The sequence below is a fragment of the Robertmurraya sp. FSL R5-0851 genome (assembly GCF_038002965.1).
GTDB lineage: Bacteria > Bacillota > Bacilli > Bacillales > Cytobacillaceae > Robertmurraya_A > Robertmurraya_A beringensis.
This window is the reverse complement of record NZ_JBBOOE010000001.1, coordinates 1,956,773-2,072,115: the sequence shown is the minus strand read 5'-3', so window position 1 is coordinate 2,072,115 and position 115,343 is coordinate 1,956,773. Positions and strand designations below refer to the sequence as shown.

Genomic DNA, 115,343 nt, shown 5'->3' with positions numbered 1-115,343 from the left:
ATATTTTCGAGCCTTGTCGCTTTCTGCAACTTGGGGAATTGCCACAGCTATTCTTTTATCCTTTTTGACTATCCTGTTTGGAGACTTTATCGTGTCATTATTCACGACTATTCATGAGGTAAGAGAAACCACTCATGTATTCTTATTTTGGATGTTATTATTTCCCCTTGTCGGATTTTGGGGATTACAACTAGAAGGTATTTTTTCCGGTGCAACGGACGCGAAATCAGTAAGAAATTCTATTTTTATTGCATTACTTGTATTTTTAGCAGCCATTATAGGTCTTGTACCTGTTTTTGGGAACCACGGAGTATGGATGGCGTTTATCTTATTTAGTCTATCTCGAAGCGTCTTTTTATCACTATATCTCAAAAAACTAACTAATCGATTAGTCGGATAAGGAAATTTGCAGAGAAATGTCATAACCTGCGCTTCCCTAGGAAATACCATGATTTCCTAGGTTTTTTATTCCGAGAATAGTTCTTAAGAATTAGGTATTTAGTTTTATTTTTATACAATACTTACACTTCCTTTACAATTGCTTAATATTCCTTTGCCATAATGAAGTGGACAAACGGGTGAAGGATGTGTAGGGATTGAAGTCTATTGATAAATGGGTTAATAAAATTAAGAATACAAAATGGCGGTTACCAATCATAAGAATACCATTTCAATCACAAAGTATTCGAAAAAAAATCATGCTTAGCTTCGGGCTCGTGTTACTAGTTTCTAGTGGACTAGCTATTTACTCCATGATCAATACCCAAAAGGCAAATGAATTAGCAAAATCACTTATTCTAAAAGAATCACAGCAATTAAACGCCTTACAAGATTTACGATTTTTCATGGCTGAGCGATTAAGACTCGTAAATGAGTACATGCTTGAAGGTTCTCCTCAGGCTAAGGAAAGCTTTGAAAACAATGTACACCTAAGTACCCAATTAGAAGATAGGTTATTGACTAACGTAGCTGGGAACAAAGATGAAGCTGCTGTAAAAAAGGTCATTTCCGACGGTTCCAAATGGAATGAGATGATGATGAAGGAAGCTTTCGACGTGTTTGATAACGGAGAGAAACGCCAAGCCTTACTCAATGTTGGATCTGAAAAGTTTAAAGCCGAACAAACGATGGCAAAATTAAAGGCTTTAGCAGATGAAAAAAATAAAAGTGTAGAACAGCTGGGAGAAGAAATCATTTCAAATGGAAATCAAGTTCAACTTTGGACAATGATCTTTACATTCATCGTTATTTGTATTTCCGTAATAGTTGCCATCGTATTGATGAATTCTATTCATGGCCCGATCCGTCGTTTATCAGAGAGAATTCAAGTAGTTGCAGAAGGTGATTTTAGTCACGCAGATATGAAGGTTACATCAAATGATGAAATTGGTGAGCTAACTACTACTTTCAACCGGATGGTAAAAGAACTGCGAGCCTTAATTTCCCAAGCATATGAGACAACCACCCAGGTTTCTGCCTCTGCGGAGGATTTAACAGCAAGCTCGGAGGAAACCGCACAAGGTTCAGAAAGTATTACTTTTTCCATTCAAGAGGTTGCTGCTGCCTCTCAAAAACAACTAGATAGTGTAAATGAAACCATACATACAATGAACACATTGGCTTCGATTCAAGAAACTCTCACTTTTTCATCAGAAAAACTGGAAGCTTCAGCTAATATGGTCGATGGAGTGTCTAAAAACGGAAACAAGGTCGTAGAGAATGCAATAAAGCAAATGTCACATATACATGACTCTGTAATCGAAGTGGCAGGAGTGATTGGTAACCTTGGAAGACAATCAAAGGAAATCAGTCAAATAACCAAAGTGATCACTGGTATTGCAGATCAAACGAACTTACTCGCTTTAAATGCTGCGATTGAAGCAGCACGAGCCGGGGAGCATGGGAAAGGTTTTTCTGTGGTTGCTGATGAGGTCCGGAAACTTGCCGTACAGTCAAAGAGCTCTTCTAACGAAATTATAGATCTTATTTTGAAAATCCAAACCGGTACAAATCAAGCCGTAAAAGCAATGGAAAAAAATACGCTTGAAGTAGAAAATGGGTCAATCGCTGTAAATGAAGCGGGAAGATCTTTTATACAAATCACTGACTCTATCACAGACATTCGTAAAACGATTCAGTCTATTCATCAATATGTCCAAAAAATGACGGAAAGTTCCAAATGTGTAACTGCCAATATCGAAGTGCTAACAGAAATTGCAAAGGTAAATTCGAACTCCTCTTATGCGGTTGCTGCATCTGCTGAGGCACAGTTGGCAACGATGGAGGAAATCGCTTCTTCTGTTCAGACAGTTAATGAAATGGCGATTAACTTAAAAGAAGTTTTAAGGAAATTTACGATTTAATCGGCTTCCTCCTGTTGGTACAGGGGGAACTTTTTTTACTTTTTAAATAATTTATAGTTGCGTTATGAAAAACCTTCCACTATGATGTAAATATAGTTTCATAGGAAATCTACTAGGGGGGCCCGTATGTTCGGGCTGAGAGAAAACAATTCAGTTTTCGACTCTTGGAACCTGATCTGGCTCATACCAGCGGAGGGAAGTAGTTACTGCGAAGATAAATGTTTATTGTTTCGTAACTATGCCAGGTTCTATAAGAATCTGGCTTTTTTTGTCTTGAAATCGTTTTGCTAATATGAAAGGAGCAGGGAAAAATGAGTCATGAATTTTTAACATTAATTGATAGAGTAAGAGAGCAATCACCGTTAGTTCATAATATGACGAATGTAGTAGTAACTAATTTTGTTGCTAATGGATTGTTAGCTCTTGGCGCTTCACCAGTGATGGCCTATGCCAAAGAAGAAGTAGCTGACATGGTAAGCATCGCGAATTCCCTTGTGCTCAATATCGGCACATTAAGGGAACCTGAAGTAGAAGCGATGATCATTGCTGGTCAAGCAGCGAATGAAAAAGGCGTTCCAGTCGTCCTTGACCCGGTTGGAGCTGGTGCAACACCATACCGCACAAATACTGTAAAACGACTTCTATCTGAAGTGAACATTAGCCTATTACGCGGAAATGCTGCAGAGGTAGCCAACGTAATAGGAGAAGAATGGCAAACACGCGGTGTGGATTCTGGTACAGGTGAAGGGAATATCACAGACCTTGCTCGAATGGCAGCTCAAAAATTACATATGACCGTTGTGGTTACCGGAAAAGACGATGTTGTTTCTAATGGTGAAGAATCGATTATTATTTCAAACGGGCATCCACTTCTAACAAAAGTAACTGGAACTGGTTGCTTATTTTCATCTGTCGTAGGAGCGTTTGCAAGTGTAGAAACCAATTATTTACTCGCAGCGGCAGGAGCATCAGCCTTTTATGGTGCAGTTGCTGAGCGTGCGATTTTAGCGACAGGTGACCAACATGTTGGCACTTTTCAGATGGAATTTCTTAATCAACTCATGCTCACTTCATCCTCTGATGTGGTAGACCTCGCCAAAGTCAGCATTGCAGAAGTAACATCCATATGAGGGAGCAAAAGGAAATGGATTTTCTAAAACTGTATTTTATTATGGGCAGTCAAGACTGCTTGAATCGAACACCTGAAGAGACGTTAGCTCTAGCCATTGAAGGTGGAATTACTTGTTATCAATATCGAGAAAAAGGGATCAGCACTCTCGGAGAAATTGAGAAGTACGAACTTGGAAAAAAACTGCGAGAACTCTGCGGGACACATAAGATCCCATTTATCGTCAATGATGATCTACCACTGGCTATCGCTCTTGATGCTGATGGAGTACATGTTGGCCAGGATGATGAAAATGCAAAATATGTGAGGGAGACAATAGGTCCTAAGAAAATTCTTGGTGTATCCACACACACGGTTGAAGAGGGACTTCAGGCCGTTCTAAACGGAGCTGATTACTTAGGAATTGGGCCGATGTATCCTACCATTTCAAAAGCGGATACCGAAAAGCAACAAAGCTTAGATATCTTCACTGAATTTCGTCATGCAGGAATTTCTTTGCCTCTTGTTGCGATTGGTGGAATGAATTCTACCAACGGAGAAACCGTTATGAAATCAGGAGCTAATGGCCTCGCAATCATTTCCGATATTTGTCGAGCCAGTCATATCCAAGAGCATACCAAGCTTTTACGTAGATTAGTTGATGAATTTTAGGCAAGGAGAGGTTATTCGTTATGGTAAAAAAGGCATTAACCATCGCAGGGTCAGATAGTGGTGGAGGGGCTGGTATACAGGCTGATTTGAAGACATTTCAAGAACTTGATGTATACGGAATGTCTGTGATAACAGCCGTAACTGCACAAAACACAACAGGCGTACAAGGTGTCTATAAGGTTCCTTTGGAAGGGATTCAAGAACAACTTCAATCGATTGCTGAAGATTTGCGTCCAGATGCGATCAAAACCGGAATGTTATTTAACAGTGATACCATTGATGCGGTTTCGAGATTTATAGAATTTTATGAAATGAAACATGTCGTCGTAGATCCCGTAATGATTGCAAAAGGGGGAGCATCACTTTTACAAAACGAAGCGGTTAAAGCTTTAAAAGAAAAATTACTTCCACTTGCGACCATCGTGACACCAAATATTCCAGAAGCAGAGGTGCTTACAGGAATAAAAATTGTGACAATGGATGACCGAAAACAAGTTGCTAAATTGCTCCATATCATGGGTGCAAAAACTGTCATGATCAAAGGCGGACATGATCAGGGTAGGGAAGAAATGATTGATCTTTTATATGACGGTCAACAATTTCACACCTTTAGTTCGAATCGGATTCCCACAAAAAATACTCATGGCACAGGCTGTACCTTTTCCGCTGCCATAACCGCACAACTCGCAAAAGGGAGCTCCGTTGTTCAAGCGGTGAAAGTGGCAAAAGACTTTATTCAGGCAGCCATCGAAGAAGATTTACACATCGGATCCGGCCACGGCCCAACCAATCATTGGGCATACAAACGAAACAAAGTTAAAATCGCAATCAAATAAAATAAAAAATTAGCTAGGGGTGCCTAAAAGCTGAGAGGAATCTTTCCAACCCTTGAACCTGATTTGGTTAGAACCAACGTAGGGAAGCAATCATTTTACATGAGCTCTATTATGAGGAAAAGCTTTATGTAAGAATGTGAAGGCTTGCCAAAATTGGTAAGTCTTTTTTATATTTCCAAAATGAACCAATAGGAGGAACCACAATGACCGACTTATTAACGATTGGGAACACGCAGCTACATAACCGACTACTAACAGGAACTGGAAAATTTTATAATCACAAGCTAATGAAAGAAGCACTAACCCAATCCGGTTCACAAGTCGTCACAGTCGCTTTAAGACGAGTAGACCTGAATGCTACTGGAGAAGAAAACATCTTAGAATACATTCCTAAAGACATGATTCTACTTCCGAATACGTCGGGAGCAAGAACGGCGGACGAAGCGGTTCGAATTGCCCGACTTGCAAGAGCAGCCGGCATGGGGAACTGGATTAAAATTGAGGTCATTTCCGACCAAAAGTACTTGCTTCCTGACAATTACGAAACAGCTAAGGCAACTGATATCTTAGCGAATGAAGGGTTTATCGTTCTACCTTATATGAGCCCAGACTTAATGGCAGCAAAAGCGATGCAAAATGCTGGAGCAGCAGCAATTATGCCACTTGGTTCTCCTATCGGTTCAAATCGAGGTATTCGCACGAAGGAATTGATCCAAATTTTGATAGAAGAGATGGAGCTTCCAATCATTGTTGATGCAGGAATCGGAAAGCCATCTGAAGCAGCGGAAGCGATGGAAATGGGAGCAGCCGCTGTACTGGTAAACACAGCCATTGCTACAGCTAAGGATCCCGTTGAAATGGCCATTGCATTCGACTTAGCAGTCAAGGCTGGAAGGAAAGCTTACTCGAGTGGAGTAGGACAGACAACAACGACAGCACAAGCGTCATCTCCATTAACAGGATTTTTAGGGTAGGTGAGTGGAATGTCATTTTATGATGAGTATGTAAAAGTAAAATATTATCCATTTGACGACTTTTTTTCTACCATCACTACTCAAGACGTAAGAAGGGTTTTGCAAAAAGAGAGACTTCATACAGAAGATTTCTTGATTCTTTTATCTCCAGCTGCTGAAAATTGTCTAGAAGAAATGGCACAAAAGGCACATCAACGTACCGTACAGCATTTTGGCCGTACGATTCAATTATACGCACCACTGTATTTAACCGATTATTGTGTGAACAAATGTACGTACTGCAGCTTTAGTATTGATAATGATTTTCCACGTAGAAAATTGACCCTGGCTGAAATTGAAGAAGAATCAAAGGCACTTGTCAAAATGGGATTACGACATATTATCTTGCTAACGGGAGAATCTCGCCTCCATTCCTCGGTAGATTATTTGTGTGAAACGATTGATGTGATGAAAAAGTATTTTTCTTCTTTATCCATTGAGATACAGCCATTAGATACGGAAGAGTACCAAACGCTCGTTGCCCGTGGAATTGATGGATTAACGGTGTACCAAGAAGTGTACAACGAAGAAATCTATAAAAAGCATCACTTAAAGGGACCGAAACGCAATTATCGCTATCGACTAGATGCACCTGAAAGAGGTGCCAAAGCTGGCATGAGATCCGTCAATATCGGAGCACTACTAGGAATGGATGAGTGGCGTAAGGAGGTCTTTTTCACAGGACTTCATGCTCATTACTTACAAAGAAATTATCTCGAAACGGATATTGCTCTATCCTTTCCTCGAATACGCCCAAACCTTGGTGGTTTCCAACCAAAGGTCGATGTATCTGATAAAAATTTAGTTCAAGCAATGCTGGCATCTCGTTTATTTTTACCACGTGCAGGTATGACTCTATCAACACGAGAAAGCGCGGAACTAAGACGTCATTTACTTCCGTTAGGAGTGACCAAAATGTCTGCTGCCTCATCTACCGTTGTCGGGGGATATGCCAATAAAGAACATACTCATAGTCAATTCGAAATTTCGGACAAAAGAAGTGTGGCAGAGGTAAAGGAATCACTGAGAGAACTTGGATATCAACCTGTCGTAAAAGATTGGGAAATACTAACACATTCATCTTAAGGAGAGTACAACATGCACTACGAAGATATCAAGCAAAGGATACTCACTTTTATTGAAAATGAAGAAAGAGATTCATTTGATTCATTAGCCTTACAGGTCTTCGCCTACCAATACGAAAATAATCGTATTTACCGGAAGTTTTGTCGATCAAGAAAGGTTCACCCATCAATGGTGCAATCCTATCAGCAAATTCCTCCTGTACCTGTTGGTGCTTTTAAGGAGGCGGTCATCGCTTGTACACCGATTGAAGAAGCGGAGACGTATTTTCAAACAAGCGGAACGACCAGTGGAAAGCAAGGGAGAAATTATCACCATGACTTAGAGGTGTGGACTGCTTCGATGAAGTCACATTTTGAAGAAAATATCATGAAAGAGAAATGCCGTGTGAAAATGGCCATTCTATTTCCACATCCAAAGGAAATGCCCAATTCCTCTCTGTCACAGTATTTGTATACAGCCATTCGCGACTACGGCACGGAGGAGAGTGTTTATATCGCCAGTAACGGGACCTATGATTTCGAAAAGCTCGTCTCATTCCTTGTAGAATCTGAACGCACCAACACCCCTGTATATTTGTTAGGGGCTACGTTTTCCTTTATCCATTTTGTTGAGTACATGGAAGGCAAAAACCTTCAATTTCAACTACCAAAAGGAAGCCGGTTAATGGATACAGGAGGGTCTAAGGGTCGAGCCATAGAAATGAGTTCAGATCAATTTAAACAAATGGTAGCAGAAGCGTTTAACTTACCCGTTGAAGATTGTGTGAATATGTATGGAATGACCGAGCTAAGCTCCCAGTTTTACGATCAAAGCGGAAGCGGGCAACAAAAAGCTCCTCATTGGGTAAGAACAGTAGTCATCAATCCTGAAAACGGTTTGTGTGTACAAGACGGTGAGCGGGGAATACTCGTTCATTATGATCTAGCCAACTTCCATTCGGTCCTTGGGGTTATGACGGAGGACTTAGGGATTTCGAAAAAAGGTGAATTTTACTTGTTAGGAAGAAGCGAAGGGGCAGAAGCAAAGGGCTGTTCCCTCGCCGTAGAGCAGTTTCGTAATGGAGTAAGCAAATGGAACTAAAAATTGGATTTGTCCCAAGCATGATCTCCCCATCTTATGAAGAACGAACGTTTGATTCTCTTACTCTTCTTGTACCAAAACTTACGAGTGAGGAACTGAAACAAGTTGTTTTACATCTAAAACAGCAACAAAGAAAACTGCAAGCTCGGAAAACGAATGACATTATTGACTCCCTTGACCAAGCCATTCAACTCTGGCTTGACCCGAACTACCACAATCGAAAACTAGCGGAAGAGCTTCTTCCCATTATAACTGGGTATGACTCGGAAATGATACGCGTGTTTTTACATTCGTATTTACGTTCCTTTCGTAAAGAAAAGCTGCAAAGAATGGTCGAGGTGGATTTCCCTAATCCTTTTGTACTTGACGAGTTTCGTCCACGTTCATCAGGTGGCTTAACAAGAGCCTATGGACCCAAGCTCATTACGAATGTGTTTTCCGGAAATGTTCCTGCCTTGCCGTTATGGAGTTTAGTAAGCGGCCTTTTAGTTAAGTCTAGTACACTTGGGAAGCTCTCTTCCTCCGAGCCTTTGTTTCCCTGTCTGTTTGTTGAAACATTGAGAGAGATTGACAAGGACTTAGCGGAATCCATCAGCATCATTTGGTGGAAAGGTGGAGAAGAAGAATTAGAGCGTATAGCATTCTCTTCATCAGAGGCAGTGATTGCATATGGAAGCGAGAACTCCATTGATTCGATTAGAAAAAAAGTTCCATCTCACGTCAACCTACATGCACATGGACATAAATTGAGTGCTGGATTTATTGCAAAAGACTGTTTACAGCGCGTTCTCGTAACCGAAACTGCTAGGAGGGCTGCAAAGGATGCTTCTCAATTTGATCAACAAGCCTGCCTTTCTCCTCATGTCTTTTTTGTAGAGGAAAAGGGGAATGTATCGGTACGGGAATTTGCTAGTTTGCTAGCGCAGGAAATGAATAATTACGAGGTGAAAATGCCAAGGGCTAGATTAAGTGAACAGGAAAATCAAGCGATCATTCAGGCCCGTTCATCCTTTCAATTTCAAGCTTTTCAAACGAATGATATAACACTTTTCGAAAGCGAAGAAAGTACTTCTTGGACCGTTGTTTACGATAAGAAAACGACTTTGTTTCCCATCTCACCATTAAACCGCTTTGTGTATGTGATTCCCGTTCAGTCCATTGAAGATGTTCCTTGCTATCTACATGAAGTTCGAGGATTATTACAGACCTTTGGGGTCGCCTGCACGCCAAACCATTTTCGTTCCATCATAGAAGTGCTTGGCCAATGTGGAGTCAATCGAGTTACCTTTTTAGGCCGTATGGGAGAACCGGAACCTGGTTGGCATCATGATGGCAGACCTCATTTAGCCGATTTGGTTCGCTGGGTCGACGTGGAGGCTAGCGTAGAAATTGAAATGGATGCGTATGATCCGAATCGAATTTAAGGAGAGAAGGGACATGCAGGCACCATATATACAATTAAAAGAGATTAGGCTTACTTTTGATAAAGATCAAAAGGATACAATCCGTCGATTTTCCCTCAATATTAAGGAAGGCGAATTTATCAGCATCGTTGGAAAAAGTGGCTGCGGAAAAACGAGTCTTTTACAAATGGTTGCAGGAATGAAAAAGCCTACCTCTGGATTGATTACAATAGGTGGACATGAGGTGAAAGAACCGGTTGATGAGCTTTCATACGTGTTTCAAAAACCTATTTTACTAGAATGGAAAACGATCTTGGAGAATGTCTTACTTCCATTACAGTTAAAGCGAAAATTGACTGAAAGAGATACGAATAAGGCAAAGGAAATGCTAGATCGTGTTGGACTAACCGATGCGATTCATAAATTTCCATATGAGTGCTCGGGTGGGATGCAATCAAGAGTGGCAATCGTACGTGCCTTACTTGATAAGCCACAAATCCTTTTGATGGACGAACCATTTTCTGCACTAGATTCTTTTACAAGAGATCAATTGCATGTTCAACTTAATGAATTAATCGATACGTACAAACCAACCGTATTATTTGTCACTCATGATTTGCAAGAAGCATTTTTCCTGTCTGACCGAATTATTCTTCTAGGTGGGGAACCGGGACGAATTCTTCAAGAATACCAAGTACCGTTTACTCGACCACGACAGAAGTCTATTTTATTCGATCAGTCATTTTACAACTTTCAGCAAGATATGAATGAGAGGCTTCAATCATGAAGAAAATCTATCTATATTCGACTCTACTATTTATTTTCCTGCTTATTATGTGGGAGATGATTGTTAAGGTGAAGAAAATATCACCGTTAATTTTACCTAAACCAACAACCATTGCAGAAAATCTTTTCACCCTGTTACAGAGTGGGTATTTTACACCACATATTTTCACAACCCTAGTTGAAATTATTAGTGGATTTTTTGTGGGTGGTCTTATTGGAATCGGACTGGGCCTTTTGGTTTCACAGTCGAACACCCTTCGACTTGTCTTGAAGCCCTATATTATCGCAACACAAGCCATGCCAAAGGTCGCTTTAGCTCCGCTTCTCATTCTATGGTTTGGGTACGGATACACGCCAAAGATTTTGATTGTGGCATTAATTAGCTTCTTTCCTTTGTTCGAGAGTACGATTACAGGCTTGTTAGTAGTCGACAAGGACCGTTTAGCCCTTTTTCAGCTATTAAAAGCTAGCAAATGGCAAACTTTGTGGAGACTGCAATTGCCGACCTCCATCCCTTACTTGCTTTCGGGTATGAGGGTGGCGGTTGTCCTTAGTGTGGTTGGAGCCGTTGTTAGTGAGTTTATTGGTGCGAATAAGGGATTGGGAGCGTTAATTATCGTGGCACAAGGAATGATGGATACGCCATTATTATTTTCAGCCTTTATCCTTTTAACAGCTATTGGCATCCTTTTGTACGCTTCGATATATGCCATCGAACATCTATTTTTAAGAAAATATACAACTTATCGGAGGAAAATTTCGTGAAATTCATTAAAGTAGTTCTACCAATTTTACTAGTTTTAACAGTCATCATAGCAGGCTGTTCAAAGGAAAGTAGTCAAGCAACGGAATCAGAAAATCAAAGGGAAACGATTCGAATGGCCTCATGGAGTAAACCAATTGTTGAACAAAGCAACTTATATGTGGCTGAGGATAAAGGTTTTTTTGAAAAAGAAAACCTTACATTTGAGTACATACCTGGTGCTGGTGGAGGAGATGCAGTTAAGAACATCCTGGCTGGAAATGCTGATATTGCTTTCGCAAACCTAGAGGCCGTATTGTTAGCTGTCGAAAAAGGTGAAAAATTGAAGATCATTTATAATATTTATCCTGAAAACGTATTTAACTTAGTTTCCTTAAAGGAAAGTAATATTCAATCCATAGAGGATTTAAAAGGAAAAAATGTCGGAGTATATAGCTTGGCTAGTGGGACCTATCAAAATTTACAAGTGCTTTTGCATGACGCAGGAGTGAAGGAAGAGGAAATGACGATAACGGCAACCGGCGTTCTTAATTTCGCCCCTTTGATGGAAGGGCAAGTAGCTGCTACCGCTGCTACAGATACCGGTTTGTATGATGCAAAGCAAAAGGGCTTAGGCGAAGTAAATATCATTGAAGTAAAAGATGTGCTAAATACTCCATCTGATGTGTTTGTTGTGACAGAAAAGGTATTTAACGAAAAGAAAGATCTTCTTATCCGCTTTCTTCAGGTCTATAAAGATAGCATAGAGTATACGATGGAGAACCCAGATGAGGCAGCTGATATAGCAACGAAGCATGCAGTGGACGGAACCAATATCACACGAAACAAAGAGATTATTGCGATTAGAAACCAAACTAGTGAGAACAACAACGGTCTGGGTATGTTCGACTTTACCGTTTTAAAAGAGGTTGAAGCGTCTTACGTAGAAATGGGATTACTACAAAAAGCGGTTAATATAGAAGACCTTACCACAAATGAACTTGTTGAACAGCTGAAGTAAGGGGTGTTAATGTGAATCTCTCATTAGCAGGAAGGGTATGCATGATCACGGGTTCAAGCCGAGGCATTGGAGCTGCATTTGCTGAAAGCTTCGCCTCCGAAGGGTGTCATATCGTTATAAATTATTTAAAAAATGCAGAAAAGGCAGAAATACTCGCGGACAAATTACAAAAAGAATACGGAGTGGACTGTCTACCCATTCAAGCGGATGTGACGAATGAAAACGATGTAAAAAGATTGATAAGCATGGTAATTGAAGAGTTTGATCGGATCGATATTGTGGTTAATAATGCCCTCCATAGCTACCTTTTTGATCCTACAGAGAGAAAATGGGCATGGGAAGTAGAGTGGGAAGACTATCAAAAACAAATCGATGGTTCCTTAAAGGGGACCTATCTCCTGAATAAATACGCAATACCGCATATGAAAGATATGAACTTCGGTCGAATCATAAATATGACAACCAATTTATTGTATCGCCCGATTGTACCTTACCATGACTACAACACAGCCAAGGGAGCGGTCATGACCTATTCTCAAAACCTAGCCGCTGACCTAGGAAGATTCGGTATTACCGTTAACTGTATTGCTCCAGGGCTTGTGTATCCGACAGAAGCAAGTAAACGAACAAAAGAGGAAGTGAAATCAGTCATTGTTGCTGAAACACCACTTGGGAGAATTGCCCGACCTGAAGATGTTACAGGAACAGCCCTATATTTAGCTAGTAATTGGGCTCGATTTGTAACAGGTCAAACCATTATCGTTGATGGTGGATATACGATGAAATAAGGAGGGTATGATGAAAAAAGAATTGCATGTCATTTCAACAGGACAGCAAGAAAAAGCAGATGTGATTAAAATTGCCAGAAGCATTCACACATATGTGGATTATATTCATTTACGGGAGAATCATCGGTCACCAGAAGAAATTCTTCACTTCATTCAAGGCATGAAAGAAGCGGATATTCCCCTTTCAAAGGTAATACTAAATGGACCGTCAAGTGTGGCGTTAGCTGGAGGGGTAGCTGGAGTTCAACTTTCCCATAGAGGCGAAGATGTACTCAAAGTAAAAAAGAATTATCCAATGTTACGTGTGGGATGCTCGGTACATTCGCTTAGTGAAGCATTGGAAAAAGAAAAAAAAGGTGCCGACTTCTTATTATTCGGACATGTGTTCGAAAGTAATTCTAAGCCTGGACTCCGTCCTCGTGGTCTGCATGCATTACAGGAAATCACTGCTTACGTATCAATTCCTGTCATTGCTATTGGCGGAATGATTCCTTCGAATGTACAGGAGGTTCTTACGGCAGGTGCTAGTGGAGTGGCTGTCTTATCGGGTATTTTTGGAGCGAATGATCCCGAAAGAGCTGCCTTCAATTATCATAAGGAACTTGAGGTGAAGCAAAATGACCATTTACGTTAACGGTAAAGAAACATTGTTAGGAACAGGAACCAATACGATTATGACACTCATTGAATATTTCGAACTAAATCCAAAGGTTGTTATTGTTGAACGCAATAAAGATATCGTTGCGAAAGAAAATTATGAGTCTACGATCCTTGAAAAAGGTGATCATATTGAACTCGTACATTTTGTTGGGGGAGGTTGATGATTTGAGCGACCGATACTCGAGACAGGAACTTTTTTCACCAATTGGGAAAGAAGGTCAAAAGCAAATACAGCAATCACATGTATTAATTATTGGAGCAGGCGCACTAGGAACAGCACTTGCTGAATCTCTCACACGAGCAGGAATAGGGAAACTGACCATCGTTGATCGTGATTACGTCGAATGGAGCAATCTTCAACGCCAACAGTTATATAGTGAATCTGACGCTCGTGATCGGATCCCGAAGGCTGCAGCAGCAAAAAAACGGCTTCAAGACATCAACTCTGACGTGGAAGTGGTATCACATGTGATGGATGTAAGCATCGAGGAGATGGAGCAGTTAATGGTAGGGGTTGATCTTATTTTAGATGCAACCGATAATTTTGACACGCGACTACTTATCAATGATATGTCACAAAAAGCGAACATTCCATGGATTTATGGAGCATGCGTGGGGAGTTACGGGTTGTCTTTTACCATCATTCCAGGAAAAACTCCGTGTTTGCAGTGTTTATTAGATCATATTCCTCTAGGTGGAATGACCTGTGACACAGCCGGTATCATTTCACCCGCAGTTCATACCGTTGTTGCTCACCAAGTAACAGAAGCACTTAAGCTTCTTACTAGAAATCTAACAGCACTTAGAGGCTCTCTTTATTCGTTTGATCTGTGGCTTAATTCATCGTCATCGATTTCAGTAGATAAAATGAAAAAAGATGATTGTCCGTCTTGTGGAAATACTCCACATTATCCGTATTTAGATAAAACCAACTCAACAAAAACAGCGGTGCTCTGTGGAAGAAATACCGTACAAATTCGACCAGCAACCAACACAAACTTAAATCTTGAAGCACTAGCTGATCGACTGAAACCCTACGGACAAGTGAGTAAAAACCATTATTTACTATCACTGACGAAGGGAGAACACAGACTCGTATTTTTTACAGATGGACGTGTACTTATTCATGGAACAAAGGATATTGCAGAAGCAAAAAAATTGTACTATCAGTTTGTAGGATAAAAGGAGGGTCCTCGTTTTTAGAACAGGACCCCTTTAGCTATTCTTGTCCGGTCACAGTCACATTTCTAACCGAAAATTCCGTTTTCTTCTTCTCTTTTGTTAATACAAATACATCTATTTGTGAGGAGTCACTCTCAAGTATAAAGTCTAGTTGTTTTAGGCTCCAGTTGCTTGTTAATGGGACTTCCAGTTCTTTTTCTTTTAAAAATTTGCCCCTAGCATCTGTTTCTTCAATTTTTAAAATGACCACATCTGACCCTTTGGCTTCCATTTGAAACAAGATGTTTTTGGTTTCAAGATCTTTAGGTGTTGAAACAAAACCTTCTCCGGCCTTCAATCCTTCTGTTTTAATGAGAAATTCACCTTTTTGCGCCTCTTGAACAGTAGCACCTACACCAAGTAACGGAAGGCTTGTCATTTCTTTCGCGGAAATACTTTGACTTTTTACCACAAAAGCCAGCAAGATTACCAAAAACACATGCATCGTTTTTTTCATCGTTTTTCCTCCTATTTGGTTACCATATCTAATTTACTGAGAGTTGCTGGACCTGCAATACCATCAGCTTTTAATTTATATTTCTTTTGAAACGCAATAACGGCATTTCTTGTTGCTGCATCATACACACCAAGTGAATTCCCTCTGTATACGCCATTTTTCTTTAACTTGTTTTGCATATCCACTACAGCCGCACCTTTTGAACCAGAACGTAAGGTAGGGTACTTTTTAACAGAGGTTGTTGCTGGTTTTGATACGGTAGCCACTTTGGTTGGGGCGATTACCGCATCAAGCTTGGATAAAGTTGCAGGTCCTGCGACACCGTCCGCTTTTAGCTTGTATTTTTTCTGAAAGGCAATGACCGCATTACGCGTACTTGTATCGTATTTACCATGCACACTTCCTTTATAAATTCCCGCTTTCTTTAGTTTATTTTGCATATCTGTAACCGCTGAGCCACTCGATCCCACTCGAAGAGTTGGATATTTCTTTGCTGGTGCTGCTACGATAGGAGCCGGTGCTCTTGGTGGAGCTACGGCTGGTTTTGGTGCAGGAGCAGGTGGAGGTACCGGTGTAGTTGGAACAGGAGCAGAGACAGCACCTGGTGTATTAGCAGCTGGTTGACTTGTTATTGGTTGCTGATTAGTAGGTTCGGTTTGCAAAACTTTTACTTTCAAAGCTTGTCCAATAAAGATGGAATCTGTTGTTAATTGGTTCCATGCTTTCAATTCATCAACGGTCATTTTATAAGTGGTCGCAACTTTCCAAAGTGTGTCGCCAGATTGAACGATATGTGTAACAGCAGAAGAAGGAGCCGTGCTTCCTGTTTGCTCCTTTGGCTGAGTTTCATTAACGGTAGAAACTTCTACTTGTCCATCATGTGCTAACCATGTACGATACGATTGCCAAATGGATGAGCTTTCTTGCCCTAAACTCCAACTTCCAGAGCCTTTTAAATTATATTTATGAATTAACTGTAACTTCGCTTTAATTGACTCATGATTTTCATACCAAATATGATATGTACCAGCAGTAAGAGTGTTGCCAGCAATGGTCATAGTTGGGTCTCCTGGTTTAATCGTAATGGTTGCTTTAGGGGATTGTGTCTTCTCATCGTAGGTCACCGTACCGCCGTATTTGGCGAGCATTTCATCAACGCGGTTGTTGGAAATCCCCGCTCCGCCTGTTGCTTCACCTTCTTTCCAGTATCGTCCGTAAAAGGGAACTCCTAGAACAATTTTGTCAGCAGCAACTCCTTGATTCAAAGAGTATTGAATGGAGCGTTCCACCCAGCCATAACTTGCGACAGGGCCTTGAGGTCCTCCGGTATAGCTTTCATCATAAGCCATAATCATTAAATAACTGGCATATTTCGCAAGCTCTTTGTAGTCATAAGACCCATGCCAGCCTTTGTTCCATCCGTTTGGGTTAGCAGCAATAGCTACTGAAATCTCCTTGTTTGCAGGAAGTTTTTCGCGCAACAAGCGAACCAAATCTGTGTAGGCTTCACGGTCGATATCTGTCACATTTTCAATATCCACCTGAACACCATCAAGATTATTTTTTACGATAAAGTCGGCAATTTGAGAAGATAATTTTTCACGGTTGCTAAGCTCCTGGCGTCCGAGCGTTCGGTCCCAATGATTACTTAAAAAGGGTACGACTTTAATTCCACGGGCATGCATTTGAGTAACAAAAGCTGGATCAAATTGAGAACTAATTTTGAGCGATCCATCGGCATTCAAATCAAAATAGCTTGGGGACACTTGATTTAAGTTTCCTTGTGTCTTATCCACTTGAGAAATATAAGAGTTTGTATTTCCAAAATATAAATAACTCATGTTAAAAGTCACTTCGTGAGCGGAAGCTCTTAATGAAGGGAAGTTAGCAAGAATCATGGCACCAGAAACAACAAGAACCCTTGCAATCTTTAAACCAGGGAATTGCTTTTTAACAAAACCTTTTGCTGAGTGCTGGAGAGTATCGTTTCCCTGCCAAATTCCGTACTAAACTCAGTAATTAAACTCATTTTATCTATGTCCATATGTACAATAGCTATAAGCTGCCCGTCTTGTTCTTTTAGTTCAATTTGAGAAAATTCATACATTTTGTTGTTCACTCCCTAGTGTTAGTATGTTCTATCTGTCTGGTCATCATGAAAATTACATAACAGATAAAGGAAGGTTTCTTGGTATAATGAAGCCATAAAGAAATTTATAAAGGGAGAGGAAAGGAATGTTCATTCGTAAAGCCATACCTGCGGATGCAAAGGGCATCGCAAAAGTTCATGTTGATAGCTGGCGAACCACTTATAAGCATATTTTTCCAGATGATTACCTACAATCATTAACGTATGAAAGCCGAGAAGAATTATGGAATGGGGTCATCCCTAACGGACATGTATATGTCGCTGAAAATCATCAAGGGGAGATTGTTGGTTTTTCTTCAGGTGGAAAAGAAAGAACAGGAGACTACCCCGGGTATGAGGGAGAATTATATGCCATATACATTCTGCAGGAATACCAAGGGAAAGGGATTGGGCGCCAACTCGTGAAGCCGTTAATTGAACAGTTCAAAAATGAGGGAATGAATTCAATGACGGTGTTTGTCTTGGAAGAGAATCCTTCAAAGCATTTTTATCAATCACTTGGAGCAACAGAAATCGACCGGCTAAAAGATACCATAGCCGGAAAAGAAGTAATTGAACTGGTATACGGTTGGAAAGACTTTTCAATAATCACATAAAATACACCCATATCTATTACATCCGACTCATTAATTTCATTTATTTCGCCAACAATAAGAAATAAAGTTATAAATGAGAGGACGATAATAGTTGAAAATGCAAATGGATTTAACCGCCAGTGAACAAGGCTATCTCTGGTCGATGTACCAGTCACTTTCCATGAATATGTGTATATTAAAGTATTTTGACCAAATTGCAGAAGATGAAGAGGTTAGGGAGTTAAACAAGGAAATTTTAGCTTGTTGTCTGAACACACAACTTGAAATTACAACAATTATGAATAATGAAGAATTTCCCATTCCTGTTGCCTTTACAGATCAAGATGTGAACTTACAAGCAGGCAAACTATTTACAGAACCACTTATTCTTTATTATCATTGGTTTGTTTCAAAAGGAAACTTAAATTATTCATCCATAGCCTTGAATACGATTGCACGGGAAGATGTATTTGCTTTATTTAAGAGATTTAATACCGAATCATTAGAATTATTGGATAGGGCAAGAATTCTTCTACTCGAAAAAGGATTATGGATTCGATCACCATATATCCCGATACCAAGTGAGGTTCAATTTGTTCAAAAACAAAGCTACTTAACGAAGTGGCTTGGTGAGCATCGTCCATTGACAGGTCAGGAAATTTCAATGATATTTTATAATGTTTTAACGAATGAATTAGGACTCACGGTGATGAAAGGATTTATTCAGGTCACTGATGATGAGCCCTTCAAATCGTATATGATCAAAGGGAAAGAAATAGCTACAAAGCATATGAACACATTAAGTGAGATATTTCAAAAGGAGGAAATCTCGACTCCTGGAGCATGGAGCGTGAGTACGACTTCTTCTAAAACGGCTCCTTTTTCAACAAAACTAATGATTTCGCTTATCAATTTCTTAAACACTCAAGGAATCGCCAACTATGGTGTGGCACTAACAAGTTCAATGAGAAGCGATATTTTCAGAACCTTTACTAGCCTGATGGCTGATGTTGCACGGTATACGGAAGATGGGGCGAATATTATGATTGAACATGGCTGGTTTGAATCTCCACCACAAGCACCAAAATTAACGTAAATTAGAAACGACCACCTATATAAGGATGGTCGTTTCATTAATTAAGAGATAATATGTGTTAGATTATTTGATTCAATAAGTTGTTTCTCTACCCAATTTCGTAATAGCATCTCTAATTCTGGATGAAGGGGAAGGGAAGACTCCGTAATTAAATCTTTCTTAACTGTTAGCATATGAGAGGTCTGAGCTTGAAATTTTAATGAATGACCCATATTCTCCACGATGTGATATTCAGAATCACCTTTAACAAAGCTAGCCAAATTCTCTAAAACCGCAGGGTTTGCTTGCACGTCTCTAGCGCCAGTAATCGCAAGAACGGGACAAGTAACCTTAGCTAAATCCTCCCGTACGTTATAGGCAAAATGTTCACGCATCCATTTTGCATTAATCGTCTGAAATTGAACCTTCATCGTGTCATTTTTAGATTCCATCACTTTTTGCATAAAGGCCTGGGCCTGAGGTTCAATTTTTTTATCAGCTTTAAACAAGCGCAATAGGAACCCAATAAACCCTTTGGCACTCCTCATATCAACAGCTGCTATCTCTCGTTGCCTTTTTAAGGCTTCTTCTAAACGTTCCACGGCACCCGCAAGTAAAATCAATCCAGACATTGGTTCTCTGGCTGCAAGAGCTGTTCCAATCATACAACCTTCACTATGACCAAGGACAATCACTTGATCTGCATCTACAGCAGCATGCATTTTTAAAAACTGGACAGCTGCTTGCGAATCGTCCACGAGATCCCAAAAACCTGTTCGGTTATAATCACCTTCGCTTTTACCAACTCCACGCTTATCATAACGTAAAGTAATAAATCCAAGCTCTGTAAAAAACTGTGCCAACTGTTTGTATAAATTAAGATCTAGCTTTTTATTTACTTTCCCATCACGATTCAGCTTTCCAGTTCCAGGAATAATTAATATGGCTGGAGATTTCTCCTTATCAGAATCAGGCAGACTAAGGCTTCCACTTAATTTAACTTTGCTTTGAATAACAACCTCTGTTTCTCTCATACACATCTCTCCCTACTCATTTGGTTCTGGTATGATGATATTAGCAAATGTTCGTTTCCTTCTATTTGATGCTTGCTTATTCGTTAGAACTTTAGAATACACTTGACCGAGCTCTTGAAGGAGGGAAGTGAACTCTTCGTCAGATAAATAAAGGGAAGCTTGGCGTAATGAAACTCCATCCTTTACAAAGTCTACCTTTTCCTGTGAAACATACCGTTCATATTCAGCCATGATATTAGCGATATACTTCATGAAAAGGGCCATGTATTGTTCTTTACTATAGTTGGCTAAATCGTCAGTCCCTAAGTTCGCTTCTTTAGGTTGAAGGGCATACCATTTTTCTACCGTTCCCCGAATTTGTTGCTCATCTACTACAAAAACAATTTTGGATTCAAATAGTTTTTTTAAATGACGATAAAGGGTCGCTTGAGGAATGTCTGGCATACGTTCCTTCATTTGTTGAACAGTTAAGGGCTCGCTAACAAGCGACTGGATGATTCTCATGCGAACAGGGTGTAAGATGACATCTGCTTTTGATTCACTCATATAAGCTGGCTCCTTTTTTTATATATTATCACTATTGATAATGATAATATAACCGTTTTATTGCCAAAAGTAAAGAGCAATCCAAATATAGAAAGGTGCTACGCCATGCTATCAGAAAGATATCACGCTTCTACATAAGTGCTTCACTAGACAATACTGTATAAGTAGGCTAAGGATGTCCATACTAATATCAGTTTCTAATGAGGAGGAATATTGTGTGAAGCACGATCATGACCATGGAGAAGATTCAATGAATCGAAAAACTCTAAAACAAACTTTAGAAGAAACTCTTGAACTTGAAAATCAGCTTTTACGCACATACGCTATTACCGCAGAAGCGGTCCATGAAGACCATGAACTTAAAATAAGATTACATAATATGGCTGAAGGAAATGCAAAAAGAGTCAATCAAATTGAGTATGAGCTTGATAAGTTATAAAATGGAAAAAGGGTGCAAGATTCGTTGCACCCTTTAACTTCGACTTAGAGGAGAGATGAAGATGAGTGCTTCCTGGTTATTTGTTCTTGCATCCGCAATAGCTGTAGTGGGTATTTCTTTTGCCTTTAACAAAATGATGCAACAGGTCCAAGACAAAGTAGAAAAAGGAGAACACCTAGACCTGAATACGATGCAAGCAGTGCAAACAAAGTTTTTTATTCAAGTGGCAATAGCTGAAGCAATCCCTATTTTGATCATCGTTTATGCATTTACTTTAATTGGTCAGGTAGTTGAGAAAAATATTATCGTTCCACTCGTAGTTATTATTGGAATATTGGTCGTTGCAATGGTTTCTCTTCTTCGTATCAGAAGGGATATAATGGGATCTCCAAGGATGAATCAACAAGCAGTAGGAATGATAAATACATTATTTTTTATCGGTGCAGCGCTGCTTTCTGCCATCCCCATCATTTCAATTGTTGGGATCATGACTGCAAGCTCGTAAAAAAGGACGGATTCATTTTATGCGTAAAACAAATATCGTACCATGGTCGGAAGAATGGGCTAGCGAATTTGAAAAAGAGGCGGGACTTCTCAAACAAATCTTTCAAGATAACGTGATTGACATTCACCACATAGGAAGCACCTCCATTAAAACAATTGGTTACGCTAAACCTATCATCGACATATTGATAGCCGTTCATGACATATCCAGAGTTGACCGTTTAAACACATCCATGCTTGAACTCGGATACGAAGCAAAAGGAGAAAACGGGATACCTGGGAGACGTTTCTTTCAAAAGGGTGGAGACCATCGTACTCATCATGTCCATGTTTTTCAAGAAGGAGATAACCAGATTAATTTCCACCTAGACTTTAAAAGGTATTTACTACAACACCCGAAACAAGCTGCCAGATACAAACAAAAAAAGCTGGAACTAGCTAACCAATATCCCGATGCACATCATCGATACCAAGAAGGAAAACAAGAACTTGTTTCTGAGTTGGCACAACTTGCCACACAATGGGCAGAAGAAATTCGAACATTGCGAGACCAATAGTATTTCAAATATCTCCTATTAATTAATTCAATGAAAAACCCCCACATTTCACAAGTGGGGGTTTACTAATTTCATGACTAATTGTTGTGATTTTAACGCTTCTTCACCATCGACTGAAGGCGTTATATCATGGTCAACACAATGAATAAAATGATGAATAGCATCTTCAAATCCGCGTTGTTTCAAAGTAGAATCCCAAGAGCCTGGGTAAGAAGTAGAGATGGTATCACTAGCTTCCTTCTCAGTCACATTCATATTCTTTACACGTATAATGGCCCCGTTCGTTACAAGCTCCAGTTGCTCCAATCCCGAACCAGCATTTCGATGCATGGCCGTCGTCAATTGAATACCGTCTTTTCTGGAGAACGTATGCTGTCCAAAAACCATCTCGTTTTTTTCATTTTTATGTAAGGCTCCATGCTGAAGAGTAAGATCACCATCAGCCAACCAACGGACTGTATCCACAAGATGCAAGTAATCATCTAACATTGTAAATTCTACATCATGTGGCCCAACACTATTCGCACGATGCTTCTCAAATCTCGCCCATGCAAATTCTTTCGATTGTTCCTTCGCTTTCACATACATAGGTGCAAAACGACGATTAAACCCTACCATTAATTTACAGCCTGTAGTCTGTTGCAACTCCACCAATTTTTCTGCTTGATCAAGAGTAGCCGCTAATGGCTTATCCACGTATACATGCTTGCCTTTTAAAAGTAAAGTAGAGATGATGTCAAAGTGTGTAGCCGTGGAACTATGAACAAACACTGCGTCGCACGCATCAGCCACTGAATGAACACTTGAAAAATCCTCAATTCGATATTGCTTACAAATTAAACCTCTCTTTTCCTTATTCGGGGTGAAAGCACCAACAAACTCCCAATCTGTCTCTCTAGTTAGAATAGGCAAATATGCCTTTTGTGCTATATTTCCAAGCCCAACCATTCCAATTTTTAATTTCAACTTATACCACCCCTTACCATTTATGTACATCTTTCATCATATAGAGGGAAGGGAACATCCGTCAACAAGGATATGATTAACTATTTTATCTAAGAAACAAAAATTTACATGCTATATTTAAAAAAGTGAAACCGATTCGTTAGCTTCTTCGTCTAACGCATGGAAATCAAATAAGTTAGTAGTTTATAAAAAAGGAGGGGCTTATATTTTGAGTTTAGAGAAAGAAATAGAACAAGCCCTTGTAGGAATATATGAACGAGAAAAAATCATTGAAATGGTGATGGATGAATATGGAACCAAGTTAAAACGAATGATCTACTCCTATGTAAAGGACTGGGAGGTTGCCAGTGATCTCACTCAAGAAGTATTTATCACCGTTTTTGAAAAACTATTATCGTTCAAACATCGCTCATCTTTTAAAACATGGATTTACACCATAGCCATCAATAAAAGCAAAGACTACCTAAAAAGCTGGCATTATCGAAATCTTGTAATCAATGAAAAGTTATTCTTTTTTAAACAGAGTGGGGAGAAATCACCCGAGGACCTCCTTTTGCAAAAAGATGTGCGGTCAGAGCTCACAAAAGCCATTATGGCCATGCCTGTGAAATACAGAGAAGTTTTTTTGCTCCACTATTATCAAGATTTTACTTACAGTGAGATTAGTGAAGCACTCGGCCTTCCTTTAGCAACGGTAAAAACAAGACTATTTCGAGGAAAAGAAAGATGTAAACGCTTCTTAACCAATGAAAGGGGAGAACAACATGGCTGATATTCATACACAGGTGAAAGACGCCGTTCATACAACAGCTTCTGAAAAATCCATTTTCACAGAATTAGAAAAACAACGAGTTCTGCGAAAAATACGATCTGGAGATATACAAAGCACAAAAAAGTCTAATCAATTTGTTCCAAAGTTAGTCACTTCTATTGCTGTTGCGGGATTTTTATTATTTATCGGTGGAATCATTGGATCAAATATGGAAAACAACAATAAAACATCACAAAGTAACACTGTTGCAGATGCAGAAAAGTTTTACCCAAACCTCCAAGATGGTGAGGTGTTAAATGGCTGGCGTCTCCTTACTAAAGGACCTTCTGACGGGGCAAAAAGGGAGCAAAACGGATTATTGCATGCTGTTTTTCAAGGCGAAGCCCAAATTACTGGCACTTTAAAATATTATGATAAAGATGATTCAGAACGCCCGGATCAAATTTTGTTTACCCCGGATAAGCTTTCCTTACAATCATTGCCTGTAGAAACGGGGAGACATCCAGACCTTACTTTCGAATCAAATGAGCAACGAAAACTAAAAGCCGTGTTCGGACTTGGTACCAATCGCATGGATATAGGGGAAGTCACACTCGTAGTTGACAACTACACGGCTAGGTATTTAAAAGGAAAAACGCTACCAGATACAGTAGGTATAAAGGAAATTGTCTTGCCGGAAGAACCGGAAGTTCAATCGACACCGTTTCATATTCAAATAAATCAAAGTCAGAAACTGGAACTTCCAACCGTTCTTCTTGATCGCTATGCACAATTCAAAGACACCAAAGATAAACAAATTTTAAATGGATTGTCCCCATCAGAAGTTTTCCAGCTCTTTTTCTATGCGGAGGAACTGAAGGATTACGAAACGCAATATTCGCTTTTTATTGACGATGAAGAATATTTAAGAGTGTTCGAAACGTATGAGGATTATCTAATTGCCAAACAGCAAAACCCTAGCACAAGCTTATTAGAACAAGTAAAAGCAGGAACCTTGTTTGAGCATATTATTGATAAAACTTCTGCAACCGTTAGTATAGAAGCAGAAACCACTGGCTTATCGTTCGGATTATCTAAAAATAAACATGGAATATGGTGCGTAAACTGGCTTCCTATCCAATAATTAAAAAAATGCCACCTATACGAATTGATAGGTGGTCGTTTTTATGTAAAAATAAGATATGTTAAAAAATATTACAAAAATTCAATTTTAGTTAGGTGTGAATGTGTGTGAAATGTGTTGCTCTTGATTTAGATGGTACTTTGCTCAATTCAGAGCATGAGGTATCTGCTGAAAACGAAAAGACGATCCGAAAGCTCCAAGAACAAGGGGTAGAGGTGATCTTGAATACAGGACGAGCTTATGCTGATGTTGTGAAAGTAAATGCGATTCGTGAGCTAAACTGTCCGATCCTAACGTTAAATGGTTCTGCGCTTTATGGGAAGGACGGTACCTTATTATACGAAACAACGATACCTGTTCCTGTCTATAAGGAAATGCTGACTGAATTAAGAAAGCTATCTGTTGGGATATTGGTATATACAAATCACGGAGGATTTCCTTGTACACTTCCTGGGTTAAGAGGTAAAAGTGACGAGGAACTTAAAGAGCTTTTCCTTACATACGATTATGACCATATTTTACAAATCGAGGATTTGAAGATTTTCAAATGTATTGCGGTAGTTTCTTATGAAGAGCTTGAGAGAATTCAAACCGTTAAGGAGCAATTATCCGGTTTTGAAGAATTAACTTTGGCTTCTTCCTTCCCCAATAACGTTGAAATCATGTCAAAAGAAGCTCATAAAGGGAAAGCAATTCAGCGCTATGCTTTGATGCATAATCATGTGTTTACTGAGATTTACGCATTTGGTGATGGAGGTAACGATTTACCGATGTTCGAAATCGCTACTGCATCCATCGCCATGGAGAACGCACCGGATGAAGTAAAGGAAAAAGCTACGTATGTAACTAAATCAAATGATGAGGATGGAGTTTCTCACGCCGTTTATCATATTTTAAAGCTTTTATAAGCAGTTTTTGATCGTTTTCCTCTTGTTCTTGAGCAGGAGGGGACGATTTTTTAAAAATCCTTAAAAATCTTCTTGTTGTTTTCTAATATTTTTGCGATAATCAGAACTTATTTGCGATTATCGGGAAATACTTGCGTTTCAAACAATTTATTTGCGATTAAAAATTTTTATTTGCTATTTTCAGAATTTACTTGCGATTATTAAAATTTATCTGCGATCCACCATTCAATCACAACAAAAAAACAAAGGAGGAGCTTATGCCAATCGTTTCCGAGGAGTACAAAGAGGAGAAAAAAGAACAAATTTTAGACAGTGCGTTTGAGTGCTTTGCGAAAAAAGGCTTTCAAACGGCGACAATGGATGATATTGTGGCCCATTGTGGTATGAGCAAAGGAGCTATCTACAATTACTTTTCAAGTAAGGAGGAAATCTATTTAGACCTCCTAACACGTGCAACAGATAAAAACTTTGCTCAATACCATAAACACTTTGCCAAACATCGAACAGCAAGCAGTAAAATGGATTATCTATTTAACGCTTATTTGTCGGCAAACCCCATTGATCGCAATCGGTTAGAATATATTGTTGTTTTCTACGAATTTAATCTTCACAGTACAAGGGATCCTGATCTTCTTCAACAGTTACATGAAAGAAAAAGAAAATTAGTTACCTTAGTAAATGACATCATTCAAGAAGGACAACAGCTGGGTGAATTCAAATCAAATATTCCATCCCAACTTTATGCTGAAAGATTTTGGACGATCATCGATGGAGTCAATCTTCATGCGGTATATGATGATTTTCCTTATTATGATGTGTTAAGAGAATTAAAAGAGATGTATTTAGATGAATTAAAGTCGGAATAAGGGAGGGTACTATGCCAATCGTATCTGAAGAACATAAGAGACAAAGAAGAAATCATATTTTATTGAGTGCACAGCATTGTTTTGCGAAAAAGGGCTATCATATCACGTCAATGGATCAGCTTGTTCAACACTCAGGCCTTTCAAGAGGAGCGATTTACAACTATTTTAAAAGCAAAGAAGAAATATACCTAGAGCTTATGAAGGGGATTGTCACTCGAGAAATTGATCCGATCGAATCACATATTAAGACCCTTCCTTCAAATCTTGAAAAAATAGCCTATTTGTTTGATCATTATTATCAGCTAGAGCCTATGTGTGAAGAGCAAAAGGAAGCATTTTTTGTACAGCTTGATTTTCAATTGTCCGCTTCTAGAAATCCTGACATGATGACCACCTTAGATGAATTACATAAAAATATGAAATTCGAATTAGTGAAAAGAATTTTACAAGAAGGGAAAGAGTCGGGAGAGCTAAAGTTAAATATCCATGTTGATATATATACACATATGTTTTGGTCATTTATTGATGCGGCAAATATGCAACGAATTCTATTTCCTGAGCTTCCATACCAATCAATCTTAATGGACCAGAAGCAGTCTTTCCTAAAAAAGATCACTAAATAGACTTGTTGGTATCTTAAATAACCACTCTATAAGATTGCGCGTTTTTTCTCGAAAATTGACCGTTTAATTACACTTGATAATATTCAGAATGTTCCATATAATGAAAATAAACCGATTAGTCGGTTAAAAATCATTAAAGGGGTGTTCGGCTATGACTCAATCGGTTCTTCATACGGCTCTTGAAAGATTCCAAGCATTGGACGAAAAAATTTCACACTTAGAAAGTATCTCTGGTCTCCTTTCATGGGATCAAAAAGTGATCGCACCTAAAAAGGGCAGAGCCCAGTTCTCAAAAGCATACGGGTCACTGCAAACGGAAATATTCGATCTTATGATCTCACAGGAAATGGGAGAGCTTTTAGATCAGTTGTCAGAAAGCAATGAGAATTTTGATACCATAACGAAAGCAAAAATCCGTTTGCGAAAACACTTTTACAACCGTTCTAAGAGTATTCCTTCTGATCTATATAAGGAATATTCCGTCTTGTGCAGCGATGCTAATGATGCATGGGAAGAGGCACGAGAAAAAAATAACTACAGACTGTTTCTCCCTTATTTAGAAAAAATCGTTGAAATTAAGAAGAAATTCGTTGAATATTACGGGTACGAGAAGCATCCGTATGACGCATTACTTGACGAATTTGAGCCGGGCTTAACGGTAGAAGCACTTGATCCACTATTTGCTAGCTTAAGAGAAAAGAGCATAGCACTGTTAAATAAAATTAAAGCTGCCTCACATAAGACACCTGTTGAAATCGTGAAACAGCCATTTGCCATAGAGAAGCAAAAAGAGTTTAACCGTTACATGCTTCCACAACTAGGCTTTGATCTAGACGCTGGAAGACTCGATGAAACGGTGCATCCATTCGCCCAAACAGTAAACACTGGAGATGTTCGAATTACGACTCGCTATCTAGAAGACAATGTACTCTCTGCCTTGTTCGGTACGATCCACGAGGCGGGTCATGGGATTTACGAGCAACAAATTAGCTCTAGCTTTGAGGGAACGGTCTTATGCTCGGGTACTTCATTTGGGATTCATGAATCACAATCTCGCTTTTTAGAAAATATGGTGGGACGAAGCGAAGCCTTTTGGCAGTACTTTTTGCCAAAGCTAAAGGAATTTTTCCCTACTCAGCTTCATAACGTTGAATTACAAGAATTTTACGAGGCAATCAATACCGTTCATCCTTCATTTATTCGTGTGGAAGCAGATGAACTTACGTATAATCTTCACATTATGCTTCGGTATGAAATTGAGAAGGAATTATTTGAAGGAAAACTAGAGGTAAGTGAACTCCCAACTGTTTGGAATAAGAAAATGGAAGAGTTTCTAGGAATTGTCCCTCCAACAGATACGCTAGGTGTTCTTCAGGATGTTCACTGGTCATTCGGTGGATTCGGTTACTTCCCGTCGTATTCGTTAGGAAATCTGTATGCCGCACAGCTTTTAAAAACGATGAAAAAAGAACTTCCGGAATTTGACCAATACTTAGAAAATGGTCATTTACAGCCAATCATGAGTTGGTTAAAGGAAAAGATTCATCAACACGGAAGCTTGTATACTCCAAATGAGTTGATTGTTTCTGTGACAGGCGAGCAACTAAATGCCGCTTATTTAGTCGAATATCTTGAAGAAAAATATAGTGGAGTGTATCAGCTGTAAATAATAGAAGGGTGTGCCAAAGTGTTTACAACTTTCTGGCATACCCTCTTTTAAGGAGAGATACCAATGCTTAAAATCAAAAGATTAAAAGATTGTGCGATATCAGAAGCAGTAGAGGCATGGAATATTGGCTTTAAGGGATATTTCTTTGATATGACGATGACCACCGAAAAGTTTATGGCTAGAATGGCTTCCGAGGGACTATCTGATGAAATATCCGTTGTTGCCTACTGGAATGATAAACCAGTCGGATTAATTGTAAATGGAATCCGCGAGTTTCAAGGGGAATTAATCGGCTGGAATGGAGGAACAGCAGTCGACAAGGATTATCGAGGCAAAGGCATCGGTAGAAGAATGCTAGAAGCCACATTAGATATTCTTGAAGAAAAAAACGTGAAAGTGTCGACGCTAGAGGCTATTAGCGATAATAAGGGAGCCATAGCTCTCTATCAATCTCTTGGGTACGACATTATTGACCACCTCGAATGCTTAGAAAAAAAAGAAGGTCAAATTCCAGTCGTCTCATCAAACATTTTTCTAATGAAGAGAGTTTCACTTGAAGAAGTCAGCAATCTATCGTTCTATCAAGGAAAAAACCCTTGGCAAACTCACTGGCAAAGCGTCATGGATGGGGAAGCATTGATTGCTGAAGATGCCTTTGGAAATGCCATTGGTTATGCCTACTTCCGTAAGATTTTATCAGAGGAAGGAATGCATACCAGTACCACCTTGTATCAATGTGAAGCAGATCGAAGTAGAAACGATCAAAAAGAAATCATTCAGGCTCTGTTAGCAGAAGCTTTACATACTACCAGTGACCAGATTCGTCATTATGTACCTAACCTACCGAAATTAAGCAGTTCCACTACTCATGGAGTATTACAAGAGATGGGATTTGAACCCATTGTTCATCTTGTTTATATGAAACAAATCTTAATCTAACTATCCGCGACCTTACTCTGCGAAATGAGTAAGGTTTTTTTATGATCATTAATGAATTGTTCCTCCCTTTTCCTACATTTCGTAAAGGATCGTTAATAGTTTTGACATATCTCCTCGATATGATATTAACAAGCCCAGGATATAGCAGCCTCAGCCAGAAGAGAACCCTTGGAATTCCCCCTCCAATGAATAACTCATAAAAAGAGGCTGCGAATCCGGTTAATAGGGAGAGGAGGTGTAGTTGATTGAAAAAGTTAAAGTGGCTGCTTTTCTTCCTTTTACTTGCAGTTGCTTTTAGTTTAGGAGTCTATGCAGCTCCCTATCTAAACGGAACAACACAATGGGTACAATCTTTGCCAGATGTAAGTAACTGGAATGTAAATTATAATCCACTACCGTTTTTAATGGCACTTAGTATGTCAACGATACTTACAATCATTAAAATGGTTACTGCGTTCATCGGTTGGCTCCTTTGGAGTAAAACGAAAAAACTGAATTTAGTAAAGCTATCAGGTTTACTATTGTTCGCTTTTTCCATCATTTCCTTATTACCCATGTTATTTGCAGTGGCGATTATTGGATTAGCTTTAATTTTAGTAACAAAAAGTAGAAAAAGAACCATAATGGAATGAATCTGAGGAGGAACGATCAAATGGGATTATTTAAACGTTTAAAAACAATTGCAACAGCAGACTTACATGATGTACTCGATAGAATGGAAGATCCAATTGTGATGCTTAAGCAGCATCTACGTGAAATGGAACAGGATATTGATAAAGGGGAACAAGCTTTAGCCAAACAAGTATTTTTCGAGAAGAAACAGGAAGCTCAATTAAATGAAACAAGAGCATTAATTGAAAAAAGAGTGGGACAAGCAGAAATAGCTGTTAAAAAGGGTGACGAAGAAACAGCGAAACAATTAATCTTAGATAAAATTGAACTTGAAAAGAAGCAACAAGTATATGCTTCACAGCTTGAGGCTCTTTCGCAACAAACGAAGAAACTGTTTCACCAAATGGAAGATTATAAGAATAAATATAAGGAATTAAAAAATAAGCAACAGCTTCTAATTTCAAGAGCTCATGTGGCAAAAGTGACTGAATCTATTGAACAATCATTTGCGACTTTTACTCCTGGCAGTGCCGTGAAGGGATTTGAACGTGCTGAGGAGAAAATCCTTGCTCTTGAAGCAAAATCAAAGGCTAGAGAACTGTTTCAACCGTCCGTTGACTTAAATAAAGTATATGATTATGAGCTTGAAGAACAGGTCCAAAAAGAATTAGAGAAGATTAAGAACAACTAATACGAACACTTTGATCACTCCTTAACAAAAAGTATTCCAAAAAAATAAATTATTTAATTATTGAATTTTCAGAAAACAAATGTTATTATAGAAAAAAGGTTAAGGAGTGATTTCCAATGGAAAAGTATTTGCTAAATTCACCACAACAACCAACTGAAGAACAATTGTCGTCAGCCGCAGATATGGTCATCCGTCAAGCACTACTTGATTATCGAAAAGATAAGTTAAGACAGGAAATTGATGATTCCTTAGCCACGAGAAATAAAGATGAGTTTTTCCGACTAACAGACGAATTAAAAAATTTAATGTAAGCAAAAATTAATCGACGACCACACAATTGTGTGGTTTTTGTTTTTTATAGGCTCTTTTCTAAAACATTAGAAAAGAGCTACTCTCCAAATAGACCAATATACCCAGCGTTATTCGGGGAAAAATCAGGCATTTGGGATTTTTCCTGAACAACGATCTTTACGAGAACAGCCTTTTTATACGATTTTCGATTTGTATTGGCGTATAATGGATATAAATAGAAAATATTACATACTTAAGGAGTTGTCTTCGCCTATGACTACCTATACGTCTCGAGAGCAAGTACCAACTCAAGAAAAATGGAATTTAGATGATATTTATTCCGATTTAGCATTATGGGAGAACGATTATAAGCAAGTCGAAGAAATGACGAGTGATTTAAAAGCTTTTGATGGCAAGATCCAAGATGGAGCCAGCCTTTTTCAATTTTTAAAGAAAAAGGAAGAGCTCTCCTACAAATTCAATCATTTATACGCATACAGTATGCTGAAGGTGGATGAGGACACGCGTGTCACTGAGTCTCAAAGCTATCTTGAACGAATGAAGAGCTTAGGTATTAAAGTAAGTTCCTCTACGTCATTTTTTATGCCATATCTATTGAGTTTGGAAGAAAAGGAGTTAAAAGCCTTTATTTCGGAAGAAAAGGGCTTGAGTTACTTTGAAGAGGATTTATATGAATCATTTCGTTACAAGCCTCATGTTCTATCGAAGGAAAAAGAAGAGCTCATTTCCCAGCTTGGGGAGGCTTTTTCTGCGCCAAGTACCATCTATGGAATGATAAACAATGCGGATATAAAGTTTGGAGAAGTGACACAGGAAGACGGCACAAAGGTCGAACTCACTCGTGGATTATATTCAAAATTGATTGAAGATGAGAACCGTGAGAAAAGAAAAGAAGCATATAAAGCTTACTATGAACCTTATATTCAGCTAAAAAACACAATAGCTTCCACTTTATCCAATTCAATAAAAAACAATGTGACGATGTCGAAGCTTCGTAATTATCCTTCTGCACTTGAAAAATCATTGTTTGGAGATAATGTTCCAAAAGAAGTATACGATAATTTAATTATGTCAACAAAACAACATATTGCACCGATGCATCGTTATAATCAAATGCGGAGGGAAAAGTTAAACCTCGATGAACTTCGAGCCTATGACATGAGCGTTCCAATCGTAAGTGGTGTGAAAATGGACATCACTTACGAAGAGGCGTATGAAACGATGCTAAAAGCACTTGCTCCACTTGGAAGTGATTATATTGAAACATTAAAATTATTCAAGGATTCCCGATATATTGACGTTCGGGAGACAAAAGGGAAGCGGTCTGGTGCTTATAATCTTGGAATTTATGGGGTCCACCCGTATATTTTATTAAACCATCAAGATGATTTGGATAGCATGTTTACACTCGTCCATGAATGCGGGCATGGTGTTCATAGTAAATTAAGTGCAGAGCATCAACCGCAAATTTCAGCAAGATACAGTATTTTCGTAGCCGAAGTAGCTTCCACTGTAAACGAAGTACTTTTAATCAATTATTTACTGGAACACGAAACAAAGCCTGATATTCGTAAGCATTTGTTAAATCACTTTATTGATCAATTTAAAGGTACATTTTTCACACAGGTCATGTTTGCAGAATTTGAGAAAAAGACACATGAAATGGCGGAACAGGGAACTCCATTAACCGTTGATGTTTTTAACTCCACCTATGAACAACTATTCCGAGAATACAACGGAGAAGAGCTTATTTTTGACGAGGAAGTAAAATATGGCTGGTCACGAATTCCTCATTTTTATCGTCCGTTTTACGTATACAAATATGCGACTGGCTACGCATCCGCCATCCATATTGCCTCGAACCTTTTGTCTGGCGATGAAAAGATCCTTGAGTCGTATTTGCAATTTTTACAAAGCGGTAGCTCTGATTATCCACTTGAGCTTCTAAAGAAAACGGGTGTGGATCTTACAAATAGTGAACCAATCGAATCAGCGATGAAAAAGTTTTCTGAGCTTGTTGACGAATTTGCTAGCTTATAGTTTATCTAAAAGGACGAACCAAGTCGGTTCGTCCTTGAATATTTATTCAATATTATCAATGGTTAACTTTTTCACTGGGAGGAAGTCCTCGCCCGAATCCAAATACGTGATAGATACTTTGTCTCCACGCTCTAAGTATATCGCTAGAGGATTATTTTCTGATGAAACCGTATAATTCTGTTGATTGTTAAGAAAGAAAGATACAACCGTATAATCTCCGATTCGCTCCTTGTAAACTCGAAGGACTTCGCCGCTCGTTTCCACTTCCTCAGCCTTTGAGCTTCCATCTAGTGTACTACCTTCCCGCTGTAGGGCGACCTTGTATTTTTTTAACGCTTCGTTAGGCGTTTCTGCATAGGATGATATTTCAGGGTTTGCTGCCGAAACGATAAAATAATTTTGAAAGAAACCATTGGAATCAAGAACGGGAGTGAGCCAGCTTGCTTCTCCATAGAAATTGTAAAGAACAGGCATTTCTCCATCCCATTTTTTCTCGATGAATTTTTTATCGATTATTTCAAGTGCTCCTCGAGAATCCATATATGATTCTTCTAAATTTCCTGTATAAAAGGTTGCTTTGCCGGTACGAGCATTTGTTAAGGAGTATCCCAGCATTGAATCTACTCCTTCTTTCGGACTCGTAAAATCAGTAAAGTAATACATCACACCATTCTCATCAAAAATGGGGCTTACATTGGCCTCTGTGCCTTCATCGGAAGGCAACTTCACATCTGATTTTCCAAACAAGCTATTCCAAAACCCATGTACAAAATTGCCGTAATAACTATTTTGTAAACTCACCGCTTCAGGTGAGACAGACCCATCAAGAAACTCTGGTGCGGATTCTAGATCAAAGGCTTCTGTTTTTCCAGAGGAGGGATCGACAAGTACAATTCCTTCCGCTTTAAAACCGTTTCGTGCCGAAACAAAACTACCGTATGTTCGAATATAATAAGGCTTACCTTTATCATCAATTTCAAGCTGCACATCACCGTAGAAAATATTTTTTGGATAGTTAAGACGAATATGACGTTCTAGATTCTTCTGAAAATAGGAAGATGGAGTGTACTTCATGCCTGATTGTACAAATTTAGGATTCGCCGAGGAATCTGTTGCACTTAATGTAAAATAACCAGGTGTTTCCTCGCCCTTAAACCACTTGAAAAAGCCTGAGAACTCAACAGGAGCAATGTAGACAAATTGTCCATTTACTTTCTGTATTTGTAAATTTCCGAGTTCATAGTAACTTGTATTGGGAACCTGTCCAAAAGCCTTTCTCATTTTATTCCTAGCAAATTGGGGCGGAACACTAGCTGGAGTCACACTTTCATCAAAGGCCGGGATCTCTACCTTTTCGTCCATTTTGGAAAGCTCATACTTCTCATCGGCATTGAAAACAAAGACAGATAAAAAATAAATTCCAATACCAAGTGCTCCGAGAGAGATAATTCCTTTCAACTTTCGCTCCATTCCTTTCGAAGCGATCGTTCCTCCAATTGATGCCAAAAGGATTAAAGTCCAAAGAGTACTGAAGTTTTGATCCAGTTTTGTGAGATAAAAGAATCCGAACACCATCAAAACAAGAATCGTTGTAAATGCCAACGCAATACCTGTTACTTTCGTTTCTTTTGTCATTTTAGAAAAAGGGATAAGTAGAATGCTCGAAATAATTCCTGCAAGCAGTGCAAATATAAGAATGTTCCCCATTGGCCAACTCCTTTCGGTGATTATGTATGTTTTACGGGTGTGAAAGGTTTTTTGTTTCAAGTTTTTAAAAATTGTAATAGGCTTGTAATATTTTTACCAAAATCTGAAACTTTTTATCTTCGAAATCGTCTAATAGTTATGGAGTTATTTTTAGGGGGGAGTCATTTGAAAAAGAAAGTATTGACCGTTATTTCGCTGCTCTTCGTTGTAATTGTTGTTAGTTTTTCACGTTTTTTAGATGTTGGTGCAAATGTTACAGGCGATCAGGAATCATCACCAAATGTAAGCCATGATGTTCCAAAAAGAGCAGAGGTCTCCCTAGGAAAAACAATGGATAACGAGTCGGCTTTTTTAGTTGCTTCCGAAGAAGAAGAGGTGATCGAAGTAGTTGCGGTTGTTTCAGAACCAGCTGCAGAAACCACGGAGGTCGTGAGCAAAGGGGAAGAAACACAGGTTCCGGATTCAGTCGAGTTGTTTGGATCAACATATGAGAAAATTACAGATGAAAAGTTTTCTGTTTATATAAATGTAGCGAGTGAATTAGGGGCAGGTTTTTATGCCATCCCAAATAGTGATGTTTTTGCCATGGTAAAGAATGGGGAAGTTGTATTTCAGATGTCTACAGGACTTAAAGCAGTTCCTAAGGCAAATGTAGAATTACTAGTAAGCATTTTTGAAAAAACAGGAGAGTTTAACCTAGTGGGACCTATTGCCGACGATATACGAAAAGCGGCATCCACGGGGGAAACGATTAGTGTGGAAGGTGAGAACTACACCGGATATAGTGTATTTGTTCAGGACGAATGGATTCTCGTATCGTTCTAATATCATAAAAGGGCCGCCTAAATGGGTGGCTTTTTTCATTGGAAAAGGATTTTGCCTCCGCATATCAAGCAGCCTATCCATATCTCATCCAGGGGGGAGTGGATGGGAATAAAATCTTGTTATTCCATTCCTTATATACCCTCACATATTTAAAATAAAACCAAAAAGAAAAATCAATGCAGCACTGTCCACCCCAGACGGACAAAAGCGGCAATTCTGTCCACGAGCGGTGTCAGACACCCTAAAAAGACACTTACCCTACATTTGTCCACGAAGGGTGTCTGACACCCTTTTTTGTCACCCTTTTTTGATTGTTTGTTTGACCATTTGGTGGCCGAGTACGGCAATTCCGGCTGCGATGATCGCGTTAATTACTCCTGTGTAGGAAAAACCCCAAGCAATGACTCCGAATACAAGGGAAAACCCTAATAAGACCCAAATAATTGACCAGTTCGGTACGCTAGGTGTACGTTTAAGTGCAAATCCAAGAACCCAGAGAGCTGGTACTAGCATATAGTAATTTTCATTTAAAAATGATGCTAAGTCCATTATTCTCACCTCCTAATCATGCTACTAACATGATATGAAGGCTTGTCGGTGTTGGTTTGCATTCATGTCCTCCATATGAAAAATTATTATTTCAAAACCTGTCCAAATCACTACATAAAATATATATAGAGAGTAGAAGGATACTAGAGATAAAAAACACCCATACCTTCATATTTAATAAGAAAGGAGCTGAGGCTAGTGGAACAGCTTATTGCGTTCATTAGTGATGTCGGATTTCCGATTGTAGTAACTTTATATTTGCTTCATCGGGTAGAAGCAAAATTAGACGCAGTCGTCCAATCCATCCAAAGTCTACCTGACCGAATTCGCGAAATCACTTAATGTTAATTTTCCTAACTTTCTAAATTTTATAGACAATATAGGTCAAAATTTATTGACAGAAATAGGCGATGATGCTAAATTTAGGGTAACCGTTCTGCACCGTGTTAGAGTTTTTGTACGACTTTGTTCCACGTTTGGATGCGTAATGTTTACAAATGCTATACGTTGTAAATGGTAATTTAAGGCATGGCTTTCAACAGCCAGTAGGGGGATTTTGAGATGAAAAACGGAAAAGTAAAATGGTTCAATGCTGAAAAAGGTTTCGGTTTTATCGAAGCTGAAGACGGTAACGACGTATTCGTTCATTACTCTGCCATCCAAGCTGAAGGCTTCAAAACACTTGAAGAAGGTCAAGAAGTATCATTTGAAGTAGTAGAAGGTGCACGAGGACCTCAAGCTGCTAACGTAACAAAAAAATAATTCCTATAACCTTTCAAGCAGTTTTAACCACTTGCGGTTAAACTGCTTTTTTATTTGCTGAAAATATGAACTTACAAAAATATGTAAAGAAAAACGAATGCACGTTCTGTTATAATAGAAAAATACACTAAACAAACGAGGTGGAAGGTTTGAAATTTATTCATACAGCGGACTGGCATTTAGGAAAGCTCGTCCACGGTATATATATGACGGACGACCAGAAAGAAGTATTAAACCAATTTATCCAAGTGGTTGCTGAGGAGCAGCCCGATGCGGTTGTCATTGCAGGAGACCTATACGATCGTTCTGTTCCACCAACTGAAGCGGTTGAACTGCTCGACCAAGTATTGTTCGAAATGAATGTAGGTCTAAATATTCCCATCGTGGCCATCGCCGGGAATCATGATAGTGCCGAACGTTTATCCTTTGGAACCTCCTGGTATCGAAATAGTCAATTATACTTAACAGGGAAACCTGAAGCAAACTTTCAACCTGTACAAATAAATGGGGTGAACTTTTACTGTGTCCCCTATTCAGAACCTGGAATTATTCGCCAATTATTAAATGAGGAAAGCATTCATAGTCATCAGGAAGCAATGAAGAGGATCATTGGAAAAATAGAAGAGCAGTTAGACCCGAACACACCAAATGTATTCGTCGGACATGCCTTCGTCTTAGGAGGAGAGTCATCGGATTCTGAACGGTCCTTATCTGTAGGAGGATCCGGTTGTGTCTCACAGGATTTATTTACTCCTTTCCATTATACAGCCTTAGGTCATTTGCACAGTCCTGATGCTATTAAACATGATAAAATCTTCTATTCTGGATCTCTATTAAAATATTCCTTCTCAGAAGCGAAGCAGAAGAAATCCATTCAGATCGTAGAGATGGATGAAAAAGGTGATTTTACCATTCGTTACCGTTCCTTAACACCCAAACAGGACATGCGTGAACTCGTTGGATACTTAGATGAACTTTTGGATACGAGCTTTTACGAAAAACAAAAGGTCGATGATTATTTGAGTATTACGTTACTAGACGAAGGGGCATTACTTGATCCGATCGGAAAGCTTCGTCATGTCTATCCAAATGTCCTTCATTTAGAAAGACAGACCGTGTTAAAGGATATGAAGGAAAAGAAATTACTCAATGTGATCGGTCAGGAAAGGAAATCGGAACTTGATCTATTTGAACAGTTTTATAAAGAAATGACTTCAGAAGAATTCTCGCCTGAAAAGAAAAGGATTATGACAGGGGTCATCGAGAGTGTCTTAAAGGAGGAACTATAAAATGAGACCTTTGAAGCTAACCATGCAGGCATTTGGCCCATACTCTCGTACAGAGGTGATTGACTTTTCCGAGCTTGGAAACAGAACGATGTTTGTCATCTCTGGGAAAACAGGGGCAGGAAAAACAACCATTTTTGACGGAATTAGCTATGCCATCTATGGAAAAGCGAGTGGGGAAGATCGAAATGGTCCAGAGCTTCGTAGCCAATTTGCCGACAACGATACATTAACAGAGGTATCATTGGAATTTCTTCTTCGAGGCAAAACGTATGAGATTAGTCGTTCTCCTCAACAAGAAAAGAAAAAGGCACGGGGTGATGGGGTTACCTCAATTGGCGCAAAAGCTGAGCTGTATGTATACGATGAGGATGGAACGAAGCAAATCGTCGCATCTAATGTTCGTGATGTGGATGAAAAAATAAAACAAATCATGCTGATTGACAGCAATCAATTCCGCCAAATTATTATGATCCCACAAGGGGAATTTAGAAAGTTATTAACCTCTGATAGCAAAGAAAAAGAAGCCATCCTGCAACGCTTATTCCATACTCAGCTGTATAAGAAAATTGAGGAAAAGCTAAAAGAAGAAGCCGCTTCTTTAAAAGCAGCTGTAGAAAAACAGCTTGCAGACCGTAACCTTGCGATTCGAAAAATACACGCCTTGTTTACAGAGGATTTAAAAGAGTATATGGAAGCGGGCAGTACAAATGATCTTGTTATTGTACCGGCATTAATAGAAGAAATTCAAGCAATGACAGAGCAAATCTCGTTATTTGAAAAAGAAATATCGGAAAAAAATCAACAGCGTCAAGTAGAGCAAAAAAAGCTTTATGAGGCAGAAATCGTTATAAAACAGTTCGAAGCAAAGGAAAATGCCCTTCAGAACAAGCTGCGCCTTGAAAGCCAAAAGGAAATGTTTGAGAAAAAAAGGCATGACGTAGAATTAGGAAAAAAAGCGATATTCTTGCTACAGCAAGAGCAACTATGTTCTAGGTTAAAAAAAGAACTAACCGCTTACGAAACTCAAGCGAATGACTTGGAAGAAAAGCAAAAGGCATTGTTGGTTCAAGGGCAAAAACTTGAAGAAGCATGGCAAGCCGAAAAGGAAAAAGAACCTCAAAGAAGAGCATTAGAGGAAGGAATACACAAACTGAGATCCTTAAAGGACGATGTACACTCTTATGCGAAACTTGAAGCTGAAATCCGCGACCTTCAACTACAATGTAAAAAACTGGAAGAGGACAAGACAGTAGCGGAAAAAAAGGGAACAGAAATTGAACATCGTCTTAAATTATACGCCCAGAAAAAAGAAGAAATAGATGCAAGCAAACTTGTTTTTCTAGAAAACAAAAACCTCCTTGAAGAGTTAAAGCGTGAAGCAGATCTAATTTCTTCGCTAGAAAAACAGAGGGAAAACCTGTTAACTTTAGAAGAGAAATACAATCGAAAACAAGCGGAGTTTGAGCGAACAATTGCACGCTACTTGGATTCCAAATCTCTCGTGGAAGAACTAGAAAACAGCTGGATGCATGGACAAGCTTCTATACTAGCCAGTAAGCTTCAAAACGGTGCTCCTTGTCCAGTTTGCGGGTCAGAACACCATCCAAAACCGACTCATCTGGAAGATAAAACCATTCCAAATGAAGCCGATTTGAAAGCTGCGAAACAACAGCTTGAAGTATTAGAGAAAGAGAGAAACGAAGGACAGTCACAAAGTTACAAGTTACAATCGAGCGTGGAAGCCTCCACACTATTAGTCTCTCAAACACTAGAGTCTTTACAAGCGAGTAAGCCTGATTTTTCAATTGAGGAACTATCTACTTTCAAAGAGACCGTTTTAAGTAAGAAAAGTGATGTCGAGGCGGAGCAACTAAAATTACAAACAGGTCTTGAACAGCTGGATACAATTGTGGAGGGCCTAAAGAAACTAGAAACAGCAAAGGCGGAATGGACACTGAAGGCCAAAGAGCTAGACGAATCCTACCAGGAAGCTAGACTCTCGTTCGTTGAAAAAAACAGCCATTTTACTAGACTTCAAGAAACAATTCCTGAAGCACTTCGTTCAGTTGATATGTTCGACCTAGAAGTAATCCGTCAGCAAAGCCAGTTACACGAACTCAACACCAAGCTTGAACAGGCACAAATAGCACTACAAAATTCTAAAGTTTCCCTTTCCACGATTGAAGGACAGCTTCAGTCAGTCCATCAGTCAAAGAAGACGAAACAGGACGAGCTTCAAGTGGAGCGAGAAGTGTTTAAGGAAAAACTAGAACAACAAGGCTTTCAAAACTATAAGCAATATGAAACAGCAAAGCGCTCCGAAGTGGAACTTCAACAAATGGAAACAGAGATTACACACTATCGTGAGTCACTTCGCTCAGCAACCGATCGCTACACAGAATTAGAAGGACAATTAAAGGATGTACCCATGCCCCATCTTCAAGAATTAACTGACCTCATTGATAAAATGACTCAGGAAATTAAAGAGATTGATGATCAAAAGAGTGACTTAAGCTTTAAAAAGCGAGAAAACGAACAGATATTAGAAACGATTTATTCCTTGAACAAAGAAATGAAGCAAATGGAAGAACAGTACAAAATAATTGGTAATCTTGCCGATATTTCAAAAGGCAACAATAATCTACGAATCACATTTGAGAGATATGTACTTGGTTCTTTTTTAGACGACATCTTAAGAGAAGCGAATGGACGATTGCAAAAAATGACGAGTGGAAGATTCCAACTTCTTCGAAAAATGGATAAATCAAAAGGGAACACACAAAGCGGACTTGAGCTCCTCGTCATTGATTCATATACGGGTCAAGAACGTCACGTAAAAACATTATCTGGTGGAGAGAGCTTTAAAGCCTCACTTTCTTTAGCACTTGGACTAGCTGATGTTGTCCAGAATTATGCGGGTGGTGTTTCCCTAGAGACGATGTTTATTGATGAAGGCTTTGGTACGTTGGACCCAGAATCACTTGACCAAGCGATTGAGGCACTCATTGACATTCAAAGTAGCGGACGACTAGTTGGGATCATATCACACGTACCTGAGCTAAAGGAACGAATTGATGTGCGACTAGAGGTTGTTGCTAGCCAGAGTGGAAGTACTACTCACTTTCAATTTATTAATTAACCAAAACCAGGAGTAAATTACTTTACTCCTGGTTTTTAGATTATTAGAGGAATAAAATAGTAATAATTGGTATGAATGTTCAGCTTATCCAAGGTGAGCATTGGAATCATTCTATTACAATTCTATTACAATTCTATTACAATTCCATTACAGTTTTATTCCATATCATAATGGGAAACGGCAGGTAACCATACACCAAAAAAGTTGAGCAATTAACATTTTAAAGATAAAGTAAAAGAGTGGAGAACATTAAAGTAGGTGCAAACATGGAAAAACGATATTTTACAATAGGCATGGCTGGTCATATTGACCACGGAAAAACAACACTCACGAAGGCACTGACCAATGTTGATACCGATCGTTTAAAAGAAGAAAAAGAACGACAAATTTCGATAGAACTAGGGTTCGCCCCCTTATATGAGAGTGAAAATATACAAATATCAGTAATTGACGTTCCGGGACATGAGCGATTTATTAGGCAAATGATTGCTGGGGTGGCAGGTATCGATTTGGTCGTTCTTGTCGTCGCAGCAGATGAAGGAGTTATGCCACAAACAAAGGAGCATCTTGAAATACTCGGATTTTTAGGAATACATTCAGGTATTGTTGCGATTACAAAAATGGACAAGGTCGATGAGGAATTTTCAGAATTAGTAAAAGATGATATTTATGAAGAATTAAACGGTACGGTCTTTGAAAACTCTCCTTACGTCCTTGTTGACAGCCTTTCACATAAAGGAATTGACGAACTTAAATTACAAATTATAAAAACGCTAGAACAGCAAGACGTTCGTGATACAAAGGGACCATTTCGCTTGCCAATCGACCAAGTATTCACCGTAAAAGGACAGGGAACGGTTGTAAGAGGGACCCTGTATGAAGGGGCGGTTGAGGAAGGTCAACTTCTTACGATTATGCCTCGAGGAATTGAAGTTAGAGCAAGGCAGCTTCAGGTTCACCACGAACCAGCTAAACAAGCGTTCGCTGGTCAAAGAGTAGCGATTAATTTATCAAACGTATCTAAAGAGGAAATTGAACGCGGCGATGTACTTGTTTCCTCCGAGCATTTTAATATCACTCGTACAGTTGACGTTGCCATCCACATGGTAGAGGACCTTGAATATCTGGTAAAGCAAAGAATGCCGATTAAATGTCATATCGGAACGGCCGAAGTGATGGGAAGAATTGTATTTTTTGACCGTAATGAACTGAAAGCTGAAAGTGGGGAAATCCTTTGTCAATTAAGACTCGAGGAGGAAATCGTCACAAAGCGTGGAGATCGTTTTATTTTACGCAGACCTAGCCCACAGGAAACGATCGGCGGGGGCTGGGTTATCGATCCTAAAGGTGAGAAGTACCGTTTCGGACATCAAACGATTGAAGAGTTGGCGAAAAAGAAAGAAGGGTCACCGGCCGAACGCTTAACTGCCGCGTTAATCGAGGCCAAGAGTTTGTCCATCGATGAACTCATTAAGCGGACCTCTCTCGATCAGGAGGAAGTTTCTCTTGCTCTTGCTGGGGAAGAATTTATCCACTACTCTAGCAAGGAATACACCCTACAAGCCATCATTAAGGATGTTGAGGAAGAATTGTTCGATCGTTTAAATGACTACCATAACCAGTTCCCACTACGCAATGGGGTCAATAAAGCCGAGCTCCTACAAGGCTTACAAAAATGGTATCCGAAGTCGTTAGTCGAATATGTAATTGAACAAGGGTCTGCTACGAATCTGTTTCAGAGAAAGGGACAATTTGTTTCCTTATCCTCTTTTACTCCTCATGTTCCGCCTAGTTGGATGAAACGAACAGACAACCTATTAAATGATTTAAAAAGAGATGGTCTTCAAGTAAAATATTTACAGGAATATATTAAAGGAGCGGGAATTCCAGACGCCTTAGTCGAGGACGTTAAAAGATATTGGATCGAACGAGAAATGATTATTTCTCTTGACGAATCCTATTACTATCATGGAGAGGTTTTTACAGAAGCAGTGAATAGGCTTAAAGCTGAAACGAATATAGAGTTTGATGTAGGGAAAGCAAAAGAAATACTCGGATTATCAAGGAAATACATGATTCCTTTTTTAGAGCGATTAGATGAGAACCAAATCACAAAACGAGTTGAAAACATGCGAGTGTGGTTATAAATGTAGCATCATATTTATGTTGCTACGATCGCGATTACATAGGGGGAAAATGAATGCATAGAAATAAAGAGCTACATAAGTTTTTACTTGATAAATCTTGGCAGCTAACAGAAGACTGGTATGCTTCCTTGGATAAGAGTGATCCTGCCGGAGTGTATTCTTCCAAGGATCCTGAAGTCATTGAAAACTTAAAACAGCAAAACTATCGTTTTCACTTACAGCTTTGCGAAATATTTATTAAAGATGAAGAGCAATTCACACAAGACATACAAAATTGGATACTAGAAATTGTTAAGGATGAACCACATTTCCAAACTCCTAACCATTTTACATTACGAGAGTTTTTTAGAGTACAAGACCAGTATCTAGATTTTCTTCAAGAGTTTGCGACCATCCATGAGGGGACATATGACCGACACTCAATAAATGTATGGAATCGTATGATTATTAAAGCCTTTAAGCTTGTGATGCTACGATTTGTTGAGGAATTAAATGAATATACTGAGAGCCGCCTGCGTGCACAGCAGGAATTAATAAATGAATTAGCCTCTCCCGTTATCGCTATCGATAATAACGCTGCATTATTACCATTAACTGGGGAAATTGATACAAATCGATCCAGGTTTATTATAGAGAATACTTTGTTGCAATGTTCCTCAAAAGGAATAACCGTGTTGTTTATTGACCTTTCTGGGGTCGTAATGATCGACACAATGGTTGCCCACAAGTTATTTCAGCTAATAGAAGCACTTGACTTAATCGGTGTGAATACCGTTCTTTCTGGGTTGCGCCCAGAAATCGCCCAAACGTCAGTCCAACTGGGCCTAAACTTTAATAAAGTCAAAATCGTGTCCACCCTCGCCAAAGCTCTCGCAACCGCTAAGCTGGTGACAGACACCCTTCGTGGACAAATCACAGGTATTTGTCTGCCTGAGATGGACAGTTTCAAAACCACTTCTTCAAAAGGAAGTGGTTTTTTATATGATAATAAAAAGGACGTAATGATATCTAACAAAATAGTTCTCAGTCACTAGGTTGTAAGTATTATAATGGGCTTAATTCAATTTTTGTTACATAATTTCACACAACATATTCCACTATGACAAATACTCTTCTTGTAAAAAATATTCTCTACTACCTTTATAGAACAACTCGTCAAAATATCTCACATACTCCAGTCAAAATTAACAAAGTGACTAGCTATTGGCTAGAAGGATTTTACATAATGTATCATGCGATGGAAAACAAGCAATTGTAAAATTAATTAAAAGTTTAGATTTTTCTGCATTCAGTATAAAAATAGGAGGGATACTGTCCATTTACAAGAAATATAATGTACAAGATGTACATGAAGAATCCATGCTCCTATGCTATTAGTTTTTATATTTCAAGAAAAATAGAAAAGTATTTTTGGGATTAGGGGGAATAAAGAGAATGGCAGATCAAGTAACCATTGGTTTAATTCAGGCAAGCAACGACGTGGATGGAAAAGAGCCCGTTGAGGTTCATAAACAAAAAGCCATCGAAAAACATATCACTCTCGTTCGTGAAGCAAAGGAAAAAGGGGCACAAATTGTTTGTTTACAAGAAATCTTTTACGGACCCTACTTTTGTTCTGAGCAAAATACAAAATGGTATGATGCGGCAGAGGAAATTCCTAATGGTCCCACAACAAAGCTATTTCAGGAACTTGCGAAGGAACTGGGAGTCGTAATTATTCTTCCAATCTATGAGCGTGAGGGCATTGCCACTTATTATAATACGGCAGCTGTCATTGATGCGGACGGTGCTTATTTAGGAAAATACCGCAAACACCATATCCCGCATGTGGCTGTAGGTGATCAGGGTTATGGCTTCTGGGAAAAATACTATTTCAAGCCTGGAAACTTAGGATACCCCGTATTTGATACCGCATTTGCAAAAATCGGAGTGTACATTTGTTATGACCGACATTTTCCAGAAGGTGCTCGAGTACTAGGACTTAATGGAGCAGAGATTGTGTTTAACCCTTCCGCCACAGTTTCTGGAACCTCCGAATACTTGTGGAAGCTTGAGCAACCTGCCCATGCAGTTGCCAACGGTTATTACGTGGCCGCTATCAATCGGGTTGGCTATGAAGGTCCATGGAATATGGGCGAATTTTATGGCCAGTCGTACCTCGTTGATCCAAGAGGAAGCTTTGTGGCCATGGGTAGCCGAGACAAAGATGAAGTAATCATTGGAGTAATGGATAAAAAAATGATTCGAGAAGTAAGAGATGTTTGGCAGTTTTACCGTGATCGACGTCCGGAAACGTATGAGAAAATGACCTCAATTTAGATAGCAAGAAAAAAACAAAAAGCTTAGAGGGGGTATTTACATTTGAGTACGGTAAAACAATCGAGAATTTCCTACGATCATATAGCTGCTAACTTTCAGGAGGTCCATCCCGGACTTTCCAATCGAGAGGCGGTAGAGGAAGCAAATCGCTGCCTTTATTGCTATGATGCACCTTGTATTACAGCCTGTCCAACAGGGATTGATATCCCAACCTTCATTAAAAAAATAGCCTCAGGAAATATAAAAGGTTCCGCAACCACCATCATGTCAGCCAATCCAATTGGCGCAAGCTGCTCCCGTGTCTGCCCAACAGAAGAATTATGTGAAGGCTCATGTGTACTCAACCATTCTACTAAACCAATTATGATTGGAAACCTACAACGATATGCTACCGATTGGGCTATGAAAAATAATCAAATTCTTTTTAAAGCTGGTAAGAAAAACGGTACTAGGGTTGCCATAATCGGTGGTGGACCTGCCGGACTATCTGCTGCGAGAGAGCTCGGTATCCTCGGCTATGACGTTACCATTTTTGAAGCAGCTGAACATGCTGGCGGATTGAATACGTACGGTATTGTCTCGTTCCGACTGCCAAAGGAAGTATCGTTCTGGGAAGTCGAACAAGTGGAAAGTGTCGATGTGAAAATTAAGACAAACACAAAGGTTGGCATCGACATCTCTGTCCAAGAAATTCTAGAAAACTATGATGTGGTTATTTTAGCGATTGGCATGTCTAGTGTTCCTAATATAGGAATTGAGGGTGAAGATTTACAAGGAGTATATGATGCGATTGAGTTTGTAAAACAAACGAAAACAAGTCCTATTACTAATGAGTTCCTTGGAAAAAAAGTCGTTGTTATCGGCGCCGGTAATACGGCAATTGACGGCGCGACTTGTTCTGTTCGACTCGGAGCTGAAAATGTAAAGATCTTATACAGAAGAACTCTCGAGGAAATGACTGCGTATGACTTTGAATATGAATTTGCTAAGCAGGATGGAGTCGAGTTCAGATGGTTAACCGCACCCGTCAGAATTATCGGAGATGAGCTTGGGAATGTAAAAGCCATCGAATGTATTAAGATGGAACTAACCGAAGCAGGTGAGGATGGTCGAAGGAAGCCTGTTCCGGTAAAAGGATCTGAATTTCAATTAGAAGTGGATGCTGTTATAAAAGCGATTGGCCAGTCTAGATACGTAAATCTCATCGAGGAGATGAACCTCGAGCATGATGGTGGAGTCGTTACTATTAACGAAAACACATACCAAACCTCCAACAAAAAAGTATTTGCTTGTGGAGATGTTATTTTCGGAAAAGGTCAAGGAGAAGCGATGGTTGTTTCCGCAGCACAACAAGGAAAGAAAACTGCACACGCCATCCACCAAATGATTAACAAAACCGTATCTGAAACCGCCTAATCAAGGGCTACTCAATTCAAGGAGGTATGATGATGGCAGATTTACGTATCAACTTGGCAGGGATTCAATCCCCGAATCCTTTCTGGCTCGCTTCAGCTCCCCCGACAAACTCTGGATACCAAGTGCAGAGAGCCTTTGAGGCGGGTTGGGGTGGCGCTGTTTGGAAAACGCTTGGAGAACCGATTCTGAATGTTTCATCTCGATTTGCTGCTGTAAGCTTTAATGGGCAAAGAGTGGCAGGCTTTAACAATATTGAACTGATCACCGATCGACCACTTGAGGTGAATCTGAAGGAAATCGCGGAAACCAAAAAGAAATTCCCCAATCACGCAATCATTGCTTCTCTTATGGTAGAGCCCAAACAAGAAAAGTGGCATGAGATTGTCAAAAAGGTAGAAGCAATAGGTGTAGACGGGTTAGAGCTCAATTTTGGTTGCCCGCACGGAATGGCAGAAAGAGGAATGGGATCAGCCTCTGGCCAAGTACCTGAGCTAGTCGAAAAACAAACGTATTGGGTAAAGGAAGTTGCCCAAACACCCGTCATTGTTAAGCTCACGCCGAATATTACCGATATCACCGTTACAGCTGAGGCAGCAACAAGGGGTGGTGCCGATGCCATCAGTATGATCAATACCATCAATAGCTTAGCTGGTGTCGATATTGATACTTGGAACACCATTCCTCATGTTGCTGGTAAAGGAGCGCACGGCGGATATTGCGGACCCGCAGTAAAGCCGATTGCTTTAAATATGGTCGGTGAATGTGCGAGAAATCCCCATATTAATGTTCCGATTTCTGGAATTGGTGGAATCTCAAACTGGAGAGATACCGTGGAATTTTTGTTGATGGGAGCGACAGGCGTCCAAGTGTGTACAGCTGCCATGCATCACGGCTTCCGAATTGTTGAGGATATGATTGAAGGCTTAAACAATTATTTAGATGACAAAGGAATCGCTTCGGTCATGGATATTGTGGGGAAATCTGTGCCAAAATACTCTGATTGGGGAAATCTGGACCTTAATTATAAAATCGTTGCAAGAATTAATAACGATGTATGTATCAATTGCAATAAATGTCATATCGCGTGTGAGGACACTTCTCACCAGTGCATTGATATGTTAAAAGGAGCAAATGGAGAAAGTATCTTACGAGTACGAGAAGAAGATTGTGTAGGTTGTAATTTATGCTCGATTGTTTGTCCTGTTGACGGTGCAATTGACATGGTTGAACTACCAAACGAGCTGCCACCTATGACTTGGAACGAAAGGCAAGCAGCACTAGGTGCCATAGCTTGTGATGCAGACATTATAAAAAGATAGATCATTAAAGGAGGAAACAGACTTGAAAAAAGTAATCAAAAACGGAACGGTCGTAACAGCAACAGATACGTATCAAGCTGACATACTCATTGAAAATGGAACCATTCATCAAATCGGTCATAACCTCCCTTCGAACGACGCAGAAGTGATTGATGCAACAGGAAAATTCGTGTTTCCCGGTGGAATCGATCCTCATACACATCTAGATATGCCATTTGGCGGCACCGTAACAAAAGATGATTTCGAAACAGGGACAATCGCGGCAGCTTTTGGTGGAACGACAACCGTTATCGACTTTTGTTTGACCAATAAGGGGGAACCATTAAAAAATTCCATCAAAGTGTGGCACGATAAGTCAAAAGAAAAAGCGGTAATTGACTACAGCTTCCATCTAATGATCGGTGAAATTAATGACCAAGTACTAGAAGAGCTACCAACAATCATGAAGGAAGAGGGAATCACATCCTTTAAAGTGTTTATGGCATACAAAAATGTATTTCAGGCGGATGACGAGACTTTATTCCGTACCTTATTAGCGGCGAAGGAGCATGGAGCACTCGTGATGGTACATGCCGAAAATGGGGATGTGATTGACTTCTTAACAAAGAAAGCACTTGAGTTGAATCAGACAGACCCTATTTACCATGCATTAACCCGACCACCTGAGGTCGAGGGGGAAGCAACTGGAAGAGCGGCTACTTTAACAGGGCTAGCTGATTCACAACTGTACGTCGTGCATGTTTCTTGTGCAGAGGCAGCTAGGAAAATAGCAGAAGCTCGTTCAAAAGGTATTGATATTTGGGGAGAAACCTGTCCACAATACTTAGTTCTTGATCAGTCCTATCTTGAAAAACCAAATTTCGAGGGAGCCAAATACGTGTGGTCACCGCCATTGCGTGAAAAATGGAACCAAGATGTATTATGGAATGCTCTCAAAACAGGTGAGCTGCAAACGATAGGTTCCGATCAATGCTCCTTTGATTTTGATGGCCAAAAAAGTCTTGGTAAGGGTGACTTTTCAAAAATTCCAAATGGAGGTCCCATCATCGAAGACCGATTATCCATCTTGTTTTCTGAAGGTGTAAAAAAAGGAAGAATCTCTTTAAACCAATTTGTAGATATCACATCTACAAAGGTTGCAAAGCTTTTTGGTCTTTATCCGAAAAAGGGAACTATTGCGGTTGGTACAGATGCGGATATCGTCATATTTGACCCGAATGTTGAGCGCACGATCTCAGCAAAAACGCACCATATGGCGGTTGATTACAATGCCTTTGAAGGAATGGAGGTAATTGGTGAACCCGTGTCGGTTCTCTCTAGAGGAGAATTTGTCATTCGTGACAAAGCTTTTGTCGGAACAATTGGTGGAGGAAAATACATTAAACGAGCAAGGTACGGAAAAACGCTTGAAACGGAAAACAATTCCGTACCAATTTAAATCAAAAAATGCAAATGGGAAGGGATATAAATTTTCTGATAATTCCATTATCAGAAAATTTTATATATTAAAAACTAGAAAAGGAGTGGTTTAATGAAAAAAAGTAGTGGTTATTTAAAGTCTCCAGATTTACTTCCCATTTCCCACAGCGATAAGAAAATTGGATCATTAGGTTTTTCAATTATTTGGGTAGGGATGGCAGTCGTTTTAGCAGCATTTGCGATTGGTGGCTCTGGTGTACAGAGTCTTCCTCTTGGCTGGGTAATTGTAGCAACGATCATTGGTTCAGTCGCAATCGGAATCTTTATGACAATAATTGGAGACATCGGAATCGAACATGGATTATCCTTCCCAGTCTATATGAGAGCCCCTTTTGGAACGATCGGTACTCATATCCCTTCCATCGTTCGTGGAGTAACCGCTGCTTGTTGGTTTGGTATTAATACGTATTTTGGTGCAACTGCAATGAACGGAATACTAAATGCACTTTTTCAATTTGATAATTGGTTTATTTGCTTCGTGTTGTTTGCTACCGTTCAACTAGTAAACACCGCCTTAGGAATTAAAGCAATTGAACGGTTCGCTGACCTTGCCGCTCCGATCATCATTATTATCTCTGCCTGGATGTATACATCCCTTTCTGACAAAGCGATTGAGCAAGGAAGAGACGTTTGGACTTGGGTGGAAAGTCCGGTTACTGGTGGTGCTGCCTTAACCGCATTTATGGTTGTTGTTATGGCAAATATGGGCTTTTGGGCAACTCTTGCCGCAGATATGCCTTCCTTATCTCGTTTTATCAAGGCTCCAAAAAACGAAAGAAATTGGTTTAAACGAAACAAAGCTCAAATTTTTGGGAATATCATTGCCATGCCAATTACAAACACGTTTATGGTCATTATCGGTGCAGTGTCCTATATTGCTGTATTAAATTATGATCCGGTCGTTGCTCTACAGGAAGCAGCTACTGGCTTTATTCTAGGTATTCTTCTCCTTATGATCGTTCTAGCACAATGGTCAACCAATACATCTGCAAATGTTATTCCAGCGGCGACGATTTTTTCCAATGTTGGCGGTCCGAAAGTTCCGTTCTGGGTTGGAGTAATCATCGCCGGTGTCATTGGAATTGTTGTTCAGCCATGGAGCTTATTTGGAGTAATTGTTCCAGCTCTACTCGTGATTGGTGGGATTTTATCAGCCATCGTTGGTATTTTATTTACCGATTATTATGTGATTCGTAAAAGAAGAGTAAACGTGACAGACCTATACGAGGCAGATGGGCAATTCAAATATATGAATGGTGTCAATCTTGCTGGAATGATTTCATGGATCATTGGAGGCGCAGCAGCATACTATTTATCAACGTACTCCTTTATTGTTGGATTCTTGGTAGGGGCCATTATTTACTATTTCTTAGCCAAGTATTGGTGGTTTCAAAAATATGAGCAAGCTGAGCTCGTGGATCCTAGCGATGAAAAATACCTCGGTATCTCCGTCGGACGTGACTGGGATATAGAAGCAGGAAAAGAATCTGTTCTTGTCACAGAGCCAATTAACACACAAGTATAAAAGGGGGACACCTTATGTCCGAATACCAACAATATCTTCAGGAAAGAGATAAGATTGATTTTTTCATTCAAAAAGGATTTACGATAAAAAGTGTCACAGAAACATTAAGCGGATCTTTTGTTGACTTTATGAACGAACAATCTGATGAAAAAGAAACCGTCACCTTACATGTAGCTACAGCTGAAGGGCGTAAGTATTTCTCTGTAATGATCATAAAACTAAAACAGCAAAAAGGAGCTTAACACAAACGCGAGTCACACAGACAATGTCTGAGTGACTCACGTTTTTACAATTGAAGTGGGAAGGGGGCTGTTTCTTGAAATCATATATTACAGTAGGAGATTTATTACAAAGAAAACATTTTGAAGAAATTGAGATTCTCGCAGGTGAAGAGGGACTTATTCGACCAGTCAAGTGGGTACATATTGTAGAGGTAACAAATATTCGCAAGCTTTTGCGTGGAGGAGAATTTATTTTATCCACTTGTGCCTTACTACATGATAACAAGGAGTTATTTTTATCTGTTGTGGAGCAATTAATTGAAGTACATGCTTCCGGATTATGCATTGAACTAGGTACATACACCACGCATATACCAAATGAAGTGATTGATCTTTGTAACCTGCACCAATTTCCCTTACTCATTTTTCACAATGAAGTACCGTTCGTTGAAATCACACAAGATATTCATTCCATCCTTATCAATCGACAATATCAAATGATATCGGAGCTTGAAAGCTACACACAGGAACTAAACAAAAAACTACTTACGTTCGGCCATACAAAGGAAATCCTTCAGTTTACAAAGGAATACTTACAGATTCAAGTAGTGATTGTCTTTAACAATCAAGAAATGCAATTTTCACCAGATGTAAAAACAAGTGAAAAAAAGAAATTTATTCAACTGATTCATGATGAGATTAATCAAGGTGCCGATTTCGCCCCTCAAACGATAACAAAAATCCCCATTCATATTTTAGGAGATACATATGCAGAATTATATCTTCTTGCGGAAAACCGCACTCTTACAGAATTTGATCACTTAATACTCGATCGAACCGCAACCGCACTGGCGCAGCTCCTTTTGAGACAACTATATGTAGAAGAGAAAAAAAGGATTGAGGAATCTGAATGGCTTACAGCTTGGCTCGATGGGGAACATAGCGAAGATGCTATTCATGACTATTTGGGCTATCATTTCCCCAAAATTAAGCCGAAGGGGGCAGTTGTTTGTCAATTTAAGTTAGAATCAATCTCAGACTTTTCCACGCTTGATATTACCTATTTCAATTTATACGTTCGTGCTTTTTTTGAACCTCAAGGATTTACACTCTTTTCCATTGAGAAGAAGCATACGATTACTTTTATCTTCATTAACGAACGAAACGCTTCAACGTGGAAGGTCCGGATGAAGGAAGGGATTCAACGATTAGAAAAATCAGATTTAAGAATGTCTAAGCAAACAACCCCATTTGTACTTGCTATAGGTAAATTTGTCCCACAATTAGCCCATGTTCATGAAAGCTATTTAACCTCCTTAGAAACGATCCGCATCCAAGACCGGTTAACCGTACCTTCTCAATGTCATTTTTATGATGATCTGCATATTTTCCGCCTTATTTCGTTATTAAATAAACATGTTAATCTACAAGAAATTGTCATGGAGTATCTCGAACCCGTTCTAACCTATGACGAGATGTACAATGGAAAGTTATTAGAAACATTAAAAACATATCTAGCCTGTAACGGGTCCAAACAGGAAACCGCTAAGCGCTTATTTATCGTTCGTCAAACGCTCTACCATCGTATTGAAAAATTAGAAAAGCTTCTTGGGGATGATTTTTTACATCATGAAAAAAGGCTTGCCATTGAGTTCATGATTTTGTCTCACGAATTCCTTCTTACTTCCCAGTTGAAGAAAGAGAAAGGAGGACGTCAGTTAGTCCCCAAAGAAGGCAAAATGTAAAGTTTAACACAAGCTTTTTTTCACAAAACGTCTAATGTCACAAGGGGAGCATATCCTTGATAATAATACTAGAAGATAACTATTTATTTATAAGGGGGATGCACGAATGACAGTAATCAAAAAGCATACGGTAAAGTTGAAAAACTATATTAACGGAGAATGGGTTGAGTCTTATAGTTCAGATTCATTGGAAGTGCTTAATCCTGCAACCTCAGAGTTGATTGCAACCGTTCCCCTTTCTTCAAAAGAGGACGTTGATCAAGCAGTAAAAGCAGCAACCATTGCATTTCAAACGTGGAAAAACACTCCCGTGCCAAAAAGAGCAAGGATTCTATATAAATACCATTATTTATTAACAGAAAATCATGAAAAGCTCGCCCGGTTAGTCGTAAAAGAAAATGGCAAAGCGTATAAGGAAGCCTATGGAGAGGTTCAACGTGGAATTGAATGCGTCGAGTTTGCCGCGGGCGCTCCTACGCTGATGATGGGTGAAACTTTATCTAATATTGCAGAAGATATTGATTCCGAAATGTATCGCTATCCGTTAGGGGTAATCGGTGGAATTACACCTTTTAACTTCCCAATGATGGTTCCCCTATGGATGTTCCCACTTGCGATCGCCTGTGGAAACACCTTTGTACTAAAACCGTCGGAACGAACGCCTCTTTTAGCAAGTGAACTAGTTGAGCTATTTACTCAAGCCGGAGCTCCCAAAGGAGTGCTCAATATTGTTCATGGTGCACATGATGTCGTAAATGGGCTGATCGAACATGAGGATGTAAAGGCGATTTCCTTCGTTGGGTCACAACCGGTTGCAAAGTATGTATACGAGCGTGCAGCTGCGCATGGAAAAAGAGTGCAGGCATTATCCGGTGCTAAAAACCATCATGTCGTCATGCCTGATGCCAATATTGAAAAAGCAGTTTCACATATCATTAGCTCTGCTTTTGGAAGCGCAGGCCAACGATGTATGGCATGTAGTGCAGTCGTTGTTGTTGGGGATGGAGAACAATTTGTAGCTGCACTTAAACAGAAGGCAGACGAATTACTGATCGGAAATGGGCTGAATGAGGAAGTATTACTAACACCAGTTATCCGTGATTCTCACCGCGAGAAGGTGTTACAGTACATCGATATCGGTGTAAAAGAAGGGGCCACTCTCGTTCGTGACGGGCGACCAGAGATGGAATTGCATAAGGAAGGTAGTTTTCTTGGACCAACGATTTTCGACCATGTTTCTCCTGATATGAAGATAGCAAAAGATGAAATATTTGCCCCAGTTTTAAGCCTATTACGGGCAAAAGATCTAGATGAAGCGTTATCATTTATTAGCAAGTCCCGATACGGTAATGGAGCAACCATTTATACAAAGGATGCAGCTGCTATTCGTCAATTCCGAGAAGAAGCAGACGCTGGCATGCTAGGAATCAATGTTGGTGTACCTGCAACTATGGCCTTTTTCCCATTCTCTGGCTGGAAGGACTCCTTTTATGGCGATTTACATGTAAATGGAAAGGATGGCGTCAATTTCTTTACAAAAAAGAAAATGATTACATCCCGTTTTGACTATTAAAAACATAACTGGGTGAGAAAGGGGAATTTGCGATGGCTCAAATGAAACAAGGAGAAGATTTTCTAACAAAAGATAAAGACTTTGTATGGCATTCCATGAAACCTTACAATCCAAACGGTACGATGATTGCTGAAAAAGCAGAAGGCGCTTGGGTAACGGATCATGAAGGAAATCGTTTTTTGGATGGAATGGCTGGCCTTTGGTGTGTCAATGTAGGATATGGTCGGACAGAGCTTGCTGATGCTGCGTGTGAGCAGCTAAAGAAAATGGCTTATTTCCCACTCACCCAAAGCCATACCCCTGCGATTCAATTAGCTGAAAAGCTTAATGAACTTTTGGGCGACGAATACGTGATCTTTTTTTCGAACAGCGGTTCAGAAGCGAATGAAACCGCATTTAAAATAGCAAGACAATATCATCAGCAAATGGGGAACCACTCACGATATAAATTCATTTCTCGTTATCGAGCCTACCATGGAAACACAATGGGGTCTCTTGCTGCAACGGGGCAGGCACAGAGAAAGTATAAATATGAACCACTAGCTCCTGGTTTCGTTCATGTGTCACCACCTGATTCTTATCGATCAAATGATCAATTGGACAGTCCAGCCTCAGAACTCGACTCTGTCAAAGATATTGAGCGAGTGATGACATGGGAGCTTAGCGAAACGATTGCTGGAGTTATCATGGAGCCGATCATTACCGGAGGAGGGATACTCATTCCGCCTGATAACTATATGATGGGCGTGAAGGAAGCGTGTGAAAAACACGGAGCACTATTAATTGTTGACGAAGTAATATGTGGATTTGGTCGTACAGGGAAAGCATTCGGCTTCATGAATTATGGAGTGCAGCCTGATATAGTTACGATGGCAAAGGGGATCACAAGCGCCTATCTTCCATTATCAGCAACAGCTGTCAAAAAGGAAATCTATGAAGCTTTTAAAGGTAGTGAAGAATACGAATACTTCCGCCATGTTAATACATTCGGTGGCAATCCGGCTGCTTGTGCTCTTGCATTAAAAAACCTAGAGATCATGGAAACAGAGAAACTATTTGATCGTTCTAAAAATTTAGGAGAACAACTCAAAGAGAGATTAAATACAAGATTACTGAACCATCCGTTCGTAGGGGACGTTCGTGGAAAAGGGTTACTAATAGGAATTGAACTCGTAAAGGATAAAGCTACTAAGGAACCATTAGATGTAGGTTTGGTGAACCAAGTGATTGCTGGCTGTAAGAAAAAAGGACTTATAATTGGGAAGAACGGAGCAACCGTAGCTGGATTTAATAACGTTCTGACCCTATCTCCCCCATTATCCATTAAAGAAGAAGAACTCGACTTCTTATTTACAACCGTCACGTCTGAACTAGAGGAGCTCGTCAAATAAACATAGAGCATCGTGCGTTTTCCAAATGACTAGAAAGGAAGAATGCTATGAAAATCGGAGTACCAAAAGAGATCAAAAGCCAAGAGAACCGCGTTGCTCTTACACCTGCTGGCGTCCTACAATTAAGCACAAAAGGTCATCATGTTTTCGTAGAAAAGGGAGCCGGATTGGCTTCAGGTTTCATTGATGAAGAGTATATAGAAGCGGGAGCGTGTATTGTTGAAACGGCCGCTGAAGCTTGGGCATGCGAAATAGTCATAAAAGTAAAAGAACCCATTCCAAGTGAATATGCTTATTTTTATGAAGGATTAATTTTATTCACCTATTTGCACTTAGCTGCCAATTTTACGTTAACAGAAGCACTCATTCAGAAAAAGGTAGTCGCCATCTCCTATGAAACTGTTCAATTGCCCGATCGCAGTTTGCCATTATTAACACCAATGAGCGAGGTAGCAGGAAGAATGGCTGCTCAAATTGGGGCCACCTATTTAGAAAAAAGTAAGGGTGGAAAAGGGATCCTCCTCGGTGGTGTTCCTGGTGTAAATCGTGGGAAGGTTACGATTATCGGTGGAGGGGTTGTTGGAACCAATGCAGCGAAAATTGCTATTGGTCTTGGTGCGAAGGTATCGATCCTTGATGTTAGTGCAGCAAGATTAAGAGAATTAGACGATATCTTTGGCTCATCTATAACGACACTTATGTCGAATCCATATACGATCGCCCAAGCGGTTGCGGATTCGGACTTAGTAATTGGTGCGGTTCTTCTTCCTGGCATGAAAGCTCCTAAACTAGTAACAGAAGAAATGGTTCGACTCATGGAGGAAGGCTCTGTCATTGTTGATGTGGCCATTGACCAGGGAGGAATTTTTGAAACGGCTACACATGTGACCACCCATGCCGATCCAACCTATATAAAGCATGGTGTCGTCCATTATGCAGTTGGAAATATGCCTGGGGCTGTTCCAAGAACGTCAACCATTGCGCTAACAAATGTCACGGTTCCATATATTATCGAAATAGCTGACAAAGGCTATAAAATAGCATTTGCTGAAAACAAGTCATTATTTAAAGGGTTAAATGTCATTGATGGGAAGGTCGTTTACGAAGGAGTTGCTATGGCACATAATCTTCCGTACGTTTCAACCATTTAAAGGGGAAGGAGGGATATAGATGACACTACGAACACTTTCTATCAATAAAGAGCGACTTGAAAAAAGAATACATGAGCTAGCGGAGATTGGAAAGATTTCCGATACAGGTGTTTGCCGCTTAGCACTCTCTACAGAAGATAAGCAAGCAGTTGAGACAGTTAAAAGGTGGATGGAGGATGCCGGTTTAAAAGCAAGAATTGACCATTTTGGAAACTTAATTGGTAGACTAGAAGGGAAGAATTCTAATGCACCTATATTAATGGTAGGCTCTCACATCGACTCACAGCCTTATGGAGGAAGATTTGATGGAGTAATTGGCGTATTGGGTGCCCTAGAAGTTATCCAAACGATGATAGAAAAAAACATAGTCCCTGATACTCCCATCGAAGTAGTTGCCTTTTGTGATGAGGAAGGATGCCGATTTAACAAAGGTTTATTTGGTGTCAGAGGAATACTTGGCAAGCTAGAAGAGGGAGAGCTTGCGAGGAAGGACAAAAATGGAGTATCAAGAAGAGAAGCACTAATCGAATTCGGCTGTGATCCAACTAAATTTAAGGATTCACAGTATAAGGAAGGGGTGATTGGTGCCTTCTTAGAACTTCACATTGAACAGGGTCCTATTTTAGAAGCAAAGGGGGTTCCTGTTGGAATTGTGACAGGTATATCTGGACCACTTTGGCTTTCTGTTGAGTTCGAAGGTTTTGCCGGTCATGCTGGATCCGTTCCGATGTCCATGCGACAAGACGCGCTAGTTGGTGCTGCGAAAGTAATTGTCGCACTAAACGAGCTGGCTAGCCAGGATCCAAATGCGCCAACCGTCGGAACTGTCGGAAGTCTACAAGTATTCCCAGACTCTCGAAATATAATCCCTGAGAAAGTAACCTTTACTGTCGATTTACGTGATATTGATATTAATCGAAGACATGTGCTTGAAGCTAACCTAAGAAATCAAATCAAAGAAATAGCGGATACTCATGGTTTACGCTATACCATTTCGGAGGATACCAATAGCGAACCAAGGTATTGCTCTGAAAGATTAATGAATATCATGAGGCAACAAAGTGAAGTGATCGGCCTAAATCCAATTGAATTAATGAGTGGTCCTTTTCACGATTCTCTTTCCATGTCATACGTTTGCGAATACGGCATGATTTTTGTGAGATGCAAGGACGGAATCAGCCATAATCCTAAGGAATTTTCAACAATTGAGGATATCTCACTCGGAACCGAGCTCCTCTACCACACCGTCATCAACTACAAAGGGTGAGACACAACCACCATCGTGGTTGAGTTGGATATAACATCTAGTTCCTTTGAGCTAGGTGTTTTTGTTCATTTTACGACATAAAAAGATATTTTTCTCCGAATTATGTAGAATCATATTATAATAAACAGAATCAATGAAGAGTTACATAGCATCTTAGCATATTTTACTCTATCGGTTATTAAAATGAATGGGGAGAAAAAATATGGAGGAATTATTATGACATCAGAGAAGCAATTCGTTCAGAAAAAATATTATCAAACCCTAATTGAACAAGAAACGGATTTTCCCGTACGTTCACTAGGGGAAGCATATTATAGGGAGCAACAAAAGGACGTTCCCGACTTAACACCCATTCGATTCGCACAAGGGGAAGTGTATTTCCTATACAAAGACTTTGAAGCAGCGATCTTTAAGTGGGAAAGTATTCAAAATGAGTTAGCACCATGGGCCAAAAAGAATATCGCAGATGCTTACTTGGAGTTAGAGCAATACTCAACTGCAGAGGAAATCTATAAAAGAGTAAGTACAGAATCGATTGTACTTCATACAGAAGTTTCTTTACAGCTATTTAGACTTTACGTAAAAGACGGTCGTACCCATGAAGCCACGTCTATTATTAGCGAAACCATTAACAACCACCCTGATTATCCTGGAGTCACTGAACTTGCCCGTCTCTTCTTTGAAGAAATTGAAGATTGGGCTAATGCAATTCATCTTGCCATGAAAGAATTTATGCGCACCAACTCTCCAGAATGGATCGATATCATTAAAAAATATTGCGATGAACAACGAACCACCATTTTTAAACCTGAAGAGTATATTCCATTTTTATCATTCATGTTACGCCTTGATCGTATTCGTTTTGAGAAGATTGTTTTTAAGCTTTGGGAAAATTACGAAGAACAATCAGAGCTACTTAATTGGGTACGCGAGCTTAATTCATTACTACTACAATCAGAGCTTCCTGAACAGTTATCCTGGAAGCTTCTATCTCAACAATACTTAAAAACTTTTCAGTTATTTTTAAGTGGAAAGTATACCTTGAATGAGATTCAAGAAATCATTCCATTATTGCTAAAAAATTGGATGCGTTTCGCAGAATCAAATCATTTTGTCTATACTGCTTGTGCAGTACTGGCGTGGAATGAAGTTTTCCCAGGTACGATCGATGAAGATACGGTTTCGGTGGCTAATCATGCACTAACAAATTCTTCATTAAATGGATTAATTGATGTGCACCAAACTAAACAATTGTTCTCAAGTATCGTTACTTGGGCTGAAGAAGAAGATATGCAAGTAAGCAATAAGCTGAAATGGATTATGGAGAATTTACAAAATAAGCAAAGCACCATTACTTTGTTTACAGGAACAAGCAAGCTACAAACAACGATTTTAAGTGATGTGCTTGGACATGAACAAGTAAGCCAATTGTCTTCCAAATTAGCATTATATAGCTACTTGCCTGAACCTGAATTAATAGAAGTCAATTCCGTTGAATCCAAACAAGTAGATAGTCCTTCGGAAATCGGGTCAACTGATCATTACATCCATTCTAAAGGACCTTTTGAACTGTTAAAAGCGGAGAACACTTCATTAATGTCCATTCCACCGTATCGTGGAACAGTTCAAGAAAGAAGCTCACTATCTGTTAATTTACACATGGCTGATAGCATTATTTATGTTTTAAATGAGGAAAATCCATTAAACGAAATGGAAATGAATGTGATAAGACAAATGAACCAACAAGCTAACGATCATACGTTCATTTTTATCCTTCCAATCCCAAAGGTAGCTGAAGAAGAGACTGGCGTTTCTTATTATATGGAAACCGTCAAGAAAAACCTGAATCCAATATTCCCTAATGCTGAGATTTATCCGTACACGACTTCTCAAGCGGTGGACTGGAGTCATGTTTTAGCCGAAGTAAACAGTGAGAGATCCAACGAAAGAAGAACAAGAAAAGAGCTTTACTTTATTAAAGAAACACTACACTATCTACTAGCAAAACGAGCTGATAAAGAAGAAAAATTAATCGATGTGATTCAGTGGAATAAGGAAATGTTAGCTAAGGTTAGTGGAGCTTCCATGCAACTTGGTGATCTAGAACAGGAAGTTGGAGAAAGGCTGAAGCAGAATTATATTTCGATCTTGCAGGAGCTTTCAGCAGAAGTAGAAGCTGACATACCAAGTGTTCTAAAATCAACAGCAGAATCTATTACCGATCAAAGCAATCTTGCTACTATTCATCTTCAATTAAACGAAGAAATGAATAGGCGCATGGAGGAATATTTACAAAACACTACCCTTCCAAAGCTCTACTCTTCTCTTCAAAAATGGATTGGTCTTACAAAAGAGGAACTACAGCAGATTCGTGCTTATTTAGATGAAATGGCTACAAGCTTTAATGGCTTATACGGAATTGAAAAATTCCAGTTCCCTGTAGATGATCAATTACTTCACGACTGGAGAAGAGACACTGGACGGTTAACAAGTGGTGTTCAATTAGAGCACATCAACATTATGTTAAAACATAATCCAACACAATTGTTGCTTAAGGGAGCAGGGAAGCTTTTGGCTGGCATCGGTCAAAATAAAGCGATGCTGCAGCAAAAATACAAGCGCTATGTAGAAACGGAAGATTATTCCGAAGTAGCAAAACACGTAAGTAAACAGTTTTTTGCGCCTTATCATTTTTTTGCAATGGCCATACAAAAAGATTTAGAATCGTTCTTCCAAAAACCTAAGGATGAGTTAACTCACACAGCAGAAGACTTAGTAGAAAAGATTAATCAATTTGAGCTATCTTTAGCAAAGCTTCAGCAAAATCCAACTGCTTTTGAGGATCCAATTAAGCTATTCACGGTCCGTTATAAGCAATACGAATACCTGTTTACTGGAAGTCCTAAAGTCAAACAAGAAGTATAATTAGTTTTCAAGCTGGTGCAATCATGCACCAGCTTTTTTTCATTCTGAAAGCTTCAAAACTTTGAACAAAATGTGAATACATTCACATAGTTCACGAAAGTGTGACAAACTTCACAAGTTTTCAACATAAAAGAAGTTAAAATAGAGCTATCAAATTGATTGTGAAATAACGAGCATAAAGCTCAGGCTGGGGAGGACAAAACAAAATGGAAAAAAAACATTTAGTTCTTATTGGTAACGGGATGGCAGGAGTAAGAGTAATCGAGGAAATTCTAAAACTAACGCCCGATGCTTTTCATATAACAATCTTTGGAAACGAACCATATCCAAACTACAACCGAATTCAATTATCAAATGTATTGCAAGGAAAAACAACGGTAGATGAGATCTTTCTAAATGAATGGGAATGGTACCGTGAAAATAATATCACTTTATATACAAATGAAGCGGTAGCAAAGATCAATCCACAATTAAAGACAGTCGTTTCTTCTACGGGAAGAATCGTTGCTTACGATGAACTAATTATTGCAACAGGTTCAAGCTCTTTCATCCTACCGGTACCCGGTGCGGATAAACAAGGAGTAACGGGCTTCCGTGATATTCAAGATTGTGAAAATATGATGGAAGTAGCTCGTACACATAAAAAAGCGGTAGTTATCGGTGGAGGTCTTCTTGGTCTAGAAGCTGCAAGAGGTTTAATTGACCTAGGAATGGACGTTCATGTGGTTCATTTGATGCCACACCTCATGGAAAGACAGCTAGATGAGACAGCTGCAATTATGCTGAAAGAAGAACTTGAAGCGCAAGGGATGAAGTTCCTTTTTGAAAAACAAACGAGTGTAATTCTTGGAGATGACCGAGTTACAGGTCTTCGATTTAGCGACGGAACAGAAATCGAAACAGATCTAGTCGTTATGGCGGTCGGAATTAAACCAAATACACAGCTTGCAAAAGAAGCTGGCATTAATGTAAACCGTGGGATTGTTGTCAATGACTTGATGGAAACAAATACACCTAATGTATATGCGGTTGGGGAATGTGCAGAACATAGAGAAATCACGTATGGAATGGTCGCCCCTCTCTATGAACAAGGGAAGGTTTTAGCACAGAGAATACTCGGTTTAGAGGTTTCACCATATGAAGGATCTGTAACAGGGACCCAGCTGAAGGTTTCTGATGTTGACCTTTATTCTGCGGGTGAAATAATTGATGATAAATCAACAAAAGCAATTAAAGTACACAATGAATTTGAAGGCATTTATAAAAAAATACTAATAAGAGACAATCGAGTAGTGGGGATTGTTCTATACGGTGACACAAAGGATAGTACAAAATTGTTCCGCATGCTTGTTGATAAAGAAGATGTTAGTGGGAAAACAAGCGCAAGTATCTTAGACTCTGGTTGCTGTGGCGGGGGTCAAGCAGACATGAGCGTTGACTCTATGCCAGATACAGAGATTGTGTGTGGATGTAACGGCGTCTCAAAGGGAACCATAGTGGAAGCCATTCAAACAAAAGGGCTTACAACGGTTGATCAAGTATCTAGCTGTACAAACGCAGGTCGTTCTTGCGGTCGATGTAAAGGTATTGTTGGTGAAATTCTTGCTTATACATTGGGTGATTCATTTGATGCCACAAAAGCTAATAAAAAGACTCTCTGTGGTTGTACAACTTTAAGCCGTGACGAGGTAGTTGCTGAAATTAAAGAAAAAGGCATGATGAGTACGAAAGAAGTCATGAATGTTCTTGGCTGGAACAACGAGGAAGGCTGCAGCAAATGTCGTCCTGCTCTTAACTACTATCTAGGTATGCTTCACCCTGAAGAATACCACGATGAACGTGACTCTCGACTTGTTAACGAGAAAATGCACGCGAACATTCAAAAAGACGGCACATACTCTGTTGTTCCAAGAATGTACGGTGGTGTAACAAATGCTGAGGACTTAAAGAAAATTGCTGAGGTTACCGAGAAATACAATATACCGCTTGTTAAGCTTACTGGTGGACAGCGTATCGCATTACTAGGTGTGAAAAAAGAAGATCTGACAAATGTTTGGGAAGACCTAGGAATGCCTTCTGGTTATGCCTACGGAAAAACATTACGTACAGTAAAAACATGTGTAGGATCTCAATTCTGCCGTTATGGTACACAAGATACCATGCAACTAGGAATTGACCTTGAGAAGAAATTTGAACGTTTAGACACTCCACATAAATTTAAGATGGGCGTATCAGGATGTCCACGTAACTGTGCTGAAGCAGGAATTAAAGATATGGGAATTGTCGGAATTGATGGCGGTTTTGAATTGTATGTAGGCGGTAACGGAGGAACCGATCTTCGTGCCGGTGACCTACTCTGCACGTTAAAGACTGAAGAAGACGTAATGGATATGATTAGTGCTTATATTCAGTACTACCGTGAGACCGCCAATTACCTAGAGCGTACATCAACATGGATTGAACGTGTGGGCCTAGAACATGTAAAAGAAGTACTGCAGAATGCTGAAGTTAGAAAAGAATTAACTGCGAAACTGGATCGTTCATTAACTAGATACACAGAGCCTTGGAATGAAGCACTGAAAAATCAACAAATTCGTGAAAAATACTACAAAACAGAGGAATTTCCAGAAGTTTTAGTCTAGTATCGTAAGTGGAAATTTAATATTTACGAAGACGAAAATGATGGGTAAAATTAGAGGAAAGGTTTTGGTGATTGATATGCCACAAACATTAACAAAGGTTGATGTCGGAAATTATCAAACATTAGCACATCAAGCAGGAAAAGTGATCCGACTTGGCGAAAAAGAAATAGTCCTATTTAAACTATCAACTGGAGAAGTTAAAGCGGTTGAAAACAAAAGTCCTCATCCAAAAGGAGGCACTTTGGCTGATGGCTTAGTAAGTGGAAGCTATGTATACTGTCCACTTTATGACTGGAAAATCTCTTTGAATGATGGGAAGGTCCAAGCACCAGACGAAGGACAAGTAAAAACGTATGAAGTAGAAGTTGAAGATAATCGCATTTTATTACTAATATAAAGGATGGGGGCGACTTCGCCCCCATTTGCCTAGGGGAGGAAGTTTGTATGACAACAGGAAAAGCATATTTAGTTGGAGCAGGACCAGGGGATATCGGACTCATTACAGTAAAAGGCCTAGAAGCCATTCAAAGAGCGGAGGTTATTCTTTATGACCGACTTGCAAACCCAAAGCTTCTGGATTTTGCACCGCCAAATTGTGAGTTTATCTACTGTGGGAAGCTTCCTGATCGTCATACCCTCAGGCAGGAAAAAATAAACGAGCTACTTGTAGAGAAAACAGCTGCAGGAAAAATCGTCGTTCGATTAAAGGGTGGAGACCCTGGAGTGTTCGGACGCGTAGGTGAAGAAGCAGAGGCTTTAGCTAAAAATGGTCTTTCGTTTGAATTGATTCCAGGAATCACTTCCGGAATTGCAGCCCCTCTCTATGCTGGTATTCCAGTAACCCACCGAGAATATGGAGAATCATTTGCCATTGTTACGGCTCATGATAAATCAAAGGACGGGAAATCTACACTCAACTGGGAAGGACTTGCAAAAGGGATCGATACAATTGCTTTTTACATGGGTGTAGGCAATCTTTCGCATATATGTACGAATTTACTTTCACATGGGAAACCCTCATCAACACCAGTCACGCTCATTCAGTGGGGAACATTTGGACGTCAAAAAACACTGGAAGGTACACTTGAAACGATCGTTCAGCGTGTGGAGGAAGAAAAGTTTACGAATCCAGCCATTACGTTGGTTGGAAATATCGCTTCTCTTAGAGAAAAAATCAGCTGGTTTGAGAAAAAACCATTATTTGGTCGCCAGATATTGCTTCCAAGAACAGGGCTGAACACGAGTAATCTAGCAAAGGCATTAGAAGAACAAGGTGCTGACGTGATTGAATTTCCTAAATGGAAACGTGTAAAAATAACACCAGATCGTCTCATACTATCTAAGCTCTCAATGTATTCTTCCATTATATTTACCTCACCTGAGAGCGTAGAAGAGTTCTTTCAAATATTAATAGAAGAGAAAATAGACATTCGTTCAATCCAAGCTGATTTGTACGGTATGTCGCAGAAATCAGTAAATCAACTATTGAATAAAGGGCTGCTCGCTGAACCAACTGAGAAATTAAGAAAAGGAGGGACTATCCTCCTCATTGGAAGTAGTAATAATATAGAAGAAACTAGTCAAAACGTCTTGAATTTTGGGAATTTTGAAACCTTTACAACATCTATAAAAGAAGTGGATGAAACGTATCTGCCTATTTTTAAGCGTATGCTTGACGACTCTAAGCTTAATACAGTAATCTTTCCAAGTTCCGCTTCTGTACCAATATTGATAAAAGCACTTGAGAAAACTGATTCTCTTACAACAGATATGTTAAAAGAACTAGAGATATACTGCTTTGGTAATCAAACAATGAATGCACTACTAGCACACGAAATACTAGGGGCAGAACAAACAAAAGAAGCAACTATCCCGTCGCTTCTATTATCTCTAGCAAAAAAGTCTGATTCCTAAAAAGCAAACGGTGATGAAATGGAAAACTTATATCCTGTCTTTATAAATCTAAAATACAAAAAGGTATGTATTATTGGCGGGGGACGAATTGCTGCTCGTAAACTGGAAGGATTATTGCAATCAGAAGCAGTCATTACGATCATAAGTCCCACTCTCATGGAGTCCATTTTTCCCTACGTAAACAGTGGATTAGTTCATTGGATTCAAAAATCGTTTGAACTAAGTGATATTGAGGATGCTTTCTATATTATCTCTGCCACCAATGATCCACATGTAAGTAGTGAACTACGGAAAGGGGTCAGTCCCTCTCAACTCATCAACTTTGCTGATGATTATTCCTCTTCTAACGTAATCGTACCTTCTGTCGTTAGGAGAGGACGGCTTGCCATTGCAGTTACGACCTCTGGTGCAAGTCCCAGCTTATCGAAAAAAATAAAAAAAGATCTAGAGGCCATTTATAGTAAAGATTATGAGGATTATGTAGAGTTCCTAATGGAAAAGCGCTCCTATATTCAAGAGAGTGTAAATGACACAGATAAAAGAAGAAAATTGCTCTCTCTGCTTGTAGAGGATCCGATATTTCGTACGGAAGAGAGAGAAAAGCGCTTCCAAAAAATTTACAAAAAGATCAACAATAATTGTGAGTAAGGGGTGCCTTACTCCTTTTTTTTATGGTATAATCTGTTTTTGTAAACAGAATGCTAAAAATCATTGGCATTTTTAAAGAGAATATTAAATATTTTTTAAGAAAAGACAAGAGTCGTCACAATTTGTTAATAACTATGTTGTACACTATTGTTTGTTACTCGCTACTATTTAAGATATTGAAAATTACTAAAAATGAGCTATTATAGTTAAGGTTTTAATGATGAAGAGGTGATTAAATATGCTTAACAAAAAATTAACGCACATACAGTTTTATTTTGTGGCAATTATTCTTTTGTGGATTAAGACTTACGGAGCATATCGATTTGAATTTAATTTAGATCTTGATAATGGAATACAGAAGTTTTTGTTATTTATTAACCCAATTAGTTCTGCCATTCTTTTTCTAGGACTTGCTTTATTTTTTAAAGGGAAAAGATCACTAAAAATGCTAGTGACAGTTAATTTCCTTCTTACTTTCTTATTGTTTGCTAATATTGTGTATTACCGCTTTTTCTCCGATTTCATTACGTTGCCAACCTTAACTCAAACAGGTAACGCATCAGATCTTGGAGGAAGTATTTTAGCTTTAATTCGACCAACGGATTCATTGTATTTCCTAGACACAATCATTTTGTTTACACTGTTACTAACTAAGCGAGTAACACCGATGGTTGGAAAATTAAAAGGACGACAACTTGCTCTAGTATTTCTTACTGGTCTTGGTTTCTTCGCAGTCAATCTTGGACTTGCTGAGACAGATCGTCCTCAGCTATTAACAAGAACATTTGACCGTAATTATATTGTTAAATATTTAGGTATGTACAACTTTACCATTTATGACGCGATTCAAAGCACAGGTGTATCTGCTCAACGTGCAATGGCAGACACGGACGATATTACGGAAGTGCAAAACTTCACAAGAGCGCTATACGCTGAGCCAAACCCAGAACTATTTGGGGTAGCAAAAGGGAAGAACGTGATCTATATTCATTTAGAGTCTGTTCAAAATTTCCTAATTGATTACCAATTAAACGGACAAGAAGTTACTCCGTTTATGAATTCTTTAACAAGAGATTCCAATACGTTTTATTTTGATAATTTCTTCCATCAGACTGGTCAAGGGAAAACAGCTGATGCTGAATTTATGTTAGAAAACTCATTATATGGATTACCACAAGGATCTGCATTCTCAACAAGAGGACGTAACACTTACCAAGCAGCACCTGCTATTCTTGGACAACAAGGTTATACATCAGCGGTGTTCCATGGTAACAATCGTACATTCTGGAACCGTGATGAAATTTATAAACGACTGGGCTTCGATAAGTTTTATGATTTAAGCTATTACAATGCAAAAGAAGAAGATGTCCTTAACTACGGCCTTAAAGATAAACCGTTCTTCGAGGAATCTGTTTCATTGCTAGAATCAGTACCGCAGCCTTTCTATGCTAAATTTATTACTTTATCGAACCACTTCCCGTATCCAATGGATCAAGAGGAAGCAACCATCGAAAAGCATACAACTGGAGACACTTCGGTTGATAACTATTTCCAAACCGCACGTTATTTAGATGAAGCTTTAAGCGAATTTTTTACGTATCTGAAGGAAAGTGGTTTATATGAAAATTCAATGATCGTTATGTATGGTGACCATTATGGCATTTCAGAAAACCATAATAAAGCCATGTCGATTGTTCTTGATAAAGAGGTAAATGAATTTGAAAGTGCACAACTTCAAAGAGTACCACTTTTCATACACATTCCGGGTGTTGAAGGTGGAACCATGCATCAATACGGTGGCCAAATTGACTTAATGCCAACTGTTCTACACTTACTTGGTGTAAGTACGAAGGAATATGTACAGCTTGGTACTGATTTATTTTCACCACAGCATGATTCTGTTGTACCATTCCGTAATGGGAACTTCATTAGCGAATCTGTTACTTATATTGATGGTAGACTCTACAATACAGCAACTGGAGAGCGCATAGAGGAAACAGAAGAGATCACTCGTATGAAGGAGCAAACAGAAGAAAAGCTCCGTACATCTGACGTAATTGTAAATAAAGACTTGCTTCGTTTCTACACACCGGATGGTTTTACACCAGTAAATCCTAATGAATATGACTATACAAACAAGGCTGAGGCTGAGACAAAAACAGAAACTGAAATAGAAACCGATGAAACTGAAGAGTCTGAAGTACCAGCCAATGAAGAAGTAAGCCAATAAAAAACTGTAGGGGATATATTCCCTTACAGTTTTTTTATGGTCAATCCCAAAAGCAGATTGACCATATGTTTTTATAATTTAAAAGAACTCTTTAACGAAACGATCTGATTAAATACAATTTGAGATGGCTTGGAATCCTTTGGATCTACATTAAAATAGCCATGACGGAAAAATTGGTATTTATCATGTGCCTTGATATCAGACATATTTGGTTCGATAAATCCGTTAATTTTTTGCAATGAATTTTCATTAACGTTATCAAGGAATGTTTTGTTTTCTGACTCTTCTTCATCCTCGGCCGTGTTGTCTAAGATCAGAGGCTCATACAAACGGAATTCTGCTGGAATCGCTTGTGATACTTCCACCCAATGTAGAGTACCCTTAACCTTTCTTCCCGTAAAGCCCGTTCCGCTCTTTGTTTCCGGGTCATACGAACAGTGGATTTCAACAACATTGCCATCCTCATCCTTGATGACTTCTTCACATTTAATAAAGTAAGCGTGCTTAAGTCTCACTTCATTACCAGGGAAGAGGCGGAAGTATTTACTTGGAGGATTTTCCATAAAGTCATCTTGCTCAATATATATTTCTCTAGAGAACGGGATTTGTCTGATGCCCATTTCAGGATTCTCCGGATTGATCTCCGCATCAAGCATCTCTACTTGGCCTTCAGGATAATTCGTAATAACAACTTTTAACGGTCGAAGTACGCCCATCGTTCTTGGTGCTTTCAACTTTAGATCTTCACGAACAAAATGTTCAAGCATAGCAGAATCTACCACACCTGACCCTTTTGAAATACCTGTTTCTTTTACAAACTCACGAATCGCTTCTGGAGTATAACCTTTTCTTCGTAATCCAGATATCGTTGGCATCCGAGGATCGTCCCAACCATCTACAAAACCTTCGTCAACAAGCTGTTTTAGTTTTCTCTTACTCATTACAGTATTCGTAAGCCCTAGTCGACCAAACTCGATTTGTTGTGGCTGACTCTCCATTTCACATTGCTCAACAACCCAATTATACAGCGGACGTTGATCCTCAAACTCCGTTGTACATAATGAGTGGGTTACACCTTCAATTGCATCCTCTAACGGGTGTGCAAAAGCGTACATAGGGTAGATACACCATTTGTCACCCGTATTATGATGACTTGCATGAGAAACACGATAAATAACTGGATCGCGAAGGTTAATATTAGGTGAACTCATGTCAATTTTTGCACGAAGCACCTTCTGACCGTTCTCAAATTCACCCTTACGCATACGAGCAAATAAATCAAGATTCTCTTCAATTGAGCGAGTTCTAAATGGACTTTCTTTCCCAGGCTCCGTAAGAGTTCCACGATATTCCCGAATCTCATCTGCGGTTAAATCATCCACATAGGCAAGTCCCTTATTAATTAATAATACGGCTCTATCATACATTTCTTCGAAGTAGTCTGAAGCAAATCGAAGCTCTTCCCATTCAAAACCAAGCCACTTTACATCTTCCTTAATAGAATCAACGTACTCTTGATCTTCTTTCAATGGGTTAGTATCATCAAAGCGTAGATTTGTACGTCCATTAAACTCATCTGCTAAACCAAAGTTAATCACAATTGATTTTGCATGACCAATATGTAAGTATCCGTTTGGTTCAGGAGGGAAGCGGGTAATAATCTCTTTATGTTTTCCCGATTCTATATCCTCCTTAATAATTGTCTTAATAAAATTTGAAGTTTCCAACCAGAATCAGCCTTTCTATGTAACTGTTTTAAATATCATTTGTCTTTCATTATAATATATCAGCAACATAATTAAAAACCCTTATTAGTGATTTATTAATAATGTCAAGACTTGTTTTCAGAAAATTATTTCAATAATTATTTTATTGGAAACTTGATTATCATTCATGCAACCATTTTTAATAGTAAGATTGACCAAAATTAAAAAAGTTTTCCAGAAAAATTTCAATCTTGTAATATAGCTGTAATATTTCTATCACAAACAAAAGCAGCAGTGGATTTCATGCTGTAATATACATGAAATATTAAAGGCTCTTTTTTCTAAGATATATTAATAATTCCATACATGGTTGTAAAAAACATTTCCTCCAATTATTAGTTATACCTTTCTAGTAAAATACCAACTATCATTAAGGTAACAACAAGAGCTGGTAGTGTCAAAACTTCTATGAAAAAGTAACCTGAGGGTTTGTTTTTCTCTCTTTTTTGTATTGGAAGTACCCGCAATCGCTCTTGACAAACACGCCAATGGTTTGAGATTCCCTTATCAAGGGCGAAGGGGACAAAAAGAAGGCATGCCAAATAGCCCTTGGTTTTTTCCATTTTAAACCATTGGCAAGTTCGGTTTGTCAAGAGTTCGCTTCGCCGATTGCTGATTTACTCAAGGGCTCTGCTAAACAAAAAAGTTAGGCTGATTGCTCAATGATCCATTCTTGTGCTAAACCAATAAGTTTAGACCATCGTGCTGGCATATTCGGGAGCTGTGATAACTCCGGATTAAGCACGGGCACCTTACCTTCTAATGCAGAGTGAGGCCTTAAAAAGTTAAAGTAAGCCACAAACAATGTGACGAAAGAAACAGAGCCGTGTTCAGATCCGAACCCGTGTGTTGAGCGATAATTACCCTTAAATGTGCGATTGAGTCTTTCAATTACTTGCTTTAGTGGTCGATACTCCGTTGATACAGGATCTTCATTGGTAAGCCCGATAACCTGCTTAATATCGAACTGAATATCGTGTTGGGCAAAAAAGTGTTGAGCTAAAAGATAAATCGGATTGCCGTCCACCACAAACGTAAGGTCTTTAGGAATATCCTTCATCTTCACTAAGACATCATCAATCGCACGGATCGCCGTAGCTGTATCCCGATTTGGTGACACTGGGTAAGAGAGAATAATCTTTTTCACCGCATCAAAGAAGAAAAACAAGTAATGCCAACGGCCGTTCACCCTGATATAGGTTTCGTCCCCGCAGAACTGGTCAGAAAGTTCATACGGGTAGTAATCTACGTAAGGCTTAAGTGTAAGGGCTACTGCATTCTCGTAATTTAAAATGCTTTGATGCGATATAGATACCCCGTGAACATCTTTCATCAGTGCTGCTGTTTTACGGGCCGAAAGGCCATAGTTAACATGGTAGGTTAAAATGAGCCCTAATGTATGTGGCGAAACATATAACCTTGATAAATCTACCTTTGGCTTCTGTGGAGTAGACTTAGACAATGGCTGAAAATCAATTCGAAACTGTCGGTAAATGTATCTAATCTTAAAGGCTTGAGGGTCCTTTTTAAACTGTTTCTTCTCTTTTGAAGACATACCATTCAGTTTTCTTTGGTAATAGGAACAGTCATTATTCTTGCACTTATACACGTCAAAGTCTTTTCGCGCCTTGACTTTCTCAAGTGTTTTAGAACAATGAGGACACTTCAAAATAGCCTCTTTCAAATAGCGGCTCTTTTCGTTAAAAACACAAGTACACACCTTACATTGATACTGTCCTTTGCCTCCATTATTGGCATAGAGATAATCCGATGGAGCACCGCACTTTGGGCAACTCATTGATGTAGACACCGCTGTCTTTACATTAGAACGCCTTTGAACAGGTTTTAAATGCTTACCGTTCTTCTCCAGATATTCTGTAAGAAGAATACGATAATCATGTTTCTGGAGCGCTTCGATGATCGGAAGATCATCCACCTGAAGTTTACGGTAAGGTTTATTTACAGGAGTTTCTTCAGGCTTTTCAAACATGCCCTTCCCAATAAGCAGGGTAAGTAATGTTCGAATTACCTGATCTTGATACTTGATAAATTCCATTAAATAAGTTAATAATTGAGGGTACAAACTTGTCACTTCCTAGCTTTTAGGGATTAAGTGTTCGGTGTCGTAACCTCACTTTTATCCTAAAACTATGGGGGTGGCAAGTTTTTTGCATTTAAACCCCTTTATATCAAGGATTATTAACTTTTTTAATATAAAAGTTTTGACAATACGGTAGAATCGGTAGTGTCAAAAGATTTATGAAAACTACCTAAAGGGTTAGTTTCTCTCCTATTTACTGGATGGAGATGCGCCGCAATCGCTCTTGACAAACACGCCAATGGTTTGAGGATTGTTTAACAAGGGCGAAGGGAACAAAAGAAGGCATACCAAATAAGCCCTTGGTTGTTTCCATTTTAAACCATTGGCAAGTTCGGTTTGTCAAGAGTTCGCTCCGCCGATTGCTGAATTAGCTTAAGGGCTCAGCTAAACAAAAAGTTAGGCTTGTCTTTGCTCTACTATCCATTGTTGTGCTAATCCAATGAGCTTTGTCCAACGTGCTGGCATTGTTGGAAGCCCCTTGAGTTCTGGATTCACTACGGGCACTTTTCCTTCTAAGGCGGCATGCGGACGCAAAAAGTTAAAGTAGGCCGTAAATAAGGTGACGTATGAAATGGAACCATGTTCAGAGCCGAATCCATGAGTGGAGCGATAATTGCCCTTAAAGGTGCGGTTAAGTCTCTCAATTATTTGTTTCAGTGGTCTATATTCGGTCGAAACAGGGTCCTCATTGGTTAATCCAATGACCTGCTTCACATCGAATGAAATCCCATGTTGAGCGAAGAAATGTTGGGCTAAAAGATAGATTGGATTCCCGTCTACCACAAAGGTCAGATTTTCTGGAATCTCTTTCATCTTGATTAAGACCTCATCAATTGCTCGAATGGCTGTTGCTGTGTCTCGATTAGGCGACACCGGATACGAAAGAATAATCTTTTTCACGGCGTCAAAAAAGAAAAATAAATAATGCCATCGACCGTTTACTCTGATATACGTTTCATCACCGCAGAATTGGTCTGAAAGTTCATAGGGATAGTGATCCACATAAGGTTTAAGTAATAAAGCTACGCTATTTTCGTAGTTCAATACAGTCTGATGTGAAATCATCACTCCGTGTACGTCCTGCATAATCGCAGCTGTTTTACGGGCCGAAAGGCCATAGTTTACATGATAGGTTAGGATCAATCCTAATGTATGTGGGGATGCATAAATCTTTGATAAGTCCACGGCCGGCAGTTCTGGTGATTCCTTGGATAACGGCTGGAAATCGATATAAAACTGACGGAAAATGTATCTCAATTTAAATGCTTGAGGGTCCTTTTTGAACCTTTTCTTTTCTTTTGAAGTCATCCCATTGAGCTTCTTTTGATAATAAAAACAGTCATTGTTCTTGCACTTAAACACGTGAAAATCTTTTCTTTCTTTTATTTTCTCGAGAGTCTTGGAACAATGAGGACACTTCAGGATGGCCTCCTTAGAGTAACGGTTCTTTTCACTGAAAAGTTCTGTACACACCTTGCATTGATACTGACCTTTATCTCCATTGTTGGCATAAAGATAATCCGATGGAGCACCACACTTTGGACAGTTCATGGCTTTAGGTACGGAAACTTTTGCATTCTTACGCCTTTGAACAGGTTTAAGTGGTTTCCCGTTCTTCTCTAGATATTCACTAAGAAGAACTCGATAATCAAGCTGTTCCAGAACTTCAATGACCGGAAGGTCGTCCACTTGAAGTTTTCGATATGGTTTATTTACGGGCTGTTCAGTAGGCTTATCAAACATACTCTTACCAATCAATAAAGTAAGCAATGTTCGAATGAGTTGTTCTTGATAGTTTATAAAAGTTAATAAATAGGTTATAATTTGAGGGTACAAATTGTCACTTCCTTTTCTAGGTTGTTGAGAGTGTCGTAACCTCAATTATCCTTAGAATTCAGGGGGTGGCAATTTTTTTGCTTATAAAGCCCTCTTAGATAGGATTTAATAACCTATTTACTATAAAAGTTTTGACAATACGCAAGAGCTAACAGGAGGGAATACATGAAAAAACAACTATTTGCAGCCGCAGTAACAGCAGGTTTACTTTTCACATCCTTCAACGCTACAGCGAGTGCACATGAAAAAACACATAAAGTTTCTTCTGGAGATACTCTCTATCGAATTGCATTAAACAATAATCTATCAGTCTCGCAAATTATGGAGTGGAACAAGCTTTCTACTTCTAGCATATATGTTGGACAAACATTAACATTACTTGCACCACACACACACACAACAACTTCTTCATCTACGTACACAGTAAAAGCTGGTGAAACACTTTGGGGAATTTCAACAAGAAATGGAATGACTGTTGATCAGTTAAAATCTTTAAACAAATTAACAACCAATACATTGTATGTTGGACAAGTATTAAAACTATCTGGGACAGCACCAGCGCCAACAACAACTTCAACTTCAACGATTAATTCTTTAATTGCTGAATCTAAAAAGTATATCGGTGTTCCTTATGTTTGGGGCGGGAGCACACCATCTGGATTCGATTGTAGCGGTTATTTAAATTATGTATTTGCAAAAGTAGGCGTTTCTATTCCTCGAACAGTGGAGACCATTTGGGGAGCAACCAAGTCTGTATCTGCACCAAGAGTAGGGGACTTAGTTTTCTTTACAACGTATAAAGCAGGTCCGTCTCATGCAGGTATTTATCTTGGGAACAATCAGTTTATCCATGCAAGTTCTTCTCAAGGCGTAACGATTTCTGATATGAACAACACTTACTGGAAATCACGTTACCTAGGAGCACGTACTACTTTTTAAAACTGTAAAAGCAAAAGAACCTGTCCACATAGTTCATGATCATCATAACTGGGTGGACGGGTTTTTATTTATTCACAGGCCTATTTCGCTCTGAAACTACATGTTTTCGCTATCGTTGATTTCTTGTTTTAAGTTGGCTCCAAACCGGTTGGAGACACGCAGATCATGACCATCTTCAGCTGATGCCACATGTATGATATCTTCAACCGCACCTCGTTTGCTTGCTCTTCTTATTTCCGATTCACTACTTGTCATCTCTTCTTCTTTCAAGTGACTCACCTCAAAGGATAGTATGTTCATTTAGTAGACATCTATTCTGATAAGAAGGTGAGAGCTTGCTACTTATGATTGCACCATTTGAGATTGAATATAATGATACAAAAGCTTTCCAGTATTCTCAATGGAAGACTCATGAGTACGCTCAAACGCATGAGAAGAATCGATGCCTGGCCCGATTAACCCATGGACGATATCGTGCCCAGACCGAATCGCAGCAGAAGCATCTGAACCGTAATATGGGTAAATATCGAGCTTATATTCAATATTATTTTCTTCAGCTAAACGTACCAAATGTTTTCGAAGTTCATAATGGTACGGACCGCTTGCATCCTTTACACAAATCGAAACCGTATATTCATCTGTTGATTGACCATCGCCCATGGCACCCATATCTACTGCCAAATACTCGATGGTTTCGGGTGTGATATTGGAGTTGCCACCATAACCGATTTCTTCATTATTAGATATGAGAAAATGTGTTGTATATGGAAGTTCAATCGATTGTTGCTTAATCGTTTTTATCAATTGTAATAAAATAGCTACACTTGCTTTATCATCAAGATGCCGTGACTTGATAAAGCCACTTTCTGTTCGCTCCACGCGAGGGTCGAAGGATACAAAATCTCCCACCTCAATGCCTAGTTTCTTAACCTCCTCTTTATTTTTCACAACCTCATCTATTCGGACTTCCATATTTTCTTGATTTCTTTCCGCTTTACCTGCATCCTTGTAAACGTGAACAGACGTTTGTCGCATTAAAATGGTTCCCGTAAATCTCTTTCCACTACTTGTTTCAATTTGGCAATACTCACCCTCAATGGTGTTATATTGAAAGCCACCAATTAAATCGATCTTCAAACGACCGTTTGACTTTATTTCCTTCACCATTGCCCCTAATGTGTCCACATGTGCAGTCAGCATTCTGTGATGACTATCTACACGCCCCTTAATTGTAGCTAGTAAGCCTCCTTTGCGATTTCTTTTTGTTTCCACTCCAATTTCCTCTAAAAACTTCTCTACAAAGGTAATCACATCATTTGTGTTGCCTGAAGGACTTGGAATGGAGACTAACTCGGTTAATAAATCTAGTGTTTCATTCTTATCTATGTATGTCATGCATGATTCCTCCTTTTTAAACTAAATAGTAGCATTCATACCTAAAAAAATACAGCGGCGAGTTTTACAAAAGGATAAATTTGGATATAGATAAAAACAGTAAACAAAGGAGGGAAATGATGTTCAGAGACATTTTTCATCAATCGACACTCCCACAGGTGGTCATAGAACCTGATTTAACATACATTGAAATGAACAACGCATTTTTCCAGTTTCTTGGTTATACCAAAGAAGAGTGTGATTCGCTAACGATTGAAAGTATTTCACATCCCGATGATTTTCTACAGGATTTTCGTCAATTTCAAAGGTTACATAATGGGATTATCAAAGAATACGAAATGGTTAAGCGCTATATTCATAAAAATGGACAAATCAAAACAGGCAGATTAAAGGTTTGTACGATCCGAGACCAAAAAACAAAGAAAAAGTTCTTCCTCGCACAAATTTATGATTTAACTGAATTCACTAAAGTTTATGAGGGATTAAGACAAAGCGAACAAAAATATCGACTGCTCGCAGAAAACAGCTCTGATATTATTTGTCTACATGACTCTCATGGTCACATTCTGTATATTAGTCCGTCCATCAAAGGAGAGCTTGGTTACGAGCCTGAAGAACTAATTGGCTGTTATTCACCGAAACTCGTTCATCCTGAGGACCAAGACTTCGTTACGCTAGAAGAACAAACGATTGCTTTTCGAGCAAAAAAGAAAAATGGTTCGTATATATGGATGGAAACAGCTATAAAAAAAGTCATTGATGATGAATGCCATTCCATGTCGCAATTTATTACCGTCACACGTAATATTCAAAAAAGGAAGGAGACCGACGAGCTCCTAAGAAAGTCGGAAAAATTAGCTGTTGTGGGCCAAATGGCTGCTGCCGTTGCCCACGAAATTCGTAACCCTTTAACCCCCATCAAAGGGTTTATTCAGTTACTGAACTCAGGGGCAGAGGTTTCATCTCATTATTCAGCTATCATATTAAATGAAATCAGTCGGATTGAATCCATTCTTTCTGAATTTCTATCTCTTGCAAAACCAACGGAAAGAAAGAAGGAAGCGATTTGTGTAAATGAACTTTTAGAACAGGTGATTCAGATTTTCACACCACAGGCATTTTTAGCCAACAAGGAAATTCTTTTTCAAAAAAATGGAGAATCAAATAAAAAAATTAATGGCGATAGCAACTCCCTAAAACAAGTATTCTACAACGTGTTACAAAATGCCCTAGACGCCATCGAGGAAAAGGGACGAATCATGGTGAACCTTGAAGAAGGGGGAGAGGTACTTTGTGTACATATCAATGACAACGGATGTGGAATGCCAGATGAACGGATCAAACTTATTGGAGAACCCTTCTACTCTACAAAGGAAAAAGGAACAGGATTAGGGTTGATGACTAGCTACAATATCATAGAAAATCATGATGGTTCTATTAGCTTTGAGAGTAAAGAAGGAGAGGGAACGACGGTTACTATTTCGTTTCCATATGTTGAAAAAGAGGCATAACTAAAAAATGAGAACTCATCAGCTGTGAGCTCTCATTTTTTTCTTATAAAGTTGTTCAAAATATGGGTGCAAATGCTGAACCACATACCCGAGAGTTAACGTGACAATAATCGTCCCTACTCCAATTTCTCCCTTGAATAGAAGGGCAAGAATAAATGCTGAACCCTCGGCGATCACCCTCGCTAACCCAAGTGACAAACCAAAGCGCTCATGAATCGCAACCATTAATACATCCATGGGACTTGATGGTAGCTTGGCTTGTAGATAAATCGATATTCCAAGACCCAATATGAGAATCCCGAAAATAAGCGAGATGACCTTCAATAAAAGTGAACCTGGATGATAGTGATTAAATAAAACAAAAAACCAAAAGTCAATTAATAAACCAATCGATAAAATCGTTAAACCTGCTAAATATTCTGGCTTCTTCTTTTGAAGAATGGAATTAATAATAATTAGGATAATACCATTAATTAATACACATGTACCCATGCTAAGGCCAAATACACGTGCTTCTCCAATCGCCAGTGCATCCCATGCCCCTGCACCAAGACCTGCTTGAATAATCAGGCACACACCGAAGGTAAGTATCAGGATTCCGATAAGAAAAAATACCATTCTGTTCTTCATAAGCTGCTCCTTTTTGAACTAATACAGACTATTATCTCCACACAAAGAATGAACATACAACTTGCCAATTGTACGATAAATGTTATAGAGTAGGCATAAATACTGGAGGTAGTTATTTTGGAAAACAAATGCAAACTTAATCATCCCGTTGAAGACGTTCGAAACAAATACGAATCGCAAAAAGAGTATTTACCTTTAGACATGATTTCTTCTTTTGAAGCATTTTTCACCCATGAACATACTCAGGACATCTTAAATGATGTGTTTCATTTGTTAAAAAAATACGATCTTTCTTCAGAGGAAGAGAGAGAACAAAGAAATAAAAGGTTGTATATGGTTTTACATAATGTATAAAAAAGGAAGCGGACTTCAAGTTCGCTTTTTTTGTAACAGGACAAACCTGTTGTATCGTCTACTCGTATAGAAAGAAAAATCAAAATTTCAAAAATCAAAAAGAGAAGCTATAATGAATATAATGTTTAAAGAATGGGGGGGCGACATGAAAAAAGAAGTAAAGGTAGCGATGATTGGAATTGGTGCAATTGGAGAACGTGTACTGCGAAAGTTCCAGTACCATTCAGGTGTAGAGCTTGTTGCTGTTTGTGATCAGAATGCTGAAAAATTACAAGCGCTCAAAGAAGAATTGGAAGACGTTTCTCTCCACACGGATTATATAGACATGTTACAGAAAAATGAGATTGATTTGGTATATATTGCTGTCCCTCCCAAATATCATCATGAAATTGTTTTATACGTTTTAAAACAAAAAAAGCATGTTTTATGTGAAAAGCCTTTAGCCAATTCATTAAATGAAGCCATCGAAATGATGGAAGCAGCAAGAGAAGCTCGGGTTACACATGCGATGAATTTTCCAATGGTGTATACAAATGTATATCAATTATTTAAAGATAAAGTGTTAACTGGGGAAATCGGAGAGGTAAAAAGGGTAGAGGTTCATTTACATTTTACCGAGTGGCCACGTGCCTGGCAGAAAAATAATTGGATTTCTAGCCGAGAGCAAGGCGGCTTTATAAGGGAAGTTGCACCACACTATATTCACATGATTCACGATATGCTAGGTGAACTACATGACGTAACATCTTTTGTCGATTATCCTGAAAACGAGTCTTTGTGTGAAACTGCATTTGTCACACATATGAAGCTACAAAACGGCGTAACCGTATTATTTAACGGAGTAAGCGGAATTGGCCAGAAGGAACATCTCTCGTTTAAAGTGTTTGGAGAGAAGGGGACGCTTGATTTAACAAATTGGAGCCAACTTTGTATGAGTTCCCCAGATAAACAGACATCCGTTCTGCCGATTGAAAGAACCGAGCAGCATGATATTGTTATGGAGATTCTTAATGCTATTGAAGGAAAAGAAGCTAAAATAGTAACATTCGAACAAGGCTACCAAGTCCAACAAGTGTTAGAAAAAATGTTAAAAAAATAGCACAAAAGACACCTTGCAGGGTGTCTTTTTTCGGTATTCGAAAGATTCCTATTGCAGGGAGAAACCGATTGGGAGTATGATAACTTTTGAATAGTGAAAATGGAAAAAGAAAGAAGCTGAGTGTATGAAACCTTCTTCATATGAGTATAATGAAAAGCTTAGCATTCAAAATGGAATCGCTTCAACGATCGTCACAAACATTACGAATAATTACTTCACTTTATTTGCTATCAGCGCCTTAGGTGCAAGCAATTATCAGATCGGCCTTATGAATTCCCTTCCTCAATTTATCGGTATGTTTGCGATGGTTGCAGGCTCTATCCTATTAGGGCGATTAAATGAGAAAAAGAAGTTTACCGCCTTATCCATTCTCTTTACTAGATTATTTCTTATATTAATGACATTTGTCATATATATTCCAGGTGACTATAAAAGCTGGGTTTTTGTCATACTAGTTGGCTTAATGAATTTCCCAGGCTCGTTTGCTCTCGTAAGCTGGCAATCTTTTATCGGAGATTTGATTCCAGAGTCACGGAGAAGTAATTTCTTTAGTAACCGCAATCGTATTTTAACAATTGTAGGGATGATTTCAACGTTTATTATCGGACTATCATTACAGTATTTTCATCCTTCCAATCCATTGCCATATCAAGTATTATTTTTTCTGGCCTTTTTATTTGGTTTAGTGGAAGTGTATTATTTATTTAAACATAAGGAGCCCAAGCTAGAAAAGAAAGTTGTCACAAAAAGCAAAGGACTCGGATTTCATGTGTATAAGCACAAGCCATTTTTATATTTCTTAGTTTGTGGATTATTCTTTAATTTTGCCTGGCAAATGGCCTGGTCACTTTTTAGCATTTACCAGATAAAATATGCCATGGCAACAGGTCTATGGATTAGCTTATTTGCTGTTGCCAATCAAGTCGCACAAATTGTCAGCTTTAAATGGTGGGGAAGAATGGCAGACAAGCATAGCAATGCGAAAATGATGATTCTTGTCTCGGTTGGAATGGCAACTGCCCCCATTTTAAACGTTTTGTCTACCAATCTCGTATACTTATTAATTGTGAACGGGTTGTCCGGTTTTTTCGTCTCAGGCACGGTCTTGATTTTATTTAATCAACTGCTAGAAGTCACAAAAGAAGACAATCGAAGCTTATGCATCTCACATTACAATGTGTTATTAGCATTTGTAGCTTTTATTGCTCCTCAGTTTGGGGTATATTTACTTGAAACCACATCTATGGACATGGCCATGACAACAGCAACTATATTGCGTGGACTTAATGCTTTTCTTTTCTTAGCGCTTTACGTTTTCATGAAAAAAGAAAAATTCAAGCAAAATACGCTTATTCCGTCTAACTAACCATTGTTCTAGAATGACTCTTTTCGGTCTATACTAACAAAAAGAAGTCGAAAAATAAGTTAACAAGTCATCTTCATCCGAGGGTGACTATTTTCTTTCATAAGAAATACTGCATGCAGATAGTTGGAGGGGGAATCGCTTGTGGAAAGGGAACGAGAACTTGAGCAGAAAAGAGTTAATGAGATCATAAAAATAATTAATCATAAATCAAACAAAATCTTTAAGCATCTTGAGAAAGTCGGTGGAGATGCACTCGAAATTAGGCAAAACTTCTGGAATGACGTAACAGTGAATACGGATGAAGCAGATGATTTAGCAGAAACCTTCTCAAGCATCAAACAACAAGCCCAGCTTCTATTGGAAAGGGAAAGAAGCCAAAGTCAGCTCGATAAACAAATCAATACCTTGTTTCGGTTAAAAAATTCGCCTTATTTTGGTCGCGTAGACTTTTTAGAAAATAACGAACCATCTACCGAATCTATTTACATAGGAATTAGTTCATTGATGGATGAAAAAGATGAAAACTTTCTGATATTTGATTGGAGAGCACCCATATCCAGCCTTTATTATGATTACTCCCCCGGAGAGGCAAAATATACTACTCCAGAGGGGACGATTGAAGGAGTCATTGAGTTAAAGCGTCAATTTCTAATTCGCCATAGCGTGATTCAAGGTATGTTCGATACCGGGATTACAATTGGCGACGAAATGTTACAGGAAGTATTAGGAAATAATGCGAATTCACAAATGAAAAGTATTGTTGCAACGATTCAAAAAGAACAAAATCGAATCATTCGAGATGAAAAAAGCAAACTATTAATTGTTCAAGGTGTTGCTGGAAGTGGAAAAACATCCGCAGCCTTACAGCGTGTAGCCTATTTACTTTACCGATATCGCGGGAAAATCACCTCTCAAAACATTATGCTGTTTTCACCTAATCCATTATTCAATAGCTATGTGTCCACGGTTTTACCAGAGCTTGGTGAAGAGAACATGCAGCAAAGTACGTTTTTAGAATTTCTTTCATCAAGAGTAGGTGCAAGGCTTGAGCTCGAGGATTCTTTTATGCAATTAGAAAGCCTTCTGTCCTCTGAGCAAATCAGTTCGTACGAGCTACGAATGAAGAGTATTAAGTTAAAGTCGAGTCTTGATTATAAAAATATTCTTGATGACTATATTCAAAAATTAAACCATTCCGGCCTTCAGTTTCACCCGATCGTTTTCAAAGGGAAAGTTCTTTTGTCAGCTGAAGACATAACAGAAAAGTTTTATCGTCTAGATAAACAAGCAAGTATCCCAAGTCGGATGGAAGACCTAAAAGAATGGTTATTAAAAGAAATTCGTAGACACAAACGCGCAGAAGCAAAGAAAGACTGGGTAAAGGAAGAAATTCAGTTTCTAGATAAAGAAGATTATTTGGAAAGCTTCAAAAAAATTCAGAAAAAAGAGAATGACGGATTTCAAGATTTTGATGTAGAAGAGAAATTTTTATCAAGTGTAGTCGTTGCTAGATACTTTAAACCTCTCATCAAAAAAATTAAAAGATATCAGTTCATTAATTATGAAGAAATATACCGAAACCTATTCTTCACTTTGTCTGGAGAATGGGAAGAGGTCGTTGGACTAAGCTTAAGGCAATTAGAAGAGGGATTTTTAACCTATGAAGATGCGACCCCATTTGTCTATTTAAAAGAGAAGATCGAGGGGAGCAAATCAAGGCTTTCCATTAAGCATGTCTTTATTGATGAGGCACAGGACTATTCACCATTTCAATTTGCGTATATTCGTGAATTGTTTCCCGTAAGCAAAATCACCTTACTTGGTGATATCAATCAAGGGATTTATGCACATACAGATGACACAAGCTCCATTTTGCTAGGAGAAGAAGTGAAAGATAAAGAAACGATTACTTTAACAAAGAGCTATCGCTCAACCAGACCGATTGTTGAATTTACAAAAGGTTTATTGCCAAACGGCGAAATGATCGAACCATTTAACAGGGATGGAGAGAAACCAACTCTAACGATTTACAAGAAGAAGGAAAGTCATAAACAGGGGTTACAAAGCCTTCTTGACCAACTGGTTGAGGCAGGGCATGAAACGATTGCAGTTATTTGTAAAACAGCGAAAGAAAGTGCAACGGTCTATGCTTCCTTAAAAACCGGTCGCGATGTTCACCTGGTAGAAAAGGGAACCGTCTCCTTTGAAAAAGGGATTACCGTTATCCCAGCGTATTTGGCAAAGGGCATCGAGTTTGATGCAGTTATTATTCACGATGCGTCTCAACATACGTACTTTAGAGAAAACGAACGAAGACTCTTTTATACCGCTTGTACAAGAGCGATGCACGAGCTTCACATACTGTCCCTAGGAGAACCGTCTATGCTTTTAAAAAATAGTATGGAAAAACTACAGGCAGCCCACAAATAGGCTGCCTGTTTTTTCGATTGTTATAACGATTCTGCAAGCTCATACCAGTACGTGCACAGTGTCTCAAGTCCTTTGTCAAAGTTCTCAAGGTGGAAATGCTCGTTCGGAGCGTGGAAGTTTTCCGTAGATAATCCAAAGCCCATCAAGACCACTGGTAGTCCTAATAATTGATCAAAAGCGGCAACGATTGGAATCGACCCACCTCCACGAGTATAAGCAGTAGGAACTCTGTAAATGGCTTCGTATGCCCTGCCAGCTGCTTGGATGGCTGGATGCTCGAGAGGAGTCACATACGGATGACCTTGATCAAATAAGGACACATTTACCGTCACACCCGCGGGTACATTCGCGTAAATATGCTTGGTTAAAAGATCGGCAATTTCAGCTGGATCTTGATTAGGAACCAAACGACAGGTAATTTTCGCAGAGGCCTTAGCAGGAATGACCGTTTTTATGCCCTCTCCTTGAAAGCCTCCGTAAATGCCGTTCACTTCTAAGGTAGGTCGCACGTAGGTACGTTCTCGGGCGGTAAATCCAGGTTCTCCATGCAGTTCAGAAACTCCTAATTGTTCCTTTAGTTCCTCGTCTATGTCACCAAGTGCTGCAAATGCTTCTCGTTCTTCTGGTGTAATCTCTTGAACACTATCATAGAAACCTTCAACTAACACTTTTCCGTCAGGACTGTGGAAGGAATTCACAATCTCTACTAATGCATGAATCGAATTCTGCACCGCACCTCCGTAAAGTCCTGAATGAAGATCACTATTTGCACCAGTTACATCGATCTGAAGTCCGCATAAACCGCGTAGTCCATAACAAATGGCAGGTTTTCCAGGCCCTTGCATGCCGGTGTCTGAAATCACTATCACATCAGCAGCCAACAACTTCTTATTCTCTTCAACAAACTGAGGAAGAGTAGGACTTCCAATTTCTTCTTCTCCTTCGATACAAAACTTGAAATTCACAGGAAGGCTTCCAGTTGTTCGTAAGATCGCCTCCACTGCTTTTATATGCATAAACACTTGACCTTTATCATCGCTTGCCCCTCGAGCGTAAATTTTGTGGTCACGAATATTGGCTTCAAATGGGGGAGTATCCCAAAGTTCAAGCGGATCAACCGGCTGAACATCATAATGGCCATATACGAGTACAGTTGGCTTTCCTTCTTGCTTTAACCAATCACCATACACAACAGGATGGCCCTTCGTTTCATATACTTTTACGTTTTCCATTCCAGCATCCTGTAGCGCTTTTGCCGTCCATTTTGCTGCACTTTTCACATCTTGTTTATGCTCAGGAAGGGAGCTAATACTTGGTATAGCCAAATACTTGGTAAGCTCTTCTAAATGCTTGCTTCGGTTGGAAGCTAAATAATCAAAAATCTCTTTGTTCATCACTCATTCTCCTTTAATTAAAACAGTTCTTATTAGTATTTCGATAGACGAAACGAAAAATCCTTTAAATAAAATCATGCGAATTTTTCATAATATTGGTAGATATAATATGGTGAAAATAGTATAATTGTGTAAAATTACACGAAAAGGAGGATATAACAATGGATTCTGTTACAAAAGAGCAAAGGAAACAGATCTTCAGAGAAGAACTTTATTTGCTAAAAAAAGAGCAACATATTTCATATGCGATCTACGACAAGGTATACGAAGCATACGAAAAGTTCAACTATATAAGCATCCATAAAGAAACGTTAAAAGAAAAAGAGACGACACCTGTTAACATAGTGAATGCCAAACCAGAAAAAAAGAAAGTCGTACGAGAAAACAAAAAGAAAACTCCTGAGCAATTACGTGAAAGAAATATCACTTGGTTGCTTAACTTAGGGGTCATTTTGTTACTGATTGGTGGATTGTATGTAGCGACAAGCAACTGGGAGACCATGTCTAGTTGGATGAAAGCTAGTTCCATCGGTCTGGTTGCATGTTTATTCTATGGAATGGCTTATATATCAAAAAGAATCCTTCACATCAACCAAACAGCGTTTGCTTTTACTGTCTTAGGAAGCCTATTTTTACCCATTTTCCTGTTATCTCTGGGCTGGTTTCAGTTATTAGGCTCTTATTTCTCTTTTACAGGAGAGGGAAGATACTTTCTAGGAATGCTAAGCGGCTACATACTTGTACCCATTTATCTATTATTAGCTAAAAAGATTTCTTCTCGTCTATTTGTTTGGTTTGCGGGAGTTGCTACAACAATCGGCACGGCATTTTTTCTGACGGCACTTCCTATCCAAAGAGATGGTTTTTATTTCGGAATGATTTTGTACCATGCAGGCTTGTTACTCGTCCATTTTTATATGAAAAAGAAACCTTCTTTTACATGGTTTACGAAAGAGGTTCTTCCATTTTTCCAAGCAAGCTTAGTACTGACGACGGCTTTTATGTTACTCCTATTTGATCATCCTGTCTTCTATGGAATGAACATTATATTTACTGCCGTTTTATATTTATCAATGGTGTTTGTGACTGGCCACAAAAACTATCATTTTGTTTTTACTTTATTTTTGGTTTATGGATTGTATCAGCTTGTCGAGAACTCGATTCTTCTAACAGTTGGACCAATCATGTATGCATTGGTAGGGTCGTTTCTACTAGGCATGCCTCTATTTTTACAAGGAGGAGTGGATTGGAAGAAAATCTTCTCACTGACAAGTGCGGTGGTATCGCTTATTGCATTTGTATATATATCCGCCAAAGCCTTCCTCGTCAACTTAGGAGATCCCACAATGGTGATGATGATTTCTTATTTGATTCTTGCCGGTAATTTTTATTACTTAGCTCTTTCTGAAAAAAAGCAGTGGTTTACGTATGTAACTTCAAGTTTTTTAGTTGCGGCTTTATTTGAATTAATGATGCTTGTAAATAAGGTTGCTCTGTTTGATTCCTTTCTGCCATTGTTTTTTATCGGGTTCTTCCTCTTCGTTGTTTTTGGTGTTACGGTACCATCGCTCATTCGCCAAAGCTCTAGAGATGTGGGGATGGGGGTCATGGTTTTACCACTTCTTCCGTCTTGGCTCATGTATGATTGGTGGGAAACAGGCGTGATGTTTGGGTTATTAGCTCTATGCTTTATCCTTGGAAGAAAAGTGGAGGAACGCTCGTTTTATCTGGAAATGATTACTTGGGTCATTCCTATTTGTTATGGGTTAAGTACAGCTGCCATGTTTGAGGAAGGTAAGGAATGGTTCGACTGGAGTAAGGAAGAAGTGGGGCCTGCCCTTAATTTTATCGCAGGAAGCGTACTTCTTCTCTTGATCGAGAAGACAAAGAGACCAGCCTTTTTTATATCACAAGCCTTCTATTTGATAGGAATTCTTTATTCATTTAGTTTGCCAGTTAATGATTTTATCAGAGTCTTTATTCTCTCTGGTGGAATGGCTATCTCATATCTTCTTTATCAACAGACAAAGCAGAAGACCGTCACCTATTATGTGACTCTTTGTTCGCTCATTTCCTATATCACTCTTGTTTATGCGATTCATGAAAGCTCTCGTTTTCCTTTATGGCTAGAGGAGGAGCAATGGGTAATCGGTGGAGCGATTTTAATCATAGTAAGCTATGTATTACGAAGACACGAAATGGAACTGTCTACCAGTTTCTTATATACAGCTCATGTTTATTTACCAGCAGCCTTGCTATTAACATTCTTTGCTTTTAATAATGATGGCATATGGAGCTTTGTGATTGCGACTTTACTGTATGGTTTGAGTGTTAAGCTTGTTAGCAAAGAATGGATCCTAAAAACCCTCCTTTACGGCTGTTATATAAGTTTATTTGTTGCTATCAGTTTATATCTTATTGAATCAGGCTGGAGTGAATACTCGTTTTTCGTGACAAGTATCGTTTTAGCGATTTGGTGGGGAGTTAGCACTAAAGTATGGAAGGAGAGATCCACCCTTTTTCTTATTCCATTTTCAATGATCGGAATGCTCTCCATGCTAACATCGTATCCATTTGGAGGATCCATGTATCTTTGTCTGCTGCTTTATGGCGTGGGAGTCTTGTTCCTTTTACATCAACAAAAATGGGATTTCCTTGTCATACTTCCATTAATGGTTATGCTAGCAGGGAGCATTCAGTTTTCCTATGTTTCAACCTTACTTGATACGGAGGGTACAATGGTTCTTTTCGCCGGTCTCGGTTTATTGTCTCTTTTTGCGGGTAAAAAGATTTATAAAGGACTAACCTTGTTAAATGCTCACATGCCATTTCGCTATTGTGATGCCTATACGGTCACAGCTTTTCTGTATGTATTATTCCTGTATACGGTGGAACCAGTAGGGATTCTTTTGGGAATCTTGCCTGGTATCCTAATATGTATATTTTTGTGGATGCAGCAACCGCGGGTTAGTCCAAAGCTAGCTTGGATTCCAAAATTTTTAGCAGGTAGTTATTTACTAGAGCCTTATTATCAAGTGCTTGATCTACTCACGATCCCTGCCTTGTTCGAGAGGGAGTTATATGTTTTACCTTTCATCGTATTAGGAATTTATTTGGAGCGTTGTTTGAAGGGTGCATATTCTACACTGATTCAAAGAATTCAATGGGGAATATTGATCGGAGTTGCATTATTACTCGTTCAAGATGGTTTACAGAGCAATACTGTATATGATGCGATTATCGTCGGTACACTTTCACTTCTGTCGATATTGACTGGAACGATACTTCGAATCAAATCGTATTTCTTTGTAGGCTCAGGTGTCCTGCTACTCAATGTCGTCTTACAAACAAGACCATATTGGGGCAATCTCCCATGGTGGGCATACTTGCTACTAGCCGGATCCTTGTTAATCTCAGTGGCTAGCTATAACGAATGGAATAAACAAAAGCGGGCAAAAGGAGAGATACCGAAGCTAGAAGAGATCAGAAGAAAGGTTCTGTTGCGACTAAAGACGTGGAAATAAAAATTGTAATGTTTGTTTTTTCTACTAGAGTAGTGATATGATATAAACTGATTTTACATAAGAAGGAGATGTTCTCACAATGGCTAAAAAAGGATATATAGCAATGGAGAATGGGGAAAAGGTAGAATTCGACTTATTCCCAAACGAAGCACCTGGTACAGTTGAAAACTTTGAAAAATTAGCAAATGAAGGTTTCTACGATGGAGTTACTTTCCACCGTGTTATTCCTGGTTTCGTAAGCCAAGGTGGAGACCCAACTGGAACTGGAGCAGGCGGCCCTGGTTATTCTATCAAATGTGAAACAGTAGGAAACCCTCACAAGCATGAAGAAGGTAGCCTTTCTATGGCACATGCTGGAAAAGATACTGGTGGAAGCCAATTCTTTATCGTTCATGAGCCACAACCACACTTAAACGGAGTTCACACTGTTTTCGGTAAAGTAACTTCAGGAATTAGTGCTGTAAAAGCGATGAGAAACGGCGACACAATGAAAGAAGTTCGCGTATTCGACGCTGAATAATACAAAGGAAGAGTCCATTTGGGCTCTTTTTTTGTTGCCCAAACCACACACCGTTCTAATGAATGAACCACACCCCTCTTTCATATATTGGTACAAGCGGGCAAAAGGGAGGGGACAACCATTCATCCCGGTAAAGGAATGTCCCTTCTGTTTGTCTAATATTCCTGCTAAGGCTATACGGTGCCCACAGTGTACCTCACAACTAACGATAGGTGGGGAAGATGAGTTCGGGGAACAAGATAATGATACTCGAGCAAAGATTCACTTTCGGCAAAATAAAAAGCGCTTGAGCTAAATATTCTCAAGTGCTTTTCTATCGTCACCAAAGCAATTCATACAGGCGGCTATTAAATAAATTCGTATCAATTGGACACTGTCGTGCATCGCGGCCATATTGCCAGCCCCATACATTGGCCTTACATGACGGCTTTTTCGGACGGAAGTTAGGAGCGCTTCTTGCTTTTGTCGGACCCGGCCCGGGCTCTGCACTCCACAAAATGAGTTGATTGGCCACTTTATTATCCTTAGCAACAGCGGCACAATACGCCTTGGTAAACTCTCCATGAACGGGGTCGTGGTATAAGCCAGCCTTGTAGCCGCTCGGTTCCATGGCATCAACAAAGCCTCTAATCCATTCTTCATCTACTTTAAAAAACTTCTCAATATTCCCAAATACCACTTTGCCTTTTGGAATACTTAATCGTCTTGCATGATAAATTGCATTTTGTGCCACAACTTTTCCTTCTCGATACCCAACCGCTTCACGAAAATTACTTAATATCGGTAACAGCTTTATGCCCCTACTACGAATAAAACGGACTTCTTCTCTCGTGAGCCCAGCTACTTCTTTTCCTTGAATGGGTGCTACATATCTTCCCCAATAGGATGGCTTCCCAAATTCATTTTCCACAAAACTATACAGGTCCTCCGTTACTTCTGCAGAAGAGTCTACACCCCAATAATAAGCCAATGGCCATTCTCCCTTCAACTTATGTTAACTTTAGATTATATAGGGAGAATCTTGTCCTCATTCCAAAAAAAGCGTGATTACCTAGAAGGATTCCAAGTAATCACGCGCTGTTTATTTATGAGCTTGGCACTAATAATATAGCGTTCAGGTGCATTGCCTAAAAAATAGAAGGGGTAACAGGTTGTCAACGTCAAAGTTGCCCTTGGCTTTGGCGCCATAACAGAATGATCGTCCGCTGTTACAATTCGTATGCGATAGATTTTATAGGTGAAAGCTCCTTCTGGTGTTGTTACGACCAGTTCATCGTCTTCCTTCAAATGACGCAAGCCTCTAAATACAGTATCTCGATGACCTGATAAAATCGTATGATTTTCTTCACCCGGCAAAGCACTTCGGATATAATGTCCAACTCCGGTACGCAATACTTCTGTTCCGGTACCCTCATAAATAGGAAACACTTGCTCTAATCGAGGAATGTACAGTTCAGCAAATTTCTCACCTACAGATGGTTTCACGTCGTACAGTGGCCACTGTTTGTCAGAAGAAGCTTCTGTTACTTTAACAGGCAGAGGCGAGTCCATTTTAACTTGTTGGATGGAAAGAGTTCCTTCTAAGTAATAATACATGTTGACAGCAGCAAGACTAACCCCAATGAGGAGCAAGCCTGCTGCTAGCATGTTTATCTTCATTATTTTATTGCCGATAGGGTTTTCTTTCGTATCAAGAAAAGACCCAGTCCAGAAAAGGCTAGAATGAGACCCAGCAGGATTCCCGTTCCATAAAAGCTTGCTGTATCAGGAAGCTGTGCCACTAGTTCCCCAACATCTGCGACTTTTTCAAAAGCACTCAAAACAAAATCCCCTGAAAGCATGGCATGGGTTAGCTCAACATCTGCGAGCAGCTCACCACTTAAACTATGCAGTTGTACAAGGAGACCGTCACTTGTAAATTCATTCGCCTGTAATAGCTCTTCATATGATATAGCTGTTTGAGCTCCAGCAGAGTCGACTAAATAAAAAGTCGGAACTACCTGCATGGCGTCCATCATCTTAGCAAACAGGGAGGAAAGCTCCTCTTTTTCAGCATCTGTAAACTCTGAATCAGAAGCCATCATGATTTCCTCTATTCTTGTATCGATGGTCACCATTTGATGTTGCATATCATCTGAATCGATTTTCTCGAGGTGTGCAAACAGTTGATCAGCTTCTTCCTCTGAAATGCCAATCGACGCTAGAAATTCTTCTAGATCCTTTAATACTGAGAGGTGATTTAAATAAAAATCCACCGCATCTGCTAATTCTTGCTTTGACTCATGTTCCTCAACCGTTGTACCATACTCGGACAAAATCACATCAAGTTCTTCTCTTGATAAATCGTAGTCTGATAATATTTCATTAACCTCCGTATCCGTCACAGCAGCATGGGCGTTCAGAATTCCCCATTGCGAAAAAATAAGACCGAAGAAGATAAGCGCACTTAATTTTCTCACTATACTAATCCTCCATTTCGAAAGTATCGATAATGGTATTGTTTGTAAATTTATGAAAAAACATACTCGCTTTTCCTAATGAATGTTAATGTTTGCTATTATTGGCATAAAGAAAGAGCACCGCCTAAAAAAGAGGTACTCAAGTTTCTATCATTTGGCTATTTTACGAGAAAGCTCAGATAAAAAGTCCGCCAACCAAACAAGCAATAAATAACAAAAAATAATCAATGTGATATCTGAATAATGGAAATAACTCATGCTAAGCTTGAACTGCTGACCAAGCCCTCCCGCTCCAACAAAACCTACAACAATCGTTGTTCTCATGATTACTTCCCAACGATAGAGGATAAAGCTTAAAAACTTCGGAAGAACGGAGGGAAGAACACCATACAATAAGATTTGTGCGTGACTCGCACCTGAAGAAGAAAGATGCCGAATAGGCCTTTCATCAAGATCTTCAATAACTTCAGCACATAGCTTTCCAAGTATACCAAAGTTATGAAGGGCTAGTGCAACAGCCCCAGGAAGAATACCCGGCTGGAAAATAAAGATGATCATCATAGCCCAAATCAGTTCCGGTACCGCTCTACTCAAAATATAGGACGAGCGTATGAGTAGGAAAGATACCCAATGAAAAGGGGAACGACTCATCGTTAGCTTTCCATTCGCTACGTTACGGGCAGCAGGTACAACTGTGATCAGCATAACGATCGTTGCTATCCCAATAGCCATAATACTCATCATGAGCGTATCATAAGTCAGCTGCAGAATAGGAAGCCAGCTTTGAGCCGAAAAAAAGGCCGGAGACTCTTCGCCAACTCCAAGTAAGCTTAAGAAGAACTTTTTCGCATACTGACCATTTTCGTCTGTAAACAAAGTGAATAAAGAGGCATGCTCGACTACATACAAATACATCCATGATCCAACTACTAAGGCAAAGGATATGAAAAATGATAGCAGGGAAAAGCGTGACGAGCGTTTCGCTAAACGAGAACGCCATTGACTGCTCCATCCATCTATGACGATTACAATGGCCATCAAAAATAATACAAACGTCCACACTTCTTCGTAATTTAGATCATCCAATGAAAGCTGGATCTGATATCCAAGTCCCCCTAAGCCAACAAAGCTCATGACCGCAGAGGAACGAACCGCACATTCAAAACGGTACATGGTATATGAAATCATATTTGCTTTTACCAGTGGAATATAGCCGTAAAATAACAGTTGCCACCTAGACGCACCTGTTGACTGTAACGATTGTATCGGTTCATTATTTACATCTGACAGCATATCAGCGAAGATTCTCCCTAGAATGCCTCCATAAGGAATGGCGATAGCCAAAATAGCAGAGTAAGGCGTTAAACCGAAAGCAGCTACAAACAGCAATGCCCAAACCAGCTCATGAATAGCACGAAGGAAACCAAGAATTGCTCGAAAAAAGCTTTTACTCAATGAAGAAAAAGGCTTCTGAGAGCTTTGTAATACACCTGAAGCCAGAACCCCAAAAACAACAGCAATCACGATGGCAATTGTCATTCCTGCCACTGCATAGGTAATCGTCAACCAAGCAGAATTAAGGGCAAGAAGAAGAATCTCTGGGGAAAGATCAGGGTGTATTATCGCCTCAATGATCTGGAGGAAGGTGGCACCTCCACCCGGATGAAGAAGTGGCTCCTTCCAATCAATCACATGTAAGCTCCATAAAAACACAAGGACTAAAATAATAGTGAGAAGGTTTTTTTGTTGAAATCGGAGACTCTGTTTCATTCGCTCGTCTCCCTCAATTTGTATAACTCTTTGAGGTGACGATCTGTTAATTGGTCAACAGGAAGATCGAAAACCATTCCACCTTCTCTTAGTCCAATGACTCTAGTAAAGTACTTTTTTGCATAATCGACGGAATGAAGGCTTGTAATCAGTGTTTGATTTTCTTCTTGAACAAGCTTTGTCAATATGCCTAACACATCTTCGGCTCGAGCAGGATCGAGAGAGGCCACCGGTTCATCTGCTAGTATAATTTCAGGCTGTTGCACGAGCAATCTGGCAAATGCCACACGCTGCTGCTCACCACCAGACAATGAGCCGGTTTGCTCAAGAATTTTGTGACCCAAACCTACTCGTGAGAGTGCTTGTTCGGCCATTATCTTTTCTTGAGGAATCACTAGGGAAAGAACAGATCTAAATAAACTCCAGTCCGCTAGTTTCCCAGCTAAAACGTTATGTATAACAGGGAGGGCATTTACTAAATCGAACTGCTGACGAATCACACCAATTTTTTTGGCACGTACTTTGCGGTTACGATAAAAGGAAGGAGGTTGCCCATCAATCATGATGTTGCCCGTTCCACTGACATTTGACAAAGATAGTACATTTAAAAGCGTGCTTTTTCCCGCACCACTCGGGCCAATTAAGGCAATTCGTTCACCCTTTTTAATCAATAAAGAAAGGGAAGATAAGGCTATCTTCCCGTCAAAAGAGACTGATACATCGTTTAATTCGATGATGTTTTGACTGGTCTCCACATCTACACCTCTATTTAATAATACCGATTTGTTTGGCCACTTTTTCAATGGCTTCGTAGTTTTCATTTTTTGTTGCAATAAACTTATCCGTTTGGAAAAGATCCAAAATCGTTTGCTGGTCACTACCCATAGAAAGGAGGGCATCTGTTATTTTTTGCTTGACGTCAGAATCGTATCCTTCAAGTGTATTAATTGTCCAGTGATAATCGTAGTAGGCAGGGGTCGTATAAAATACATCCACCTTGTTTGTATCGACTTTTCCTTCAGCAACTGCTGCTTCCCAAACAGCTACGTTTAAAGCACCCGTTTGATAAGCACCTGATTCTACTAGCTTATAAGTTTTATCGTGAGAGCCTGAGTAAGATGGTTTGCCGTTAAAATCTTGGTCGGCATCAATGCCTTCTTCCATTAAATAATATCGAGGCATTAAATGCCCAGAAGTGGAGCTTTCGCTACCAAAAGTAAAGCTTTTTCCTTTTAAATCACTTAACGATGTTAATCCAAGTTCTTTTTGAGCGATAAAAACAGATTTGAATTCTTCATCACGAGGTCTTTGAGCGATAGCTTCCGCGTCAGGAACCAGGCTTCTTGCTTGAACACCTGTTAAACCACCAAACCAAGCTAATTGAATTTCTCCTCTTTCAAAGGCCGTTACTAGCGCTGCATAGTCTACGGATGGGACATACTCAACCTCTAAACCTGTCTCATTAGAAAGATATTCTGCCACTTCGCCCATGCTTCGACTTAGAACCGAAACATCTTGGTCAGGAATCGCACCAATTTTAAGTGTTTGCTTTGTTGTCTCTTCTTGTTCAGATGTCTCTTTATTCTCCTCCGCACAACCGCTTAGAAGACCAAGCAGTAAAACAAACGCAAAAAAAGTGACTAATCTTTTCATTTTAGTTCCCCCAAATCTTAATAAATATTTTTTATGTAGAATAACAATCCTGACTAATACATTTTCCTCACGTTATTTAAGTAATCATAAAAAACCTCATTTTCTAATCATACTAAAATTTTAAGTTTTACACTACTGATTTATTGTAATAGGAATACATTATCAATTTCGAGTAGATAACTCAGGCGAAATTTGTCCACGCACTATGCACAACGTATAAAAATATGCTAAAGTAATAACTATAAAAACCTTTATATTTCAACGATTCAACTACATAACAACTGTCTTTTTCCAGTGGACAGTTGTTTATTCCGAAACAACATTGCAAGGGGGATGAATGGAATGTCAAGTAAGAAGTTAGCCACGTTTTTAGCTGAAAATCTCGAAGATTTAAAGGGGAAGGGTCTTTATAACGTCATCGACCCACTAGAAAGTGCGAACGGTCCCATGATTATAATTAACGGGGAAGAGCTCGTGAATCTTTCCTCTAATAACTATTTGGGACTTGCAACTGATTCTCGTCTAAAAGAAGCTGCAACAGAAGCCATTCAACAGTTTGGAGTAGGAGCGGGAGCTGTCCGGACAATCAACGGAACGTTAAAGCTTCACTTAGAACTTGAGGAGAAATTAGCTCAATTTAAGCAAACAGAAGCTGCCATCGCCTACCAATCAGGCTTTAATTGTAATATGGCTGCTATCTCGGGAATTATGGATAAAAACGATGCGATTCTTTCTGATGAATTAAACCATGCTTCCATTATCGATGGATGCCGCTTATCACGAGCAAAAATCATTCGTTACAATCATTCAGACATGGATGATCTTCATGCAAAAGCAAAGGATGCAACAGAGTCAGGACTCTACAATAAAGTAATGGTAATTACGGACGGGGTATTTTCCATGGATGGTGACATTGCCAAGCTGCCTGAAATCGTTCAAATTGCAGAAGAGTTTGATTTAATTACGTACGTTGATGATGCGCACGGTTCTGGTGTACTTGGAAAGGGTGCAGGAACGGTTAAACACTTTGGACTATCCGACAAAGTAGATCTTCAAATCGGAACTTTATCAAAAGCCATTGGAGTCGTCGGCGGATATGTGGCAGGGAAGAAAGATTTAATCGACTGGTTGAAGGTTCGCAGTAGACCGTTTTTATTCTCCACCTCTTTAACTCCGGCTGATGTGGCTGCAAGTATTCGTGCTGTCGAATTGTTAACGGAAAGCTCGGAACTGAACGAAAAGCTTTGGGAAAATGCAAATTATTTAAAAGCAGGTCTTGTCAAATTAGGTTTTAATATCGGAAACAGTGAAACACCAATTACTCCATGTATCATCGGTGAGGAAGTAAAAACTCAGGAATTTAGCAAGCGTCTGTATAAAGAGGGTGTGTACGCCAAATCGATTGTCTTCCCAACGGTACCAAAAGGGACGGGAAGAGTAAGAAATATGCCTTCCGCAGCTCATACAAAGGAGATGCTAGATCAAGCGCTTGTCATCTATGAAAGAGTAGGGAAAGAGCTAGGAATCATCACTGAGTAAGCATAATTGGAGGAGAAACATGAAACGCATTTTGATAACGGGGGCATTAGGGCAAATCGGTTCAGAGTTAACCGTTAAATTAAGAGAATTATACGGTGCCGACAATGTGGTGGCAACTGATATTCGTAAGAACGAGAGCGAAGCAGCCTTAGCTGGACCTTTTGAGATTGTAGATGTGACAGACGGAGCTAGAATGCTTGATGTTGCGAAGAAGCACAAAACAGATACCGTTATTCATATGGCCGCGCTTCTTTCAGCAACAGCAGAAGCAAACCCTGTGTTTGCTTGGAATTTAAATATGGGCGGCTTAATGAATGCTTTAGAAACCGCTCGCGAGACCAAAAGTCAGTTTTTCACTCCGAGCTCAATAGGAGCTTTTGGTCCAACGACTCCGAAAGTTAATACTCCTCAAGACACCATACATCGTCCAACGACTATGTACGGTGTTAATAAGGTAGTGGGTGAGCTATTATCTGATTATTACTATCATCGTTACGGAGTTGATACGAGAGGTCTCCGTTTTCCTGGATTAATTTCTTACGTAACAGCACCCGGTGGAGGCACGACTGATTATGCTGTAGAAATCTATTACAAGGCTCTAAAATTCGGACAGTATACCTCTTATATAAAAGAAGGAACGTACATGGATATGATGTACATGCCGGATGCTTTGAATGCTATTGTTGATTTGATGGAAGCGGATTCATCCCAGCTTATCCATCGAAATTCCTTTAATGTGACAGCTATGAGCTTTGCACCGGAAGAAATAGCAGCTGAAATAAAAAAGCATATTCCACACTTCACGATGAAATATGATGTAGACCCCATTAGACAAGGGATCGCTGACAGCTGGCCAGATTCAATTGATTGTACGGCTGCAAAGGAAGAATGGGGCTTTACAACTAAGTATAATTTAGAAACGATGACGATTGATATGCTTGAAAAACTAAGAAAGAAAATGATCTAAAGTAGAAAAGGGTCTGACGTTGTTGTCAGACCCTTTTTATGCATATTATTTTACATAAATAAGCTTGTCTTTCTTTTCAATTACACGACCAATAACGATATACGTGGAATCTAGTGAGGTATACTTTTCTGCTTCTTCTTCAGGAAGAGCAATCAATAAGCCTCCTGAAGTTATTGCATCACATAGGACGAGCTGTTGTTGTAAAGTAATATCACTATTATATTCAATATCTTTTTTCAGCCACTCGTGATTAGATTTTGACCCACCAGGAACAATTCCTTGCTCCGCTAACTCATATGTACCTTCAAGAACAGGAACACGATTAAGGTCAATCTCAAGACTCACACTACTGCCTCGAGCCATTTCACTAGCATGACCAAGTAAACCAAACCCTGTTACATCCGTTACGGCGTGAGGAGAAAATTCCTGCAAGTGTTCGCATGCATCCTTGTTCAACTTCGCCATAAGCAAGGTAACAAGTTCCTCTTGTTCTTTCGTTACTACCGAACGCTTAATTCCTGTTGTCATAATTCCAACACCAATTGGCTTCGTTAAAACAAGCACATCACCCGGCTGAGCACCAATGTTTTTCCAGATTTTGTTAGGGTCAACAATACCCGTTACAGACAATCCAAACTTCGGCTCTTGATCATCAATGGAGTGACCCCCAATTGTTAATGCACCAGCTTCAACCACCTTATCGCTTGCACCTTTTAAAATTTCAGCTAACATATCAGGTCCAAGCTTCTTAACAGGATATCCAACAATATTTAATGCTGTTTTCGGTGTTCCACCCATGGCGTACACGTCACTTAACGCATTAGCAGCTGCAATTTGACCAAACATATATGGGTCATCGACAATTGGTGTAAAATAATCAATTGTTTGAATGATGGCTATTGAATCGGTTAACTGATACACCCCTGCATCGTCGGACGTTTCATGTCCCACTAATAACTCAGGTGTTCTTTTTTGTTCAGGTAAAAGGCGCAAAACTTGCGCTAAGTCCTCAGGACCAATTTTACAGCCTCAACCAGCCTTTGTAGAAAGGGAAGTTAGTCGTACGTTTTCTAACTCGCTCATTTATCACTCACCTCCATAAAATAGTATACAACCTAATCGGGGGAAAAGCACTTTTTTGGTCGTTTTCCGACAGGAGATTTCGTAGCCTTGCAAAAACTAGTAACCCTGTAATAAAATAGTTTTATCACAAAGAAATGAAAGTTTTGTGAAATCTTTCTGCTGAAAATGGAGGAAGCGAAAATGTCTTTTGAGGTAAAAGTTGAATTTTGCATGATGTGAAACTACGCACCAAAAGCCGCGAGTTTCGCGGAGGACCTGTTTAATCATTTCCGTAAGGACATTACAAAACTAGAGCTCATACCTTCATCCGGTGGGGTTTTCGAAGTTACGGTAAATGGAGAAAAGATTTATTCTAAAGCTGAAACGGGCGTATTTCCAAAAAGCCCAGACATTATTGCTAAAATGGAAAGCTAAATATAGCAACAAAGCCGTCTTGTAAAAGGCGGCTTTTCATTTTAAAAAAGGCTGTTTTCGTAAAGTTTGTTGTTTTGGAAAAATCCTAGAAGCCGGATTTTTCCCCGTATAATGCTGGTTCTATTGGTTTATTTTGAGAGTAGCTCTTTTCTAAGGTGATAAAATCAAGATTGGATGTTGAACATATAGTTTATTTCCGAAAAAGTGTGTAGATAGCAATAATGTTTTGAAAAGAGCCTTAAAAAAAAGAGAGGCTACCTCTTTATCTCTATTAGACGATCTACTGACGCTAACGTTTTTTCCTTATCAATAGTAATCTCTAGTACTTGATCGATTTGGTATGCACTAACCTCATGTTGTCTCACATCAAATGGCCAATCCACCTTTCTTGTTCGAATCTTTCCGCCACAATTGACAGAAATAACAACCATATTCTCCTGAAGGGAAACGGTTGTTTCAGTGGATGGGTTAGGAATATCTGCTTCGATAATAAACTGAGTCCCTGATTCAAATATATCTATGCGAAAGGCAGTTTCGTCCAAAAAAGTTGTAAGCGGGTCCAAAAATAAGGTTTCTAACCATTTGTCAATTGACTGGGAGTCAGAATTCTTTTTTGAAGATGTCATCGCTGTGTTCCTCTCATGTATTGATAACTGTTATTATCGTATGAGAATTTTTTCTATCGGTGAAACATGTTATACTAAACAGGCAAAATAAGGGCTGGAGGGTTACATTTGAAGGAGTTTGTACGATATATACCACCGATTCATGAGCTTCAAAGAGATGCTCGTTTTTCTACACTCACTCAAACATACGGAATTGACACAACTGAAATGAGTACGATTCTTAAAAATATCGTCAGTACCATTCGCGAGCAATTACTTAATGGTTGCTGGGAAGGAGAAACTCCGGGTTCTCAACCATTTCTAGAGGAACTCTTTCAACAAACAGAATATGAATTAGCACAAGCTTATCAATTTACGATTAAAAGGGTCATCAATGCCACTGGAACCATTTTACATACAAACCTTGGCAGAGCACGCCTCAGCCAAAACGCTATGGATCATGTGATTCAAACCGCCCAAAACTACTCTAACCTCGAATACAAGTTAGCAGAAGGAGAAAGGGGCTCAAGACATGTTCATGTAGAAGAACTGATTAAACGATTAACTGGTGCTGAAGCGGCCATGGTTGTTAACAACAATGCTGCTGCTGTATATCTCATTCTGCGTGCACTAGCCTTTCAAAAAGAAGTGATTGTATCTAGAGGACAATTGGTTGAAATAGGAGGTTCCTTCCGTATTTCATCTATTATGGAAGAAAGCGGGGCAAAGCTCGTAGAAGTGGGAACGACCAATAAAACCCATTTGTATGATTTTGAACATGCTGTTACTGAAGACACAGCCATGATTATGAAGGTACATACTAGTAATTTTAAAGTGATTGGATTTACAAAGTCAGTTGAAACCTCCGATTTGGTGGATCTAGCCAATCAGCATCCGTCTATAATTTTTTACGAGGATTTAGGTAGCGGTGCACTTTACGATTTTAGTCAACACGAAATTGGAGAAGAGCCCGTTGTTTCTGATGTAATTAAACAAGGAGTAGACATTGTTTCTTTTAGCGGAGATAAGCTACTAGGTGGACCACAAGCTGGAATTATTGCCGGTAAGAAGGTTTTAATTGATCAATTGAAAAAACATCAACTTGCTCGTGTGTTGCGTGTAGATAAGATGACATTAGCAGCCCTTGAGGGGACTTTACTAGATTATAGTAAAGGAAAAGATGCGATTCAAACCATTCCAGTGGTACGAGATTTGCTAGCCACAAAAAAAGAGTTACAAATACGAACCGATCAGTTTATCGACCGGCTAACGCAACAATCAAGTGGCTATACAGCAACTAGCAGAGAGGCAACAAGCCAAGTAGGGGGCGGGACGATGCCAGACGTCGAGCTTCCTACAGTAATTGTTCATATCAAAAGTGTGTCCATGTCCGCAGAAACGCTTGCTAACTGTCTACGAACCGAAAATGCCCCTCCTATTGTGGGACGGATTCAAAAGGACGAACTTCTACTGGATTTACGAACGGTGACAGTTGAGGAAGAGGATATGATGATTCATGCACTAGTTTCCATCGATAGGATGATGTCAAAAAAGCTGTAGGAAGTAACCTACAGCTCTTTAATTTTTACATATCATGTCCTGAGTTATGCTTCTGTCTCGTATGGTTACGGTTTTTCACCTTTTTAGAACCTCTTAGTGGCTCAGGTTGGCTACCGTTATTGTGACCTTTTGGTGCATTTTTACGCATGTCTTTTCCGTCATTTTTGTTCATTTTCATCCCTCCTATTGATAGGATGGAATGCGCAAGATTTTTTATACCGAATATTTTTATCGTTACCTGCACAATTTAACCTCAAGCAAAAAAGAAAGGAGAGGCTTACATGCCTTACAAAGAGGATAAACAACATGCATTTTTAGCTGCACAGCAAGGCGTAAATGAAGCGCAGGAGCTGTATAACGATATTGTACAAGACAGTGCTAGTTATGGTCATCAGTTAAAGCACTTGAAAAAAGAGGTTAACGAAGCATATGCACAAATAGAAAATGCACTCGAGGTGGCATCTGAAACCCAAAGAGCGCAGCTGGAAAGATTTCAGCAAGATTTACAATCAATGGTTTCAGAAGTAAATATGACGGAGTAAAATAGATAAGCTGACCCGAGATAATCGAGTCAGCTTTTTTCTTCTATTGATTTTTCTTTCTCTTTTTATTATTTTGCTTTTGCATTTCCGTTAACGGTTCGTTTGAAAACTCCTCATTATAACCTGCGCCAGCTCCTTGAGCGCTAGCCGCGTTCGTGGTTGGGATTACATGGTTTGCCTTTCTTTTTGCCATTTCTATCACCTCCACTGATATTTTCACCAAAATGATATGGATCATACCGATAAAGCTTTCAAAACTCCTAGAGTAAAAATAAGGACAGTATTTTTCCACCATAGCTTTACCTCAAGCCTCTTTAGTTCGAATCATAAGTACCACAAACATTTACTCATGATTTCAATGATACTAAACAAGGCAATAGAAAATAACATAAGCACAACTTATCAAAAACAATAACTTTCTTGTTATTTACTTATGTAAAAGGTTGTATTAAGATAATATTGAAAGAAAAGTCTGAAGAAAATTCATTTTATTCACTTTTCTACTATCAATCTATTGGTATATGAACATTGTAATGGGGGTAATTCATATGTCTAATCAAGATGTATTCCAATCCCGTAAGTCCTTTGAAATCGACGGGAAGCGCTATCACTACTATCATTTAGGAGCTTTAGAAGAAGCAGGAATTGGGAAAGTTTCTAACCTGCCATATTCTATTAAAGTATTGCTAGAGTCAGTACTTCGTCAGTATGATGGCCGTGTTATTACAAAAGAGCATGTTGAAAACTTAGCAAAATGGGGAACAAGTGAAGTGAAAGAAGTAGATGTACCTTTCAAGCCTTCACGTGTTATTCTTCAAGATTTCACTGGAGTACCAGCAGTTGTTGACTTAGCTTCATTAAGAAAAGCAATGGCTGATTTAGGTGGAGATCCAAACAAGATTAACCCTGAAAAACCAGTTGACCTAGTAATTGACCACTCTGTACAGGTTGATAAATACGGAACAGCTGATGCACTTCAAGCAAATATGGATCTTGAATTTGAACGAAACACTGAGCGTTATCAGTTCCTTAGCTGGGCTCAAAAAGCATTTGATAACTACCGTGCAGTTCCACCTGCTACAGGTATCGTTCACCAAGTAAACCTTGAGTTTTTAGCAGGAGTAGTTTTAACAAACGAAAATGCCGATGGTGAAGTTGAAGCGTTCCCAGACACATTAGTAGGAACAGATTCACACACGACGATGATCAACGGTATTGGTGTTCTTGGATGGGGTGTAGGTGGTATTGAAGCAGAAGCAGGAATGCTTGGTCAACCTTCATACTTCCCAGTTCCTGAAGTAGTTGGAGTTAAATTAATTGGAGAACTTCCAAACGGTGCAACAGCTACAGACCTTGCCTTAAAAGTAACACAAGTTCTTCGTAAGCAAGGCGTAGTTAACAAGTTCGTTGAATTCTTTGGACCAGGTGTGGTGTCACTACCATTAGCTGACCGTGCAACGGTTGCTAATATGGCTCCTGAGTACGGCGCAACTTGTGGTTTCTTCCCAGTTGATGGAGAAGCACTAGAATATATGCGTTTAACTGGACGTTCTGAAGAGCAAATCAAGCTTGTTGAAACATATTGCCAAGCAAACGGTTTATTCTTCGATCCAGAATTAAATCCTGTTTATACAGATGTGGTTGAAATTAATCTTGCTGACATTGAAGCGAACCTTTCTGGTCCAAAGCGTCCACAAGACTTAATTCCACTATCTCAAATGAAAAAAGAATTCAATGAAGCGATTACTGCTCCTCAAGGCAACCAAGGTTTCGGTTTAACAGAGTCTGAAAAAGACAAAGAAGTTACCGTTACTTTTGACAATGGCGATACGACTGTAATGAAGACGGGCGCTGTAGCAATCGCTGCGATAACAAGCTGTACAAATACTTCTAACCCATACGTATTAGTAGGGGCTGGCTTAGTGGCGAAAAAAGCTGTTGAACTTGGTATGGAAGTACCTAAATTCGTTAAAACATCTTTAGCACCTGGATCAAAGGTTGTAACAGGTTATCTTTCAGATTCTGGCTTACTTCCTTATCTTGATCAATTAGGCTTCAATCTAGTAGGGTACGGATGTACAACATGTATCGGTAACTCAGGACCCCTTAAGGATGAAATTGAAAAAGCAGTGGCAGAAAATGACCTGCTAATTACATCTGTTCTTTCTGGTAACCGTAACTTTGAAGGACGTATTCATCCACTAGTAAAAGGTAACTACTTAGCATCACCACCACTAGTTGTTGCTTATGCACTTGCTGGTACAGTAGATATCGATCTTCAAAACGAGGCAATTGGAAAAGATCGTAACGGAAACGATGTATTCTTTAAGGACATTTGGCCAACTACTGCAGAAGTAAATGAAGTAGTAAAGCAAACCGTTACACCTGAACTATTCAGAAGAGAATATGAAAATGTATTTGATGATAACGCTCGTTGGAATGAAATCCAAACTAGCAATGACTCTTTATATACGTTTGATAATACTTCAACATATATCCAAAACCCACCGTTCTTCGAAGGCTTAAAGCCAGATCCAGAAGAAGTAAAACCTCTAGCTGGATTAAAAGTAGTAGCGAAGTTCGGAGATTCAGTTACAACTGACCATATTTCTCCTGCTGGTGCTATTGGTAAAAACACACCTGCTGGAAAATACCTACTTGAAAACGGAGTAGAAATTCGTGATTTCAACTCTTACGGATCTCGTCGTGGTAACCACGAAGTAATGATGCGCGGAACATTCGCAAACATCCGTATCCGTAACCAAGTGGCTCCTGGTACAGAAGGTGGATTTACAACTTACTGGCCAACTGGCGAAGTAACATCTATCTATGATGCATGTATGAAGTATAAGCAAGATGGAACAGGCCTAATTGTTCTAGCAGGTAAGGACTATGGAATGGGTTCTTCACGTGACTGGGCAGCAAAAGGTACAAACCTTCTTGGAATCAAAACGGTTTTAGCTGAGAGCTTTGAGCGTATTCACCGTTCAAACCTTGTATTAATGGGTGTTCTTCCACTTCAATTCAAGGATGGAGAAAACGCTGATACACTTGGCCTAACTGGTAAAGAAACAATTGACGTTCAAGTGGACGAAAACGTAAGACCACGTGACCTATTAAAGGTTACGGCTACTGCTGAAGACGGAAGCAAGAAAGAATTCGAAGTTCTTGTTCGTTTCGACTCAGAAGTAGAAATTGATTACTACCGTCACGGTGGAATCCTTCCAATGGTTCTTCGTGATAAGCTACAAAACTAATACAAAAGACCGTACAGCCGTTTAGTGGCTGTACGGTTTTTTTATAAAAAATGTTTGCTCAAATACAGAATATTGTTAAAATATAATAGCAACCAATTACAACATTATGAGGAGCAAAAGATGACTACTAACTTTATTCAATCCGTTACTTTTGACGACCAAGGTCGTTTGCATATCTTAGATCAAACGAAACTTCCACATATTACTGAATTTATTGAAATTGAATCCGTCGAAGATACATGGGATGCCATTAAACAACTAAAGGTAAGAGGAGCACCGGCGATCGGAATTGCAGCCGCATACGGACTGGTATTAGCCGTAAAAGATGCACCGGAAGACAGCTTTGATTCTTTTTATCAAGTGTTTAAAAAGCATTTAGATTATTTAGCTTCATCTAGACCAACAGCAGTCAATCTATTCTGGGCATTAAATCGTTTGGACGAGCTTGTCAAACAACAGCAAACTCAACCAATTAGCGAGATCAAAGCATCTTTAATAAAAGAAGCACATGAAATCCGTAATGAAGACGAAGAACTATGTCGTGCGATTGGAGAGCATGCCTTAACCCTTCTTGAAGATGGAATGACCGTTCTTACACATTGTAACGCAGGAGGAATTGCGACAGCGAAATATGGTACTGCCCTTGCACCTATCTACTTAGCTAAGGAAAAAGGGATGGATATTAAAGTTTTCGCAGATGAAACAAGACCGCTTCTTCAAGGAGCACGCTTAACTACTTGGGAATTAATGCAGGCTGGAGTAGATGTAACCTTGATTGCTGACAATATGGCAGCGATGGTCATGAAAAAGGGAATGGTACAAGCAGTTATTGTTGGTTGCGACCGTGTCGCAGCAAATGGTGATGCCGCTAATAAAATAGGAACATATGGAGTGGCTTTGTTAGCAAAAGCTCACAATATTCCTTTTTATGTCGCAGCACCAACACCAACCATTGACATAGATACACCAACAGGAGAAGATATTCCGATTGAAGAACGCGGTTCAGAAGAAATCACTCAAGCATTCGGGATTGAAACAGCTCCTCAAGGCGTGAATGTATTTAATCCAGCATTTGACGTAACACCACATGACCTCATCACGGCAATTATTACCGAAAAAGGCGTCATTAAAGGTAATTACAGTGAGGAATTAAAGAAATTATTTATTTAGATTGCATAAAGAGAGCCCTGTAGCTCTCTTTTTTTATACTAGTCAGGGTATAATAGTAGAAAAAAGAAGCAAGGAGTTACTCATGGAGACAATGGTTTTTGGTCCGCTAATTATCCCGTTTAAATGGCTATATTTCTTATTAGCGGGTATAACAACATACATTACAGTAAAGATTATTTTAAAAGAGAACAAGGCTTTCTTTAAGATGTTTTTCGATGAAATAATCAATGCTTTATTTTTATGGTTTCTCATTTTTAAATTTAGCACCGTCCTATTTCGACCATCCATTCTATTTGAAAGGCCGATAGAAATTCTATATTTTACAGGCGGTTCGAAAGGACTTTTATTGGGGACTTTTATAGCTGTGATTTTTTTTATTAGAAAGGTTCATAAAAACAAGTGGAGTATCTCTTTCACGCTTCGGACGGCAGTTTATACTCTACTTACATTCGTCATTTCGTATTGGATCATCCACACATTTTTTGTTATATTTCTACATCAATAATCAACATGGAGGGACAACATGCTTAAAAAAGTAACATTTACGCTCTTCCTATTTTCGTTAATGACCATTGCTCTTACTCATACGATGGCGGAAGCAGCCCCTGACAATCTCCCAGGTTTACGGGTAGGGGAGAAAGCTCCCGAATTCGAACTAAAGACCCTTGACGGAAAAACGGTAAAGTTATCGGATTATCGTGGGAAAAAAGTGATTCTCAACTTTTGGGCAACCTGGTGTCCTCCATGCAAAGCGGAAATGCCTGATATTCAAAAGTACTACAATGAAGCTGATGACAACGTTGAGATATTAGCAGTTAATATCGACCCTCAATACGATGTGAAGAAGTTTGTACGCGATGCCAATGTTACATTTCCTGTTTTATTAGACAGTAAGGATGAAGTAAATACCCTATACAAAATTCTCACGATCCCGACTACTTATTTTATCGATGGAGAAGGAATCATACGTAGCAAGCATTTAAGTGTCATGACAACCGAGATTATTCGCGAGCATATCAAAAACATGTAATCTGCCTTTATGAGGCAGATTTTATTTTGCAAAGGCTTGCACTTTATTAAATTTTCAAAAAGTTGTAATAATTTCATGCAATACCGGGCATAATGACTGTTATAATAGTGATAAGGATGGTGAATACGACATGAGAAAACCAAGAAAACGCTCTTTTGAGGAGCTAGTAGCTGAAAACAAACTTCAGTTATTACGCGATCAAGAGGCCTTAGATAAAATTGAAGCAAAGCTTGAGGAAAAGAGACTTGGTAAAGCGGAATAAGGGAAGGATTCCCTTACATGTTTCTCTTTAAAAATGCTGATACTTTTTAAAGAGGAGGGATAGTGATGGGAAATCCAAAAAGAAATTCCAAACCTTTTGTTCCAAGTCACCTCGGAACTCAACCACGTGGGTTCAGTGGCAATAATGGTAAAAAAATGAATGATACATCAGGCAAACATGCCCAAGTCATTCAAACCAAGGGTGAATGACCCAGTCATTCAAACCAAAGATGTATAATCTATGACAAACCCGTCGAAAAGACGGGTTTTATTTTTTGCTAAAAAAGTACAAGAAAACACCATTCGTTTCCTCTTTTATTTCTGATTCAAAAAGGCAACCTATCTTTGTACCGCACTAATATGAATGAAGGAGGAATTGACCATGGTCAAAAACAAGCCAAATCCTGATGACAGAAGCGATAATGTCGAAAACATTCAATCAATAATTGTTCACACAATAGAGAATATGCGAGAAGCTGAAGCAGCTATAGAACATAGCAATTCCAAAGATGCGGCTGAGATTGAAGCAAAGAACGAAAGACGAAGAGAAGCACTTGATGCGTTGCGTTCAGAAGTAAAAGAAGAAGCACAAGCTAGTCAAAATGGATATACTGAATAAGTAGTACAAAGGGGCTGTATTCGCAGCCTCTTTCTTCATGCCTTGAGATAAATATGGTACTATAGAAAAAAATAAAGATAAAAAAGAAGTGATATTATGGAACAACAACTAGAAATACATACCCTAACACCTGAAGTAATCGACGCATGGGAAACTGAACTCCGCGAAACCGGATCTATAGAAGATGAGACAAAGATCATTCATGCCATTCATTCGCTTCATGAACAGAACGATGCCCATTTACTTTCCAAACTACTCTCGATCGCATCCCTATCAAGATCCGCCAAACATGGGAAAGAGAATCACCTGAGCTTTTTATGGATGACCAAAGCATATGAGCTCAATCCAATGAACCAAAGAGCGAGCGAATTTCTTGCACATTTTGAGTGGAAGAAGAAAAAGTCGATCCTCGATTCTCTGAAGTTTCCGGCCATGCGTGAGACAGATAATCGCGCTGCAAAAAAGAAGGTGGCTGTAGATATTATCGCCATTTGCCAACGCTTTTTATCCACAAGTGATGAACATATCGACGAGCTGGAATCTGGCTATCAACTAGCTTACCGGAACCAAACTGGAGAAATAGTGAGTATTTATCGAAACTTGATTGATACGCTTGTTGAAGTACAAGAGGTTATCGGCATGATGTTAAAGGCAGCCGAAGAATACGATGAATCCATATCTGGAGTGTTTCATACAGCCGTTCATTTCCAAGACTTAAAGGGATCACTAGAGGAACTCGATCGCTTAAAACAAACATGGGAACAATTATTTGCCGAAGAAGAGACCGTACCGAAATCACAGCACTCCCTTGATACCCTTCATGAAATGATTGGGATGAATAAGGTGAAAGAACGCATTTCACAGTTATATGAATTTTTAAAATACCAAAAGGAAAGAAAAAAACAGGGATATCAGTCAAAGGATGAACAAAGTCTTCACATGATTATCACAGGAAATCCTGGTACGGGTAAAACCACCCTCGTTCGACTGCTAGCAAAAATTTACCACGAGCTAGGCATCCTTCCACGAGAAGAGGTCATCGAGACGGATCGGACACGACTCGTTGGAGCGTTTGTTGGTCAAACGGAAGAGAATGTACGCCAAGCCGTCGAGCAGGCTATTGGTGGTGTTCTGTTTATCGATGAGGCATATAGCTTAAAAAGGGAAGGCCAGACCGGAAATGATTACGGACAAGTAGCTGTTGATACTTTGGTTTCCTTAATGACTGGAAAGGAATACGGTGGGAAATTCGCAGTTGTACTTGCAGGCTATCCAGAGGAAATGAGGCAATTCCTCGATTCAAATACAGGATTAAAAAGTAGATTTCCTCGGTCCAACCATATACACCTAGATAACTATTCAACGGAAGAACTATTAATGATTGCTGAAAAATTTGCGCAAGATAACGATTATTTGCTCACGTCTGATGCGAGAAAAGAGTTGGAGCACCGCATTGATATGGAAAGGGTCGATGACACGTTTGGAAATGCGAGAACCGTTCAAACACTCGTGCTCGATGCGATTTTTAGAAAAGGATCGAAGAAACAGTCCGAAAGATCTGTCTTGGATTTCACCGTATTAGATAAAGACGATTTTGCCACTAGCACCGAACAGAACGAAAAGAAGGCAGAGGAGCTTTTAGCATTACTCGTCGGATTAGGTCATGTGAAAGATGAAGTGGAGAAGCTCGTTTCGTTTGTAAAAGTTCAAAAACTGAGATTACAAAGTGGCTTACCCATCTTGCCTGTTCAATTGCACTCTGTATTTACAGGAAATCCTGGAACGGGAAAGACAACGGTAGCAAAGGTTTTTTCCAGAGCATTAAAGGAAATTGGTTACTTAAAGCGGGGCCACTTAATTGTCACAAGTAGAGCAGACTTTGTAGCGGGATATGTTGGACAAACAGCCGCCAAAACAAAAAAGAAAATACGCGAGGCGCTTGGAGGGGTATTATTTATTGACGAAGCGTATTCCTTACTTAGTAAATCACCAGGAGATTTTGGGAAGGAAGCGATTGATACTCTCGTTGATGAGATGACGAAGCACAATGAAAACTTAGTTGTTATTCTAGCTGGTTATCCCAATGAAATGAAACAGCTTCTCGAAAGCAACCCAGGCTTACAATCTCGTTTTAAAAAATTTTTTCATTTCCATGATTATCAGGTAGAGGAGCTTATCGAAATCATGGTCTCTTACGCAACAAGCTATCATTATACCCTTGAAGGGGAAGCCTTATCTTTCTTAAAAGAGGAACTTGGTGGATTGTCTGTGAGCGGAAATGGGAGATTTGCAACAAATGTTATTGACGAAGCCATTCAAGTTCAAGCATTACGTATTTCAAAAGAGAACGACTCTGATCTTTCACTTTTAACTAAAGACGATCTTAGAATGGCTTTGCACAAAGTAGGAAAAGGGGAATCTTAATGCTAGTAGGAAAAAAAGAAATAGAGGTACGCTATGCGGAAACGGATCAAATGGGAGTTGTTTACCATGCGAATTACCTTGTTTGGATGGAGCTAGGTCGAACAAGTATCATTGAAGATCTAGGTTTTAAATATGCTGATATGGAGAAAGAAGGCGTAATATCTCCTGTAATTGATATTCAAGCATCGTATAAAAAACCAGTAAGATACGGGGAAAAGGCTATGGTCCATACGTGGATTGAAGAGTACGACGGGTTCCGTGTAACGTATGGCTATGAAATTTTCACAGAAAGTGGAGATACAGCTCTAAAAGGAATGTCCCAGCATGTTTGTGTAATGCAAGACACATTCCGCCCGATTTCCATCAGAAAGAAATTTCCGATTTGGCATGAGGCTTACGAAAAACATAAAAAGCAGCCAGTTGCAACCGAGTAAGAAGGAGAGAACCGATGGCTTTTGGCATTAAAAGAGAAGAATTACGAGCTTGGAAAAAGAAAATTGATCGTGGTGAAATTGCCTTTCTCACCCATTACTGGTTGGACGATCGCTTTCCCGATTGCACTACTGTAACAAAGGTTGGCTGTCGTGATCTTGATCAGTTAGCCAAATGGGGCGAAACCTATAATTTAAAACGAGAGTGGATTCATTATCGAGAAAATGGCTATTCGCACTTTGATTTATTAGGTGAACATCAAAAAAGAGTGCTGCTACATGAGAAAGAAGCAGCAACGAAATTATTGAAAAAATAAAGCTGATCCGCTTTGGATCAGCTTTTTACTCGTATCGAAAGACTGGCTCATTTACTTGTTCGTTAAAATCAACGAATAAATCCTTACCATCAAAATACCATAAATCTTTTTCTTCAATATAGTAATGAATATCATCCTTGACCACTTCAAATCCAATTTGATGCGGTGTTTCAGACGATACTCCTAATGAAAATCCTTGCTGTACCGTACTACAGCCACCATAGCGTGCAAAGAAGCGTACATAATCGCCCTTATTTAACAGCATTTCTTCTTTATACCAAGCCGCAGCAAGATCATTTACAATTATATTCATAATGAAAAACTCCTTCCGTATATCGAGTATTATAATGCAAAAAGGACGAAATTGCTAAAAACAAGCTCGATAAAAGTACATTTCAACTGTGCTTTTCTTTATGTTAGCAGCTAATTTTGATTGAGGGGTATGCTACATTGGACGTTTGGATAGGATGGGAGGGGAAAGAAAAGCAGTGTCCGTAAATAGACACCGCTTATTCATTTAAGATTATTTGTCATATGTGTCAGTATTTCATTGTACTTGCTTTCGGCGTTACTCATTCCAAAATTGCCAGCATTCTGCAATGGGACCACCCGATAATTTTGTAGTCTTTGATTTGATACATATGTTGGAAAGAAACCAGGCTCAGAAAGACGAATTGATGTTCCATCTGAATTTATTTGCTTGGTCACTCGTATAGAAGCCATACCGCCTATGTCTTTATAATCTCTCATTTGTCCAGATAGAAAATTCCCTAACGAATAGACCACTAGAGCTTGTCTTCCATCAGAAGCCTTCAACCATTCCATCGGTTGGAGTACATGGGGATGATGACCAAAGATAATATCTACTCCTTCATCTACAAGAAATTGAGCAAGTTCTTCCTGTTCTTCGGTAGGAAAACGTTGATATTCATTACCCCAGTGAATGCTCATGACAGTAATATCAGCGGCTTCACGTGCGCGGTGGATTTCACTTTTCATGGCTTCCTTATCAATTAAGTTGACTAAATAGTCCTTACCTTCAGGAATCGGCATCCCGTTCGTTCCATATGTGTACGACAGATAGGCGACCTTAATTCCGTTCTTTTCCATCATGGTTAACGTTTGCTGATCCTCGGCACTTGAATATGTTCCAACACTTGGAACTCCAAGTTGATCTAAATTGGTTAGAGAAGTAAGTAGCCCTTTTTCACGTTTATCTAAAGAGTGATTATTTGCTGTGGAGACAATGTCTACTCCTGCATCTTTTATAGCGCTTCCAATTTCTATAGGACTATTAAACATCGGATAGCTAGAAATACCCAACTCAACTCCACCAAGTATCGTTTCCTGATTAGCTAACAAAATATCCGGTTGAGATAGTGTTGCTGCAACTTGCTCAAACATGGGGTGAAAATCATATCCATTGCCAGTCTGAGCATCCTCATACACCCAATCATGAATCAGAATATCTCCAATGGCACCAAGTGTGATCGTTTGTTCATAAGTCTTCGATTCAACCCCAAGTGCACGAGGGGACACATTTTTTTCATTATGTACAACGGGACTCGCATTGGCACTTTCATACATGTTCATAAATAAGAATAAAGACGCGGTGATTAAAGAACCTGAAAGAGCGGCTCCAACCCACATATTGTTTTTCCGCTTTTTCTTTCTAACTTTCCTCATAATAACACCTACTACATACAGTTTATTGGCAATCCATGTACTTTTTCGCTAAGATGGGTATCATAAAGTTGTCTTTTCTTCATTATGTCATAAATGCGTTACAATATGCGACAATTTTCTTGTTAGAGAGGAGCAAAAAATGTTAAAACTTACCCCATCAGCGTATCAAATTTTGCTATCTGCTGTTGAAAAAGAGAAGAAAACAGAAGAGGAAGTACTGTACGTTCGATTAACCATGGGAATAGGCTGAGGAGGTCCACAGTTAAAGCTTTCTCTGGAAGAGAAGCCATTACAGGAGGATCAAGTAATACCTTTTCACGACCTTCATATCGTTATCCATAATCATGATATGGTCTATTTTGAGAACACCAAACTTGACTACCAAACCGATGTACTTGGTAAAGGACGTTTTCAAGTAATCAAGTTATAAAAAAGAGGTGAACCTCTTGGTTTACCTCTTACACCGCTTTTTTAATCAAATATTTAAGCTTTCCTACAACCTCTTTTGTTTTCGTTGATAAAGGAGGTTGATTGATTAATAGAATCAATTGAATAATCACAAGAATTAAAGGGGACTTTTTATAAGCCAAATACTTCGGTTCCCAACTTGAAGTGAATTTGCCTTTAAACTCTTGAAGACCCTTAAATTTATATAAAGTATTACCATGCAAAAAGATAAAACGAATCCATTTTTCAGAAGTAATCGAGTATTTAGTTTGTCCTACATTGGCAAGCGGGGCCATACCTAAGCTGCAGTACTGATATCCATGTTCTTTAACCCATTGAAAGATATGAATAAAAAGTACATCCATTGTCCCGTATGAGGAACTAGTCGATTTTCTCATTAAATCAATCGTTACTGTGTCTTTATA

General features: G+C 39.2%; 106 protein-coding genes and 2 riboswitches (2 of these 108 running past the window's edge). Of the genes, 78 read left to right on the top strand and 28 right to left on the bottom strand.

Translation table 11 applies throughout. The features are described 5' to 3' along the window. The 16 genes from MKX65_RS10450 to MKX65_RS10375 all read left to right on the top strand — a co-directional run. Positions 1-400, top strand: partial view of an MATE family efflux transporter gene (locus MKX65_RS10450; protein WP_160546072.1) — the 3' portion only. The gene continues 950 nt to the left of window position 1, outside the view; the window shows 400 of its 1,350 coding nt (coding positions 951-1,350); the start codon falls outside the window, past its left edge; it ends in the stop codon at positions 398-400. Between the two features lie 196 nt (positions 401-596). Next, complete coding sequence (locus MKX65_RS10445; RefSeq protein ID WP_160546071.1) at positions 597-2,363, top strand: methyl-accepting chemotaxis protein; 1,767 nt, start codon at positions 597-599, stop codon at positions 2,361-2,363. Positions 2,364-2,467: 104 nt separating this feature from the next. Continuing rightward, a riboswitch (TPP riboswitch) is annotated at positions 2,468-2,578 on the top strand. 96 nt (positions 2,579-2,674) lie between these two features. Further along, complete coding sequence (gene thiM / locus MKX65_RS10440) at positions 2,675-3,493, top strand: hydroxyethylthiazole kinase (protein ID WP_340903535.1); 819 nt, start codon at positions 2,675-2,677, stop codon at positions 3,491-3,493. 14 nt (positions 3,494-3,507) lie between these two features. Continuing rightward, positions 3,508-4,143, top strand: a complete 636-nt coding sequence (thiE, locus tag MKX65_RS10435; RefSeq protein ID WP_340903533.1) for a thiamine phosphate synthase — start codon at positions 3,508-3,510, stop codon at positions 4,141-4,143. A 20-nt stretch (positions 4,144-4,163) separates the two neighbouring features. Then, complete coding sequence (gene thiD / locus MKX65_RS10430) at positions 4,164-4,979, top strand: bifunctional hydroxymethylpyrimidine kinase/phosphomethylpyrimidine kinase (RefSeq protein WP_160546068.1); 816 nt, start codon at positions 4,164-4,166, stop codon at positions 4,977-4,979. Positions 4,980-4,984: 5 nt separating this feature from the next. Continuing rightward, positions 4,985-5,081, top strand: a riboswitch (TPP riboswitch). A gap of 101 nt (positions 5,082-5,182) precedes the next feature. Next, positions 5,183-5,953, top strand: a complete 771-nt coding sequence (locus MKX65_RS10425; protein ID WP_160546067.1) for a thiazole synthase — start codon at positions 5,183-5,185, stop codon at positions 5,951-5,953. 9 nt (positions 5,954-5,962) lie between these two features. Then, entirely contained in the window at positions 5,963-7,078 is a 1,116-nt protein-coding gene (thiH, locus tag MKX65_RS10420; RefSeq protein WP_160546066.1) for a 2-iminoacetate synthase ThiH, read from the top strand. Between the two features lie 12 nt (positions 7,079-7,090). After that, the gene (locus MKX65_RS10415; protein ID WP_160546065.1) at positions 7,091-8,158 is read left to right on the top strand and encodes a LuxE/PaaK family acyltransferase; all 1,068 of its coding nucleotides are present in this window, start codon (positions 7,091-7,093) and stop codon (positions 8,156-8,158) included. After that, positions 8,149-9,582 (top strand): acyl-CoA reductase, encoded by a 1,434-nt coding sequence (locus MKX65_RS10410; protein ID WP_160546064.1) that lies wholly within the window; start codon positions 8,149-8,151, stop codon positions 9,580-9,582. The genes MKX65_RS10415 and MKX65_RS10410 overlap by 10 nt, the downstream gene beginning before the upstream one ends. A 13-nt stretch (positions 9,583-9,595) precedes the next feature. Then, positions 9,596-10,348 (top strand): ATP-binding cassette domain-containing protein, encoded by a 753-nt coding sequence (locus MKX65_RS10405; protein ID WP_160546063.1) that lies wholly within the window; start codon positions 9,596-9,598, stop codon positions 10,346-10,348. Next, positions 10,345-11,112 (top strand): ABC transporter permease subunit, encoded by a 768-nt coding sequence (locus tag MKX65_RS10400; RefSeq protein WP_160546062.1) that lies wholly within the window; start codon positions 10,345-10,347, stop codon positions 11,110-11,112. The genes MKX65_RS10405 and MKX65_RS10400 overlap by 4 nt, the downstream gene beginning before the upstream one ends. Beyond that, entirely contained in the window at positions 11,109-12,110 is a 1,002-nt protein-coding gene (locus tag MKX65_RS10395) for an ABC transporter substrate-binding protein (protein WP_340903530.1), read from the top strand. Before MKX65_RS10400 ends, MKX65_RS10395 begins: the two co-directional genes overlap by 4 nt. Positions 12,111-12,151: 41 nt before the next feature. Further along, the gene (locus MKX65_RS10390; protein ID WP_160546061.1) at positions 12,152-12,898 is read left to right on the top strand and encodes an SDR family oxidoreductase; all 747 of its coding nucleotides are present in this window, start codon (positions 12,152-12,154) and stop codon (positions 12,896-12,898) included. A 10-nt stretch (positions 12,899-12,908) separates the two neighbouring features. Beyond that, positions 12,909-13,532, top strand: a complete 624-nt coding sequence (locus MKX65_RS10385; RefSeq protein ID WP_340903529.1) for a thiamine phosphate synthase — start codon at positions 12,909-12,911, stop codon at positions 13,530-13,532. Next, positions 13,516-13,719 (top strand): sulfur carrier protein ThiS, encoded by a 204-nt coding sequence (thiS, locus tag MKX65_RS10380; RefSeq protein ID WP_160546059.1) that lies wholly within the window; start codon positions 13,516-13,518, stop codon positions 13,717-13,719. Before MKX65_RS10385 ends, thiS begins: the two co-directional genes overlap by 17 nt. A 4-nt stretch (positions 13,720-13,723) precedes the next feature. Continuing rightward, entirely contained in the window at positions 13,724-14,740 is a 1,017-nt protein-coding gene (locus MKX65_RS10375; protein WP_160546058.1) for a MoeB/ThiF family adenylyltransferase, read from the top strand. A gap of 37 nt (positions 14,741-14,777) precedes the next feature. On the opposite strand, the gene MKX65_RS10370 is transcribed toward MKX65_RS10375, so the two are convergent. The 3 genes from MKX65_RS10370 to MKX65_RS10360 all read right to left on the bottom strand — a co-directional run bounded on the left by MKX65_RS10370 (position 14,778) and on the right by MKX65_RS10360 (position 17,343). Further along, positions 14,778-15,236 carry a hypothetical protein gene (locus MKX65_RS10370; protein WP_160546057.1) on the bottom strand — a complete coding sequence of 153 codons (459 nt, stop codon included), beginning with the start codon at positions 15,234-15,236 and terminating at the stop codon, positions 14,778-14,780. An 11-nt stretch (positions 15,237-15,247) separates the two neighbouring features. Further along, positions 15,248-17,077 carry a peptidoglycan-binding protein gene (locus MKX65_RS10365; RefSeq protein ID WP_340903526.1) on the bottom strand — a complete coding sequence of 610 codons (1,830 nt, stop codon included), beginning with the start codon at positions 17,075-17,077 and terminating at the stop codon, positions 15,248-15,250. An 89-nt stretch (positions 17,078-17,166) separates the two neighbouring features. Then, complete coding sequence (locus tag MKX65_RS10360; RefSeq protein WP_340903525.1) at positions 17,167-17,343, bottom strand: hypothetical protein; 177 nt, start codon at positions 17,341-17,343, stop codon at positions 17,167-17,169. Between the two features lie 128 nt (positions 17,344-17,471). On the opposite strand from MKX65_RS10360, the gene MKX65_RS10355 reads away from it, so the two are divergent. After that, positions 17,472-17,981, top strand: coding sequence for a GNAT family N-acetyltransferase (locus tag MKX65_RS10355; protein ID WP_160546056.1), 510 nt, complete (start codon positions 17,472-17,474; stop codon positions 17,979-17,981). Positions 17,982-18,078: 97 nt separating this feature from the next. Continuing rightward, the gene (locus MKX65_RS10350) at positions 18,079-19,056 is read left to right on the top strand and encodes a DUF3231 family protein (RefSeq protein ID WP_340906214.1); all 978 of its coding nucleotides are present in this window, start codon (positions 18,079-18,081) and stop codon (positions 19,054-19,056) included. A gap of 41 nt (positions 19,057-19,097) precedes the next feature. On the opposite strand, the gene MKX65_RS10345 is transcribed toward MKX65_RS10350, so the two are convergent. After that, complete coding sequence (locus tag MKX65_RS10345; RefSeq protein ID WP_160546054.1) at positions 19,098-20,069, bottom strand: alpha/beta fold hydrolase; 972 nt, start codon at positions 20,067-20,069, stop codon at positions 19,098-19,100. 12 nt (positions 20,070-20,081) lie between these two features. Beyond that, entirely contained in the window at positions 20,082-20,615 is a 534-nt protein-coding gene (locus MKX65_RS10340) for a helix-turn-helix domain-containing protein (protein ID WP_160546053.1), read from the bottom strand. A 217-nt stretch (positions 20,616-20,832) separates the two neighbouring features. Between MKX65_RS10340 and MKX65_RS10335 the strand changes: the two genes are divergently transcribed. The 3 genes from MKX65_RS10335 (at position 20,833) to MKX65_RS10325 (ending at position 22,115) form a co-directional block, all read left to right on the top strand. Next, positions 20,833-21,054: a hypothetical protein gene (locus MKX65_RS10335; RefSeq protein WP_340903524.1), complete on the top strand. Its 222-nt coding sequence runs from the start codon at positions 20,833-20,835 to the stop codon at positions 21,052-21,054. Positions 21,055-21,115: 61 nt separating this feature from the next. After that, positions 21,116-21,559: a hypothetical protein gene (locus MKX65_RS10330; protein ID WP_160546052.1), complete on the top strand. Its 444-nt coding sequence runs from the start codon at positions 21,116-21,118 to the stop codon at positions 21,557-21,559. 19 nt (positions 21,560-21,578) lie between these two features. Continuing rightward, a complete protein-coding gene (locus MKX65_RS10325) occupies positions 21,579-22,115 on the top strand; it encodes a GrpB family protein (RefSeq protein WP_160546051.1) in 537 nt (178 codons plus the stop codon). A 48-nt stretch (positions 22,116-22,163) separates the two neighbouring features. On the opposite strand, the gene MKX65_RS10320 is transcribed toward MKX65_RS10325, so the two are convergent. Beyond that, positions 22,164-23,063, bottom strand: a complete 900-nt coding sequence (locus MKX65_RS10320; RefSeq protein WP_340906212.1) for a Gfo/Idh/MocA family protein — start codon at positions 23,061-23,063, stop codon at positions 22,164-22,166. A 226-nt stretch (positions 23,064-23,289) separates the two neighbouring features. Here MKX65_RS10320 and MKX65_RS10315 point away from each other — a divergent pair, with 226 nt between their 5' ends. From MKX65_RS10315 to pepF, 11 genes are all read left to right on the top strand, one after another. Continuing rightward, complete coding sequence (locus MKX65_RS10315) at positions 23,290-23,853, top strand: sigma-70 family RNA polymerase sigma factor (protein ID WP_160546049.1); 564 nt, start codon at positions 23,290-23,292, stop codon at positions 23,851-23,853. Beyond that, a complete protein-coding gene (locus MKX65_RS10310; protein ID WP_160546048.1) occupies positions 23,846-24,976 on the top strand; it encodes a hypothetical protein in 1,131 nt (376 codons plus the stop codon). Before MKX65_RS10315 ends, MKX65_RS10310 begins: the two co-directional genes overlap by 8 nt. A 101-nt stretch (positions 24,977-25,077) precedes the next feature. Beyond that, positions 25,078-25,884 carry a Cof-type HAD-IIB family hydrolase gene (locus MKX65_RS10305; RefSeq protein WP_160546047.1) on the top strand — a complete coding sequence of 269 codons (807 nt, stop codon included), beginning with the start codon at positions 25,078-25,080 and terminating at the stop codon, positions 25,882-25,884. 257 nt (positions 25,885-26,141) lie between these two features. Then, complete coding sequence (locus MKX65_RS10300; protein ID WP_160546046.1) at positions 26,142-26,750, top strand: TetR/AcrR family transcriptional regulator; 609 nt, start codon at positions 26,142-26,144, stop codon at positions 26,748-26,750. A gap of 11 nt (positions 26,751-26,761) precedes the next feature. Beyond that, positions 26,762-27,373, top strand: a complete 612-nt coding sequence (locus tag MKX65_RS10295; RefSeq protein WP_160546045.1) for a TetR/AcrR family transcriptional regulator — start codon at positions 26,762-26,764, stop codon at positions 27,371-27,373. A gap of 151 nt (positions 27,374-27,524) precedes the next feature. After that, positions 27,525-29,039, top strand: coding sequence for a carboxypeptidase M32 (locus MKX65_RS10290; RefSeq protein ID WP_160546044.1), 1,515 nt, complete (start codon positions 27,525-27,527; stop codon positions 29,037-29,039). Between the two features lie 66 nt (positions 29,040-29,105). Next, complete coding sequence (locus MKX65_RS10285) at positions 29,106-29,981, top strand: GNAT family N-acetyltransferase (protein WP_160546043.1); 876 nt, start codon at positions 29,106-29,108, stop codon at positions 29,979-29,981. 245 nt (positions 29,982-30,226) lie between these two features. Beyond that, positions 30,227-30,613 carry a hypothetical protein gene (locus MKX65_RS10280; protein ID WP_160546042.1) on the top strand — a complete coding sequence of 129 codons (387 nt, stop codon included), beginning with the start codon at positions 30,227-30,229 and terminating at the stop codon, positions 30,611-30,613. Positions 30,614-30,633: 20 nt separating this feature from the next. Further along, entirely contained in the window at positions 30,634-31,284 is a 651-nt protein-coding gene (locus tag MKX65_RS10275) for a PspA/IM30 family protein (RefSeq protein ID WP_160546041.1), read from the top strand. A gap of 116 nt (positions 31,285-31,400) precedes the next feature. Beyond that, the gene (locus MKX65_RS10270) at positions 31,401-31,595 is read left to right on the top strand and encodes an IDEAL domain-containing protein (protein WP_160546040.1); all 195 of its coding nucleotides are present in this window, start codon (positions 31,401-31,403) and stop codon (positions 31,593-31,595) included. A gap of 253 nt (positions 31,596-31,848) precedes the next feature. After that, entirely contained in the window at positions 31,849-33,636 is a 1,788-nt protein-coding gene (gene pepF / locus MKX65_RS10265; protein ID WP_160546039.1) for an oligoendopeptidase F, read from the top strand. Positions 33,637-33,678: 42 nt separating this feature from the next. On the opposite strand, the gene MKX65_RS10260 is transcribed toward pepF, so the two are convergent. Further along, positions 33,679-35,343 carry a YrzE family protein gene (locus MKX65_RS10260; RefSeq protein ID WP_160546038.1) on the bottom strand — a complete coding sequence of 555 codons (1,665 nt, stop codon included), beginning with the start codon at positions 35,341-35,343 and terminating at the stop codon, positions 33,679-33,681. Positions 35,344-35,508: 165 nt separating this feature from the next. Between MKX65_RS10260 and MKX65_RS10255 the strand changes: the two genes are divergently transcribed. Then, positions 35,509-36,168: a hypothetical protein gene (locus tag MKX65_RS10255; protein ID WP_340903522.1), complete on the top strand. Its 660-nt coding sequence runs from the start codon at positions 35,509-35,511 to the stop codon at positions 36,166-36,168. A 297-nt stretch (positions 36,169-36,465) separates the two neighbouring features. Here the strand turns inward: MKX65_RS10255 and MKX65_RS10250 are convergent, their stop codons facing one another. After that, on the bottom strand, positions 36,466-36,717 hold the full coding sequence (locus MKX65_RS10250; RefSeq protein ID WP_119708441.1) for a phage holin family protein: 252 nt from the start codon (positions 36,715-36,717) through the stop codon (positions 36,466-36,468). Between the two features lie 198 nt (positions 36,718-36,915). Between MKX65_RS10250 and MKX65_RS10245 the strand changes: the two genes are divergently transcribed. The 23 genes from MKX65_RS10245 (at position 36,916) to MKX65_RS10135 (ending at position 69,819) form a co-directional block, all read left to right on the top strand. Further along, positions 36,916-37,059, top strand: coding sequence for a YvrJ family protein (locus tag MKX65_RS10245; RefSeq protein ID WP_340903521.1), 144 nt, complete (start codon positions 36,916-36,918; stop codon positions 37,057-37,059). A 219-nt stretch (positions 37,060-37,278) separates the two neighbouring features. After that, a complete protein-coding gene (locus MKX65_RS10240) occupies positions 37,279-37,479 on the top strand; it encodes a cold shock domain-containing protein (RefSeq protein ID WP_160546036.1) in 201 nt (66 codons plus the stop codon). Between the two features lie 149 nt (positions 37,480-37,628). Continuing rightward, a complete protein-coding gene (locus MKX65_RS10235; protein ID WP_340903520.1) occupies positions 37,629-38,768 on the top strand; it encodes an exonuclease SbcCD subunit D in 1,140 nt (379 codons plus the stop codon). Between the two features lies 1 nt (position 38,769). Then, on the top strand, positions 38,770-41,907 hold the full coding sequence (locus tag MKX65_RS10230; RefSeq protein WP_340903519.1) for an SMC family ATPase: 3,138 nt from the start codon (positions 38,770-38,772) through the stop codon (positions 41,905-41,907). A 266-nt stretch (positions 41,908-42,173) separates the two neighbouring features. Continuing rightward, positions 42,174-44,054 (top strand): selenocysteine-specific translation elongation factor, encoded by a 1,881-nt coding sequence (selB, locus tag MKX65_RS10225; protein ID WP_340903518.1) that lies wholly within the window; start codon positions 42,174-42,176, stop codon positions 44,052-44,054. A gap of 53 nt (positions 44,055-44,107) precedes the next feature. After that, on the top strand, positions 44,108-45,088 hold the full coding sequence (locus MKX65_RS10220; protein WP_340903517.1) for an STAS domain-containing protein: 981 nt from the start codon (positions 44,108-44,110) through the stop codon (positions 45,086-45,088). A 400-nt stretch (positions 45,089-45,488) separates the two neighbouring features. Next, complete coding sequence (locus tag MKX65_RS10215) at positions 45,489-46,373, top strand: nitrilase-related carbon-nitrogen hydrolase (RefSeq protein WP_160546031.1); 885 nt, start codon at positions 45,489-45,491, stop codon at positions 46,371-46,373. 42 nt (positions 46,374-46,415) lie between these two features. Next, complete coding sequence (locus MKX65_RS10210; RefSeq protein ID WP_340903516.1) at positions 46,416-47,789, top strand: NAD(P)-dependent oxidoreductase; 1,374 nt, start codon at positions 46,416-46,418, stop codon at positions 47,787-47,789. Between the two features lie 32 nt (positions 47,790-47,821). Beyond that, complete coding sequence (gene preA / locus MKX65_RS10205) at positions 47,822-49,108, top strand: NAD-dependent dihydropyrimidine dehydrogenase subunit PreA (RefSeq protein ID WP_340903514.1); 1,287 nt, start codon at positions 47,822-47,824, stop codon at positions 49,106-49,108. Between the two features lie 22 nt (positions 49,109-49,130). Continuing rightward, positions 49,131-50,546, top strand: a complete 1,416-nt coding sequence (hydA, locus tag MKX65_RS10200; RefSeq protein WP_340903513.1) for a dihydropyrimidinase — start codon at positions 49,131-49,133, stop codon at positions 50,544-50,546. A gap of 93 nt (positions 50,547-50,639) precedes the next feature. Beyond that, positions 50,640-52,112 carry a cytosine permease gene (locus MKX65_RS10195; RefSeq protein WP_160546027.1) on the top strand — a complete coding sequence of 491 codons (1,473 nt, stop codon included), beginning with the start codon at positions 50,640-50,642 and terminating at the stop codon, positions 52,110-52,112. Positions 52,113-52,126: 14 nt separating this feature from the next. Then, entirely contained in the window at positions 52,127-52,354 is a 228-nt protein-coding gene (locus tag MKX65_RS10190) for a hypothetical protein (RefSeq protein ID WP_160546026.1), read from the top strand. Positions 52,355-52,428: 74 nt separating this feature from the next. Further along, positions 52,429-54,078, top strand: a complete 1,650-nt coding sequence (locus tag MKX65_RS10185) for a PucR family transcriptional regulator ligand-binding domain-containing protein (RefSeq protein WP_160546025.1) — start codon at positions 52,429-52,431, stop codon at positions 54,076-54,078. 106 nt (positions 54,079-54,184) lie between these two features. Beyond that, positions 54,185-55,651, top strand: coding sequence for a CoA-acylating methylmalonate-semialdehyde dehydrogenase (locus tag MKX65_RS10180; RefSeq protein ID WP_160546024.1), 1,467 nt, complete (start codon positions 54,185-54,187; stop codon positions 55,649-55,651). Positions 55,652-55,683: 32 nt separating this feature from the next. Next, positions 55,684-57,042 carry an aspartate aminotransferase family protein gene (locus MKX65_RS10175; RefSeq protein ID WP_340903512.1) on the top strand — a complete coding sequence of 453 codons (1,359 nt, stop codon included), beginning with the start codon at positions 55,684-55,686 and terminating at the stop codon, positions 57,040-57,042. A gap of 47 nt (positions 57,043-57,089) precedes the next feature. Beyond that, entirely contained in the window at positions 57,090-58,193 is a 1,104-nt protein-coding gene (ald, locus tag MKX65_RS10170) for an alanine dehydrogenase (protein ID WP_340903511.1), read from the top strand. Positions 58,194-58,212: 19 nt separating this feature from the next. Beyond that, complete coding sequence (locus MKX65_RS10165; protein ID WP_340903510.1) at positions 58,213-59,460, top strand: M20 family metallo-hydrolase; 1,248 nt, start codon at positions 58,213-58,215, stop codon at positions 59,458-59,460. A 216-nt stretch (positions 59,461-59,676) separates the two neighbouring features. Next, complete coding sequence (locus tag MKX65_RS10160) at positions 59,677-62,385, top strand: tetratricopeptide repeat protein (protein WP_340903509.1); 2,709 nt, start codon at positions 59,677-59,679, stop codon at positions 62,383-62,385. A 206-nt stretch (positions 62,386-62,591) separates the two neighbouring features. Next, a complete protein-coding gene (gene nirB / locus MKX65_RS10155) occupies positions 62,592-65,027 on the top strand; it encodes a nitrite reductase large subunit NirB (protein WP_160546019.1) in 2,436 nt (811 codons plus the stop codon). Between the two features lie 76 nt (positions 65,028-65,103). Next, a complete protein-coding gene (nirD, locus tag MKX65_RS10150; protein WP_160546157.1) occupies positions 65,104-65,424 on the top strand; it encodes a nitrite reductase small subunit NirD in 321 nt (106 codons plus the stop codon). Positions 65,425-65,471: 47 nt separating this feature from the next. After that, positions 65,472-66,941, top strand: a complete 1,470-nt coding sequence (cobA, locus tag MKX65_RS10145; RefSeq protein WP_160546018.1) for a uroporphyrinogen-III C-methyltransferase — start codon at positions 65,472-65,474, stop codon at positions 66,939-66,941. Positions 66,942-66,959: 18 nt separating this feature from the next. Further along, entirely contained in the window at positions 66,960-67,589 is a 630-nt protein-coding gene (locus tag MKX65_RS10140; protein ID WP_340903508.1) for a precorrin-2 dehydrogenase/sirohydrochlorin ferrochelatase family protein, read from the top strand. A 238-nt stretch (positions 67,590-67,827) separates the two neighbouring features. After that, a complete protein-coding gene (locus MKX65_RS10135) occupies positions 67,828-69,819 on the top strand; it encodes an LTA synthase family protein (protein WP_340903506.1) in 1,992 nt (663 codons plus the stop codon). A gap of 71 nt (positions 69,820-69,890) precedes the next feature. Here MKX65_RS10135 and MKX65_RS10130 read toward each other — a convergent pair whose 3' ends face one another. From MKX65_RS10130 to MKX65_RS10120, 3 genes are all read right to left on the bottom strand, one after another. Next, complete coding sequence (locus MKX65_RS10130) at positions 69,891-71,546, bottom strand: glutamine--tRNA ligase/YqeY domain fusion protein (RefSeq protein ID WP_160546015.1); 1,656 nt, start codon at positions 71,544-71,546, stop codon at positions 69,891-69,893. A gap of 685 nt (positions 71,547-72,231) precedes the next feature. Beyond that, a complete protein-coding gene (locus MKX65_RS10125; protein WP_235252829.1) occupies positions 72,232-73,668 on the bottom strand; it encodes a DDE-type integrase/transposase/recombinase in 1,437 nt (478 codons plus the stop codon). A gap of 414 nt (positions 73,669-74,082) precedes the next feature. Continuing rightward, complete coding sequence (locus MKX65_RS10120; protein WP_340903366.1) at positions 74,083-75,522, bottom strand: DDE-type integrase/transposase/recombinase; 1,440 nt, start codon at positions 75,520-75,522, stop codon at positions 74,083-74,085. A gap of 165 nt (positions 75,523-75,687) precedes the next feature. Here MKX65_RS10120 and MKX65_RS10115 point away from each other — a divergent pair, with 165 nt between their 5' ends. After that, positions 75,688-76,461 carry a C40 family peptidase gene (locus tag MKX65_RS10115; protein WP_340903504.1) on the top strand — a complete coding sequence of 258 codons (774 nt, stop codon included), beginning with the start codon at positions 75,688-75,690 and terminating at the stop codon, positions 76,459-76,461. 96 nt (positions 76,462-76,557) lie between these two features. On the opposite strand, the gene MKX65_RS10110 is transcribed toward MKX65_RS10115, so the two are convergent. Continuing rightward, positions 76,558-76,761, bottom strand: coding sequence for a hypothetical protein (locus MKX65_RS10110; protein ID WP_340906385.1), 204 nt, complete (start codon positions 76,759-76,761; stop codon positions 76,558-76,560). Between the two features lie 42 nt (positions 76,762-76,803). Beyond that, the gene (locus MKX65_RS10105; RefSeq protein ID WP_340903503.1) at positions 76,804-77,856 is read right to left on the bottom strand and encodes a M42 family metallopeptidase; all 1,053 of its coding nucleotides are present in this window, start codon (positions 77,854-77,856) and stop codon (positions 76,804-76,806) included. Between the two features lie 119 nt (positions 77,857-77,975). Here MKX65_RS10105 and MKX65_RS10100 point away from each other — a divergent pair, with 119 nt between their 5' ends. Beyond that, on the top strand, positions 77,976-79,367 hold the full coding sequence (locus tag MKX65_RS10100) for a PAS domain S-box protein (protein ID WP_340903502.1): 1,392 nt from the start codon (positions 77,976-77,978) through the stop codon (positions 79,365-79,367). Positions 79,368-79,385: 18 nt separating this feature from the next. Here MKX65_RS10100 and MKX65_RS10095 read toward each other — a convergent pair whose 3' ends face one another. Further along, complete coding sequence (locus tag MKX65_RS10095; RefSeq protein ID WP_340903501.1) at positions 79,386-79,997, bottom strand: YczE/YyaS/YitT family protein; 612 nt, start codon at positions 79,995-79,997, stop codon at positions 79,386-79,388. A 117-nt stretch (positions 79,998-80,114) separates the two neighbouring features. On the opposite strand from MKX65_RS10095, the gene MKX65_RS10090 reads away from it, so the two are divergent. From MKX65_RS10090 to helD, 4 genes are all read left to right on the top strand, one after another. Further along, the gene (locus tag MKX65_RS10090) at positions 80,115-80,351 is read left to right on the top strand and encodes a group-specific protein (protein WP_160546010.1); all 237 of its coding nucleotides are present in this window, start codon (positions 80,115-80,117) and stop codon (positions 80,349-80,351) included. 145 nt (positions 80,352-80,496) lie between these two features. Then, positions 80,497-81,450 (top strand): Gfo/Idh/MocA family oxidoreductase, encoded by a 954-nt coding sequence (locus MKX65_RS10085; protein ID WP_160546009.1) that lies wholly within the window; start codon positions 80,497-80,499, stop codon positions 81,448-81,450. A 124-nt stretch (positions 81,451-81,574) separates the two neighbouring features. Beyond that, positions 81,575-82,816, top strand: a complete 1,242-nt coding sequence (locus MKX65_RS10080) for an MFS transporter (protein WP_340903498.1) — start codon at positions 81,575-81,577, stop codon at positions 82,814-82,816. A gap of 141 nt (positions 82,817-82,957) precedes the next feature. Further along, positions 82,958-85,246: an RNA polymerase recycling motor HelD gene (helD, locus tag MKX65_RS10075; protein ID WP_340903497.1), complete on the top strand. Its 2,289-nt coding sequence runs from the start codon at positions 82,958-82,960 to the stop codon at positions 85,244-85,246. 20 nt (positions 85,247-85,266) lie between these two features. Here the strand turns inward: helD and MKX65_RS10070 are convergent, their stop codons facing one another. Then, positions 85,267-86,640, bottom strand: coding sequence for a dipeptidase (locus MKX65_RS10070; protein ID WP_160546007.1), 1,374 nt, complete (start codon positions 86,638-86,640; stop codon positions 85,267-85,269). Between the two features lie 161 nt (positions 86,641-86,801). On the opposite strand from MKX65_RS10070, the gene MKX65_RS10065 reads away from it, so the two are divergent. Both MKX65_RS10065 and MKX65_RS10060 read left to right on the top strand, forming a co-directional pair. Beyond that, positions 86,802-90,164 (top strand): hypothetical protein, encoded by a 3,363-nt coding sequence (locus MKX65_RS10065; protein ID WP_340903493.1) that lies wholly within the window; start codon positions 86,802-86,804, stop codon positions 90,162-90,164. Between the two features lie 79 nt (positions 90,165-90,243). Further along, a complete protein-coding gene (locus tag MKX65_RS10060) occupies positions 90,244-90,684 on the top strand; it encodes a peptidylprolyl isomerase (protein WP_160546005.1) in 441 nt (146 codons plus the stop codon). Between the two features lie 319 nt (positions 90,685-91,003). Here the strand turns inward: MKX65_RS10060 and MKX65_RS10055 are convergent, their stop codons facing one another. The 6 genes from MKX65_RS10055 to MKX65_RS10030 form a co-directional block, all read right to left on the bottom strand. Continuing rightward, positions 91,004-91,654, bottom strand: a complete 651-nt coding sequence (locus MKX65_RS10055; RefSeq protein WP_340903491.1) for a glycoside hydrolase domain-containing protein — start codon at positions 91,652-91,654, stop codon at positions 91,004-91,006. A gap of 77 nt (positions 91,655-91,731) precedes the next feature. Further along, entirely contained in the window at positions 91,732-92,343 is a 612-nt protein-coding gene (locus MKX65_RS10050; protein WP_340903490.1) for a class D sortase, read from the bottom strand. Next, a complete protein-coding gene (locus MKX65_RS10045) occupies positions 92,343-93,143 on the bottom strand; it encodes a processed acidic surface protein (RefSeq protein WP_340903488.1) in 801 nt (266 codons plus the stop codon). Before MKX65_RS10045 ends, MKX65_RS10050 begins: the two co-directional genes overlap by 1 nt. Positions 93,144-93,293: 150 nt before the next feature. Then, positions 93,294-94,913 carry a PhnE/PtxC family ABC transporter permease gene (locus MKX65_RS10040; RefSeq protein WP_340903487.1) on the bottom strand — a complete coding sequence of 540 codons (1,620 nt, stop codon included), beginning with the start codon at positions 94,911-94,913 and terminating at the stop codon, positions 93,294-93,296. Next, entirely contained in the window at positions 94,910-95,668 is a 759-nt protein-coding gene (locus tag MKX65_RS10035) for a phosphonate ABC transporter ATP-binding protein (protein WP_340903485.1), read from the bottom strand. Before MKX65_RS10035 ends, MKX65_RS10040 begins: the two co-directional genes overlap by 4 nt. A 10-nt stretch (positions 95,669-95,678) precedes the next feature. Continuing rightward, on the bottom strand, positions 95,679-96,566 hold the full coding sequence (locus MKX65_RS10030) for a putative selenate ABC transporter substrate-binding protein (protein WP_340903483.1): 888 nt from the start codon (positions 96,564-96,566) through the stop codon (positions 95,679-95,681). 342 nt (positions 96,567-96,908) lie between these two features. Between MKX65_RS10030 and MKX65_RS10025 the strand changes: the two genes are divergently transcribed. Next, on the top strand, positions 96,909-98,105 hold the full coding sequence (locus MKX65_RS10025; RefSeq protein ID WP_160545999.1) for a glycine C-acetyltransferase: 1,197 nt from the start codon (positions 96,909-96,911) through the stop codon (positions 98,103-98,105). Between the two features lie 19 nt (positions 98,106-98,124). After that, entirely contained in the window at positions 98,125-99,072 is a 948-nt protein-coding gene (locus MKX65_RS10020) for an L-threonine 3-dehydrogenase (RefSeq protein WP_340903480.1), read from the top strand. Positions 99,073-99,117: 45 nt separating this feature from the next. Here the strand turns inward: MKX65_RS10020 and selD are convergent, their stop codons facing one another. Then, positions 99,118-100,155, bottom strand: coding sequence for a selenide, water dikinase SelD (gene selD / locus MKX65_RS10015; RefSeq protein WP_340903478.1), 1,038 nt, complete (start codon positions 100,153-100,155; stop codon positions 99,118-99,120). Between the two features lie 180 nt (positions 100,156-100,335). On the opposite strand from selD, the gene MKX65_RS10010 reads away from it, so the two are divergent. Then, the gene (locus MKX65_RS10010; protein ID WP_377059163.1) at positions 100,336-100,569 is read left to right on the top strand and encodes an Rdx family protein; all 234 of its coding nucleotides are present in this window, start codon (positions 100,336-100,338) and stop codon (positions 100,567-100,569) included. Between the two features lie 254 nt (positions 100,570-100,823). On the opposite strand, the gene MKX65_RS10005 is transcribed toward MKX65_RS10010, so the two are convergent. Next, positions 100,824-101,195, bottom strand: a complete 372-nt coding sequence (locus MKX65_RS10005; RefSeq protein ID WP_160545996.1) for a hypothetical protein — start codon at positions 101,193-101,195, stop codon at positions 100,824-100,826. 108 nt (positions 101,196-101,303) lie between these two features. Here MKX65_RS10005 and selA point away from each other — a divergent pair, with 108 nt between their 5' ends. Continuing rightward, entirely contained in the window at positions 101,304-102,734 is a 1,431-nt protein-coding gene (gene selA / locus MKX65_RS10000; RefSeq protein ID WP_340903476.1) for an L-seryl-tRNA(Sec) selenium transferase, read from the top strand. Between the two features lie 25 nt (positions 102,735-102,759). Here selA and MKX65_RS09995 read toward each other — a convergent pair whose 3' ends face one another. Further along, positions 102,760-102,906, bottom strand: a complete 147-nt coding sequence (locus MKX65_RS09995) for a small acid-soluble spore protein P (RefSeq protein ID WP_160545994.1) — start codon at positions 102,904-102,906, stop codon at positions 102,760-102,762. A 109-nt stretch (positions 102,907-103,015) separates the two neighbouring features. Between MKX65_RS09995 and MKX65_RS09990 the strand changes: the two genes are divergently transcribed. Then, positions 103,016-103,276 (top strand): hypothetical protein, encoded by a 261-nt coding sequence (locus tag MKX65_RS09990; RefSeq protein WP_160545993.1) that lies wholly within the window; start codon positions 103,016-103,018, stop codon positions 103,274-103,276. Between the two features lie 43 nt (positions 103,277-103,319). On the opposite strand, the gene sspO is transcribed toward MKX65_RS09990, so the two are convergent. Continuing rightward, the gene (gene sspO, locus MKX65_RS09985) at positions 103,320-103,469 is read right to left on the bottom strand and encodes a small acid-soluble spore protein O (protein ID WP_160545992.1); all 150 of its coding nucleotides are present in this window, start codon (positions 103,467-103,469) and stop codon (positions 103,320-103,322) included. Between the two features lie 355 nt (positions 103,470-103,824). Here sspO and acnA point away from each other — a divergent pair, with 355 nt between their 5' ends. The 9 genes from acnA to MKX65_RS09940 all read left to right on the top strand — a co-directional run bounded on the left by acnA (position 103,825) and on the right by MKX65_RS09940 (position 112,785). Continuing rightward, positions 103,825-106,533 (top strand): aconitate hydratase AcnA, encoded by a 2,709-nt coding sequence (gene acnA / locus MKX65_RS09980; RefSeq protein WP_160545991.1) that lies wholly within the window; start codon positions 103,825-103,827, stop codon positions 106,531-106,533. 120 nt (positions 106,534-106,653) lie between these two features. Then, positions 106,654-107,703 (top strand): S-methyl-5-thioribose-1-phosphate isomerase, encoded by a 1,050-nt coding sequence (gene mtnA / locus MKX65_RS09975; protein ID WP_160545990.1) that lies wholly within the window; start codon positions 106,654-106,656, stop codon positions 107,701-107,703. A 523-nt stretch (positions 107,704-108,226) separates the two neighbouring features. Further along, complete coding sequence (locus tag MKX65_RS09970) at positions 108,227-108,733, top strand: redoxin domain-containing protein (RefSeq protein ID WP_160545989.1); 507 nt, start codon at positions 108,227-108,229, stop codon at positions 108,731-108,733. A gap of 130 nt (positions 108,734-108,863) precedes the next feature. Next, the gene (locus tag MKX65_RS09965; RefSeq protein WP_119708492.1) at positions 108,864-108,995 is read left to right on the top strand and encodes an FbpB family small basic protein; all 132 of its coding nucleotides are present in this window, start codon (positions 108,864-108,866) and stop codon (positions 108,993-108,995) included. 65 nt (positions 108,996-109,060) lie between these two features. Then, the gene (locus MKX65_RS09960; RefSeq protein ID WP_119708493.1) at positions 109,061-109,204 is read left to right on the top strand and encodes an acid-soluble spore protein N; all 144 of its coding nucleotides are present in this window, start codon (positions 109,061-109,063) and stop codon (positions 109,202-109,204) included. A gap of 172 nt (positions 109,205-109,376) precedes the next feature. After that, a complete protein-coding gene (tlp, locus tag MKX65_RS09955) occupies positions 109,377-109,613 on the top strand; it encodes a small acid-soluble spore protein Tlp (RefSeq protein WP_160545988.1) in 237 nt (78 codons plus the stop codon). A 96-nt stretch (positions 109,614-109,709) separates the two neighbouring features. Beyond that, positions 109,710-112,037, top strand: a complete 2,328-nt coding sequence (locus MKX65_RS09950) for an AAA family ATPase (protein ID WP_340903471.1) — start codon at positions 109,710-109,712, stop codon at positions 112,035-112,037. Further along, entirely contained in the window at positions 112,037-112,471 is a 435-nt protein-coding gene (locus MKX65_RS09945) for a YbgC/FadM family acyl-CoA thioesterase (protein WP_160545986.1), read from the top strand. The genes MKX65_RS09950 and MKX65_RS09945 overlap by 1 nt, the downstream gene beginning before the upstream one ends. Before the next feature lie 14 nt (positions 112,472-112,485). Continuing rightward, on the top strand, positions 112,486-112,785 hold the full coding sequence (locus tag MKX65_RS09940) for a hypothetical protein (RefSeq protein WP_340903467.1): 300 nt from the start codon (positions 112,486-112,488) through the stop codon (positions 112,783-112,785). Between the two features lie 25 nt (positions 112,786-112,810). On the opposite strand, the gene MKX65_RS09935 is transcribed toward MKX65_RS09940, so the two are convergent. From MKX65_RS09935 to MKX65_RS09925, 3 genes are all read right to left on the bottom strand, one after another. After that, positions 112,811-113,098, bottom strand: coding sequence for a HesB/YadR/YfhF family protein (locus MKX65_RS09935; protein ID WP_160549972.1), 288 nt, complete (start codon positions 113,096-113,098; stop codon positions 112,811-112,813). 200 nt (positions 113,099-113,298) lie between these two features. Further along, positions 113,299-114,471, bottom strand: coding sequence for a CapA family protein (locus MKX65_RS09930; protein WP_340903464.1), 1,173 nt, complete (start codon positions 114,469-114,471; stop codon positions 113,299-113,301). A gap of 458 nt (positions 114,472-114,929) precedes the next feature. Beyond that, on the bottom strand, positions 114,930-115,343 hold the final stretch of the coding sequence (locus MKX65_RS09925; protein WP_160548824.1) for a phosphatidylglycerol lysyltransferase domain-containing protein. The gene runs 642 nt beyond the window's last position; the window shows 414 of its 1,056 coding nt (coding positions 643-1,056); the start codon falls outside the window, past its right edge — the gene reads right to left on this strand; the stop codon is at positions 114,930-114,932.

Excerpts from the sequence above, each read along its gene's own strand:
- MKX65_RS10135 (WP_340903506.1), top strand. The coding sequence starts at position 67,828 with ATGCTTAACAAAAAATTAACGCACATACAGTTTTATTTTGTGGCAATT.
- MKX65_RS10425 (WP_160546067.1), top strand. The coding sequence starts at position 5,183 with ATGACCGACTTATTAACGATTGGGAACACGCAGCTACATAACCGACTA.
- preA (WP_340903514.1), top strand. The coding sequence starts at position 47,822 with ATGGCAGATTTACGTATCAACTTGGCAGGGATTCAATCCCCGAATCCT.
- MKX65_RS10105 (WP_340903503.1), bottom strand. The coding sequence starts at position 77,856 with ATGACATACATAGATAAGAATGAAACACTAGATTTATTAACCGAGTTA.
- MKX65_RS10370 (WP_160546057.1), bottom strand. The coding sequence starts at position 15,236 with ATGAAAAAAACGATGCATGTGTTTTTGGTAATCTTGCTGGCTTTTGTG.
- thiS (WP_160546059.1), top strand. The coding sequence starts at position 13,516 with ATGACCATTTACGTTAACGGTAAAGAAACATTGTTAGGAACAGGAACC.
- MKX65_RS10300 (WP_160546046.1), top strand. The coding sequence starts at position 26,142 with ATGCCAATCGTTTCCGAGGAGTACAAAGAGGAGAAAAAAGAACAAATT.
- MKX65_RS09970 (WP_160545989.1), top strand. The coding sequence starts at position 108,227 with ATGCTTAAAAAAGTAACATTTACGCTCTTCCTATTTTCGTTAATGACC.
- thiH (WP_160546066.1), top strand. The coding sequence starts at position 5,963 with ATGTCATTTTATGATGAGTATGTAAAAGTAAAATATTATCCATTTGAC.
- MKX65_RS10050 (WP_340903490.1), bottom strand. The coding sequence starts at position 92,343 with ATGAAGATAAACATGCTAGCAGCAGGCTTGCTCCTCATTGGGGTTAGT.
- acnA (WP_160545991.1), top strand. The coding sequence starts at position 103,825 with ATGTCTAATCAAGATGTATTCCAATCCCGTAAGTCCTTTGAAATCGAC.
- MKX65_RS10320 (WP_340906212.1), bottom strand. The coding sequence starts at position 23,063 with ATGGTTGGGCTTGGAAATATAGCACAAAAGGCATATTTGCCTATTCTA.
- MKX65_RS10290 (WP_160546044.1), top strand. The coding sequence starts at position 27,525 with ATGACTCAATCGGTTCTTCATACGGCTCTTGAAAGATTCCAAGCATTG.
- MKX65_RS10330 (WP_160546052.1), top strand. The coding sequence starts at position 21,116 with ATGAGTGCTTCCTGGTTATTTGTTCTTGCATCCGCAATAGCTGTAGTG.
- MKX65_RS10310 (WP_160546048.1), top strand. The coding sequence starts at position 23,846 with ATGGCTGATATTCATACACAGGTGAAAGACGCCGTTCATACAACAGCT.
- MKX65_RS10295 (WP_160546045.1), top strand. The coding sequence starts at position 26,762 with ATGCCAATCGTATCTGAAGAACATAAGAGACAAAGAAGAAATCATATT.
- cobA (WP_160546018.1), top strand. The coding sequence starts at position 65,472 with ATGACAACAGGAAAAGCATATTTAGTTGGAGCAGGACCAGGGGATATC.
- MKX65_RS10355 (WP_160546056.1), top strand. The coding sequence starts at position 17,472 with ATGTTCATTCGTAAAGCCATACCTGCGGATGCAAAGGGCATCGCAAAA.
- MKX65_RS10285 (WP_160546043.1), top strand. The coding sequence starts at position 29,106 with ATGCTTAAAATCAAAAGATTAAAAGATTGTGCGATATCAGAAGCAGTA.
- sspO (WP_160545992.1), bottom strand. The coding sequence starts at position 103,469 with ATGGCAAAAAGAAAGGCAAACCATGTAATCCCAACCACGAACGCGGCT.
- MKX65_RS09940 (WP_340903467.1), top strand. The coding sequence starts at position 112,486 with ATGGCTTTTGGCATTAAAAGAGAAGAATTACGAGCTTGGAAAAAGAAA.
- pepF (WP_160546039.1), top strand. The coding sequence starts at position 31,849 with ATGACTACCTATACGTCTCGAGAGCAAGTACCAACTCAAGAAAAATGG.
- MKX65_RS10215 (WP_160546031.1), top strand. The coding sequence starts at position 45,489 with ATGGCAGATCAAGTAACCATTGGTTTAATTCAGGCAAGCAACGACGTG.
- MKX65_RS10005 (WP_160545996.1), bottom strand. The coding sequence starts at position 101,195 with ATGACATCTTCAAAAAAGAATTCTGACTCCCAGTCAATTGACAAATGG.
- mtnA (WP_160545990.1), top strand. The coding sequence starts at position 106,654 with ATGACTACTAACTTTATTCAATCCGTTACTTTTGACGACCAAGGTCGT.
- MKX65_RS10305 (WP_160546047.1), top strand. The coding sequence starts at position 25,078 with ATGTGTGTGAAATGTGTTGCTCTTGATTTAGATGGTACTTTGCTCAAT.
- MKX65_RS10400 (WP_160546062.1), top strand. The coding sequence starts at position 10,345 with ATGAAGAAAATCTATCTATATTCGACTCTACTATTTATTTTCCTGCTT.
- MKX65_RS10325 (WP_160546051.1), top strand. The coding sequence starts at position 21,579 with ATGCGTAAAACAAATATCGTACCATGGTCGGAAGAATGGGCTAGCGAA.
- MKX65_RS10025 (WP_160545999.1), top strand. The coding sequence starts at position 96,909 with ATGTCAAGTAAGAAGTTAGCCACGTTTTTAGCTGAAAATCTCGAAGAT.
- thiD (WP_160546068.1), top strand. The coding sequence starts at position 4,164 with ATGGTAAAAAAGGCATTAACCATCGCAGGGTCAGATAGTGGTGGAGGG.
- MKX65_RS10410 (WP_160546064.1), top strand. The coding sequence starts at position 8,149 with ATGGAACTAAAAATTGGATTTGTCCCAAGCATGATCTCCCCATCTTAT.
- MKX65_RS09960 (WP_119708493.1), top strand. The coding sequence starts at position 109,061 with ATGGGAAATCCAAAAAGAAATTCCAAACCTTTTGTTCCAAGTCACCTC.
- MKX65_RS10070 (WP_160546007.1), bottom strand. The coding sequence starts at position 86,640 with ATGAACAAAGAGATTTTTGATTATTTAGCTTCCAACCGAAGCAAGCAT.
- MKX65_RS10415 (WP_160546065.1), top strand. The coding sequence starts at position 7,091 with ATGCACTACGAAGATATCAAGCAAAGGATACTCACTTTTATTGAAAAT.
- MKX65_RS10350 (WP_340906214.1), top strand. The coding sequence starts at position 18,079 with ATGCAAATGGATTTAACCGCCAGTGAACAAGGCTATCTCTGGTCGATG.
- MKX65_RS09950 (WP_340903471.1), top strand. The coding sequence starts at position 109,710 with ATGGAACAACAACTAGAAATACATACCCTAACACCTGAAGTAATCGAC.
- MKX65_RS10175 (WP_340903512.1), top strand. The coding sequence starts at position 55,684 with ATGGCTCAAATGAAACAAGGAGAAGATTTTCTAACAAAAGATAAAGAC.
- MKX65_RS10195 (WP_160546027.1), top strand. The coding sequence starts at position 50,640 with ATGAAAAAAAGTAGTGGTTATTTAAAGTCTCCAGATTTACTTCCCATT.
- MKX65_RS10165 (WP_340903510.1), top strand. The coding sequence starts at position 58,213 with ATGACACTACGAACACTTTCTATCAATAAAGAGCGACTTGAAAAAAGA.
- MKX65_RS10190 (WP_160546026.1), top strand. The coding sequence starts at position 52,127 with ATGTCCGAATACCAACAATATCTTCAGGAAAGAGATAAGATTGATTTT.
- MKX65_RS10275 (WP_160546041.1), top strand. The coding sequence starts at position 30,634 with ATGGGATTATTTAAACGTTTAAAAACAATTGCAACAGCAGACTTACAT.
- MKX65_RS10360 (WP_340903525.1), bottom strand. The coding sequence starts at position 17,343 with ATGTATGAATTTTCTCAAATTGAACTAAAAGAACAAGACGGGCAGCTT.
- MKX65_RS10345 (WP_160546054.1), bottom strand. The coding sequence starts at position 20,069 with ATGAGAGAAACAGAGGTTGTTATTCAAAGCAAAGTTAAATTAAGTGGA.
- thiM (WP_340903535.1), top strand. The coding sequence starts at position 2,675 with ATGAGTCATGAATTTTTAACATTAATTGATAGAGTAAGAGAGCAATCA.
- tlp (WP_160545988.1), top strand. The coding sequence starts at position 109,377 with ATGGTCAAAAACAAGCCAAATCCTGATGACAGAAGCGATAATGTCGAA.
- MKX65_RS10230 (WP_340903519.1), top strand. The coding sequence starts at position 38,770 with ATGAGACCTTTGAAGCTAACCATGCAGGCATTTGGCCCATACTCTCGT.
- selB (WP_340903518.1), top strand. The coding sequence starts at position 42,174 with ATGGAAAAACGATATTTTACAATAGGCATGGCTGGTCATATTGACCAC.
- thiE (WP_340903533.1), top strand. The coding sequence starts at position 3,508 with ATGGATTTTCTAAAACTGTATTTTATTATGGGCAGTCAAGACTGCTTG.
- MKX65_RS10260 (WP_160546038.1), bottom strand. The coding sequence starts at position 35,343 with ATGGGGAACATTCTTATATTTGCACTGCTTGCAGGAATTATTTCGAGC.
- MKX65_RS10160 (WP_340903509.1), top strand. The coding sequence starts at position 59,677 with ATGACATCAGAGAAGCAATTCGTTCAGAAAAAATATTATCAAACCCTA.
- MKX65_RS10110 (WP_340906385.1), bottom strand. The coding sequence starts at position 76,761 with ATGAACATACTATCCTTTGAGGTGAGTCACTTGAAAGAAGAAGAGATG.
- MKX65_RS10060 (WP_160546005.1), top strand. The coding sequence starts at position 90,244 with ATGGCTAAAAAAGGATATATAGCAATGGAGAATGGGGAAAAGGTAGAA.
- MKX65_RS09990 (WP_160545993.1), top strand. The coding sequence starts at position 103,016 with ATGCCTTACAAAGAGGATAAACAACATGCATTTTTAGCTGCACAGCAA.
- nirB (WP_160546019.1), top strand. The coding sequence starts at position 62,592 with ATGGAAAAAAAACATTTAGTTCTTATTGGTAACGGGATGGCAGGAGTA.
- MKX65_RS10385 (WP_340903529.1), top strand. The coding sequence starts at position 12,909 with ATGAAAAAAGAATTGCATGTCATTTCAACAGGACAGCAAGAAAAAGCA.
- MKX65_RS10405 (WP_160546063.1), top strand. The coding sequence starts at position 9,596 with ATGCAGGCACCATATATACAATTAAAAGAGATTAGGCTTACTTTTGAT.
- MKX65_RS10095 (WP_340903501.1), bottom strand. The coding sequence starts at position 79,997 with ATGAAGAACAGAATGGTATTTTTTCTTATCGGAATCCTGATACTTACC.
- MKX65_RS09965 (WP_119708492.1), top strand. The coding sequence starts at position 108,864 with ATGAGAAAACCAAGAAAACGCTCTTTTGAGGAGCTAGTAGCTGAAAAC.
- MKX65_RS09995 (WP_160545994.1), bottom strand. The coding sequence starts at position 102,906 with ATGAACAAAAATGACGGAAAAGACATGCGTAAAAATGCACCAAAAGGT.
- MKX65_RS09945 (WP_160545986.1), top strand. The coding sequence starts at position 112,037 with ATGCTAGTAGGAAAAAAAGAAATAGAGGTACGCTATGCGGAAACGGAT.
- MKX65_RS10140 (WP_340903508.1), top strand. The coding sequence starts at position 66,960 with ATGGAAAACTTATATCCTGTCTTTATAAATCTAAAATACAAAAAGGTA.
- MKX65_RS10020 (WP_340903480.1), top strand. The coding sequence starts at position 98,125 with ATGAAACGCATTTTGATAACGGGGGCATTAGGGCAAATCGGTTCAGAG.
- MKX65_RS10270 (WP_160546040.1), top strand. The coding sequence starts at position 31,401 with ATGGAAAAGTATTTGCTAAATTCACCACAACAACCAACTGAAGAACAA.
- MKX65_RS10080 (WP_340903498.1), top strand. The coding sequence starts at position 81,575 with ATGAAACCTTCTTCATATGAGTATAATGAAAAGCTTAGCATTCAAAAT.
- MKX65_RS10390 (WP_160546061.1), top strand. The coding sequence starts at position 12,152 with ATGATCACGGGTTCAAGCCGAGGCATTGGAGCTGCATTTGCTGAAAGC.
- nirD (WP_160546157.1), top strand. The coding sequence starts at position 65,104 with ATGCCACAAACATTAACAAAGGTTGATGTCGGAAATTATCAAACATTA.
- MKX65_RS10340 (WP_160546053.1), bottom strand. The coding sequence starts at position 20,615 with ATGAGTGAATCAAAAGCAGATGTCATCTTACACCCTGTTCGCATGAGA.
- MKX65_RS10040 (WP_340903487.1), bottom strand. The coding sequence starts at position 94,913 with ATGAAACAGAGTCTCCGATTTCAACAAAAAAACCTTCTCACTATTATT.
- MKX65_RS10250 (WP_119708441.1), bottom strand. The coding sequence starts at position 36,717 with ATGGACTTAGCATCATTTTTAAATGAAAATTACTATATGCTAGTACCA.
- MKX65_RS10085 (WP_160546009.1), top strand. The coding sequence starts at position 80,497 with ATGAAAAAAGAAGTAAAGGTAGCGATGATTGGAATTGGTGCAATTGGA.
- MKX65_RS10365 (WP_340903526.1), bottom strand. The coding sequence starts at position 17,077 with ATGAGTTATTTATATTTTGGAAATACAAACTCTTATATTTCTCAAGTG.
- MKX65_RS10100 (WP_340903502.1), top strand. The coding sequence starts at position 77,976 with ATGTTCAGAGACATTTTTCATCAATCGACACTCCCACAGGTGGTCATA.
- MKX65_RS10220 (WP_340903517.1), top strand. The coding sequence starts at position 44,108 with ATGCATAGAAATAAAGAGCTACATAAGTTTTTACTTGATAAATCTTGG.
- ald (WP_340903511.1), top strand. The coding sequence starts at position 57,090 with ATGAAAATCGGAGTACCAAAAGAGATCAAAAGCCAAGAGAACCGCGTT.
- MKX65_RS09935 (WP_160549972.1), bottom strand. The coding sequence starts at position 113,098 with ATGAATATAATTGTAAATGATCTTGCTGCGGCTTGGTATAAAGAAGAA.
- MKX65_RS10030 (WP_340903483.1), bottom strand. The coding sequence starts at position 96,566 with ATGAAAAGATTAGTCACTTTTTTTGCGTTTGTTTTACTGCTTGGTCTT.
- MKX65_RS10240 (WP_160546036.1), top strand. The coding sequence starts at position 37,279 with ATGAAAAACGGAAAAGTAAAATGGTTCAATGCTGAAAAAGGTTTCGGT.
- MKX65_RS09930 (WP_340903464.1), bottom strand. The coding sequence starts at position 114,471 with ATGAGGAAAGTTAGAAAGAAAAAGCGGAAAAACAATATGTGGGTTGGA.
- MKX65_RS10115 (WP_340903504.1), top strand. The coding sequence starts at position 75,688 with ATGAAAAAACAACTATTTGCAGCCGCAGTAACAGCAGGTTTACTTTTC.
- MKX65_RS10180 (WP_160546024.1), top strand. The coding sequence starts at position 54,185 with ATGACAGTAATCAAAAAGCATACGGTAAAGTTGAAAAACTATATTAAC.
- MKX65_RS10065 (WP_340903493.1), top strand. The coding sequence starts at position 86,802 with ATGGATTCTGTTACAAAAGAGCAAAGGAAACAGATCTTCAGAGAAGAA.